The 99,474-nt window shown below is 65.6% G+C and carries 95 protein-coding genes and 1 tRNA gene; 27 read left to right on the top strand and 69 right to left on the bottom strand.

Going from position 1 to position 99,474, the window contains the following annotated elements; all coding sequences use genetic code 11:
* Positions 1–404: 404 nt before the first annotated feature.
* Positions 405–770, top strand: a complete 366-nt coding sequence (locus VM621_RS03825) for a BON domain-containing protein (protein ID WP_325467666.1) — start codon at positions 405–407, stop codon at positions 768–770.
* 122 nt (positions 771–892) lie between these two features.
* Here the strand turns inward: VM621_RS03825 and VM621_RS03820 are convergent, their stop codons facing one another.
* Both VM621_RS03820 and VM621_RS03815 read right to left on the bottom strand, forming a co-directional pair.
* Complete coding sequence (locus VM621_RS03820; RefSeq protein ID WP_325467665.1) at positions 893–2,056, bottom strand: PilT/PilU family type 4a pilus ATPase; 1,164 nt, start codon at positions 2,054–2,056, stop codon at positions 893–895.
* A 144-nt stretch (positions 2,057–2,200) separates the two neighbouring features.
* Positions 2,201–3,238 (bottom strand): type IV pilus twitching motility protein PilT, encoded by a 1,038-nt coding sequence (locus tag VM621_RS03815; protein WP_325467664.1) that lies wholly within the window; start codon positions 3,236–3,238, stop codon positions 2,201–2,203.
* 116 nt (positions 3,239–3,354) lie between these two features.
* Between VM621_RS03815 and proC the strand changes: the two genes are divergently transcribed.
* Together proC and VM621_RS03805 are read left to right on the top strand one after the other, a co-directional pair.
* Complete coding sequence (proC, locus tag VM621_RS03810) at positions 3,355–4,179, top strand: pyrroline-5-carboxylate reductase (RefSeq protein WP_325467663.1); 825 nt, start codon at positions 3,355–3,357, stop codon at positions 4,177–4,179.
* A complete protein-coding gene (locus tag VM621_RS03805; RefSeq protein ID WP_325467662.1) occupies positions 4,176–4,754 on the top strand; it encodes a YggT family protein in 579 nt (192 codons plus the stop codon). The genes proC and VM621_RS03805 overlap by 4 nt, the downstream gene beginning before the upstream one ends.
* Positions 4,755–4,863: 109 nt before the next feature.
* Here the strand turns inward: VM621_RS03805 and VM621_RS03800 are convergent, their stop codons facing one another.
* A complete protein-coding gene (locus tag VM621_RS03800; protein ID WP_325467661.1) occupies positions 4,864–6,996 on the bottom strand; it encodes a bifunctional (p)ppGpp synthetase/guanosine-3',5'-bis(diphosphate) 3'-pyrophosphohydrolase in 2,133 nt (710 codons plus the stop codon).
* On the bottom strand, positions 6,993–10,895 hold the full coding sequence (gene hrpA, locus VM621_RS03795; protein WP_325467660.1) for an ATP-dependent RNA helicase HrpA: 3,903 nt from the start codon (positions 10,893–10,895) through the stop codon (positions 6,993–6,995). Before hrpA ends, VM621_RS03800 begins: the two co-directional genes overlap by 4 nt.
* A gap of 117 nt (positions 10,896–11,012) precedes the next feature.
* Between hrpA and VM621_RS03790 the strand changes: the two genes are divergently transcribed.
* The 4 genes from VM621_RS03790 to VM621_RS03775 all read left to right on the top strand — a co-directional run bounded on the left by VM621_RS03790 (position 11,013) and on the right by VM621_RS03775 (position 19,921).
* Entirely contained in the window at positions 11,013–11,480 is a 468-nt protein-coding gene (locus VM621_RS03790) for a Dps family protein (protein ID WP_063573606.1), read from the top strand.
* Positions 11,481–11,642: 162 nt separating this feature from the next.
* Entirely contained in the window at positions 11,643–14,243 is a 2,601-nt protein-coding gene (locus VM621_RS03785; RefSeq protein WP_325467659.1) for a glycosyltransferase, read from the top strand.
* Positions 14,244–14,393: 150 nt separating this feature from the next.
* Complete coding sequence (locus VM621_RS03780; protein WP_325467658.1) at positions 14,394–16,160, top strand: autotransporter assembly complex family protein; 1,767 nt, start codon at positions 14,394–14,396, stop codon at positions 16,158–16,160.
* Positions 16,161–16,171: 11 nt separating this feature from the next.
* Entirely contained in the window at positions 16,172–19,921 is a 3,750-nt protein-coding gene (locus VM621_RS03775; protein WP_325467657.1) for a translocation/assembly module TamB domain-containing protein, read from the top strand.
* Between the two features lie 192 nt (positions 19,922–20,113).
* Here the strand turns inward: VM621_RS03775 and VM621_RS03770 are convergent, their stop codons facing one another.
* Both VM621_RS03770 and VM621_RS19560 read right to left on the bottom strand, forming a co-directional pair.
* Complete coding sequence (locus VM621_RS03770; RefSeq protein WP_325467656.1) at positions 20,114–21,292, bottom strand: M35 family metallo-endopeptidase; 1,179 nt, start codon at positions 21,290–21,292, stop codon at positions 20,114–20,116.
* Between the two features lie 126 nt (positions 21,293–21,418).
* Complete coding sequence (locus VM621_RS19560) at positions 21,419–21,517, bottom strand: DUF2802 domain-containing protein (protein WP_414674482.1); 99 nt, start codon at positions 21,515–21,517, stop codon at positions 21,419–21,421.
* On the opposite strand from VM621_RS19560, the gene VM621_RS03765 reads away from it, so the two are divergent.
* Positions 21,486–21,680, top strand: a complete 195-nt coding sequence (locus VM621_RS03765) for a hypothetical protein (RefSeq protein WP_325467655.1) — start codon at positions 21,486–21,488, stop codon at positions 21,678–21,680. The genes VM621_RS19560 and VM621_RS03765 overlap by 32 nt on opposite strands.
* 9 nt (positions 21,681–21,689) lie before the next feature.
* Complete coding sequence (locus VM621_RS03760) at positions 21,690–22,409, top strand: hypothetical protein (protein ID WP_325467654.1); 720 nt, start codon at positions 21,690–21,692, stop codon at positions 22,407–22,409.
* Here the strand turns inward: VM621_RS03760 and VM621_RS03755 are convergent.
* The 47 genes from VM621_RS03755 to VM621_RS03525 form a co-directional block, all read right to left on the bottom strand.
* Complete coding sequence (locus VM621_RS03755; protein WP_325467653.1) at positions 22,358–23,497, bottom strand: hypothetical protein; 1,140 nt, start codon at positions 23,495–23,497, stop codon at positions 22,358–22,360. The genes VM621_RS03760 and VM621_RS03755 overlap by 52 nt on opposite strands.
* Positions 23,498–23,847: 350 nt before the next feature.
* Positions 23,848–24,282, bottom strand: coding sequence for a DUF2802 domain-containing protein (locus tag VM621_RS03750; protein ID WP_325467652.1), 435 nt, complete (start codon positions 24,280–24,282; stop codon positions 23,848–23,850).
* Positions 24,283–24,427: 145 nt separating this feature from the next.
* Positions 24,428–24,877, bottom strand: a complete 450-nt coding sequence (locus VM621_RS03745) for a chemotaxis protein CheW (RefSeq protein ID WP_325467651.1) — start codon at positions 24,875–24,877, stop codon at positions 24,428–24,430.
* Positions 24,874–25,446, bottom strand: coding sequence for a hypothetical protein (locus tag VM621_RS03740; RefSeq protein WP_325467650.1), 573 nt, complete (start codon positions 25,444–25,446; stop codon positions 24,874–24,876). The genes VM621_RS03745 and VM621_RS03740 overlap by 4 nt, the downstream gene beginning before the upstream one ends.
* The gene (locus VM621_RS03735) at positions 25,443–26,231 is read right to left on the bottom strand and encodes a ParA family protein (RefSeq protein ID WP_325467649.1); all 789 of its coding nucleotides are present in this window, start codon (positions 26,229–26,231) and stop codon (positions 25,443–25,445) included. The genes VM621_RS03740 and VM621_RS03735 overlap by 4 nt, the downstream gene beginning before the upstream one ends.
* Positions 26,231–27,178 carry a flagellar motor protein MotD gene (gene motD / locus VM621_RS03730; RefSeq protein ID WP_325467648.1) on the bottom strand — a complete coding sequence of 316 codons (948 nt, stop codon included), beginning with the start codon at positions 27,176–27,178 and terminating at the stop codon, positions 26,231–26,233. Before motD ends, VM621_RS03735 begins: the two co-directional genes overlap by 1 nt.
* On the bottom strand, positions 27,175–27,915 hold the full coding sequence (locus tag VM621_RS03725) for a flagellar motor protein (RefSeq protein WP_046968443.1): 741 nt from the start codon (positions 27,913–27,915) through the stop codon (positions 27,175–27,177). The genes motD and VM621_RS03725 overlap by 4 nt, the downstream gene beginning before the upstream one ends.
* A gap of 1 nt (position 27,916) precedes the next feature.
* Positions 27,917–30,103 carry a chemotaxis protein CheA gene (locus VM621_RS03720; protein ID WP_325467647.1) on the bottom strand — a complete coding sequence of 729 codons (2,187 nt, stop codon included), beginning with the start codon at positions 30,101–30,103 and terminating at the stop codon, positions 27,917–27,919.
* 7 nt (positions 30,104–30,110) lie between these two features.
* On the bottom strand, positions 30,111–30,755 hold the full coding sequence (locus VM621_RS03715; protein WP_325467646.1) for a protein phosphatase CheZ: 645 nt from the start codon (positions 30,753–30,755) through the stop codon (positions 30,111–30,113).
* A 10-nt stretch (positions 30,756–30,765) separates the two neighbouring features.
* Complete coding sequence (gene cheY / locus VM621_RS03710; protein ID WP_325467645.1) at positions 30,766–31,167, bottom strand: chemotaxis response regulator CheY; 402 nt, start codon at positions 31,165–31,167, stop codon at positions 30,766–30,768.
* Between the two features lie 54 nt (positions 31,168–31,221).
* Entirely contained in the window at positions 31,222–31,953 is a 732-nt protein-coding gene (locus VM621_RS03705; protein ID WP_046968439.1) for an RNA polymerase sigma factor FliA, read from the bottom strand.
* Complete coding sequence (locus VM621_RS03700; RefSeq protein WP_325467644.1) at positions 31,950–32,825, bottom strand: MinD/ParA family protein; 876 nt, start codon at positions 32,823–32,825, stop codon at positions 31,950–31,952. Before VM621_RS03700 ends, VM621_RS03705 begins: the two co-directional genes overlap by 4 nt.
* 62 nt (positions 32,826–32,887) lie before the next feature.
* Positions 32,888–34,240, bottom strand: a complete 1,353-nt coding sequence (gene flhF, locus VM621_RS03695) for a flagellar biosynthesis protein FlhF (RefSeq protein ID WP_325467643.1) — start codon at positions 34,238–34,240, stop codon at positions 32,888–32,890.
* Positions 34,241–34,257: 17 nt separating this feature from the next.
* The gene (gene flhA / locus VM621_RS03690; protein WP_325467642.1) at positions 34,258–36,369 is read right to left on the bottom strand and encodes a flagellar biosynthesis protein FlhA; all 2,112 of its coding nucleotides are present in this window, start codon (positions 36,367–36,369) and stop codon (positions 34,258–34,260) included.
* A gap of 2 nt (positions 36,370–36,371) precedes the next feature.
* Positions 36,372–37,514: a flagellar biosynthesis protein FlhB gene (gene flhB, locus VM621_RS03685; protein ID WP_325467641.1), complete on the bottom strand. Its 1,143-nt coding sequence runs from the start codon at positions 37,512–37,514 to the stop codon at positions 36,372–36,374.
* Positions 37,511–38,287, bottom strand: a complete 777-nt coding sequence (gene fliR, locus VM621_RS03680) for a flagellar biosynthetic protein FliR (protein ID WP_325467640.1) — start codon at positions 38,285–38,287, stop codon at positions 37,511–37,513. The genes flhB and fliR overlap by 4 nt, the downstream gene beginning before the upstream one ends.
* Complete coding sequence (fliQ, locus tag VM621_RS03675; RefSeq protein WP_325467639.1) at positions 38,287–38,556, bottom strand: flagellar biosynthesis protein FliQ; 270 nt, start codon at positions 38,554–38,556, stop codon at positions 38,287–38,289. The genes fliR and fliQ overlap by 1 nt, the downstream gene beginning before the upstream one ends.
* Positions 38,553–39,311: a flagellar type III secretion system pore protein FliP gene (fliP, locus tag VM621_RS03670; protein ID WP_325467669.1), complete on the bottom strand. Its 759-nt coding sequence runs from the start codon at positions 39,309–39,311 to the stop codon at positions 38,553–38,555. Before fliP ends, fliQ begins: the two co-directional genes overlap by 4 nt.
* A 53-nt stretch (positions 39,312–39,364) precedes the next feature.
* A complete protein-coding gene (gene fliO, locus VM621_RS03665; protein ID WP_325467638.1) occupies positions 39,365–39,793 on the bottom strand; it encodes a flagellar biosynthetic protein FliO in 429 nt (142 codons plus the stop codon).
* Between the two features lie 5 nt (positions 39,794–39,798).
* Positions 39,799–40,110, bottom strand: coding sequence for a flagellar motor switch protein FliN (fliN, locus tag VM621_RS03660; protein WP_200851586.1), 312 nt, complete (start codon positions 40,108–40,110; stop codon positions 39,799–39,801).
* 453 nt (positions 40,111–40,563) lie between these two features.
* A complete protein-coding gene (gene fliM / locus VM621_RS03655; protein WP_325467637.1) occupies positions 40,564–41,586 on the bottom strand; it encodes a flagellar motor switch protein FliM in 1,023 nt (340 codons plus the stop codon).
* 15 nt (positions 41,587–41,601) lie between these two features.
* A complete protein-coding gene (locus VM621_RS03650; RefSeq protein ID WP_325467636.1) occupies positions 41,602–42,099 on the bottom strand; it encodes a flagellar basal body-associated FliL family protein in 498 nt (165 codons plus the stop codon).
* A 197-nt stretch (positions 42,100–42,296) separates the two neighbouring features.
* Positions 42,297–43,439: a flagellar hook-length control protein FliK gene (locus VM621_RS03645; RefSeq protein WP_325467635.1), complete on the bottom strand. Its 1,143-nt coding sequence runs from the start codon at positions 43,437–43,439 to the stop codon at positions 42,297–42,299.
* 49 nt (positions 43,440–43,488) lie between these two features.
* The gene (fliJ, locus tag VM621_RS03640) at positions 43,489–43,923 is read right to left on the bottom strand and encodes a flagellar export protein FliJ (RefSeq protein ID WP_325467634.1); all 435 of its coding nucleotides are present in this window, start codon (positions 43,921–43,923) and stop codon (positions 43,489–43,491) included.
* Entirely contained in the window at positions 43,923–45,284 is a 1,362-nt protein-coding gene (gene fliI / locus VM621_RS03635) for a flagellar protein export ATPase FliI (protein ID WP_325467633.1), read from the bottom strand. Before fliI ends, fliJ begins: the two co-directional genes overlap by 1 nt.
* Positions 45,281–45,922 carry a FliH/SctL family protein gene (locus tag VM621_RS03630; protein WP_325467632.1) on the bottom strand — a complete coding sequence of 214 codons (642 nt, stop codon included), beginning with the start codon at positions 45,920–45,922 and terminating at the stop codon, positions 45,281–45,283. Before VM621_RS03630 ends, fliI begins: the two co-directional genes overlap by 4 nt.
* Positions 45,922–46,911, bottom strand: coding sequence for a flagellar motor switch protein FliG (fliG, locus tag VM621_RS03625; RefSeq protein WP_325467668.1), 990 nt, complete (start codon positions 46,909–46,911; stop codon positions 45,922–45,924). The genes VM621_RS03630 and fliG overlap by 1 nt, the downstream gene beginning before the upstream one ends.
* Positions 46,912–46,924: 13 nt before the next feature.
* Complete coding sequence (gene fliF / locus VM621_RS03620; protein ID WP_325467631.1) at positions 46,925–48,628, bottom strand: flagellar basal-body MS-ring/collar protein FliF; 1,704 nt, start codon at positions 48,626–48,628, stop codon at positions 46,925–46,927.
* 36 nt (positions 48,629–48,664) lie between these two features.
* Positions 48,665–48,994, bottom strand: a complete 330-nt coding sequence (gene fliE / locus VM621_RS03615) for a flagellar hook-basal body complex protein FliE (RefSeq protein ID WP_325467630.1) — start codon at positions 48,992–48,994, stop codon at positions 48,665–48,667.
* Between the two features lie 82 nt (positions 48,995–49,076).
* Positions 49,077–50,498: a sigma-54 dependent transcriptional regulator gene (locus VM621_RS03610; RefSeq protein WP_325467629.1), complete on the bottom strand. Its 1,422-nt coding sequence runs from the start codon at positions 50,496–50,498 to the stop codon at positions 49,077–49,079.
* Positions 50,499–50,787: 289 nt separating this feature from the next.
* Positions 50,788–51,363 (bottom strand): PilZ domain-containing protein, encoded by a 576-nt coding sequence (locus VM621_RS03605; protein ID WP_325467628.1) that lies wholly within the window; start codon positions 51,361–51,363, stop codon positions 50,788–50,790.
* Positions 51,364–51,393: 30 nt separating this feature from the next.
* Positions 51,394–51,690: a flagellar protein FliT gene (locus tag VM621_RS03600; RefSeq protein WP_325467627.1), complete on the bottom strand. Its 297-nt coding sequence runs from the start codon at positions 51,688–51,690 to the stop codon at positions 51,394–51,396.
* Positions 51,687–52,103 (bottom strand): flagellar export chaperone FliS, encoded by a 417-nt coding sequence (fliS, locus tag VM621_RS03595; protein WP_325467626.1) that lies wholly within the window; start codon positions 52,101–52,103, stop codon positions 51,687–51,689. Before fliS ends, VM621_RS03600 begins: the two co-directional genes overlap by 4 nt.
* A 22-nt stretch (positions 52,104–52,125) precedes the next feature.
* Positions 52,126–53,484 carry a flagellar filament capping protein FliD gene (gene fliD, locus VM621_RS03590; RefSeq protein WP_325467625.1) on the bottom strand — a complete coding sequence of 453 codons (1,359 nt, stop codon included), beginning with the start codon at positions 53,482–53,484 and terminating at the stop codon, positions 52,126–52,128.
* Positions 53,485–53,592: 108 nt separating this feature from the next.
* The gene (locus tag VM621_RS03585) at positions 53,593–55,008 is read right to left on the bottom strand and encodes a flagellin (RefSeq protein WP_325467624.1); all 1,416 of its coding nucleotides are present in this window, start codon (positions 55,006–55,008) and stop codon (positions 53,593–53,595) included.
* Between the two features lie 353 nt (positions 55,009–55,361).
* The gene (gene flgL / locus VM621_RS03580; RefSeq protein WP_325467623.1) at positions 55,362–56,558 is read right to left on the bottom strand and encodes a flagellar hook-associated protein FlgL; all 1,197 of its coding nucleotides are present in this window, start codon (positions 56,556–56,558) and stop codon (positions 55,362–55,364) included.
* Positions 56,559–56,560: 2 nt separating this feature from the next.
* On the bottom strand, positions 56,561–58,432 hold the full coding sequence (gene flgK, locus VM621_RS03575; protein WP_325467622.1) for a flagellar hook-associated protein FlgK: 1,872 nt from the start codon (positions 58,430–58,432) through the stop codon (positions 56,561–56,563).
* Positions 58,433–58,468: 36 nt separating this feature from the next.
* The gene (gene flgJ, locus VM621_RS03570) at positions 58,469–59,476 is read right to left on the bottom strand and encodes a flagellar assembly peptidoglycan hydrolase FlgJ (RefSeq protein ID WP_325467621.1); all 1,008 of its coding nucleotides are present in this window, start codon (positions 59,474–59,476) and stop codon (positions 58,469–58,471) included.
* Between the two features lies 1 nt (position 59,477).
* Positions 59,478–60,605: a flagellar basal body P-ring protein FlgI gene (locus VM621_RS03565; RefSeq protein ID WP_325467620.1), complete on the bottom strand. Its 1,128-nt coding sequence runs from the start codon at positions 60,603–60,605 to the stop codon at positions 59,478–59,480.
* On the bottom strand, positions 60,605–61,285 hold the full coding sequence (gene flgH / locus VM621_RS03560) for a flagellar basal body L-ring protein FlgH (RefSeq protein ID WP_325467619.1): 681 nt from the start codon (positions 61,283–61,285) through the stop codon (positions 60,605–60,607). The genes VM621_RS03565 and flgH overlap by 1 nt, the downstream gene beginning before the upstream one ends.
* Positions 61,286–61,293: 8 nt before the next feature.
* On the bottom strand, positions 61,294–62,079 hold the full coding sequence (gene flgG, locus VM621_RS03555) for a flagellar basal-body rod protein FlgG (protein ID WP_325467618.1): 786 nt from the start codon (positions 62,077–62,079) through the stop codon (positions 61,294–61,296).
* Positions 62,080–62,141: 62 nt separating this feature from the next.
* Positions 62,142–62,882 (bottom strand): flagellar basal-body rod protein FlgF, encoded by a 741-nt coding sequence (gene flgF / locus VM621_RS03550; protein ID WP_325467617.1) that lies wholly within the window; start codon positions 62,880–62,882, stop codon positions 62,142–62,144.
* Positions 62,883–62,948: 66 nt separating this feature from the next.
* Entirely contained in the window at positions 62,949–64,175 is a 1,227-nt protein-coding gene (gene flgE / locus VM621_RS03545; protein ID WP_325467616.1) for a flagellar hook protein FlgE, read from the bottom strand.
* Between the two features lie 21 nt (positions 64,176–64,196).
* Positions 64,197–64,844, bottom strand: coding sequence for a flagellar hook assembly protein FlgD (locus VM621_RS03540; protein ID WP_325467615.1), 648 nt, complete (start codon positions 64,842–64,844; stop codon positions 64,197–64,199).
* A 9-nt stretch (positions 64,845–64,853) separates the two neighbouring features.
* Positions 64,854–65,267 carry a flagellar basal body rod protein FlgC gene (flgC, locus tag VM621_RS03535; protein WP_325467614.1) on the bottom strand — a complete coding sequence of 138 codons (414 nt, stop codon included), beginning with the start codon at positions 65,265–65,267 and terminating at the stop codon, positions 64,854–64,856.
* Positions 65,264–65,683, bottom strand: coding sequence for a flagellar basal body rod protein FlgB (flgB, locus tag VM621_RS03530; RefSeq protein ID WP_325467613.1), 420 nt, complete (start codon positions 65,681–65,683; stop codon positions 65,264–65,266). The genes flgC and flgB overlap by 4 nt, the downstream gene beginning before the upstream one ends.
* Positions 65,684–65,877: 194 nt before the next feature.
* On the bottom strand, positions 65,878–66,795 hold the full coding sequence (locus tag VM621_RS03525) for a chemotaxis protein (RefSeq protein WP_325467612.1): 918 nt from the start codon (positions 66,793–66,795) through the stop codon (positions 65,878–65,880).
* Between the two features lie 150 nt (positions 66,796–66,945).
* On the opposite strand from VM621_RS03525, the gene VM621_RS03520 reads away from it, so the two are divergent.
* The 5 genes from VM621_RS03520 to VM621_RS03500 all read left to right on the top strand — a co-directional run bounded on the left by VM621_RS03520 (position 66,946) and on the right by VM621_RS03500 (position 71,135).
* Positions 66,946–68,253, top strand: a complete 1,308-nt coding sequence (locus VM621_RS03520) for a methyl-accepting chemotaxis protein (protein ID WP_325467611.1) — start codon at positions 66,946–66,948, stop codon at positions 68,251–68,253.
* Complete coding sequence (gene flgA, locus VM621_RS03515) at positions 68,250–68,951, top strand: flagellar basal body P-ring formation chaperone FlgA (protein WP_325467610.1); 702 nt, start codon at positions 68,250–68,252, stop codon at positions 68,949–68,951. Before VM621_RS03520 ends, flgA begins: the two co-directional genes overlap by 4 nt.
* A gap of 103 nt (positions 68,952–69,054) precedes the next feature.
* Positions 69,055–69,360 (top strand): flagellar biosynthesis anti-sigma factor FlgM, encoded by a 306-nt coding sequence (gene flgM, locus VM621_RS03510; protein WP_325467609.1) that lies wholly within the window; start codon positions 69,055–69,057, stop codon positions 69,358–69,360.
* Positions 69,357–69,803, top strand: a complete 447-nt coding sequence (locus VM621_RS03505; RefSeq protein ID WP_325467608.1) for a flagellar protein FlgN — start codon at positions 69,357–69,359, stop codon at positions 69,801–69,803. The genes flgM and VM621_RS03505 overlap by 4 nt, the downstream gene beginning before the upstream one ends.
* A 78-nt stretch (positions 69,804–69,881) precedes the next feature.
* Positions 69,882–71,135 (top strand): EAL and HDOD domain-containing protein, encoded by a 1,254-nt coding sequence (locus tag VM621_RS03500; RefSeq protein WP_325467607.1) that lies wholly within the window; start codon positions 69,882–69,884, stop codon positions 71,133–71,135.
* 1 nt (position 71,136) lies between these two features.
* On the opposite strand, the gene VM621_RS03495 is transcribed toward VM621_RS03500, so the two are convergent.
* The 8 genes from VM621_RS03495 to rsmD all read right to left on the bottom strand — a co-directional run bounded on the left by VM621_RS03495 (position 71,137) and on the right by rsmD (position 77,740).
* Entirely contained in the window at positions 71,137–71,547 is a 411-nt protein-coding gene (locus VM621_RS03495; RefSeq protein ID WP_325467606.1) for an MAPEG family protein, read from the bottom strand.
* Positions 71,548–71,565: 18 nt separating this feature from the next.
* Positions 71,566–72,621 (bottom strand): TMEM43 family protein, encoded by a 1,056-nt coding sequence (locus VM621_RS03490; RefSeq protein WP_325467605.1) that lies wholly within the window; start codon positions 72,619–72,621, stop codon positions 71,566–71,568.
* A gap of 28 nt (positions 72,622–72,649) precedes the next feature.
* A complete protein-coding gene (locus tag VM621_RS03485; protein ID WP_325467604.1) occupies positions 72,650–73,501 on the bottom strand; it encodes an MBL fold metallo-hydrolase in 852 nt (283 codons plus the stop codon).
* Positions 73,502–73,511: 10 nt separating this feature from the next.
* On the bottom strand, positions 73,512–75,212 hold the full coding sequence (ggt, locus tag VM621_RS03480; RefSeq protein ID WP_325467603.1) for a gamma-glutamyltransferase: 1,701 nt from the start codon (positions 75,210–75,212) through the stop codon (positions 73,512–73,514).
* Positions 75,213–75,277: 65 nt separating this feature from the next.
* A complete protein-coding gene (locus tag VM621_RS03475; protein WP_325467602.1) occupies positions 75,278–75,535 on the bottom strand; it encodes a YfhL family 4Fe-4S dicluster ferredoxin in 258 nt (85 codons plus the stop codon).
* 584 nt (positions 75,536–76,119) lie between these two features.
* A complete protein-coding gene (locus VM621_RS03470) occupies positions 76,120–76,623 on the bottom strand; it encodes a hypothetical protein (RefSeq protein WP_325467601.1) in 504 nt (167 codons plus the stop codon).
* 17 nt (positions 76,624–76,640) lie between these two features.
* Entirely contained in the window at positions 76,641–77,144 is a 504-nt protein-coding gene (gene coaD / locus VM621_RS03465; protein ID WP_046968692.1) for a pantetheine-phosphate adenylyltransferase, read from the bottom strand.
* A gap of 26 nt (positions 77,145–77,170) precedes the next feature.
* Complete coding sequence (gene rsmD, locus VM621_RS03460; protein WP_325467600.1) at positions 77,171–77,740, bottom strand: 16S rRNA (guanine(966)-N(2))-methyltransferase RsmD; 570 nt, start codon at positions 77,738–77,740, stop codon at positions 77,171–77,173.
* A gap of 64 nt (positions 77,741–77,804) precedes the next feature.
* Between rsmD and ftsY the strand changes: the two genes are divergently transcribed.
* The 7 genes from ftsY to VM621_RS03425 all read left to right on the top strand — a co-directional run bounded on the left by ftsY (position 77,805) and on the right by VM621_RS03425 (position 82,599).
* Positions 77,805–78,935, top strand: coding sequence for a signal recognition particle-docking protein FtsY (gene ftsY / locus VM621_RS03455; protein ID WP_325467599.1), 1,131 nt, complete (start codon positions 77,805–77,807; stop codon positions 78,933–78,935).
* A 29-nt stretch (positions 78,936–78,964) separates the two neighbouring features.
* Positions 78,965–80,011 carry an AsmA family protein gene (locus VM621_RS03450; RefSeq protein ID WP_325467598.1) on the top strand — a complete coding sequence of 349 codons (1,047 nt, stop codon included), beginning with the start codon at positions 78,965–78,967 and terminating at the stop codon, positions 80,009–80,011.
* Positions 80,008–81,054, top strand: a complete 1,047-nt coding sequence (mutY, locus tag VM621_RS03445; protein ID WP_325467597.1) for an A/G-specific adenine glycosylase — start codon at positions 80,008–80,010, stop codon at positions 81,052–81,054. The genes VM621_RS03450 and mutY overlap by 4 nt, the downstream gene beginning before the upstream one ends.
* Positions 81,051–81,329, top strand: a complete 279-nt coding sequence (locus VM621_RS03440; protein WP_325467596.1) for an oxidative damage protection protein — start codon at positions 81,051–81,053, stop codon at positions 81,327–81,329. Before mutY ends, VM621_RS03440 begins: the two co-directional genes overlap by 4 nt.
* Before the next feature lie 66 nt (positions 81,330–81,395).
* Positions 81,396–81,471 (top strand) — tRNA-Phe (locus tag VM621_RS03435).
* Positions 81,472–81,613: 142 nt separating this feature from the next.
* A complete protein-coding gene (locus VM621_RS03430) occupies positions 81,614–81,895 on the top strand; it encodes a hypothetical protein (RefSeq protein ID WP_325467595.1) in 282 nt (93 codons plus the stop codon).
* A 107-nt stretch (positions 81,896–82,002) separates the two neighbouring features.
* Positions 82,003–82,599, top strand: coding sequence for a hypothetical protein (locus VM621_RS03425; RefSeq protein WP_325467594.1), 597 nt, complete (start codon positions 82,003–82,005; stop codon positions 82,597–82,599).
* Positions 82,600–82,605: 6 nt separating this feature from the next.
* On the opposite strand, the gene VM621_RS03420 is transcribed toward VM621_RS03425, so the two are convergent.
* A complete protein-coding gene (locus tag VM621_RS03420) occupies positions 82,606–83,088 on the bottom strand; it encodes a hypothetical protein (RefSeq protein ID WP_325467593.1) in 483 nt (160 codons plus the stop codon).
* Between the two features lie 182 nt (positions 83,089–83,270).
* On the opposite strand from VM621_RS03420, the gene VM621_RS03415 reads away from it, so the two are divergent.
* The 3 genes from VM621_RS03415 to parC all read left to right on the top strand — a co-directional run bounded on the left by VM621_RS03415 (position 83,271) and on the right by parC (position 87,655).
* Positions 83,271–84,104: an endonuclease/exonuclease/phosphatase family protein gene (locus tag VM621_RS03415; RefSeq protein ID WP_325467592.1), complete on the top strand. Its 834-nt coding sequence runs from the start codon at positions 83,271–83,273 to the stop codon at positions 84,102–84,104.
* 161 nt (positions 84,105–84,265) lie between these two features.
* Positions 84,266–85,306 (top strand): proline iminopeptidase-family hydrolase, encoded by a 1,041-nt coding sequence (locus VM621_RS03410; RefSeq protein ID WP_325467591.1) that lies wholly within the window; start codon positions 84,266–84,268, stop codon positions 85,304–85,306.
* Positions 85,307–85,414: 108 nt separating this feature from the next.
* Positions 85,415–87,655: a DNA topoisomerase IV subunit A gene (gene parC, locus VM621_RS03405; RefSeq protein WP_325467590.1), complete on the top strand. Its 2,241-nt coding sequence runs from the start codon at positions 85,415–85,417 to the stop codon at positions 87,653–87,655.
* 196 nt (positions 87,656–87,851) lie between these two features.
* Here parC and VM621_RS03400 read toward each other — a convergent pair whose 3' ends face one another.
* Entirely contained in the window at positions 87,852–88,340 is a 489-nt protein-coding gene (locus VM621_RS03400) for an 8-oxo-dGTP diphosphatase (protein WP_325467589.1), read from the bottom strand.
* A gap of 128 nt (positions 88,341–88,468) precedes the next feature.
* Between VM621_RS03400 and VM621_RS03395 the strand changes: the two genes are divergently transcribed.
* Positions 88,469–89,257 (top strand): phosphodiester glycosidase family protein, encoded by a 789-nt coding sequence (locus VM621_RS03395; RefSeq protein ID WP_325467588.1) that lies wholly within the window; start codon positions 88,469–88,471, stop codon positions 89,255–89,257.
* Positions 89,258–89,263: 6 nt separating this feature from the next.
* Here the strand turns inward: VM621_RS03395 and VM621_RS03390 are convergent, their stop codons facing one another.
* The 6 genes from VM621_RS03390 to map all read right to left on the bottom strand — a co-directional run bounded on the left by VM621_RS03390 (position 89,264) and on the right by map (position 96,696).
* Positions 89,264–90,793 (bottom strand): hypothetical protein, encoded by a 1,530-nt coding sequence (locus VM621_RS03390; protein WP_325467587.1) that lies wholly within the window; start codon positions 90,791–90,793, stop codon positions 89,264–89,266.
* 96 nt (positions 90,794–90,889) lie between these two features.
* Positions 90,890–92,020: a succinyl-diaminopimelate desuccinylase gene (gene dapE / locus VM621_RS03385; RefSeq protein ID WP_325467586.1), complete on the bottom strand. Its 1,131-nt coding sequence runs from the start codon at positions 92,018–92,020 to the stop codon at positions 90,890–90,892.
* A 4-nt stretch (positions 92,021–92,024) separates the two neighbouring features.
* On the bottom strand, positions 92,025–92,378 hold the full coding sequence (locus tag VM621_RS03380) for a Spx/MgsR family RNA polymerase-binding regulatory protein (RefSeq protein ID WP_325467585.1): 354 nt from the start codon (positions 92,376–92,378) through the stop codon (positions 92,025–92,027).
* A gap of 2 nt (positions 92,379–92,380) precedes the next feature.
* A complete protein-coding gene (gene dapD / locus VM621_RS03375; RefSeq protein WP_325467667.1) occupies positions 92,381–93,208 on the bottom strand; it encodes a 2,3,4,5-tetrahydropyridine-2,6-dicarboxylate N-succinyltransferase in 828 nt (275 codons plus the stop codon).
* On the bottom strand, positions 93,195–95,852 hold the full coding sequence (gene glnD, locus VM621_RS03370) for a [protein-PII] uridylyltransferase (RefSeq protein WP_325467584.1): 2,658 nt from the start codon (positions 95,850–95,852) through the stop codon (positions 93,195–93,197). Before glnD ends, dapD begins: the two co-directional genes overlap by 14 nt.
* 70 nt (positions 95,853–95,922) lie before the next feature.
* Positions 95,923–96,696, bottom strand: coding sequence for a type I methionyl aminopeptidase (gene map / locus VM621_RS03365; protein WP_325467583.1), 774 nt, complete (start codon positions 96,694–96,696; stop codon positions 95,923–95,925).
* A 353-nt stretch (positions 96,697–97,049) separates the two neighbouring features.
* On the opposite strand from map, the gene rpsB reads away from it, so the two are divergent.
* The gene (rpsB, locus tag VM621_RS03360) at positions 97,050–97,898 is read left to right on the top strand and encodes a 30S ribosomal protein S2 (RefSeq protein ID WP_325467582.1); all 849 of its coding nucleotides are present in this window, start codon (positions 97,050–97,052) and stop codon (positions 97,896–97,898) included.
* An 85-nt stretch (positions 97,899–97,983) separates the two neighbouring features.
* A complete protein-coding gene (gene tsf / locus VM621_RS03355) occupies positions 97,984–98,862 on the top strand; it encodes a translation elongation factor Ts (RefSeq protein WP_325467581.1) in 879 nt (292 codons plus the stop codon).
* The last annotated feature ends 612 nt before the right edge of the window (positions 98,863–99,474 follow it).

Here is a 99,474-nt window from a genome sequence, read left to right as displayed (position 1 = left end):
CCCGCAGGGGGCCGGCCAGGGATGGCCGGCCGTTTTCGCGCGACAGGAGTCGCGTCGAAAACCCCCAGTCGGAGCCCGACCCGGCCCGCAGGGCAATAAGTACACGGCCGCGGCACGCGGCCCTTCCGACGCGGGTCGCCGCAGACGGGGCCCCGAGGGTGGCACCCGCCGGCTCTTGCGACGCAACGCGAGCGACACAATGCGAGGCCAAAGGCGAGCCAGCCCCTCCCTCCCGAGCCAGCGCGAAGCGGCAGCCGCATGGGCCACCCGCCGAACCTGAACGGAGCAGTTTTACGGGCACGAATCGTTCACGGATGCGCTGTTTCCATAGGTCCCGGACAGGCAGCCACAGCCCGTGGCGCCGTTCCCCAGTCCCATCACAGATTCGTAAAAAGGAGCTCACCATGAACCATGCCAACCTCCGCAAGGCCCTGTTCGCTGCTGCCCTCGTCGCCGGTCTCGGTACGGTCCCGTTCGCCCAGGTGAATGCTCAGGACTCCACCCCGGCCGCCGCCAAGGCCGACAACCAGACCGTCGCCGGCAAGACCGACGATGCCTGGATCACCACCAAGGTGAAGTCGGAATTCGCCACCAAGAAGGCCGTCAAGGGTAGCGACATCTCGGTCACCACGACCGAAGGCGTCGTCGCCCTGACCGGTACGGTCGCCACGGCGAAGGAAAAGACCAGCGCCGAGAAGATCGCCAAGGCCGTCAAGGGCGTCAAGAGCGTCGACGCGAGCGGCCTGACGGTGTCTGCCGCTGCCAAGTAACAGCAACGTCCCGCAGTAACGAAGAGAGGGCGCCGCGAGGCGCCCTCTCTTCGTTGTCGGCGCCGGCAAGCCAGGCGCCTCGGAGGGAGGACGTGTCTGCCACCCTCCGAGGCGCTCGCGAATCAGCGGGAAAGCATGCCGCCGAACGTCTGCTTGTCGCTGACCTGGTCGATCTCGACGCCTTCCAGCCCCTGGGAGAGCGTATGCGCATCGCCGCCCTGCGCCAGCTTGATGCGCAGGCGCACTTCGTTGGAGCTGTCCGCGTGACGCAAGGCGTCCTCGTAGGAGATCTCGCCGGCGTGGAACAGTTCCACGAGGCTCTGGTCGAAGGTGCGCATGCCCAACTGGTTGGAATCGCGCATCAGCTCCTTCAGCTTGTGTACCTCGCCCTGGCGGATGTAATCCTGGGCCAGCGGCGTGCCCAGGAGCACTTCCACGGCGACGCGACGGGCTTTGCCGTCCGGCGTGGGAATCAGCTGCTGGGCCACGATGCCCTTGAGGTTGAGCGAAAGATCCATGAACAGCGCGCTGCGGCGATCTTCGGGGAAGAAGTGCAGGATGCGGTCCAGTGCCTGGTTGGCGTTGTTCGCATGCAGCGTGCACAGGCACAGGTGGCCGGTTTCCGAGAAATTGATCGCGTGCTCCATCGTCTCGCGCGTACGCACTTCGCCGATCATGATGACGTCCGGCGCCTGGCGCAGGGTGTTCTTCAGCGCGTTTTCCCAGCTGTCGGTGTCGATGCCGAGTTCGCGCTGGGTGACGATGCAGCCTTCGTGCTTGTGCACGTATTCGATCGGGTCCTCGATCGTGATGATGTGACCCGTGGAATTCTGGTTGCGGTAACCGATCATCGAGGCCAGCGAGGTGGACTTACCCGTACCGGTACCGCCGACGAAGATGATGATGCCGCGCTTGGTCATCGCCAGCTGCTTGATCACCGGCGGCAGGTTGAGTTCTTCCGGCGTCGGAATCTTCGACTCGATCCGGCGCAATACCATGCCGACGCAGTTGCGCTGGTAGAAGCACGATACGCGGAAGCGGCCGACGCCCGAGGCGCTGATGGCGAACTGGCACTCGTGGGTCTTCTCGAACTCCTCGCGCTGAGCGGGAGTCATCACGTTCAGCACCATGTCGCGCGATTGCTGCGCCGACAACGGGCTCTGCGTGATCGGAACGATGCGCCCCTGCACTTTCATGGACGGCGCGACGCCGGCGGTGATGAACAGGTCGGAGGCCTGCTTATGCACCATCAGCTTCAGGAAGGAGGTGAAATCGAAGTCGCTCATCGCGTGTGTCCCCATGGCCGGACCGGGCCGGCGCCCCTGGGGCGATCATATACCGCGGGGAAGAGCCCTGCAGCGACCGCCTTCACGGTCTGTGGCCGTCTGCGGCCGTCCCGCCGGATGGCAGGAACGGCCTGCTGGGCGGGCCTAGCGGAAGCTTTCCTTGTTCTTGGCGTACATCAGCCCTTCCTGACGCGTGATCAGGCCGCGTTTGACCAGATCCAGCAGGTTCTGGTCGAGCGTCTGCATGCCGTATTGCTGGCCGGTCTGGATCGCCGAATACATCTGCGCGACCTTGTCCTCGCGAATCAGGTTACGGATCGCGGGAATGCCGGTCATGATCTCGTGGGCCGCGATGCGGCCGCCACCGACCTTCTTCAGCAGCGATTGCGAGATGACCGCGCGAAGCGACTCGGAAAGCATCGAGCGAACCATCGGCTTTTCGCCGGCGGGGAACACGTCGATGATGCGATCGATGGTCTTCGCCGCCGAAGACGTATGCAGCGTGCCGAAGACCAGATGGCCGGTTTCCGCCGCGGTCAGTGCCAGGCGGATGGTTTCCAGGTCGCGGAGCTCGCCGACCAGGATGTAGTCCGGATCTTCGCGCAGGGCGGAACGCAGGGCTTCGTTGAAGCCGTGGGTATCGCGGTGGACTTCGCGCTGGTTGACCAGGCACTTCTGCGAGGTGTGGACGAACTCGATCGGGTCCTCGACGGTGAGGAGATGGCCGTATTCGTTCTTGTTGATGTGGTCGACCATGGCCGCCAGGGTGGTCGACTTGCCCGAACCGGTCGGGCCGGTGACCAGGATCAGCCCCTGTGGCTGCTCGATCAGCTCACGGAAGATCTTCGGCGCGCCGAGGTCTTCCAGGGTGAGCACTTCGGACGGAATGGTACGAAACACGCCGCCGGCGCCACGGTTATGGTTGAAGGCGTTGACACGGAAGCGGGCCAGGCCCGGGATCTCGAAGGAGAAGTCGGTCTCGAGGAACTCTTCGAAGTCGCGCCGCTGCTTGTCCGACATGATGTCGTAAATCAGCGAATGAACCTGTTTGTGCTCCAGGGCGGGGATGTTGATCCGGCGCACGTCGCCGTCGACGCGGATCATCGGCGGGAGGCCCGCGGAGAGGTGCAGGTCGGAGGCCTTGTTCTTCACGGAGAAGGCAAGGAGTTCGGCGATATCCATTGGGGTCCCCTATCTTTGTCGGCATAGGTAAACACGCCCGGGGGTCGGCGGCAAGGCGCGGCACCATATATGCTTCGACGACTGTGAAAGACGTCGCGAACGGAGCGGACACCCCCATGAATCGGATCGCCTTCATCGGCGGCGGCAACATGGCCACGGCGCTGATCGCCGGCATGATCCGCCACGGCGCCCAGCCGGGCGGCATCGCCGTGGCCGAACCTCGCGCCGAGGCCCTGCAGGAGCTCTCCCGCGAGTACGGTGTGGCGACCTACACCGACAACCTCGATGCCGCCGAAGGCGCCTCGATCCTTGTCCTGGCGGTCAAACCGCAGATGATGGCCGATGTATGCCGGGCCCTGCGGCCGGTGGTGCAGAAGTACCGCCCGGTGATCATCTCGATCGCGGCGGGCATCCGTATCGCCCAGATCGAGCGCTGGCTGGACGGCGCCCTGCCCGTGGTCCGGTGCATGCCGAATACCCCAGCCATGATCGGCGCCGGGGCTACTGCCCTGTTCGCCAACGGCCGGGTCAGTGCCCCCCAGCGCGCCGAGGCCCAGCACGTCCTCGACGCCGCCGGACTGACCGTCTGGGTGCCCGAGGAAGACCAGCTCGACACCGTCACCGCCCTTTCCGGCAGTGGCCCGGCGTATTTCTTCCTGCTAGTCGAGGCGCTCGAAAACGCGGCATTTTCTCAGGGGCTCTCCCGCGAGACGGCCCGCGCCCTCGCCGCGCAGACAGCGCTTGGCGCCGGCCGCATGCTGATCGAGAGCGGCGAGAGCGCGGCTACGCTGCGCCAGCGCGTCACCTCGCCCAACGGCACCACCCAGGCGGCGCTGGACAGCTTCCGCGCCGACGGCTTCCCTGCCATCGTGGCCCGGGCCGTCGACGCGGCACGCCGCCGCGGCTTTGAACTTTCCGAAGACATGGAATCGAACACGTGAACTACCTGACCAACGCGGGCTCCCTGATCCTGGATTTCATTTTCGGGGCCCTCGTCACCCTCTTCGTCCTGCGCCTGCTCGCCGAGGCGTTCCGCGCGGACTTCAACAACCCGATTTGCCAGTTCCTCTACCGTTTCACCAATCCGGTGCTGCGCCCCGTGCGCAAGGTCCTGCCCAGCGTTCGCCGGGTTAACACGGGCGCGCTACTGGCGGTGTTCCTGCTCGAGTGCGTGAAGTGGCTGCTCATCGTTGCCATGGCCGGCATCATGCCGAACGTGGTCGGCCTGGTCGTGGTCGGCCTCGGCGAGACGCTCGACTTCTTCCTGCTCACCTGGGTCGTCCTGGTCTTCGTCTGGTCCCTGCTGAGCATGCTCTCGACGGACCGCTACCACCCGGTGGCGCGCCTGGTCACCAGTCTGGCCGAGCCGCTGGTGCGACCGCTGCGTGGACGCATGACCCTGGGCGGACTGGATTTCTCGCCGACCGTGGTGATCCTCGGCCTGATCCTTGGGCGCATGCTGATCGCAGCGCCGATCAAGGATTGGGGTGTGGCGATGATGATGGGTGGGTTCTGACGTGTGGGAGCCGCTTCAGCGGCGATCCCGCGGCAGCGGGCCGGGCTTGGGCGAGCACCCCATCGCCGCTGAAGCGGCCGCCACAGAAAGCGGCTCCTTGAGCGGATCCTTATCGGCCGCCGAGGCGGCGGGCGTCGGTCACATTCGGCAGCGCCCCCAACCGTCCCAGCAACATCGACAGCTGCTCATAGTCCTTCACGCGCAGCGTGAAGCGCATTTCGACCTCGCCTGTCTGCACGTGCACGCGGCTCGAGGAAGCGACGATGTGCGGCCCGGTGTTGCTGATCGTGGTCGCCACATCCTTCTGCAGGCCCTTGCGGTCGTAGCCACGCAGCTCGATGTCGATCTCGTAGTTCTGCACTTCCACCCTGCCCCAGCTCACGTCGATCACCCGCTCCGGATTCTTCCGGGCAAGACGCGACAGGCTGGCGCAGTCGGCCCGATGGACCGACACACCGCGCCCGCGGGTGATGAAGCCGCGTACCGGGTCGCCGGGCAGCGGCTGGCAGCAGCGCGCCAGCGTCGTCAGCAGGTTGCCTACGCCTTCGATGGAAAGCGCGCCGCGATCGTGTTGTGCCGCACGCGAGGCCACGGGATTGCCCGACTGGGTGATCCCCTGCTCCACCGGCTCCTGCAGCGAGCGGGCGATCTGCCCCAGCGTGACTTCGCCAAGCGCGATGGTGACGAAGAGCTCCTCGACACCCTTGAGACGGAAATGCGTGGCCAGCTTGGCCAGGTCGACATCGTCGAGCGCCAGCTTGCGCAGCTCTTTTTCCAACGCCGTCCTGCCGGCGACGATGTTGGCGTCGTGCGCGGTACGTCGGAACCACGCCCTCACCTTCTCTTTCGCACGCGAGGTATTGAGATAACCGTGGTGTGACGAGAGCCAGTCGCGGCTCGGCTCGGAGGTCTTGGTGGTGAGGATCTCGATGCTGTCGCCGCTACGCGGCTGCGTGGTCAGCGGCACGATGCGTCCGTTGACCTTGGCGCCACGGCAGCGATGCCCGACCTCGGTATGGATGTGGTACGCGAAGTCGAGCACGGTGGCACCACGCGGCATGTCGATCACCTCGCCCTTGGGCGAGAGCACATACACGCGGTCTTCCATCAACTCGGTTTCGAAGCCCGCCACGAGCTCGGCTTCGTCCTCGCCGCGCGGCTCGAGCAGCTTGCGCATCCAGGCGATTTTCGCTTCGAACTCGGCGTCGGCCCCACCACCTTCCTTGTAACGCCAGTGTGCGGCCACACCGAGTTCGTTGGCCCGATGCATCTCGTGCGTGCGGATCTGCACCTCGAGCGTCTTGCCCGCCGGCCCCATGACCGCGGTGTGCAACGAGCGGTAGCCATTCCCCTTGGGTCGCGCGACATAGTCGTCGAACTCGCCGGGGAGGTGCGGCCACAGGCTGTGGACCAGACCGAGCGCGGCGTAGCAATCGGCCACAGTGTCGACGAGGATACGCACGGCGCGGATGTCGTAGAGGTCGGAGAACTCCAGCCCCTTCTTCTTCATCTTCTTCCAGATGGAGAAGATGTGTTTCGGCCGGCCGGCGAGTTCCGCCTGCACGCCTGCGCCCTCCAGGGTGCTACGCAGCGTGGCCAGGCTCGACGCGATGAAGCTTTCGCGATCCGCACGGCGCTCGTCCAGCAGCCGTGCGATGCGCCGGTACGTGTCGGGTTCGAGGTAGCGGAAGGCGAGGTCTTCCAGCTCCCATTTCAACTGCCAGATACCGAGCCGGTTGGCCAACGGTGCGTGGATGTCCGAGGTCAGCTGGGCCAGTTCGCGGCGTTCATGGTCCGGCAGGGCCATGGCCGTGCGCATGGCGGCGAGCTGGCGGGCGAGCAGCACGAAGACCACGCGGAGGTCGCGAATGATCGCCAACAGCAGCCGACGCAAGCCTTCGGCACCACCGACCGGACCACGCTGCGCATGCAGGGCCCAGACCTTCTCGGCCTCGCCCTGGCCTTCGATGAGTCGCCGCAGCGAAGGTTTCCAGGTTTTTGCCGCTTCGTCGGCGGCTCCGGGCAGGCCGTTGATCAGCGAGAACCACAACGCCGACGCGCAGGTTTCGTCGTCGCAACCGAGCAGGCGCAACAACTCGATGACGGTTTCGGCTTCCGCGCGGGCCGCGACGGGTAACGGCGCACAGGCCTCTCGCGCACGGTCGGTCAACGGCATGGCAGGGGCCCTGACGTCGGGGGCGCGTTGCTCGCTCATCGTGGCGTCGTCCTTCCGCGTAGTCATCGTTGCGCTGCCTGGGCTTCTTCCAACGCGCGCGCAAGACGTTTGGCCGACACCGGCTCGGCGGTCTTCAGCTCCTGCGCGAACAGCGACACGCGCCATTCCTCGAGCAACCAGCGCAGTTCGCTCCAGACCACCGCATCCAGGGCGGTACCCCCCGCATTGAGCAATGCGCGCCAGTAAGGCAGCACCTGCAGCATACGCGACTGGTCGCGTGCGGGGTCCTGCCGCAGGCGTTCGGCGCGCAGGCGCATGGCCTTCAGGTAGCGCGGCAGATGGGCCAGTCGCGAGGTCGGCAGTTCGCGCAGGAAACCGGGCTGCAGCAAGGCGGCAAGCTGCTCGCGCAGGTCGTCGTAGCTGGCCTTGGCGAAGCCCATCAGGGGCGGGTCCATCCACGGGCGCAGTTCCGCCTGGGCCTCGATGATCGGCTCGGCCAGCTTCTGCCGGGCCATGGCGGCGGCGAACAGCTCGCGGCCGAGCTGCACCTGCAAGACCTCGAACTCACCCTGGGTGCGGGCGTCGAGGCGGCGCTCGGCGATCAGATCGCTGAAACCGCCTTCGACGAGATCCTCGCGCAGACCCTCGACACTGCCCATCGGCGCGTATTTGAGCGACAGCGGGTTGGCGATCGGCAACTGACGCCGCGCGCGCTTGAACTCCGGCGCCAGTGCCTGGCGCAGCAAGCGTTCGACACCGCCCACATGGGCTTCGGCGGCTTCATCGGCGCGCTCGAAGACACGCAGGGCCACTGCCTCGCCCAGGTCGACCAGCGCGGGATACGCCGTCAGCCCACCTTCGGAACGGACCTCCTTCGGGATGGACTCGAAATCCCAGGCGACGATGTCCTCGCGCGTGAGTTCGACGTCCGTCTTGCGCGAGAACGCCTCACGCGCCTTGCCCTCCCAGCGCCCGCGAATCTCGGCCAGATCGCGGCCTTCCGCCAGCGTGCGGCCGTTCTCGTCGTGAATGCGATAGCGCATGAGCAGGTGCGGCGGCAGCTCGGCGCCGGCGAACGCGGCGGGGTCGACGTCGACCCCGGTCGCCCGCTTGAGGAAGCGGGCCAGCGCCTTGGCCAACGATTCGTCGCGCGGCGCCTCGGCTTCGGCAAAGGCGCGCGCAAAATCCGGCGCCGGCACGAAGTTGCGGCGCAGCGCCTTGGGCAGCGCACGAATCAGCTCGGCAACCTTGTCGACGATCAGGCCGCCGACCAGCCATTCCCCGCGTGCGATGGGCAGCGCGTTGAGGAAGGCGAGCGGCACCTGGATGGTGACGCCGTCGGCCGGGTCGCCGGGTACGAAGCGATACTCCAGTCGATAACGGTGCTGGTCGATGTCCAGCGCCGCAGGGAACGCCTTGGGATCGAGGCCGGTGCCGCTGTCCATCACATCGGTGAGCGTCCAGCGCAAGGCGGCCTGCTCAGCCGGTGCCGCCTTGCGATACCACGCGTCCAGGCCGCGCACATCGGCGATATCCTCGGGCAGCTTGCCGTCGAAGAAGGCGGACAACGCCTCGTCCGAACGCAGCAGGCCCGCGCGGCGCTGCTTGGCCTCGATATCGTGCGCCTGCTCGAGCACGCGCGCGTTGGCCCGGACGAAATCGGCGCGGCTGTCGATATCCGCACGAACCAAGGCTTCGCGCACGAAGATCTCGTGGGCCAGTCGTGGGTCCTGCTTGTGAAAGGTGACCGGACGCCGTTCGACCAGCACCAGGCCGAACAGGGTGACCTGCTCGTAGGCGATCACGGTGCCGCGTTTGCGCGACCAGTGCGCGTCACGCGCCGTGGCGCGAACCAGATGGCTGGCCTGCGACTCGATCCATGCGGGGTCGACCCGGGCGCACATCATGGCCCACACGCGCCCGCCGATATCGATGATCTGCCCGGCGAATATCCAGGCCGGCGGTGCTTTCGCCAGGGCCGATCCGGGGAAGACCTGGAAACGACGCTCGCGCGTGCCGCGAAAGATGCCCTTCTCGTCCTTGTGACCCACCTGGGTGGGCAGGCCGGCGAGCAAGCTGCGGTGGACCGCTTCGAAAAGCGCGTCGCCAGCGAGGGCGCCAGCGGCGGCGGGAACCTTGCTCGACCAATCCAGATCGCGTGTGACCAGCACGAGCTGCCGATGCAACTCGCGCCATTCGCGCATGCGCATGAAGCTCAGGAAGTGCCGCGAACACCAGTCGCGCAGCTTCGACGAGGTGAGTTCTTCGGCCGCCTCGCCATGGGCACGCCAGAGATTCAGCACGCCGATGAAATCCGATTTCGGATCGGCGAACTGGGCGTGCGCCGCGTCCGCCTGGCCGCGGGCTTCGGGAGGACGCTCGCGAGGATCCTGGATGCTCAGGAAAGCCACGATGGTCATCAGCTCGGGGAGGCTGCCAAGGCGGCGCGCTTCGACGAGCATACGTGCCAGCTGGACGTCGATGGGCAAACGGGCGACCGTACGACCGATGCCGGTCAGGCGCTGGGCCTCGTCGATCGCGCCGATTTCGGCAAGGCGCCGATAGCCGTCCGCCACGACGCGCGGATCGGGGGCCTCGAGGAACGGGAAGTCTTCGACGTCGCCCAGGTCCAGCGCAAGCATGCGCAGGATGACGTTGGCCAGCGAGGACCGCAGCAGCTCGGGATCGGTGAAGGCCGGGCGCAGGTTGAAATCCGCTTCGTCATACAGCCGGTAGCAGATGCCGGGACCCACGCGACCGCAGCGGCCCTTGCGCTGGTTCGCCGCGGCCTGCGATATCGGTTCGATGTGCAGGCGTTCCAGCTGGCTGCGCTGGCTGTAGCGTTTGACGCGCGCCGTACCGGGATCGATCACGTAGCGGATGCGCGGCACCGTGAGCGAGGTCTCGGCCACGTTGGTCGCCAACACGATCCGGCGCTTCGTACCCGGCTTGAAGACACGATCCTGCTCGGCGGCCGAAAGCCGGGCATAGAGCGCCAGCACCTCGGTTTCGCGGTATTGCTTGCGCGAAAGGAGAAGGTGGGTGTCGCGGATCTCGCGCTCGCCGGGAAGGAAGACGAGCACGTCCCCGCGAGGGTCCTCCCGCGTGATCTCGTCCATGGCGTCGGCGATCATCTGCGCGACATTGCCCTCACCGCGCTCGCCCGGCGGACGGTAACGAACATCGACCGGAAAGGTCCGGCCTTCCACTTCGACCACGGGCGCGTCGCCGAAATGCGCGGCAAAGCGGTCGGTGTCGATCGTCGCCGAGGTGACGATGATCTTGAGCTCGGGCCGGCGCTGGGCCAGCCGTTTCAGGTAACCGAGCAGGAAATCGATGTTCAGGCTGCGCTCGTGCGCCTCGTCGATGATGATCGTGTCGTAGGCGGACAACCAGGGATCCGACTGGGTTTCAGCCAGCAGGATGCCGTCGGTCATGAACTTGACCAGGGCCTGGTCCGAGACCTTCTCGGTGAAGCGGACCTGGAAGCCGACCTTGTCGCCCAGCGGCGTGCCGAGTTCTTCGGCCACGCGGGTCGCCACCGAGCGTGCGGCCAGACGTCGCGGCTGGGTGCAGCCGATCAGGCCCGCTTCGCCGCGGCCGGCCGCCAGGCACAGCTTCGGCAGCTGGGTGGTCTTGCCCGAACCCGTTTCACCCGCCAGCACCACCACCTGGTTCTCGCGAATCAGCTTGATGATGTCCTCCGCCCGCGCGGCGATCGGCAGCGAGGCATCGACGGTGATCGGCGGCTTCGAGGCGGCACGCGCGGCCCGCCGCGCCACCGAGACGGCGATGTCCCTGGCGAGCGAATCGATCTTCGCGGCCTCCGGCTTGCGCGAGAGCGCGCGCCAGCGGCCGGACAGGCGGCCGTAGTCGCGACTGGTGACCTGGCCCAGGGCGTCGCGAAGCTCGCGCAGGCGCGGATCCGGGGCGGGGTGTCTTGCGGGGCTTGTGGGGGTACTCATGGGAACGCCAATAATAGCGTGCGTCTATCGACGGCATCGGAACGTTTCATTTCACGTCGACGGTTCCGCTCGTTAAGATTTTGCTCCAAGAAAGAAAAAACCAAGGAGAGTCGCTACATGGCCATCGATATCGGTATCGCCAAGAAAGACCGCGAAGCGGTCGCGAAGCATCTGTCCAAGCTCCTCGCGGACACCTATTCGCTGTACCTGAAGACGCACAATTTCCATTGGAACGTGACGGGCCCGCAGTTCAACAGCCTCCACGCCATGTTCGAGGTGCAGTACAACGCCCTCTGGCTGGCCGCCGACGAAGTGGCCGAGCGCATCCGCATCCTCGACGTGTTCGCCCCGGGCTCCTACAGCCAGTTCGGCAAGCTCACCTCGATCAAGGAAGAAGCCGGCGTGCCGGAGTGGAAAGACATGGTGGCCCAGCTGGTCGAAGGCCACGAGATCGCCGCCGCGACGGCCCGCGACACCATCAAGGGCGCCGAGGCCGCAGGTGACGAAGGCACCGCCGACATGGTCACCGGTCGCCTCAAGGACCACGAGAAGACCGCCTGGATGCTCCGCTCCCTGCTGAAATAAGCGGTCACGGTGGCAGGTGGGGCGCGCCGCGAGCGCGCCCCACGCTGAGTTCCCCCTGACCGGCCGTGCCGCCATGCGTTGAGCCAGCCCCCCACGTTCGTTAAGCTCCCCCGGTTACCTCACTTGATGCCACTTGGGGGCCGACCGGTCCGGGGATTGTTTTTGAGCGCTGTTACCACGACCGAACGAAGCCATCCGATCCTTACCGCGCTGCTGCTGGCGGTCCTAGTCGCGGGCCTCAACGTGGGCCTGTGGTTCCTGGGCAACATCCCGCGTGGCCCGGACGACTGGAATGGACCCATCTCCGGTTTCGCCTTCACGGCCTACCAGCGTTACCAGAATCCGATGCGGGGCGATTTCTCCTCCGATCCGGAAATCACTGGCGACCTCCGGCTGGTCCACCGCTATTCGCCGCGCATCCGCACGTATTCGATGCTGGAGAACCCGCAGACGATCCGCCTGGCCGACAAGGAAGGCCTGGACGTCATGGCCGGCGCCAACATCGACACCCGGCTGGAAAACAACGAGCGCGAGATCGATGCGCTGATCGCCCAGGCCCACCGTTTCCCGAAAACCATCTCGCGCGTCATCGTCGGCAACGAGGTCCTCTACCGCGGCGATCTCAAGCCCGAACAGATGATGGCCTACCTCGACCGCGTGCGTGCCGCCGTGCACCAGCCGGTCTCCATGGCCGAGCCGTTCCACATCTGGATCCAAAATCCGGAACTGGCCGACCACGTCGACTTCATCACCGTCCATCTGTTCCCGTACTGGAACGGCATCGATCGCAAGGATGGCGTGACCGATTCGATCGCCAGCTTCAAGGCGTTGCAGCAGCGGTTCCCAGGCAAGCACATCACCATCGGCGAGATCGGCTGGCCTTCCAACGGCGACCGCCACGAGTACGCCTATCCGACCGTTTCCAACGAAGCGATCTTCCTGCGCGATTTCTTCAACACAGCCAAGCATGCGGGCATCGATGACTACTACGTCCTCGAAGCCATCGACCAGCCGTGGAAGGAAAACCTGGGCGAAGGCCGCACCGGCGCGTACTGGGGCATGTTCAATGCCGACCGCCAGCTGAAATTCCCGTTCAAGGGCCCGGTCACCGAAGACACCAGCTGGCCGTGGAAGGCGTTCGCCGCCTCGGTGCTGGCGTTCTTCCCGATGGTCTGGTTCGGTAGCCGCTTCCGCCGATTCAAGCTGATGGGCCGCCTGTTCTTCATGGCCTTGCTCCAGTTGGCCTGCGGCCTGATCGTCTGGTCGGCCACCCTGCCCTTCAATTTCTACCTGAGCCCGTTCGACTGGGCCATGCTGATCCTGTTGTTCCCGGCGCAGATCGCGATCCTGGCGATCCTGCTGATCAATGGCTTCGAGTTCACCGAGGTGCTCTGGCGCCGCAACTGGATGCGCCATGCCGGCATGCTTCCGTACGATCCGGTCGAGAAACAGCCCTTCGTCTCCATTCACCTGGCCTGCCATAACGAGCCACCGGAGATGGTCCAGATCACGCTGGATTCGCTGGCCGCGCTGAACTACGAAAACTTCGAAGTGCTGGTGCTGGACAACAACACCAAGGATCCCGCGGTGTGGGAGCCGGTGAAGGCCTACTGCGAAAAACTCGGCCCCAAGTTCCGCTTCTTCCATCTGGAGCCCTGGCCCGGCTACAAGGCGGGCGCGCTGAACTTCGGCCTGACCGCCACGGACGAGCGCGCTGACGTGGTTGCCGTGATCGACGCCGATTACGAGGTTCGCGAGGACTGGCTGGCCGCGCTCACCGGCTACTTCCACGACTCCAAAGTGGCCGTGGTGCAGTGCCCGCAGGCCCATCGCGATTTCGAGAACAACCGTTTCCGCCGCATGACCGCATGGGAATACGACGGCTTCTTCCGCATCGGCATGCACCATCGCAACGAGCGCAACGCGATCATCCAGCACGGCACCATGACCATGGTCCGCCGCTCCGCCCTCGAGGGCACCGGTGGCTGGTCCGAATGGACGATCTGCGAAGACGCCGAGCTCGGCCTGCGCCTGATGCATGCGGGCTACGAGCTGGTCTACGTGGACGAGCTGATGGGCAAGGGCCTGACCCCCGCCGACTTCAAGGCATACAAGAGCCAGCGTTACCGCTGGGCCTTCGGCGCCATGCAGATCCTCAAGGGTCGCTGGAGCTGGATGACCCGCAAGGGGCCGCTCTCCGCCGGGCAACGCTTCCACTTCCTCACCGGCTGGTTCAGCTGGTTCGCCGACGCCCTGCACTTCGTCTTCACGATGATGGGGCTGCTGTGGACCGCCGGCATGATCTACGCGCCGCAGTATTTCAACCTGCCCATGCAGCTGTTCCTGATCCCGGTGATCGGGTTCTTCTTCGCCAAGGCGATCTTCGGCATCGTGCTGTACCGCGCACGTGTCCCCTGCAGCTGGTACGACACGCTCATGGCGTCGGTGGCCAGCATGGGCCTCTCGCACGCGATCGCGCGAGGCATCCTGCATGGCCTGACGCGCGAGAAGACGGCTTTCGTGGTGACCGCGAAGAGCCGCCGCATGGGCGGCAGCAGCTTTGCCGCGTTTGCCCCGGTGCGTGAGGAAGGTCTCATGGCGATCGCCCTGCTCTGCGCGGTGGTCGGCATGGCGATGCACTACGGCACGAGCTACGTGGAGAGCACGCTGTGGATGTTCATCCTCGCGGCACAGTCGATTCCCTACGTGTCGGCGCTGGCCGGCGCCTGGATCGCGCATCGCGCCGGTGACGAGGCAGGCTGAACAAGGCGGGGGTCGTTCACGTTTGTGTATCGACCCTGCACGCCGCGCACGGTAAGTTACGCCAAGATTTCAATGTCAGGGGCCGCCGGAGGCGATCCCGCTAGCCGCCGTACCCCAACGGTGTTGGATCACGACCGGAACGGAATGCTCATGCGCCGAACCAGACGCCATGGACTGCTGCTTCTGCCGTGGTTCCTCCTGCCCTCCCTCGCCCACGCCGGCGTTGTCGTCACCGTCGACGGGGTCGACGAGAGCCTGAAGAACGCCGTCGTCGCCGGCGTCGAGCTGAGCCAGTACACCAAGCGTGACGCGACCGCGGCTCAGATTCGACGCCTCTACGACAAGGCGCCCGACGAGGTTCAGGCCGCGTTGCGGCCCTACGGCTACTACGAAGCCACAGCCACGGGCGACATCAAGCAGGTCGGCAACGACTGGCAGGTGACCCTGCACGTCGTGCCGGGCACACCGGTTACCGTGAAGGCGGTGAACCTCAGCATCGACAAGGAGCCCGCGACGCTCCCGCCGATCGCCCGTGCCATGCGTGGCGTGACCGGACTCAAGGACAAACCGCTCAACGACGGCCAGTACGATGCGGCCCGGGACGCCTTGAGCGGCGCGCTGACGGCATCGGGCTTCCTCGACGCAAGGCTCGTCACCCACCGCGTGGAAGTGAACCGGGCCGAGCACAGCGCCACCGTGCAACTTGCCTGGGAAACTGGCAAGCGCTACCGCTACGGCAAGATCCACTTCGAAAACTCGCAGTTCCGCGACGGCTTCCTCGACCGCTACGTGCCCTTCAAGAGCGGCGACTATTTCTCGCAGAACCAGCTGCTCGATCTCCAGCAGGCGCTGAACGGAGCCGACTACTTCGCGGTGGTCAACGTCATGCCGGATACCGACAGCGCGAAGGACGGCACGATCGACATCGACGTGGAACTCGCCCCGGCCAAGCGCACCATCTACACCGGCGGCCCGTTCTTCGGCACCGACACCGGCGCCGGACTGCAGGGCGGCATCGAAAAGCGCTGGGTGAACGATCGCGGCCACAAGTGGAAAAACCAGATCGTCATGGCGCAGCGCCTCAAGACGCTCTCCACGCTGTACCAGATCCCCATGCCCGGCGCCGACCAGCGCAGCTTCAACTTCGGCGCGAACTATCGCGACGCCAACACGGTGACCTCGAAGTCGCGCACGGTGCAGCTGGTCGCCAACGAAACACGGCTCTGGCACGGCTGGACGCGCACCATCGGCATCAATGCCCTGTCCGGCACGTTCACCGTCGGCAAGCGCGGCGGTGAAGGCGACAACGCACTCGGCCTCGAACACGGCCGGAGCACGCTGCTGTATCCCGAAGTCACCCTGAGCCGGAAGAAAGGCGACAACCCGACCTTCGTACGCAGCGGCTGGTCGCTGACCCTCACCGCGCGCAGCACGGCAGGCGACCTGCTTTCCGATGCCCGCTTTTCGGAAGTGATGGGCGATGCGAAGTGGATCCAGTCCTTCTGGGGACGCAATCGCCTGATCCTCCGCGGCACCGCGGGCAAGATCTGGACCGACGATTTCAGCGCCCTGCCCCCGCAGCTGCGCTTCTTCGCCGGTGGCGATCGTTCCGTGCGCGGCTACGACTTCGAAAGCATCGGCCCGAAGAATTCATTCGGTCGCGTCATCGGCGGCGAAAATCTGCTCGTGGGCAGCACCGAGGTGGAGCACTACTTCACGCGCAACTGGGGCATGGCCGCCTTCGTCGACGCGGGCAACGCCTTTGCCGGCACCGACTACAAGCCACTCGTCGGCACCGGCCTGGGCGTGCGCTGGCTGTCACCGGTCGGCATGATCCGCGCCGACCTTGCCGTACCGGTGGGCAACAAAGAGTCGCACGGTATCCACCTGCACGTCGTCATCGGGCCCGACCTGTGAGGAGCATCGGCATGAAATGGCTGTTCCGCACGGGTGTGGCGCTAGGCGTGCTGCTTCTGATCGTCGTGCTCAGCGTGTGGTGGCTGGTCGGCAGTGCGTCCGGGCTCCGTTTTGCGCTCGCTCGTGCGCAAGGGTTTACGGATAACGCGCTCACGGTTGAACATGCCGAAGGCCAGCTTTCCGGCCCGCTGAATCTCGCCGGTGTACGTTATCGCGATGGCAAGGGCATCGATATCCGTGTCGCCAGAGCGCATGTCGATTTCTCGTTCGGCTCGTTGCTGCGCAAGCGCGCGCATGTCTATGACCTGACAGCGGACGGCATCGACGTTGCGCTGCCGGCCAGCCAGCCTGAACCGGACGCCGCGTCCGAGCCGTTCTCGCTCGACCCACCGCTCGACATCGTGCTCGACAAGGTCAAGATCGGTCACGTGAAGGTGACGCAGGCCGGCCAGCCGCTCTTCGAATCCAACTCGCTCGACCTCGTCGGCTCGTGGACATCGAAAGGCATCGCCTTGCAAACCCTCGCGCTGCGAGCACCCGACGGTCAGGCCGATCTCGGCGGCACGCTCGCCGTCGGCAAGGGCTACAAGGGTGACGGCAAGGCAAGCTTCCGCTGGAAGCTTGGCGACATCCACTATGCCGGCGAGCTTGAGGCACACAGCGACGGTGCGAAAGCACACACCATCATCAAGCTCACCCTGCCCTTCGTTGCGCAGGTGGACGCCGACCTCGTGCAAAGCGGCGACTTCGCCTGGACGGCGAAGATCGACGCGCCACGCTTCGACCCCAAGCCGCTGATCGGCGACAGTAGCCTGCAGTCGCTCGGCGTTGCCCTGCAGGGATCGGGTGACCGATACCACGCGGATCTCACGGGCAATCTCGATCTCAATGACTACGTCGTGCGGCTGACGCCGGTGAAGGCCGCGTTCGATCACGACTACAAACGACTTAACCTCGATGAGCTCACCGTCAGCTCGCCGCAAGTCAAAGGCTCGCTTACCGCGCGCGGCACGGTGGAGATCGCCGCGCAGCCCGTCTCGGCGGACCTTGCACTTGGCTGGAAAGACGTGCTCGTCCCTGCAAACGTCGCCGGCCAGGACCTCGCCAGCGTCGGCCAGCTGACCTTCAAAGGCAGCGCGGAGGCATACCACGCCGCGGGCGATGTCGATATCGGGCCGCCCGGTCACGTCGGCAAGTTCACGCTCGACGTGGACGGCAAGCCGGACCTCATTACCCTGCATAACGTGCAGTTGAAGCAGCCGAACGGCAGCCTCGCCGCCAGCGGCACGCTTACCCTGCAGCCCCGGCTTGCCTGGAAGGTCGATCTCAAGGGCGAGCGCTTCGATCCCAGCCAGCTTCTCGCCGAATGGCCCGGCGCCCTCAACCTCGATCTTTCCACCGAAGGACAGATGGAGAAGGACGGCCCACTCGGGACGCTCGATCTGCGTAAGCTCGATGGCACGCTACGCCAGCGACAGCTGCGTGGTTTCGGCAAGCTCACGCTGAAGCCGAACGAAGTGGTCAATGGCACGCTCGATCTCGCCTCCGGCGGAAGCACGGTCCACCTCGACGCCAAAGGCGATGCCGCCAACGACGCGAACCTGAAGCTGGCGATCACATCGCTCGGAGACTGGCTGCCTGATGCCGGTGGGCGGATCCAGGGCGATGTCTCCGCGAAGGGCAACATGCCGAAGCTGGCGGTGAAGGCGAACGTGCGCGGCAGCGCCATCGTCTATGCGGGGCAGAAGGTCGACATGCTCACCGTCGACGCCGATGTTCCCGATATCAGTAAACCCGGTGGCAAGGTCGATGTCGTCGGCACGCATGTGGCGTCGGGTGGGTTGGTGTTCGACAGGCTCGCCGTCAACGCGAATGGTACGCAGGAGAAGCATCAGCTGAGCATCGACGCGACCGGTCGTCCGCTCGCCGCCGATCTCCAGCTTTCCGGCTCGCTGCGCGATGGCGCGTGGAGCGGTACGCTGTCCACGCTCAACATCGACTATCAGGGGCTGCCGCGCTGGCGCCTGCAGAACAGCAGCCAGCTTGCGTGGAAGGACGGCGCGGCGAGCATGAGCGATCTCTGCCTCACCGCGGGCGAGCCGCTGCTGTGCGTGGCCGCGAAGCAGGACAAGGGTGGCAACCTCGACGGCAGCTATCGCCTGCGCAAGGTTCCGCTTGCACTGATCATGACGGCGGCCGAGCAGTCGAACAGCCCGATGCGTGCCGATGGCATCATCGAAGGTGATGGCAGCGTCCGTCGCACGGCAGCCGGTGCCTTGTCGGGACAGGCCAACATCACGAGCGCGCACGGTTCGATCGCCTACACGGATCGCAGCGAGAACCCGCTGCTGGTGTACGACAACCTCGTCGCCAATGCGCAGCTCTCGCCGGACAACCAGCGCGTTACCGTGCGCGCCTCGCTAAACAAGGGCGGCACGCTGGATGGCAACGTGTCGATTAGCGGCGCGCAACAGGCGCTCGGCGGCACCGTCGCGCTGCATCTCACCGACCTTGGTGTCATCGAGCTGTTCACCAGCGAAGTCGCCGACGTGAAGGGCGGCCTCGAAGCCAACTTCAACCTCGGCGGCACCCTCGCTGCGCCGGCCATCACCGGGCAGGCTCTTGTCGCCGGGTTCGCCGCCGAAGTCCCGAGCGCAGGACTGAAGCTCAAGGACGGCCGAATCAGCGTCACCACGACGGATGCGAAGAACTACGCCGTCGACGGCACGATCGGCTCCGGCGACGGAACGCTCGGCATCAAGGGCACGGCCGCGCTCGGTGCCGGCGCGCAGATGCGCCTCGGCATCCAGGGCTCGAAGTTCACCGCCGTGGACATACCCGCCGCCAAAGCCATCGTCTCGCCGGACATCCAGATCGTCCAGGACACCAAGGGCATGAATGTCACCGGCAAGCTCAACATCGACCTCGCCGACATCAACGTCGAGCGCCTGCCCGGTGCCGGCGCGACCAAAGCCTCGCCCGATGTCGTCGTGGTCGACGACAAACAGCAGGAAGCCGCCGCTGAAGCATCGCCGATCTCGGCGGATATCCGCGTCGACCTCGGGCAGAAAGTCCACCTCGTTGGATTCGGCATCGATGGCCGCATCACTGGCCAGCTCGACGTGCGCGAACGTCCGGGCCGCGCGACGACGGGCCAGGGCCAGATCGGTGTCGACGGTACGTATAAGGCGTATGGGCAGGATCTGAAAATCCAGCAGGGCCAGCTGCTGTTCGCCACCACACCCATCGACAATCCTCGACTCAACATCCGCGCGACGCGTGTGCTCAATCCCAATGCCACCATCGCCGATGGCCAGACCGTGGGCCTCTACGTCTCCGGTACCGCGCAGCGGCCGATCCTCACCGTGTTCTCGAATCCAGTCATGGAACAGTCCGACGCCCTCTCCTATCTCGTCACCGGCAAGCCGCTGTCGCAGGTAAGCGGTGGCGAGGGGAACATGGTGGGCGCGGCAGCACAGGCACTGGGTTCGGCGGCGGGCGATCTGCTGGCGAAGAGCGTCGGCTCGAAGATCGGTGTCGATGACATTGGTGTATCGAACAACGATGCACTTGGTGGCACCTCGGCATTCACCGTCGGCAAGTACCTGTCTCCACGGTTGTACCTGAGCTACGGCGTGGGCCTGTTCGATCCCGGCCAGGTGATCACACTTCGATACCTCTTCAGCAAGAAGTGGAACTTCGAAGCACAAAACGCCACGGATTTCAGCCGAGCCAGCCTGAACTACCGCCTGGAGCGTTAACCAAGGCGGCTCCTTGTGGGAGCCGCTTCAGCGGCGAAAACCACCTCGCCTCAGTCCCCGATTTATCTGATTCAAGGAAAAGGCCCGCGAGGGCCTTTTTCCTTTCCGAAGCGTCGATCTCCGTCAATCGACCCGAGCCCTACAGACAACTCAGCATTGTTTTTTATTACGGACGCTTCATTGCCTGGGTGATCAGTGACCAGCTTGCGGCTGTTGAGTGCCGCTCGCTGCCGCTGAGCTCCGACCAAGAGGCGCGTTTGTGATGAAATACTCATAGTTGGCTGCACTACGGACGGCGGACGAGCGGGGCAATGCGTGTGCGCTTGCCCGATCGCGGACCCCGTCGATATCCACCGCGGCCTTTGCCATGCTGTCGCCCTGATGTGAAATCTCGTGCGCGATGGTTCCGGCCTGCGAGGTGATCCCACCGGTGATGGGATCGGTGAAGTTCACCGGGCACAGATGGATGAGCTTGCCCTCTGCCCAAGCGCGGGCGGCCGGATGATATCCCTTGCATTGATCGCAAGCGGTCATCGCACCTGATTGGAGGCGGACGTATGTGGCGACGATGGTCTCGTCAACGCGAGTGTTGTCGGTAGCTTCATAACCTGGCTCGGGGGCTTGGGGCGCACCTTCGTCCCAACTGCCGAACCAGTTCAAATAGCGGCGGTGAGGCTTCATGTGCACTCGTGGCGGCGAGGGATTCTCGGGATCGATCGGGTCAACGTAGTACAGCGATCCCAGGAAATTCATAGCCGCCTCCGAAATCGATTTCGCACCCGCAATGGCACGGCTCGTGGCGTCTTGCTGCTCCGCTGTGCATTGAATGGTTGAAGTAGTCGCTGCGATACGCGCGCCAGCACGCGCCACGACAAATGTAGCGGTGTTACTTTCGACTGACTCGTGAGCAATGCTCTCGGATTCCCCATTCGGCAAGATCGCCGGAATACGCTCGTATATCGCTACGCTCGTTTTTACAGTGACCGATCCCGCCGGAGGAAGGTCGTACTCCCGGGATAAGTCGACCTTGACATCGAGGTGTTCTCCCGACCGAATGCGGATGAACAGGGACGGCGGCGGCGCGCCCATGACGACATAGCGCCCCTTGTACGCGACCTCGTGGCCGAACGCATCGGTGACACTGAGCCAATTGCTGGTCGTCCGGCCATCGGGCTGGGCGAAGACGCTGTTGTATCCGTAAATAAAAATATCGTGCTCTGTGCCGTTGGAGAGAGTCAAGGCGACTGAATTCGCCGCGGAAGCATCTCGGCCATCGTGGGCCAGAGACAGAGACACCTCATTGCCGGCATAAGCCGCTGTGACGAAAAACCAGATAGCCGCCGTGAACGCGGTTCTGTAGATAACTCTCATGCTGACGTTTCCTGACGTAGGGAGCCTGTTGGCTTACTCACGCTATGTCAGGCGACTCTTACGTCATATGGAAGGATTCTGAAATATCTCCGCAGCGATCCCGAACGTGACGTACGTCACATCGGATCAACGCGGCGCGTGCAACCGCTGCAACAACTCAGCTTCCGTCAACGAAATCCCACACGTCTCGGAAATGTCCTTCGCCGAAGCACCTTGCCGCACCATCGAAGGCGACGACAGCATCCATCGCACGGCCGCAGGCGCTTTGTCGGGCCAGGCCAACATCACGAGCGCACATGGTTCGATCGCTTGCACCGATCGCAGCGAAAATCCGCTGCTGGTCTACGACAATCTCGTCGCGAACGCGCAGCTCTCGCCGTACAACTAGCGCGTCACCATGCGCGCTTCGCTCAACAAGGGCGGCACGCTGGATGGCGACGTGTCGAGGGACGGCCGCATCAACATGACCACGGCCGATGCGAAGAACTACGCCGGGGACGGCACGATCGCCTCCGGCGACGGCACGCCAGGCATCGAGGGCACAGCCGCAGTGGGCGCCTGCGCGCAACTACGCCTCGCCATCCACGGCTCGAAATTCACTGCCGTCGATATTCCCGCTGCCAATGCCATCGTCTCGCCCGACATCCAGATCGTGCAGGACGCCAAGGGCATGAATGTCACCGGCGAGCGCAACATCGACCTCGCCGACGTCAATGTCGAACGCTTGCCCGGCGCCGGTGCGACCAAGGCCTCGCCGATCTCGGCGGATATCCGTGTCGACCTCGGGCAGAAGGTTCACCTCGTCCGCGCAACGCGTGTGCTCAATCCCAATGCCGCCATCGCCGACGGCCAGACCGTGGGCCTCTACGTCTCCGGTACCGCACAACGCCCGATCCCCACGGTGTTCTCCAACCCGGTCATGGAACAGCCCGGTGACCTCTTCTACCTCGTCACGGGCAAGCCACTGTCGCAGGTAAGGCTAACCAAGTCGGCTCCTTGTGGGAGCCGCTTCAGCGGCGAAAACCAGCCAACATCAGTCCGCCAACGCCAACCCCAACGCGGCGCTCACTCCAACGCGTCCCGCCCAAGCGGAACATTCATGATGAAGTATTCATAGTTAGCTCCACTGCGCACTGCGCTTGTCCGATCGAGCGCATGCGCCGTTGCGCGATTCTTAACATTAGGAAAGTCCTGTGTCGGAATCGCGTAGCTATCCGGGCGATGAGAAACCTCATGCGCGATGGTTCCAACCTGAGAGGTAACGCCGCCGTTCACCGGGTCGAGAAAGTTGACCGGACAAAGGTGAATAAGATCGCCCTCGTTCCACGCCCGCGAGCTCGGATCATAGCCGGGGCAGGAATCGCAAGCCGCTCGTGCGCCCCCCAGCAACCGAGCGTACGTCGCAGCAACCACCTGGTCCACCATCGCATTGTTCGTGTCCACCCAGCCAGGATCGGGCGGCTGCGGGGCCCACTCGTCGTACTGGCCAAACCAATAGTGATATCGAAGATGTGGCTTCATGTGAACGCGCGGCGGTACGGGGTTCTCAGGATCGATGGGGTCGGAATAATAGAGTGAGCTCAGGAACATCAATGCTTCGTGGGAAGCGGCCTGCGCACCGGTGACCGCCTGCTGCGTGGAAGCCGTTTGTTCGGCGCTGCACTGTATGACGGAGCCCACTCCGGCCCGAGCGCGGCTCGGCGAAGGCCTCACCGAGAATTGAACGGTCGCGCTTTGAACAAGTTCGTGAGGCACGCTCTCCGGTTCGCCCATGTCATCGAGCCTGGGCACGCGGTCCATGACATCGATGGCCGAGCTGACCGAGATACTCCCAGCATCCGGCAATATGTACTCTGCTCCGAGATCGATGTCCGATGTGATCGTTTCGCCAGGCGCAATGCTCCGGTAGCTTGACGGTCCTGGCATGCGAGTCAGGACCCATCTACCCTTGTAAGCCACTTCGATGCCCGATTCGTCCCGCACCTGAAGCCATTTTCCCGTTGTTCTCCCTTCGGGCAACGCGAACGCCGTGTGGTAGGACATCACGTAAGCGTTTCCGGGACCGAAATTCGTGGCCTTGAGGCGCACGCTATTTGGAGCGCCCATGACCGGCCTGTACTCGACGACGAGCTCCACATGCGGCATCGATGCCGCGGCCGACGGCACCCACACGAGTGCGATGAGCAGACCTGCAATCTTGTGCATCCTTCCCCCTTAGTTCGTTATCGTCATGAGACTACGAACGTAGACGGGCAATCCGACCGTGCATATAGAAGAAATCTGAGAAATAGCTCGACGTCGCACATGCGCGACGCAGGTCACACAACCCGGACCCGATTTATCTGATACGAAGGTAGAAAGCCCGCGCGGAGCTCTTTCCGTGGGGCGCTAATCTCCGTCAATCAATGCGAGCCTTACAGACAACCCAGCATTGTTTTGCTACGGTCGTTTCGTTGTCTGTGCATTCGCTGTTGCACGCGCCACAGACGACCGGGCGGCCGGTCGATCTCCGAGATCGCGGCCAAACGCCGCAAGGTGTGAGAACGCGCAATGGATCAACGCGGCGCGTGCAACCTCTGCAACAACTCAGCTTCCGTCAACGAAATACCACAGGTCTCAGAAATATCCTTCGCCGAGGCACCTTGACGCGCAAGACGCTGCGCAAGCGCAAGCGCCCGATCGGTAGCCGCACCCGGCTCACCCGCAACGGTCATGGCAGGATTGCGACGCACCTGGTCTTCGATATCGCCGAGACGGTTCTCGAGGCGACGGAGCATGGCGGCGAGTGCATCCGGAGGCACAGCTGGCGTAGGCTCGTCGCGGATGTCACGAATGTCTTCGTAAGCCGCCGCAGCGCCTTTTGCCGAAGCGACGGGCGTCTCGACCGGCACCGCCGACGGTGTCAGGCCGACGCGGCGAAAGAGCAACAGCAAGCCGACCAGGTTAAGGACGGCCAGTGCGATCAGGACGTATCCGATGACGGGGCTCATGCGTGGGTTCCCTTGGGTGCGGGGACACGGTAGCGCAAAGGGCGATTTGGCAGAAGCGCGATGTTTTGCGGGGTGTGGCGAGAGCCATCGCCGGCATAGCCGGCTCCCACAGGGAGCTGGGCTCTTGCAGGAGACCAGCCTTGCATCACGCCCTGCAGAGGCGGGGGATGTCGACTAAGGCGATGAAGCCATCGTCGCGGGTGATGACGCCGCTGACAGGGTCATCGCGGCGCGTGGCACGGCCGGGCGGTGGCGGAGCGACATCGGCGGGGTTGAACTCGAGCATGTCGCCGATGACGTCGATGCGCATGCCGACGATGCTCCCGGCATCGTCGAAGACGATGACGCGCTGGGCATCTTCATCGGCCGCGTCGAGGCGCCCATCGAGGCCGAAGCGGCGACGGCCGTCGAGCACGGGCACGATCTGGCCACGCAGGTTGACGATGCCGAGCACGTCCTCGGGCGCGCCCGGCACGGGCGTGATGTCGCCGCAGCGAATCACCTCGCGCACGCTGGCGAGCGACACCGCGTAGCGCTGTCCCTTGAGGGAGAATCCGAGCCAGGCGCCACGCCCGTCGCGAAAGGTATCGGTCACGGGCCCAGCTCCTTTTCCAGCCATTCGATCAGCGCCGTGGTACCGACCACGCCGCACTTGGGTTCTTGGGACATGCCGGCGAGCCAGGGGCGCGTGGTTGCGCCCGGGCGCCACTGGATGGCCGTCATCTCGATCTCCACCGGCTCGTCGTCCACGACGCAGGCCAGTGCCCAGGCGCGGTCGCCGAGCAGGACCAGCGTGGACGATTGCGCGCCGGCCATGTCCGGCGAGAGGATCGCGGCGAGGTCGGCGACACGCGCTTCGCCGCTGGGATGACGCCAGCGACCGAGGCAGATCGGATTTGTCGTGTTCGGCGGCGTCAGCGGCGGCATCGGCAGCATATGGGTGATATCGGCCATCGGTACCGCGAGGCGCACCCCCGCGGCGAGGCACAGCAGGTAGCGGACGTCGACAGGTGCCGGCGACTCCGGCGTCGGCACCGTGCGCCAGGGGTCGATCGAGACGACCTTGACCGCGGCGTCCGGTGCCGCCGCCGGCAAGGCGGGCATCAACAGCTCCGCCAGGTAGTCGGCAACGATCTGCTCGGCGTCCTGGAGGGCGCGCATCACGCCGCCGCATCCGTCACGGGCGCCGCCGACGCGGCCAGCAGCTCATCGAGCAACTGTCGGTAGGCCAGGCCGCCACGGCGGGCGGCCGGCCACGAGGCGAGCGGTACGCCCGCCGCACTGGCCTCGCGAATCTGGGTATCGGTGGGAATCACCGCCTGGCTCACGTCCTCGCCATACGTCTCGCGCAGCTGTTCCAGGCAAGCGCGCGACGCGTGCGTGCGCGAGTCGAACATGGTCGGCACGATGGTGCGTGGCAAGGGTCGGCCCCGCGAACGCTCAATCATGGACAGGCTGCGCAGCATGCGCTCCAGCCCGGCCAGCGCGAGCGCTTCGGTCTGCGTCGGCACGAGGAGACGATCGCTCGCCGCCAGCGCGTTCACCATGAGCACGCCGAGCGTCGGCGGGCAATCGAGCAGCACGTGGTCGAAATCGCAGGCGAGCTCGGCGAGCGCGTGGGAAAGAATCAGTCCCATGCCGGGCCGCGTGCCCAACTGGCGGTCCAGCGTGATCATCGCCGCCGATGCAGGCAGCACGCTCAGGTGATCCCACTGCGTCGCGTGCACGAGGGTGCCTGGCGGCAGCGGATTGCCGCCGATGCCGAACAGGTCGTAGACGCTGCCGTGCGCACCGCCTTCCACGCCGATATAGCCGGACAACGACGCATGCGGGTCCATGTCGATCAGCAGCGTGCGCTTGCCGGACGCGGCGAGCAGGCTGCCAAGCGCGACCGTCGTCGTGGTCTTGCCGACGCCGCCTTTCTGGTTCGAGATCGCCCAGACACGCATCAGCGATTCCCCACGACAGGGGCCGTGGCCGTGGCCGCACCGGCACCGGCACCGGCACCGGGGAGGCGATCGGCGTCGCTGTAGAAGCGCGCCGGCTCGGCCTTGTCGCTCATCACCACGATGAGTACGCGGCGGTTGCGGTTACGGCCTTCGTCGGAGCCGTTGTCGGCCGTCGGACGAAATTCGCCCCAACCGACGATGCCGACGCGATGCGGATCGACGCCACCGACCGTCAGCAACCGGGCGACGGTGGCGGCGCGCGCGGCGGACAGTTCCCAGTTCGACGGAAAGGTGGCGGTCGCGATCGGCGTGTTGTCGGTGTAGCCCTCGATGCGCATGGCGTTCGGGAACGGGCCGAGAATGCCGGCGAGCTTGCGCAGCACGTCTTCGGCGGTGCCCTGCAGCTTGGCGACGCCGACGGGAAAGAGGATATCGGTGCGGACTTCGATTTCCAGCCAGTCCTTGGTCTGACGCACGCTGACCAGGTTCTTGTCGATCAGCGGCTTCATCGCGCGCTGCACTTCGTCGGAAATCTGGCTGAGGCTCGCGTCCTCGGTCTTGCCGACCGTGGTGTTCGCCGCGGTGGCGGTGTTGACGCTCGCCGATTCCTGGCGCGTGGGCGCGGCGCCCTCGTGGCCCGGCAGTGGGAGGTTGCGCGGCGGGATCGGCACGTCGATCTTGGCGATCGGTGCGGCAACCGGCGCGCGCGACTGGTTCGGCAGCGGCACCTGCGCAGCGGGCGTGGCCTCGCGAATCGGTTCGATGACCTTGCCGGTGCCGTTGAAGGCCTCGTTGATCGACTGCGCCATGACGCGGAACTTGGTTTCGTTCACCGCCGACACGGCATACATCACCACGAACAACGCCAGCAGCAACGTGATCAGATCCCCATAGGGGATCGCCCAACGCTCGTGGTTGATGTGTTCTTCGTGGTGGCGGCGCTTCACGACAGGAACCCTTGCAGCTTGCTTTCGATGTGTCGCGGGTTGTCGCCCTGGGCGATCGAGACCAGGCCTTCGACAAGGATTTCGCGCATCTGCGAGCGCAGGCGAGCGAGGCCCTTCAGGCGTGACGCCATGGGCAATGCGAGCAGGTTGGCGAGCCCGATGCCGTAGATCGTCGCGACGAAGGCCGCGGCGATACCGTGGCCGAGCTTGCTTGGATCGGCCAGGTTCTGCATGACCGACATCAGGCCCATGACGGCACCGATGATGCCCATCGTCGGCGAATAGGCGCCGGCGTTCTCAAAGACCTTGGCAGCTTCGATGTCGGTGTGCTCGCGGGCGTACACCTCCACTTCGAGCACCGAGCGCATGGCGTCCGGCTCGGTGCCGTCCACGAGTAGCTGCAGCCCCTTGCGGATGAAGGGATCGGATTCGCGCTCGATCGCCGGCTCGAGACCGAGCAGGCCGGTACGGCGGGAAATCTCGCTCCAGCCGACGATGCGGCTGACGAGGTTTTCCGACTCGATATCCGGCGGGCGGTACACCCACGGCAGCATGGTCCAGGCGCGCTTGAGCACCGGGCCGGGGGTCTGCACGAGAAGCGCCGCGAGCGTGCCGAGGAAGACGATGACGAACGCGGCCGGGTTCCACAGGGCATCGAGACTCGAGCCCTTGAGGATGGTACCCACGATGATGACCACGAAGGCCAGGATCGTTCCGACGACGCTCACGATATCCATGTCAGACAGCCATCCTTAGTGAAGGCAGCACCTGGCCGGCATCGTCGGCAAGGCCGGCCAGGTCGAGCACCAGCGAAATGCGGCCGTCGCCGGTGATCGTCGCACCGGCGACGCCGGGAACATCCTTGAGGAACGGACCCAGCGGCTTGGCCATGACGTCTTCGCGGCCGAGCACCTCGTCGACCAGGCAGCCGAGCGTCTGGTGACCGATCTGCACGACCACGACGTGACCACCCTTCCCCGCCGCCCCGGCCCAGTTGCCCAGATCGGCAAGCGGCAGCGCACGCTGGCGATGCGAAGCGACGATGCGGCCGTCCAGCTCCTGGATCTGGCCCGGGACGAGTTCGAAGACTTCGGTGACATTGGACAGCGGCAGCGACAGCAGGCGACTGCCGACGCGCACCATCAACACGCGCATGATCGCCAGCGTCAGCGGCACCGAGAGTCGCACCGTGCTGCCGTGGCCGACGCGCGAGTCGATCGACAGCGTGCCGCCGAGTTCGACGATCTTGGTCTTGACCACGTCCATGCCGACGCCACGGCCGGAGATGTCCGACACTTCGGCGGCGGTGGAGAAGCCGGGACGGAAGACGATTTCGTAGCATTCGCGCTCGTCCAGACGTGCCGCCTGCTCTTCGTCCATCAGGCCCTTTTCGACGGCCTTGCGGCGCAGGACCTCGGGATCCATGCCTTTGCCGTCGTCGGTGACGGTGATGACGATGCGGTCGCCGAACTGGCCGGCGGCCAGGCGCACCGTGCCGGAGCGCGGCTTGCCGGCGCGCTCGCGCACGTCCGGCATTTCGATACCGTGGTCCACCGCGTTACGCAACAGGTGCACCAGCGGATCGGCGAGCGCCTCGACGACGGTACGGTCGATATCGGTGTCTTCGCCTTCGGTGACCAGCTCGATGTCTTTACCGAGTTGACGCGCGAGGTCGCGGATGATGCGCGGGAAGCGTGAGAACAGCTTGCCGACAGGCTGCATGCGCATGCGCAGAACGGCGTTCTGCAGGTCTTCGGCCACGCGCTCGAGCTCGCCGATGGCGCGTTCCATCGGGTCGTTGGTCCCGCGCGGGGCGAGATTGGTCAGGCGGTTGCGAACGAGCACGAGCTCGCCCGCGGCGTCGACGAGACTGTCGAGACGGAAGGTGTCGACGCGGACCGTGGTGTCGGCGGTCGAAGCGGTACGCTTTTCTGCCGAAGCGGCGGGTTTCGCCGGGGCGGAAGGCTTCGATGGCGACGTCGCGGCGGCCGGTATCGCCGCTGAAGCGGCTCCCACAGGGCTGCGGGATGCCGATGCGGCGGGTTTCGCCGGTGAATCGGCTCCTGCGACAGCCGGCACGTTGGCCAGCGCGCCGGGGGCGGCGGTGCCGTGGAGGCTATCGAGCAGGGCTTCGAATTCGTCGTCGCTGATGGCGTTCGGGTCACCAGGCGTCGCGGCAGCAGGTATCGCCGCTGAAGCGGCTCCCACAGGAGGTGCGGCCGGTTTCGCCGCTGAAGCGGCTCCCACGGGAGGTGCGGACGGTGTCGCCGCTGAAGCGGCTCCCACGGGGGTGGCCGGGGTCGCGCCGGGTTCGGCGCCGGGGGCGCCGGTGCCATAGAGCGAGTCCAGCAGGGCCTCGAATTCGTCGTCGTTGATCGTGCCCGACGGCGCCGACGCCGGCGCGCGATCGTTGCGCGCGGCATCCAGCATGGCTTCGAATTCGTCTTCGATAGGATCGTAGGCACGCGGCGAAGACGGCGCCGGCACCGCGGGTGCGGAGCTTGGCACCGGCGACAGCGCCACCGGTGGCGCGGAACCCGCGCGACCCGGAATTAGCAGGCGATCGAGCACGGAACGCGGCGCGGGCTCGGCGGGGACGCCCGCGTCGGCCGCACGCATCATGTCGTTGAGAAGATCCAGCGACTCGAGCAACGCGTCCATGAAGCCGGCGTTCAACACCACCGCGCCGTTACGGGCCTCGTTGAGGAGGTCCTCGGCGCGATGGCACAGCTCCACCATGGCATTGAGGCCAAGGAAGCCCGCACCGCCCTTCACGGTATGGAATGCGCGGAAGACCGCGTTCAGCAGCTCGGCGTCTCCCGGCGAGGCCTCGAGATCCACGAGCTGTTCGCCCAGGCTCTCGAGCAGTTCGCGTGCTTCGATCAGGAAGACATTGAGCAGCTCGTTGTCCAGCTCCACGCTCATACGGCGCTCAGAACCCGAATTCGCTGAGCAGTCGATCCACTTCGTCCTGGCTCACCTTGTCCGCGGCGGGTGCGTGGCTGCCACCGGCGAGCGAACCGGTGAGACGCACCAGTTCGACCAGGGACGATTCCACTTTCGCCATGAACCCTTCGACCTGCGCGACGCGCTGGCCGGAGAGATCCTGCCAGGACTGCGCTTCGACCATCTCGCCCAGGCCGATATCGCAGCTCTGCGCGAAATCGCCCACGCGCACGGCCAGGGCCGTCGCGTTAGGGGCAAAGGACGGATCGGCGTGATCCATGACCAGCACCTCGTCCGCCTGCTTGGCGAGCGCCTGCGCCTGCGGGCGCAGCTTGTCGCTGAAATCCAGCGTGCGGTGGGCGGCCTGCGAACTCATTTCGAGCACGTCGCGCAGGTGCTTGCGCGCATCGCTCATGTTGCCCGGCACGCCGTCGCTGGAAATGTCGGACGCGAGCCGGCGAACCGACTCGTGCAGATCGCGCGCCAGGTGGCCCAGGGCCAGGAACAGGTGCTGTTCACGGCTGCGCAGCAGGCGGTCGAGTGCCTGTTCGAAGGCGACGCTGTCATCGGCGTCGAGCAGCTCGCGCAGTTCGGGGGCGACCTCGTGGCCGGCGGAAAGCATGGTGTTCATCGTCATTCCCTTAGCCCGCAGCCGCGGCGAGTCGTTCGAAGATCTTGTCGAGCTTTTCCTTCAGCGTGACCGCCGTGAATGGCTTGACCACGTAACCGTTCACACCGCTCTGTGCGGCGGCGATGATCTGGTCGCGGTTGTTCTCCGCGGTGACCATCAACACCGGCATCGACTTCAGGCCGGCGTCCGCGCGGATGGCGCGAAGCAGGTCGATGCCCGTCATGTTGGGCATGTTCCAGTCGGTCACCACCAGGTCGAAGGGCTGGGCACGCAGCATCACGAGCGCCGCGTTGCCGTCTTCGGCCTCCTGGATGAGGGTGTTCGTAAATCCCAGCTCGACCAGGAGGTTCCTGACGATGCGTCGCATGGTGGAGAAATCGTCCACCACGAGGATCTTCATGTTCTTGTCCAAAACTCGTCTCCGCCTGACTGCGCGTTTCTTACCGGCGACGGCACCGTAATGCCGTCAATGCTTGTCTTTCCAACCCGTCATGCGTGCGCGGAGGCGGATCAGGGCCTGGCCATGGATCTGGCACACCCGCGATTCGCTCACACCCAGCACCGCACCGATTTCCTTCAGGTTGAGCTCTTCATCGTAGTACAGCGACATCACCAGCTTCTCGCGTTCGGGCAGGCCGTCGATCGACTGCGCCAGCGCATCGCGCAAGCCGTCCTGCTCGAAGATCCCTTCCGGACCCGCTGCATCGGGGTCCGCGACGTCGATCGCCGCGCCTTCGTCGCCTTCCGGCGCCGTGAGGCTGAGCAACCGCGCGCTCGCCGCGTCGGCCAGAATCTGGTTGTATTCCATGGCGTCGATACCGAGCCGCTTCATCACCTCGGCGTCTTCGGCATCGCCACCCGTTTCGTTCTCGATCTGCCTGGTCACCTCAGCCACCTCGCGCAACTTCCGATGGACGGAGCGCGGGGTCCAGTCCGTCTTGCGCAGTTCGTCCAGCATCGCGCCCCGTATGCGGATACCCGCATAGGTCTCGAAACTGGCCGCGCGAGTCGGCGAGTAATTTCTTGCCGCCTCGAGCAAACCGATCATTCCGGCCTGCATGAGGTCGTTCGCATCCACGCTCGGCGGCAGCCGGCCCATCAGGTGATAGGCGATCCGGCGTACCAGCGGCGCGTGGGTGCGCACCAGTTGATCTGCCGGGATCCGCGTGACTTCAAGGTATTCCGTCGCAACGCTCACAGTGGCAACCCTCCTCCCAGGTGGGACCGCTCGGCAAAAAAGCCGATGCGACCCTGAGCACGGGGTTCGGGTTCACCCCATGTATCGACCGACCTGGCCAGATTCTTGAATCCGACCGCGGATCGGCTGCTCGGCCAGACATCGACCACCGCCGACTGGCGGCGAATCGCCTGGCGCAGGTACTCGTCGTGCGGGACCATCCCCATGAAATCCAAGGAAACATCCAGGAAACGGTTGGTGACCCGTGACAGCTTCTCGAACAGCTGACGGCCTTCCTGGGCGTGGCGGACCATGTTCGCCACGATGCGGAAGCGGTTCACGCCGAACTCGCGGCTCATGACCTTGATCAGCGCGTAGGCGTCGGTCAGGGAAGCCGGCTCGTCGCAGACCACCACCACCACCTCGTCGGAGGCGGCGGCGAACATGGAGACGCTGTCCGAGATGCCGGCGGCGGTGTCGACGATCAGGTATTCGGGGGCGGTCGGGTATTCGTCGAACGCGCGGATCACGGCGGCGTGCTCGATGTTCGGCAGCTGGGCCATGCGGCGGGCGCCGGACGTCGCCGGGATCACCTTCAGGCCATGCGGCGCCTGGAGGATGAGGTCCTCGATACGGCACTCGCCCTCGAGCATGTGCCCGAGGTGGCGGGTCGGCTGGAGGCCGAGCAGGACGTCGATGTTGGCCATGGCAAGGTCGGCATCGAGCAGGACGACATCGCGCCCGCCCATGGCCAGGGCCATGCCGAGATTGACCGCCACGGTGGTCTTGCCGACACCGCCCTTGCCGCCCGCGATCGCAATGCTGCGGGTGGGGCGACGGTCGTCAAGCCAGTTGAGGCCGGCGGCCTGGGTGCTATCGACGTGTGTGGTCATGAAGGAATTCACTGCCGTGAAAGAGTGTGCGGTGGCGGTAGTCACGTTCTGCGGGTTTCCGATCAGGCGAGCGCGGGCGCCGCCGTACCGAAACGATCGGCAAGCACGGCGTCGTCGGGCTCCTCGTTACGCTGCTTGAGCAGCTGCGCCGCGAGGCAGACCAGCTTGCGCGCATCGGCGGAGGCGATGTCTTCGGGCACTCGCTGCCCGTCGGTGGTGTAGTCCAGGGGCATGGCGTGACGAATCAGCGCCGACAGGGCACCGCCGATCAGTGGCGCCTCGTCGAGCTTGGTAAGAATGGCGGTCTGCGGCGACAGCGGCGCGTACGAGCGGATCGCGTTGTCGATCGCCTGGGCCTGCGCGTTGGCGGCGAGCACCAGGCAGACCCGAAGATTCGAGGTGGCGCGCAGCGTGTCGAACTGCTGCTGCAGCTTGGGATCGTTGCCGGCCATGCCGGCGGTGTCGACCAGTACCGTGTGCTTGCTGCGCAGCTGCAGGAGCACGTTGCGCAGGCTGTCGGCATCGTGGGCGTTATACACACGAACACCGAGCAGGCGGCCGTAATGCTCCAGCTGCGCACCCGCACCGATCCTGTACTGGTCGGCGCTGATCAGGGCGACATTGGAAGCGCCATGGCGCAGCACGGCTCGCGCGGCGAGCTTGGCGATCGTCGTCGTCTTGCCGACGCCGGTGGTGCCGACCAGGGCGGTGATGCCGCCGCCGACCGTATCGAAGTTGCGTCCGCTGGTGCGGATGTTGCGCGAAAGGATGCCCAGCGGCAGGTAACGCGCCTGCTCGGAGGTCATCCCGGGCGGGAGTTCGGCACACAGCGCACGGGCCACGTCGCCGTCGATGCCCAGCCGGGTCATCTCGCGAAGCACGCGGGCGCGCAGCGGCTGCTCGCGATCCATCTGGTTCCAGGCCAGCGTGGAGAGCTGCACTTCGAGCATCTCGCGCAGGTTGTTGATCTCGGCGCGCACGCCATTCACGGCGGCATCGCTGTTCGGGTTTACCGTGGCGGCGCGGACGACGTCGGCCACGCTGGATGCAAGCGCGGCGCTGGACTGGCGCTGCGGTGCATTGGGATTCGTCGTGCCGGATCTGGTGGCGCGCTCGACGGCGGCGGCCGTGGCGGCGCGTGCCTGGTCGATGCGTGCGGCACGGTCGCCGTCGCGCGAGGCGCGGATCGGTGCCGGCGTCGCGGCGTGCCTGGCCGCGGTCTCTTCCGCGGTCGGCGGCTCGAAGGCGAAGCCCGCTTCGCGAACCAGCGCTTCGTCATAGTCGAGCGCGGCGATGATCTCGATGCCGTCGTCCATCCGACGCGTGGACAGGATCACGGCGTCCGGCCCCTGCTCATCGCGGACCTGGCGCATGGCCTGGCGCATGTCGGCGGCAACGAATCGTTTGATTTTCATGCGTTAGATCCTCTGTCCTATCGTCCGAGGGCCGTCACCAGCTTGACGCGACGGTTGTCCGGAACCTCGTTGTAGGCGAGTACATGCAGGTTTTGGGCCACATGGCGCGTGAAGCGGGAAAGCCACGGACGAAGCGCCGGCGAGACGAGAAGAACCGCCGGTTCGCCGGCCGCTTCCTGACGTCGTGCCGCCTCGGCCACGTTCTGCTGGAGGCGATCGGCAAGGCCCGGCTCGATCGCCGCGCCAGCCGGACCGCCGCCTTGCAGGGACTGCAGAAGAATCTGCTCCAGTTCCGGCGCCAAAGTTATGACGGGAACCTCAGTTCCGAGACCGGCGATTTCCTGCACGATCTGCCGACCGAGGGTCACGCGCACGCTGGCCGCGAGCACGCCGGGATCCTGGCTCTGCCCCGCATGCTCCGCCAGCGATTCGACGATGCCGCGGAAGTTGCGGATGGGTACGCGCTCGGCAAGCAGGTTCTGCAGCACCTTGACCACCGCACCGAGCGACAGGCGCTTGGGCACGAGGTCTTCGACGAGCTTGGGCGTCTGCTGGGCCAGGCGGTCGAGCAGCTGCTGCACGTCCTGGTGGCCAATGAGTTCGTGCGCGTGGTTCTGCAGGATGTGCGACAGGTGCGTGGCGATGACCGTGGCCGGATCGACCACCGTATAGCCCAGCGTCTGCGCGTGTTCACGCAGGCCCGGCTCGATCCACACGGCGTCGAGACCAAAGGCGGGGTCGCGCGTGGCGATGCCGTTGATCGTGCCGTGCACGCGGCCCGGATCGATCGCCAGCATGCGCTCGGTGTGGATTTCGGCTTCACCCATAGGCACGCCCATCAGCGAGATCCGATAGCCGTGGGGGGAGAGATCCAGGTTGTCGCGAATGTGTACCGAGGGGACGAGGAACCCCAGCTCCTGCGAGAGCTTGCGGCGCACCGACTTGATCCGCGCCATCAGCTCGCCGCCCTGGGCCTTGTCCACCAGCGGGATCAGGCGATAGCCGACTTCCAGGCCGATCGTGTCGACCTGGGCCACGTCTTCCCAGGAAAGCTCGAGCCGCTCGCCCGCTGGCGTCGATTCCAGCGCCAGTTCGGTGCCCGGCGCGGTGGCCGTGCCCGGCGCGCCGCCATCGGCGAGACGATCCTTGTTCTGCTGGAGCTTCCACGCGCCGAAGCCGGCAGCCGCGGCCAGCAGCAGGAATGGCAGGTTCGGCATGCCCGGGACCAGACCCATCGCGCCAAGCACGGCGGCGGCGACGCCCAGCGCTTTCGGCTGGCCGAACAGCTGCCCCATCACGTGCTTGCCCATCTCCTGCGATTTGGACACGCGAGTGACGATGACCGCGGTGGCGATCGAGAGCATCAGGCCCGGCACCTGGGCGACCAGGCCGTCACCGATGGTCAGCAGCGTGTAGGTGCGCGCGGCCTCGGAAGCGGACAGGCCATGCTGAAGCATGCCGATGAAGAAGCCGCCGATGATGTTGATCGCGAGAATGAGCATGCCGGCCGTGGCATCGCCGCGGACGAACTTGGAGGCACCGTCCATCGAGCCGTAGAAGTCGGCTTCCTCGCGCACTTCCTGGCGGCGTTCGCGCGCCTGTTCCTGGGTGAGCAGGCCGGCGTTGAGGTCGGCGTCGATCGCCATCTGCTTGCCGGGCATGGCGTCGAGGGTAAAACGGGCGGTGACTTCGGAAACGCGCGTGGCGCCCTTGGTCACGACCACGAAGTTGATGATGGTGAGGATCGCGAAGACCACGAAACCGACAGCGAAGTTGCCGCCGATGACGAATTCGCCGAAGGCCTCGATCACCTTGCCCGCCGCGCCCGGACCGTTGTGCCCGTGCAGCAGGACGACGCGCGTCGAGGCGATATTCAGCGCCAGGCGCAGCAAGGTCGCGAAGAGCACCACGGTCGGGAACGAGGCCAGCTCCAGTGGACGCATCACGTACATGGTGGCCAGCAGGATCACCAGCGACAGCGCGATGTTGAAGGTGAACAGCAGGTCCAGCATGAAGGGCGGCAGCGGCAGCATCAGCATGCCGAGCATGACCAGCATGACGACCGGCGCGGCAATGCCTCGCCGGCCGATCTGCCGGAACGTGCCCATGAGCGTGGTCGTAGCTGCCATCGTCACTTATCCATACGGTAGGGGCCGAGCAGTTCAGGATCGATGTCCTGCTCGGGCAGATCGGGCGGGAGATCGCCAACGGCGATCGCCTGCTTCAGGCGGAACACATAGGCCAGGATCTGGGCCACGGCGACATACAGCGCCGAGGGGATCTCGCGACCGACTTCCGTCGTCGCATACAAGGCGCGTGCCAACGGCGCCGCTTCGACGACGGGAACCTTCGCCGCGCCGGCCACGTCGCGAATCTGCTGGGCCATGACGTCCACACCCTTTGCCACGACCCGCGGTGCGCCCATCTTCACCTCGTCGTACTTGAGGGCGACGGCGAAGTGGGTCGGGTTGACGACGATCACGTCCGCCGTAGGAACGTCTTCCATCATTCGCCGACGCGACATCTGCAGCTGCATCTGACGGATCTTTGACTTCAGTTCGGGGCTGCCGTCGCTTTCCTTGTGCTCGTCCTTTACCTCCTGCTTGGTCATCCTCATCTTCTTGGTGAAGCTGAAGGCCTGCCAGGGCGCATCGACAAGGGCGATCAGGCCCAGCGCACAGGCGAAGATCAGCGACGCTTGACCAAGTACGCCGAAGGTATGAGCGATGCCGTCCTTCACCGGACCGCTGCCCACCGCGTACATCTCGCGCGTGGTGCGGTTGAGGAACCAGACCAGCGCGCCACCGATCAGGATCAGCTTCAGCAGCGACTTGCCCAGTTCGACCAGGCCGTTCATCGACACCAGGCGGCTGAAGCCCTTGATCGGATCGAGGCGGTCGAACTTCGGCACCAGCGCCTCGGCGGAGAAATTCAGCCCCCCCATGAGGGCGGGCGCGGCGACGGCGGCCACCGCGGTCACCGTGAACACGGGGCCGAGCAGCTTCAGGCCCTCGGCCGCCGCGGTCATCAGCGCACGGCCGATCCCGTTGGCGGCGAACAGGTCGTCCCGGCCGTAACGCAAGCCGACATGCATGATGTTGGCGGCATGTACGGCCATCTGGTCGCGCGAGGCGATCATCGTGGTTACGCCGGCAAGCACCACCACGGCCGTGGACAGATCGCGCGAACGGGGCAGATCGCCCTTCTCGCGGGCTTCGCGAAGGCGTTTGTCACTAGGTGATTCGGTTTTGTCTTCCTGGTCGGACTCACTCACGGCGAGGACCTCCCGACCATCTGGCGCATGGCTTCCCAGGCGTCCGTCTGCAGCGAATCCCAGGCGCTCGGCAGGCCACGCAGCGCGAGCCAGACGGCGATGATGCCCAGGCAGATGGTGATCGGGAAGCCGACCGCGAAGAGGTTCATCGAGGGCGCCGAGCGGCTGATCGCGCCGAACCCGAGGTTGACCACGAGCACGGCGGTGAGCGCCGGCAAGGCGACGCGTACCGCACCCCCGAACAGATGGCTGGCGAACTGGAGCACGCCCCAGATACCGTCCGCGCCGATGCCGTGGTCGCCGACGGGCATGGTACGGAAGCTGTCGGCGAGCAGGCCGATCAGTTGGAGATGACCGTTCATCACCAGGAACAGCAGGGTCACGATCATCGTGTAGAACTGGCTGAGCACCGGCGTGGTGCCGCCGACGCCCGGATTCACCACTTCGGCGAAGCCCAGGCTCATGGCCTGGGAAACGAACTGGCCGCCGAACGCGACGGCCTCGAAGACCAGCTTGAGGATGAAGCCCAGCGCGGCGCCGATCAGTACCTGCTGGGCGAGCGTGGCGACACCCTGGGCGGACAACGGACGGATGTCCAGCGGCGCCAGCGGCGCGAGGGTCATCGTCAACAGGATGGCCAGGCCCATCTTGATGCGCACGGGAATCGTGCTCGCCCCCAGCACCGGCGCGACGAGCAGCAGGCCGGAGATGCGGGCCATCGCCCAGCACGCTCCACCCACCCACCCTTCGAGCTGGTTGAGGTCGATCGGCATCAGCGCACCGCTTGCGGGAGGCTTTCGATGAGGGTGCGGGTGAAGGTCACCAGCGTGCGCAGCATCCACGGACCGGTGATGATCATCACCAGCGCCATGGAAATCAGCTTCGGGATGAAGCTGAGGGTCTGTTCGTTGATCTGCGTGGCCGCCTGCACCATACCGATGACCAGACCCACCGTGAGGGCGGTGAGCAGCAGCGGCGCACCGACCAGCATGGCGATGTGCAGGGCTTGCTGGCCGAAGGCGATGACCGATTCGGGCGTCATTGGTAGAAGCTCCCGGCCAGTGTGCCGAGCAGCAGTGTCCAGCCATCGACCAGGACGAAGAGCATGATCTTGAACGGCAGCGAGATGATCATCGGCGAGACCATCATCATGCCCATGGACATCAACACACTGGCCACGACCAGGTCGATGATCAGAAACGGGATGAAGAGCAGGAAGCCCATCTGGAACGCGGTCTTCAGCTCGCTGGTGACGAAGGCCGGCAGCGCCACGCGGTACGGCACCGCGTCCTTGTCCGCGTACGGCTGCTCACCGGCGAGCTTGGTGAACAGCTGGAGGTCCGGTTCGCGCGTCTGGTCGAGCATGAAGTGACGGAACGGTGCGGCGGCCAGCGGCACGGCATCCTGCACGGTCATCTGGCCGTCCATGTAAGGCTTGATGCCCGTGTCGTAGGCCTTGTTGATTACCGGCGACATCACAAACAACGTGAGGAACAGCGACAGCCCGATGATCACCTGGTTCGGCGGCGTGCTGTTGGTGCCCAGCGCCTGGCGCAGGAAGCCGAGCACGATGACGATGCGGGTGAACGAGGTCATCATCAGCAGGATCGCCGGCAGGACGGTCAGCGCCGTCATCAGTGCCAGCATCTGGATCGACAGCGACCAGTTCTGGCTACCGTTGGCGCCCGGCTGCACGTTCAGCAGCTGGATGCCCGGCGGCGATATCGGATCGGCGGCGAACGAGGCCAGCGGCAGCAGAAGCAGCACGATGAATACAAGCAGCGACCAGCAGCGCACCTTGCGCGACTGCACTTTGTGGGAGCGGGCTTTGCCCGCGATGGCCGCCGCGATCACGGACGCTTCCACTGGTTGAGCACATCGCGGAATCCGCGAATCGCCGGCACGGTGGCCGTCGGAGCAGCCTCGTCCTCTACCGGCGTAGCCAGGACGTGCAGCGTACGCAGGCCACCGGTGGGCGAGGCGCCGACCAGGAGCTGCGTGCCACCGACTTCGAGCAGCATGACCCTTTCCTTGATGCCGACCGGCATCGATTCGATGACGCGGATCTTTCGGCCGCCGGGACGCACACGCACCTGGGCGCGGCGGCTCAGCCAGCCGACGAAGAAAATGAGCGCGACGACGCCAAGCAGGCTGATCAGCACGCGGATCACTTCCGCGCCCGAATCCACCGCCGGAGCGGCGACCGGGGCAGCCACCGGGGCCGTCATCAGGGCGCAGGAAAGGAAGCCACCCATGAGGGCAGCGGCGGTACGGCGCATGATGATCACCGCAGCTTGCGGACGCGCTCGGCCGGACTGATCACGTCGGTCAGCCGGATACCGAACTTTTCGTTGATCACGACGACTTCGCCGTGGGCGACCAGGGTGCCGTTGACGAAGACGTCCAGCGGTTCACCGGCGGCGCGGTCGAGTTCGACCACCGAGCCCTGGTTAAGCTGGAGCAGGTTGCGAATGCTGATCTTGGTGCGACCGACTTCCATCGCCATCGTGACCGGCACGTCCAGGATGACGTCGAGGTTCACCTCGGCGCCCAGACCCATGGACTTGTGCAGGTTGGCTTCGTTGGCGCCTTCCATCTCTTCGAGCGTGGTGGGTTCGTTCATGTCGGTTCCGCTGTTCACGTTGCTGGGTATGTACCCATAGAAGCAAGCCGCGTGCCATGGTTTCGGCAGGGCGGAGACAGTGAATTTTTTGTGTTCTTTCAGTCGTTTGGCGACGCGACCCGGAGGCCACCGGCTGACCGGAAACTGACACTAGACGGAAACCTGACGCATGACGGCAGTTGCGTGCGGTGACGGTCAGTTGACGTCAGTTTGCGGGACGGGTGTGGCTGGCGCAGCGACGCGGCAAGTACCTATCGCCGATGAATCGGCTCCCACACGCGGCAAGTACCTATCGCCGATGAATCGGCTCCCACACGCGGCAAGTACCCATCGCCGATGAATCGGCTCCCACACGAAGCACAGAGCCACCGGGCTCGATGTGGGGCGGCTCCCTGTGGGAGCCGATTCATCGGCGATGCTCCGAACTCAGACCAACTCGGGCATCGGCTCGGTGGTCGTCACCGGCATGGCCTTGCCCTCGCCGCGCTTGCGCATCAGCGAGTCGAACTGGATGGCCTTGTTGCCGTTGGAATTGGCCATGCGCCCCCGGAAAATCGGCACGTCCTCGGCGAAGATCGTCGCGCATTCCGGCAGGCTGATCGGAATCACATCGCCCTTGCGCAGGTGGAGGAAGTCGCCGATGGTCAGGCGTGCTTCGGCCAGCATCGAGGTCACTTCAACCTCGGCGTCGAGGATCTCCTCGTGCAGGTTCTGGATCCAGCGCTCGTCGCGCTCCGCACGGTCGCTCTGCACGCCGGCGTCGAGCAGCTCGCGGATCGGCTCGACCATCGAGTACGGCAGGGTGAGGTGCACTTCGCCGCCACCGCCGTCCAGCTCGATATGGAAGCGGGACACCACCACGGTCTCGGTGGGACTCACGATGTTGGCGAACTGCGGGTTGATCTCGGAATTGAGGAACTCGAACTGCATCTTCAGCACGGGCGCCCATGCCTCGGCCATGGCGGTGAAGGCTTCCTGCAGCACGATCTGGATCACGCGGTTCTCGGTCGGGGTGAAATCCCGGCCCTCGATACGCGCGTGGTAGCGACCATCGCCACCGAAGAAGTTGTCGATGACGGTGAAGACCAGACGCGGCTCGAACACCATCAGCGCGGTGCCGCGCAGCGGCTTGATACGGATCAGGTTGAGATTGCTCGGCACGGCCAGCGAGTGCACGTACTCGTTGAACTTGGTCATTTTCACGCCGAGTACCGAGACTTCGCAGGACTTGCGCAGCACGTTGAACAGGTTGGCGCGGAAGTACCGGGCGAAGCGATCGTTGACCATTTCCAGGGTCGGCAGGCGGCCACGAACGATACGGTCCTGCTGGGTGAAGTCGTAATCCTGGATACCACCGGGTGGCGGAAGCTCGACCTCGGTCTCGACCGCGCCGCCTTCCACGCCGGCCAGGAGGGCGTCGATTTCTTCCTGGGTAAGGATGTCACTCATGGCCGAAGCGTCCCGTCACTGCATGATGAAGCTGGTGAAGTACACCGCGTCCACACCGGGACGGCCGATCTTCTCCTTGAGCACACGCTGGATCTCCGCCAGCGCCGCGGCCTGCAGCTTCTGCTTGCCTTTCACGTCGGACAGCGACTTCACGTCCTGCGCGGAGAACAGCATCAGCAAGGCATTGCGGATCTCGGGATCGGCTTCCTTGGCGGCGGCGATCGCTTCGGGATCGTGCGACATGACGTTGACGCCGATCTGCAGGAAACGCAGGGCGGTCTCGTCCTGGAAGTTAACCACGAACGCCGGGTCCAGCTGCAGATAAACGGCCGGCTTGGACTTGGCGACTTCCGTCGCGCCTTCGCCGCCCGCCTTGCCGTGGCCACCCTTCATCAGGACATAGCCACCCGCGCCGCCGGCGACGAGCACCACCAGCGCGGCGATGAGCAGGAGCTTGCCCTTGCCCTTCTTCTTGGGGGCGCCTTCGGCGGATTCTTGGGGTGCTGCGGCCATGCGTGAAACCTCTGCAATGCGAATTCAAAAGCGTCGTGCCCGTCGGGCTTGCGGTTATTGTTGCAAGCGACGTGCCATCTGCATCACCCGTCTCCGGGATGGAAAGATGGCGCTGTGACGCGGTTCTCGTAGCGACCTGTCATCGGTGCAAGGAGCCGATAATTTGACGCTTGACGAGATCACGTCACGAAACGATGTCACGCCACCTCGTCGACCAGGCTGCGGGAGACGCGCGAGGTCGCGACGACGTCGGTGCTGGCCGCGTCGTCGGCCACCGCACCGCCCTGCCCGCCCGTCGAACCGCCCTGGGGCGCCTGCTGGCCGGCATCACGCTGACCGACATTCGTCTCGCCGAGCGACAGGCCGTGGTGCGCCAGCATGGTGTCCAGCTGCGACAACGTCTGCTGCACGGCATGCACCGCCGCCGGGTGCTGGGCGAGGATCGCCACGTTGACCTTGCCGCCATCCATCGTCACGTGCACATCCATGCTGCCGAGTTCTTCCGGGTGCAGCTTGATCCGTGCCGACTTGACCTCACCCGAGCCCATCCATGCGATCTGCTCGCCCAGTTCCTGGCTGAACTGCGGTGAGGTCGCGGCCTGCGTGGCCTGCACCTGGACGGCCGGCGCGGCGACGCCGGCCATCGCCGGGGCATGCAGGAGCGGCATCGGGCTGGCACTCGTGGGGTCGGTCGCCGCATCGTCCTTGTTCGCGACGAGGTCGCCGCCCTGCGCGGCCAGGAGGCTGGCGAAAGGCGATGCGGCCGCCACGGCAACCGGCGCCGGCGCAAGCGCCTCCATGGCTGGAAGGCCGCTGCCGGCACCCTCCTTCACAGCGACTGTGGCGTCCGGCGTGACAGCGAGGCCGGGCGTGCCGCCAGCACCACCGACGGCACCGAGCGCCGCACCGAGCTTGCCTGCCGCGGTCGTTGCCGAGGCCAGCGCCTTCGCCGCGACGTAGGTGCCCTTGGGCGGAACGCCGATGAGGGCGAGTACGCTCGTCGCCAGCGATGTATCGCCATCGGTCGCGTCGTCTTTCTTCGTCGCGTCGTCGTCCGGCTTCTTGTCCCCGGCCTGAGCCACCGTCGTCTTGTCGGCACCCGGATCCTTGCTGGCCGAGGTCGGCACGGACGTCGTCGTCGCACCCTTGTCCGCAGGCTGGTCCTTGGTCTTGCGGGCATCCGCATGGGCCGCGTCCATCGCCGCGTCGAAGCGCTTGTTCGAGGCCGTGTCGTCCTGGGTCTTGCCAGCGGCCGACGAAGCGACTGCGGCGCCCGGCGCCGGCGAAGGCGCTGGGGTGACAGGGCGGGCAACGTTGAGGACAAGCGTGGCGTTATTCATGCGGAGTACTCGATGAGGTCGTTCGGGAGGCGGCGGACGCAGGCCGGCGTCATGCCTCGCTCCGGGGATTTCGGCGATATTGAGAACGTTCGTCTGCCTGCGCCTGCTCGCGACGGTCGTCCGACTTGCGCTCCTGCTCGCGGTACTTCGTCGCGACCGAGTCCAGCGCTTTGGCGCGACCGCGTGCGTCGGTCCACAGCCGGCGCGCGTGATCCAGCGCCTGTTCGCGACGCTGTACCTCGCCGAGCTGCTGCACGATGGCCATGTCGATCTTCTGCAGGAACTGCTGACGGTTGAGCAAGGCCGTAATGCCGATGCCGTCGGGCATCTGGGCGTATTCGTTGCGGTATCTGCGCAGCTCGACGAGCTGGTGCTCGGCGTCGGCAAGGGCGCGCTGCTGCGTCGCCAGCACCCGCACAGCATCCTCCGCCTTCTCTTCGGCAAGGTCGACAACCGGTTGCAAGCGGTCGGCGCGCGAGACCATCAGCCGGCCTGCGTCGTGTCGGCGAGGCCGGATTCGGCGTCGGCGAGGTTCACCGGCTCATCGGTTTCCTGCTGGAGGAAGGCCGACAGCCGCGGATACAGCGCGATCGCCTCGTCCGTGCGCGGATCGCTGCCCTTCTGGTACGCGCCGACGGCAATCAGGTCGCGCTGCTGCCGATAGGCCGAGTACACCTGACGGAAACGCTGGGCCGAGCGCATGTGATCCTTGCTGACCACGGCCGGCATAACGCGGCTGATCGATGCCTCGATGTCGATCGCCGGGTAGTGACCCGCTTCGGCGAGGTCGCGCGACAGGACGATGTGACCATCGAGAATGGCCCGTGCCGCATCGGCGATCGGGTCGTGGCGGTAGTCGTCGCCTTCGGTGAGCACCGTGTAGAAAGCGGTGATGGAACCGCGACCCTCGGCGTCGTTACCGGCGCGCTCGACCAGGGCCGGCAGCATCGCGAACACGGAAGGCGGGTAGCCCTTGGTCGCCGGCGGCTCGCCGATCGCCAGCGCGATTTCGCGCTGGGCCTGGGCATAACGAGTCAGCGAATCCATCAGCAGGAGCACGCGCAGGCCCTGGTCGCGGAAGTGCTCCGCCACCGCCGTGGCGACCTGCGCGCCACGCAGGCGGCTGAGCGGCGGCGCATCCGCCGGCGCGGCGACGACAACCGCGCGACGGCGGCCTTCCTCGCCCAGTGTGTGATCGACGAATTCCTTCACTTCGCGGCCGCGCTCGCCGATCAGGCCGACCACCACGACATCGGCATCGGTGAAGCGGGTCATCATGCCCATCAGCGTGGATTTACCCACACCCGAGCCCGCGAACAGGCCGATCCGCTGACCGCGGCCGACGGTGAGGAGCGAATTGATGGCGCGCACCCCAACGTCGAGCGGTGTATCGATGGGCCGGCGCATCATGGGGTTGATCGGATCGCGACGAAGCGGCGCGCGCTCGCGGGCCAGCAGCGGACCCAGGCCATCCAGTGGCGCACCATCGGGCCCGATGACGCGGCCGAGCAGGGAATCGCCCACGGGCACGCCGGAAACGGCGGCGACGGGCGTCACGCGGGCATTGGGCAGCACGCCATGCATTTCGCCCGTGGGCATCAGCAGCAGTCGGCCGTCGGAGAAGCCGACGACTTCGGTTTCCAGTTGCCTGCCATCCGCACCGGCGACCATGCAACGGGCGCCGACGGGTGCCTCGCAGCCGACAGCCTCCAGCGTGAGTCCGACCACCCTGCGCAACTTGCCCTCCGCTTGCAGCGGCCGTACACGTTCGGCGCTCGCGCGCTGGGCAGCGAGCGATTCGCGCCAGTGCGCGATGCGGGCGGCGGTATGGGTCTCGGCGGTCACGAGGGGTCGACCTGGCCTTCGAGTACGCTGTCGATCACGGCGGCGAGTCGGGTCCGCACGCGGGCATCGAGCCGCGACTGCTCGCTTTCCAGTCGCACGTCGCCGCGTTGCAGGCTGGCGTCGTCGACGACCGTGCCTTCATGGTCGACGCCGACGCGATGCTCGCGAACGAGTGCCGCGTCGGCCGGATGCAGATGGATCTTCAGTTGGCGGGTGGCGGCAGGCAACGCATCGACCGCCTGGCGAACCACATCGAGGATCTTTTCCGGCTGCGTGGCGATCTCATAACCGAGAACACGTTCGGCAATCACCGTCGCCAACACGGCAAGGTCGGCGGCAACGTCGTGATCGAGCTCGGCGAACGGCCGCTCGACCGCCGCAAACAGCGCATCCAGTCGGGCCACCTGTTCGGCGAGTTCACGTCCGGCCATGGCCCGACCTTCGTTGAGTCCGGCATGGAAGCCTTCTTCCCGTGCCTGGCGCTCGATCGCCTCGATCTCGGCGACGGTCGGCCGATGCGGACCTTCGTCCTCGACCTCCGCGCGCGCGACATGAGGGTCCGGACCGCCCACGACCGGCAGCTCCCAGCGTTCGAACTGGTCGACGCGTTCGCGGGCGAGGATCGAGGTGAGGCTCATCAGACGAATTCTTCCCCGCCACCGGCGAGATTGATCTGGCCTGCGTCGGCGAGACGCCGCGCCGTGGCCAGCACTTCTTTCTGTGCCGCATCCACCTCGGAAAGGCGGACCGGACCCTTGACCTCGAGATCGTCGCGCAGCATATCGGCGGCGCGCTTGGACATGTTGGCGAAGATCTTTTCGCGAATAGCGGTTTCCGCACCCTTGAGCGCGGTGATGAGGCGCGCCGACGGCACTTCGCGGAGCAGCGTCTGCATGCTGCGATCGTCGAGGTCGGCGAGATCGTCGAAGACGAACATGAGCTCCTCGATGCGCTCGCCGAGGCCTGTGTCGATGCCGCGAATGGACGCCATCAGCTCGGCTTCGCGCGAGGTTTCCATCGCGTTGAGAATGTCTGCCGCGGCCTTGAGGCCTCCGACGCTGGCCGACTTCAGCTTATTGGAATTGCCGGAGAACTGACGCTCCATGATTTCGTCGAGTTCGTTCAGCGCATGCGGCTGGACGCCGTCCAGCGTGGCGATGCGCATGACGACGTCGCTGCGCGTGCGTGCCGGCAGGTAGCCGATCACTTCGGCGGCCTGGTCGGCCTCGAGGTGGGCCATCACCAGCGCGATGATCTGCGGGTGTTCCTGGCCGATCATCTCGGCGATGGCGCGGCTCTCCATCCACTTCAGCGACTCCAGGCCCTTGCTGCTGCGGCCCAGGAGGATCCGGTCGATCAGGCCGCCCGCCTTGTTCTCGCCCAGTGCGTTGACCAGGATGCGACGAATGTATTCCTCGGTGCCGACGCCGATCGAGGTGTGCTGCCCGACATCTTCCTGCAGCCGGGTCAGGACGGTTTCGACCTGCTCCTTGGAAACGTTCTTCAACGCGGCCATGGCGGTGCCGACCGCCTGCACGTCGCGTGCGCCGAGGTGCTTGAGGATCGAAGCGGCGTCTTCCTCACCCAGGGTGAGGAGAAGGATCGCGGCTCGCTGTGCGCCCGTCAGGGTTTCTTTCTGTTCAAGCGCCATCGTCGGATACCCAGCTCTTTACGACCTGCGCGACCTGTTTAGGATTCTCGGCGGCCATGCGCTTGGCCAGACCGACCTTCTGTTCGTAGGCCAGCAGCGCGGGCGAGCCCAGCTGAGGCGACGTGCTCACGCGATCCGGCGTCATGTCGTCGTCGTCGACCATCACCGAGACGGTCGGCATCGGGCCGGCCAGCGCGGCGTTGTTCATGACCAGCGGCGCCGGCTTGAGCAGCCCCTTGAGGATGGGACGCAGGACGAAGAAGCCGACCAGCAGGGCGATCATCACGCCGAGCCCCTGCTTGATCAGGTCGAGCATGCCCGGTCGCTCCCAGAACGGGGTGGACTGGGGCTCGTCGTCGGCGATCGCGCCATGGAAGGCTTCGTTGATCACGCTGACGCTGTCGCCGCGAGCGGCGCTGAAGCCGACGGCATTCTTGGTCAGTTCGGTCAGGCGGGCGATTTCCTCTGCCGAGAACGGCACGCTCTTGTTCTTGCCGTCCTTGTCCGGGACCTGCTTGTTGTCGACGACCACGGCGACCGACAGGCGCGCCACCTTGCCGGCGGGATCGGTGACGTGACTGACCGTACGATCCAGCTCGTAATTGCGCGTCGCGCTCTGGGTCTGCTGGCTCGGGGTCTGCGCCGTTTGCGTGGCAGCGTTCTGGCCCTTGGCACCGCCACCCGCGGCGGGATTGGCGGCCGTGGCATTGGCGCCGGTGTTCGGCGGCTGGTTGCTCAGCGCACCCGGTACGCCGCCGTTGTTGGCTGCATCCGTGCGCGTTTCGCTATTCGTCTGTTCGCTGCGCAACGCCGGGTTGTCGTGGTTGAACGTCTCGCTGGCCTTCTCGGTCTGCGAGAAGTCCAGATCGGCGAAGACCTGGGCGCGCACCTTACCGGCGCCGACGAGCGGGGTCAGCAGGTCTTCGACGCGCTGCGTATACGTGGCTTCGATACGGTTGGACAGGCGCAACCGGCTGTCGCCGATGGCCGAGGCACTGTCGGGATCGCTCACGGTCAGCAGGTTGCCGCCCTGATCGATCACCGAGACCTGGCGTGTGTCGAGATCCGGCACGCTGGCGGCGACGAGGTGCACGATGGCGGCCACCTGGCCCTGGTCGAGCTGGCGACCCGGATAGAGCGAGACGACGACCGACGCGCTGGCCGGCTTGTTGTCGCGAACGAAGGCGGACGGCTTGGGCAACGCAAGATGCACGCGCGCCGCACGCACGGACTGCAGGCCGGCGATGGTGCTGGAAAGATCGCTCTCGAGCATGGACTGGTAGCGCGAGCGCTCGGCCATGTCGCTCATGCCGAACGGCGAATCCGCCTGTGGCGCGGCGCTGGCGGCGCTGCCCTGGGGCAGGCCCTGTCCAGCAAGCTTGAGGCGCACGCCGGCCACGTCGGCGGCAGGCACGAAAATGGAGCTGCCGTCGGTGCTCAGCGTATAGGGCGTGTTGCCTGCCTGCAGCGCCTGGGTCACGGCGGCGGCATCTTTCTGTTCCAGCCCGCCGTAGAGCAAGCCGTAGTTTGGCGCACGCGACCACATGACCGCGGCGATACCGATCGCGACCGCGCCGGCGATACCCGCGAGCATGAAGAGCTGACGCGCCGCCGGTGTCTGCGCCAGCGACTTCAACGAGTCCATGCGCTTGCCGTCGTTCTTGTCCGTATTGGCTACGCCGTTATCTGCCATGGTTCGACTTCAGTCCTTGCGGGAGGCGCATGCCGCTTAGAGCGACATGTTCATGATTTCTTTGTAGGCATCAACCATCTTGTTGCGCACTTCATTCATCGCGCGGAACGAGAGGTCGGCTTTTTGACCCTGGATCATCACCTGCGCCAGATCGATGCCCGGATCGCCGCGTTCGAAAGCCGCGGCCATCTGGCCGGCCTTCTCCTGGCTCTTCGCTACACCGTCGATCGATTGCTTGAGCAGGTCGCCGAAGGAACTCTTCTCGGCGCCAGCCGCCTCGCCCACGCCGCGTATGGCGGGCATCTCGGTCTGCGCGCTGATGCGGCGCATCTGGAGCAGGAGGCTGTTGACATCGATCGTGGTCATGACGGTTTTCCAACGCGTTATCGGCTTACTGGCACTCGATGCACGAGCTATGCCAACCGGACGCGTCGAGCGCGGCGGGCGATCAGCCCACCTGCGCCGTCTCGGACAAGCCGTACTTGCGCAGCTTCTCGACCAGCGTGGTGCGCTGCACGCGAAGCAGCTTGGCCGCATGAGCGACCACACCGTTGGCCGAGTTCAGCGCCTGGCGGATCAGGCCGATCTCGATCCCGGCGAGGTGATCCTTCAGGTCGAGACCACCCAGCGGAAGCACCGCGGGATCGCCTTCGCCGTAGCCGAACGATTCGGTCACCGGCTCGGGTTCGGCCTCCATCATCGCGATCAGCGCGGCGCCGGACACCTCTTCCACCGGCAGCGCGCCGCGATACTTCTCCGGCAGATCCCCGGCGCGCACTTCACCGTGCGGCATGAGGATGGCCATGCGTTCGACCAGGTTCGACAGTTCACGCACATTGCCCGGCCAGGCATGCTGGCACAGCGCGGTCATCGCGCTCGGCGAGAAACGCACCGACGACAGGCCACGCTGGACCAGGCGCTGGTTGAATTCGGAAATGAGCGCCGGCAGGTCTTCGAGGCGCTGGGTCAGCGAGGGCATCTCGAGCGGGAATACGCTCAGGCGATAAAAGAGATCTTCGCGGAAGCCGCCGCGTTCGATCGCCGTTTCCAGGTCACGGTGCGTGGCCGCAATGATGCGGACGTCGCAGCGCTGCGCCCGATTGCCGCCGACACGCTCGAACACCCTCTCCTGCAACACGCGAAGAAGCTTCACCTGCATCGGCAGGCTCATATCGCCGATCTCGTCGAGAAACAGCGTGCCGCCCTCGGCCATCTCGAAACGACCCTTGCGGGTGCTGATCGCACCGGTGAAAGCGCCCTTCTCATGGCCGAACAGCTCGCTCTCGAGCAGCTCGGCGGGAATGGCGCCGCAGTTGATCGCGACGAACGGCTTGTCGCGGCGCGGCGAGCAGTCATGGATGGTACGGGCGACCAGCTCCTTGCCGCTGCCGGATTCGCCAAGCACCAGCACACTGGAATCGAACGGGGCGACCTGGCGGATCAGCGCATTGACGCGCTGCATCGGTCCGGACTGGCCGACGAGCCGGCGGCTGGCCGGCGTCGGCTCGACGCGCGAATGCAGGGCACGCAGGGCTTCGGAGAGGCGCTCGTAACGCAGGGGCACGTCGATCAGCTCGACGTTCTGGCTGCGGGCATCGTCGCCGGCGATCAACGGCGTGGCCATCGGCGAGTCTGCGGCCACCAGCAAAGGCAGGTTGCGCGCATGGCGACCGAGCGAGGCCAGGTAGCCCTCGAGCTCGTTCTCGTCTTCCACCGTGCCGATGAAGGCACCACGCCAACTTTCGCTTGCATCGAGCGTCGACAGGTGGCTCGCCAGCACCGGACGGTAGCCGAGGAAGGCGAGCGCCGACATGACGTTGTCTGCGCGGGCGGCGTCGGACTCGATGACGAGAAAGTTGGAAGACTTCACCTGAAATACCTCACGTTGCGTGTGATCGAGGGCCTGAGCAGGGTTCGCGGTGGAATCCCGTCGGCTTCGTTGCAAGGTATCAATCAAGGAGCGTGCCAACGTCGGAATTCCGGCGCGTCACGGCATGAACTCACGCTGCGCCGCGGCCTCGCCCGCCGTGAAGAAAACCTTTCCGGCAAGTCACGGAAAGGTGAAGATGCCCGCACGCGTCAAGGCTGACGACACGCGTCACGAATGTGACGCAGGGTGCCACGCGACGTTCAGACGTCACGTGACGTAAAACGTCACCTCACCCTTCGGAGGGTTCTTGAGGACGCGACTGTGCCCTGGATTCGGCCACCTGGCGGCGGTGCTGGCGGAAAACCAGCCGTTCGATGCCGTCGCGGACCGGTTCGGAGAGCCCCTCGAAAGCGAGGAAACCCTTGCCGTCCGAGGGGCCCGCAAGGCGGACACCCGGCAATTCCAGCGGCAGAGCCCGGCAGGCGTCGAAGTGGAGCTTCAGCAGCGCCGGCTGGCCAATCGGTGGCAGGCCATCCCAGGGCAGTACCGCCCCGGAAGCGTTGAAGCGGAGCGCGATGCGCGCCGGCAAGCCAGACTGCGGAAGGAGCAACCGGTTGACGATCTCCATGAGGACATTGAGCTTGGCATCGAGCCGGGCGACTTCCTGGGTGAGCGGGCTGTCGTCTTCACCGATGTCGCTGCGGCGGTCCATCAGCGCCGAGACGGCGACCAGGACACTGGCGTTGCGGTCGTTGATCAGGGCCAGCGCCGCGGCGTCGGGCCGAGGACCCGGCTCGCACGTGGCATGAAACCGTGCGTCCCAGGCGACGTGTTCGGAGAATGCCAGCCAGCCTTCGTCACTCATGCGTTCCGCCCCTGCCAGAGGATACGTCGGTCAGAACGAACTATACGCGGCGACGGCCCGGCGCACGCGCCGGGAGGCGTCCCATGCCGCGGCGGCCTCGTCGCGGGCGGCGGACACCAGGTCCTTGATCAGGCCATCGGTCAGCATGATCACCTTCAGCGACTCGACGGATTCGGGCGTATCCGGCATGGTGCCGCGGCGAATCACCGGCTCGCGCTCGGCTTCCAGGGCTGCCAGTTCGTCCCAGAGTCCCTCGCTCGCCGCCGCGTGCATCGACTCGGTGAGGGTGAGCACGAGGTCGAGGTCGCACCAGACGGTGTCGTTCACGCGCCGGTCCCGGCAACCTGGCGGGCCTCGGTCGGAATGGCGACCCAGCTTTCGCGAATCTGGCCAAGCAGCCCGCCGACCTCGTCCAGGGCGGAAATCTCGTTATGCACGTTGGCGTGGAGCAAGCGACGGCTCATGTAGTCGTACAGGCTGTCCAACTGGCCGACCAGCGGCGTTTCGACCTCGTGGTTCAGGCCGCCCTGCAGTGCGCCGACGATTTCTATGGCCTTTGAGATGGCCTCGCCCTTGCCGGCGACATTGCCATTGACCATGCAGCCTCGCGCGAAGCGGATGCGTTCGAGCGCGCCGTCCATGAGCATCGTGACCAGACCGTGCGGATCGGCGGTTTCGACGCCGCCGTGGGTACGGACCTGCTGGTAGGCGCCAGCGCCTTGGGAATATCCGAGTGCCATGAGTGTGTCCTGGGGTTTCCGGTCAGTTCTTCGACGTGCTGAGCGCGTCGAACTGCTGCTGGAGGTAGCTGCTCGTACTGCTCAGCTTGGTCATCATCGTGTCGAGCGCGGTGTACTGCGTCGTCAACCGCTTGGTGTAATCCTGCATGGTGACGTCGTAATCGCTCTGCTGCTGCGCGATATCCTTGGCTTTCTGGTTCAGATTGGCCGTGCGCTGGGTCAGGATGCCGCTGGACGAGGTCCAGCTGGTAATCATGGCGTCCAGCTTGGGCGCGATGCCGTTGGTGCCGCTGAGCAGGTTCTGCGTTTCCTTCGGGTTGCTCGCCAGGGCGGCGGTGAGCTTGGTCGAGTCGAAGGCCAGTGTGCCGTCCACCTGGAACGAAACGCCGAGGTTGCTGAGCGATGTAGGACCGGACGTGTTGCCCGTGAACTGGGACCCGAGCAGGCTGGAAACTTGGCTCTTCAGCGAGGTGACCGTGGCGTCGCCGATAAGGGCGCCGACCTGGTTGGTCGTCGCGTCGTACTTGGTCAGCGTCTGGTAGGTCGAGACGAAGGCGTTGTACGAGGTGACCAGGCTCTGCAAGGCCGAGGAGACAGCCGTCGGATCGTTGGCGATGGTGAGCGTGCTGGAGCCGATCTTGGCCAGGCTGAGGGTGACGCCGTCGATCGCACCCGCGACCGAGTTGGTCGTGCTGGTGGCCGGCGTACCGTCGATCGTGAACGTGGCGTCCTGTGCCTTGGTCGTCGGCGTGTCGGTGGTCGGATCGAAGTTCAGCTTCGACAGGTTGCCGTCGCCGCCACTGGTCGTCACCGTGAACGCGTTGGCCGCGCCCGTGGACGTGGAGGTCAGCACTAGGTGCGCGCCGTCGGTACCGGTAACGATGCTGGCCGTGACGCCCGGGTTATCCGACGACTTGTTGATCGAATCGCGGATGTTCTGCAGCGAATTGGCGCCCGAGGCGACGCTCAGGCTCATCGACTTGCCGCCGATCGAGATGGTCAGCGTGCCGGTGCCGGCAGCGGACGTGGCGTCGGTAAAGCCGGCCGACGTGGTCTTCTGCACGGACGCCAGCTGACCGACGACGATGTTGTACGTATTGGGCTGGGCATCGGCATCGGCGGTCGCGCCGATGACGGTGGAATCGCCGACCGAGGTCTTCTGCGTGGTGAACGCGGAGCCATTGGTGAGCGACTTGATCGCGTTCTGCAAACTCGTCAGGGACGACGTGAAGTTGCCGATCGCGGAAACCTGGGTGGTATTGGCCGTGGCCTGATCGGCCAGCGCCTTGTCCGTCGCGGCGCGCTTGTTGGCAACGAGATTGCTGACAATGGACGCGACATCGATGGAGCTGGAACCGAGTGTGATGGGATTCGTGGCCATGAAGCTCTCCTGGGGGACGCCTCACTACCCTGGGCGCCAATATGTCGACGGCTGGCCCCCGTGAGGGAACCAGCCGTGGACACGTAAGCAAGTACCCTGCCAAGCCTGTTACTGGAGCAGCTTGGTGACGATCTGCTGGCTCTGGTTGGCCTGGGCGAGGACCGAGACGCCGGCCTGCTGCAGGATCTGAGCCGAGGACATGTTCGCCGTTTCCTGGGCGAAGTCGGCGTCGGTGATGGCCGACTTCGACGAGGTCAGGTTCTGCGAGATGTTCTGCAGGTTGGAGATGGTCGACTCGAAGCGGTTCTGCACGGCGCCGAGGGTGGAGCGCAGGTTGGAAACCGACTGCAGGGCGGCATCGATGTGGTTGATCGTGTCGTTCGCGCCATCGACCGTCTTGACGCTGGAATCGGCCAGGGTCTGCGTCGTGCTGACCGCGTCGGTCTGGGTGGTGAGGCCCAGGGTGGCGGCGCCGCTACCGGCCTTGACCGTCACGGAGATGTCGGAAGCCGAGGAGAACTTCAGCGAGCCGTCCGTCGAAACGTAGGCGTTGATGCCCTTGCCCGACTTCGAGTTGACCGCGTCGGCGACGTCCTGCATGGACTTGAACGAGCCGGTCAGGTCGAAGGACTGCCCGCCGACGGTGAAGGAGGCATCGCCAGCGACCAGGTCGATGCTGGTCTTGGTGGCGGCGACCGCCGCGGTCGATGCGCCGGTGGTGCTGACCGCCACGGATGCCGGCAGGCCAAGCGAGGTCTGTGCCGCGCCACCGAGGGTAATGGCGTTGGTCGCGTCGGCCGTGATGGCCAGCTCGCCCGTCGTGCCGTTCACGGCGGCGACGTTGGAACCGGCGGCCTTGTTGATGGCCGTGGCAAGGTCGGAAACGCTGCCGTAGTTGCCGGCGGCGACGTTCACCGCGGCGCCCGCACCGACCTTGACCGTCAGGTCACCGGCGGCGAGGGTCAGGCCCTTCGGGAAGGTCGCGGCGGCGATCGAACCGGTGGCCAGCTGACCGACCTGGTTGGCCTTCATGCCCTGGTTGAGGCCGACGTTGATGACTTCACCGACGTTGGCGCCGACCTGGAAGCTGAGGTTCTGGGCGGAGCCGTCCAGGACCTTCATGCCGTTGAAGTTGGTCTGCGTGGCGATACGGGTGACTTCCGACAGACGCTGCTGGACTTCGGCGTCGAGAGCGGCGCGATCGCTGTCCGAGTTGGATGCGTTGGTCGACTGAACAGCCAGCTCGCGGATGCGCTGCAGGTTGTTGGTGACTTCGTCGAGGGCCGATTCCGTCGTCTGCGACAGCGAGATACCGTCGTTGGCGTTCTGCACGGCGCGGTTCAGGCCGTTGATCTGGGTGGTCATGCGGGTCGAAATGGCGAGGCCGGCGGCGTCGTCCTTCGCGCTGTTGATGCGGTTGCCCGACGACAGGCGCTCGATAGCCGAGGCGAGCTTCGTCTGCGAAGTGCCCAGGTTACGCTGAGCGTTCAGCGACATGATGTTGGTGTTGATGGTCAGTGCCATGGGAATAATCCTTTGTAAGCGGAACCGAAATGCCGGAGGTTATGCGGCGTAGTCCGGCGGGGTTCCGTGATGGAAGCCTTCCGCCTCAGAGAGGTTTACGGCACGCCGGGAAGAAACTTGAGAACTTTTTCTGCCTGTCAACAACTTTCTTGATCAGGGTCCGGAAAGACTGCGTTCCCAGGCTCTGTCGGGTTCCTTATCGGCACGTCGGGCCATGGGTTTAGGGTCGATTTCATCCCGGCCCGGGCCAGGCCAGGCCTGACCGTCTCTTGCTCGAGCGCATTGCCGCTGCTTCCACATATCGCACTGCCTCGCACTGCGATGATGTCGCGTACCTACTTCAGGCCGCGGGCCTATTTCAGATAGTTGAACAGCGAGAGGTTCTGCATCTTTACGTAGGACTGCTGCGCCGCATCCAGTGCCGCCTGCTGCTGCGAGAACTTGCTCGCCGCGCTGGCGACATCGAGTTCGGTCAGGTCGGACAAGGTGCTGGCGTACTGCAGCGACGTATCGGCACTGATCTGCGTCTGCTGATCGAGGATATTCATGCGCGCGCCGATCTTCGTGCGCGTGTCGGTGAAGCTCGTCTGCGCCTGGTCGAGGTTCTGCAATTGCGCGTTGAGCTGGTTGTTCATGCCCGCGCCGCCGCCAGGCGTTTCGAATGCATTGATGATGCCGGCCACCGTCGAGAAGACATCCTGCGACGAGGAGGGTCCGACGGCGAACGTATCGCCCGCGGCCGGTGTGCCGGTCACGTTGAGCTGCGCACCCTTGAAATTGATCGTACCGGCGTCCGACGAGTACGTTCCGGTCGACAGGGGCGGCCCGGCGGGATTCGTCGCGTCATGTATCTCGTACGTCGTGGGCGAGGTGAAGTTCACCGTATAGCTGCCGCCGTCCCACTGCGACGCATCCGTCACCGACGTGGCGCCGATCACCGCCGTTCCGGTATTGGTTGCGCCTGCCGACGCGACGAAGGTGCCGTTGCCGCCGCGAATCGACATGAAGACATCGGAACCGCTGTCGCCCGTCGCCACTTGCAGGCCCGCCGCGGCGGCCACCATGCGCTGGTTCTGGTCGCCGCCGTAACTCACACTGAGGTCGGACATGGTGAACGGCTGGGTGGACGTGCGGCTGCCGGCGAAGATGTACTCGCCCTGCCCATCCTTCGTGTTACCCAAGGCAACCAGCTGGCCGAGCGTCTGGCGAAGCTCGGTGGCGATGGACTGGCGCGACTGGTCGGTCTGCGTGCCGTTCATGCCTTGCAGGGTAAGCGTGCGGATACGGTCGAGGATATCGCCCGCCGAGGACAACGTGCTCTCCTCGGCGGATAGCTTGGTGTTCGCCGACTGGATGTTGCGCGTGTACTGGTCGTTCTGCGCGCTGGCGGAGCTGACGTCGACCGCGCGCGCCGCCGCGGCCGGGTTGTCGGCAGGGGTCTGGATCGCCTTGCCGTTGCCGAGCGCGAGCTGCGTCTGCGACAGGTCGTACTGGCGATCCAGCATCGTATTGACGGCCTGCTGTGCGCCCCATGATGTCGAAATACGCATGATCAGCCCCGCACTGCGGTAAGAAGGGAATTGAAGATCGTGTTGGCGGCGTTGATCACCTGCGCCGACGCCGCGTAGGACTGCTGGAACCGCAGGAGATTCGCCGCTTCTTCGTCCATGTTCACACCCGACAGACCCTGCTGTGACGCGTTCGCCTGGTCGAGGATGCTCTGTTGCGCCGTCAACGCGGTGTTCGCCTGCGCGCCGGCCGTACCCACCTGGGCGATCAGCTGGCTATAGGACTTGCCCACCGTGGTGACGCCGTTGTCGAGCACGCCCTTGTTGGCGACATTCGCCATGGCGAGCGCATTGCCGTTATCGCCGCTGGCCGAACCTGCCGGTTTGACGGCGAACGTGTCGTTAGCGGCAGGCGAGCCGGTTAGCTTTAGCGTCCAGCCGGGGCCGGTGATCGTATCGCCGTCCGCGTAGGTCTGCGGAGCGCCGCCATTGACCGTGTACGTGGTCGGCGAGGTGAAGACGATCGTGGCGGGCGTATTGAACGCCGGATTGGTGACATCGGTGACCGTCAGGTTGCCGAGCACGCCCTTGCCGGTATTGCCCGCCCCCTTCGTTGCGGCGAGTGGACCGGAAGCGGCGATCTTGTTGGTGTCGCTGACCGCCACGGACATCGTCGACGCCGCATTGCGCGTCGGCTGGATCTGGAAGCTGTCTCCCGCGGCGGCGCCCGCACCCACGGTCACCTTCAGGCCGCCGACCACGAACGGATCGGTCGCCGTGCCGGTACCGGTCATCGGCACCGTCACGCCCGCCGTCGTCGTCGCGGACCAGTTGGTCCCGTCGAACCGCATGATGTAATCGGACGCGTCGAGCTTCGACACATCCGCCACCGTGGCCGTGACGGTCCCGGTGCCCTTGTTTGTCGTGCTGTTGAACACGGCCGGGTCGGAAATGTTGAAGAAATTGCTGCCGGCGTCGCCGTTGAGGTCGATACCCTGCGCGCTCTGTTTGTTGAAGGCATCGGTCATCGCGATGGCGGCACGCCCGAGCTGGTTGCGCGCCGGATCGAGCACGTTGCTGCGGAAGTCGAACGTGGCACCGAGCGAGCCGGAGCCCAATTGGTTGCTGATCACCGAACCGCTGGGGCCAACGACTTCCAGGCGCGACGAGTCGTACTGGTTGTTCGCCGTGCTCAGCTTGGTGGCATCGGTGCCGTTGACCAGCGGCTGGCCGTTGCCCACCGAGACCGTGTACATGTGATCGCTGGTCTGGGTGACGTTGACCCCGACGATCTGCGACAACTGGGACACCGCCTGGTCGCGAGCGTCCAACAGGTCGTTGGGCACCGCGCCGCCGGCATAACCCTTCTGGATCTGCCCATTGAGGTCGGCGATACTCTTGGCCAGCGAATTGATGCTGTCCACGGCGGCGCTGATCTGCTGGTTGGTCTGCTGGTCCAACTGCTGGAACTGCGAGGACAGCGACTTGAACGTCGCCACCAGCGTGTTCGCCTTGCCGATCATGGCCTGGCGACTGGCCGTATCGATCGGCGCGTTGGCGACGTCGCTGACCGAACCGAAGAAGCCGTCGAGCGCCGTCTGCAGGTTGGCCGAACCGCTCACGGCGTTGTTCACCGAAGCGGTGAGCGTGGCGTACTGCGCCGCGCGGCTCTGCCCGGAACTGGCCGACCAGACCGACTGGGTCAGGAACTGGCTGTAGGCGCGCTGCACGCTGATCGCATCGGCACCCTGGCCGACGTAGTAGCCGCCCTTGAATTCCGGCGCACGCGCGTTGAATGTCGTCGTCTGCCGCGTATAGCCCGCGGTGTTGACGTTGCTGATGTTGTGACCAACGGTGGCCAGGCCGACTTGCGAGGCAAGCAGCCCGGATACACCGGTGGAGAGCAGATCGGCCATCGTCTATTCCTTCGTTAACTCTTCATGGGCCCGTGCTTACAGTTCGCCGGCGACTTGCTTGAGCGCTGCGAGCGCCTGCTTCATCACTGGCCCGTTGGCGATATCGGTGAGCTTCTGCGCATAGCTGGGATCGGTGGCGTAACCACCGCTGGTCAGCGCACGCGCGAAGCCGGCGATATCGTCGCCACGGCCGACAGCGTTCGCGTAACGCGGGCTACTGGCGACCATGTTCGCGTAATCCTTGAAGGAGTCCGACGGGGAGTCGTAAGCGCGGAAGCTATCCTTCTTGCGCACGGCGACGCCGTTCTCGTACTCGAGCGTGGGAACGTTGACCCGCTTGCCGTCCCAGCTACTGCCGGCCTTGATGCCGAACATGTTGTTGCTCGCCGTGGTGCCCTGCGCCGGCATGTGCTTGCCCCAGCCCGTTTCGAGGGCCGCCTGCGCGAGCAGTGCGCGCACGGAGACGCCAAGTTTCTTGGCCGCCTCGATCGCGTGCGGAGCGAGCTTCTGGACGAAGTCCTCGGGGCCGGAAATAGTCATCTTGCCGACGGCGCTGGCGACGGCGTTGGCGCCATCGCCCACGGCCTGGCCGGCCTTGCCGAGCAGGCGCTCGAGCGAGTCCATGAGCCCGCTGTCCTGATCCGATTTGGAAGACACGGCATCGGCCGTGCTGGCGTCGCCGGTGACGCCGGCGAACAGGCCGTTATCGGCGGAATCGGCCTTGGTCGAATCCGCGCCGCCGAGCTGACGCATCAGCATGTCGGCGATGCCGATGCCCTTGCCCTGCGACAGCGTCACCGACAACTGGTGATCGAACATGTCGCGGTACGAGCTGACGGCCTGCGAACCCATGATGTCGTCGCCCATCGCGGAGCTGGCGTCGCGCATGGACTTGAGCATCATCTGCGTGAAAATCGATTCGAACTGCTTGGCGACTACCGGCAGGGCGGACTTCGAGTTCTGCTGCGCGGCCGCGCGCAGGCCGGCAAACCCGGACATGTCCGCGTAGGTGCCGAGCTTCTGCGCGTCGACCGGGCTGGCCATGTCAGATCACCACCAGCTCGGCATGAAGCGCGCCGGATTCCTTCAGCGCCTGCAGGATCGAGATCAGATCGCTGGGCGAGGCCCCTACCTGGTTCACCGCACGCACGATGGCGTCGAGGCTGGTGCCGGGGCCGAACTTGAACATGTGGCCACCGTCTTCGCTCACCGCTACCTGGCTGCTCGGCACCACGGCCGTCTGGCCTCGCGAGAACGCGTTCGGCTGGCTGACCTGCGGTTGTTCGCTGATCGTCACCTGGATCGAACCGTGGGCCACCGCAGCGGCGCCGACCTTCACGTCGGAACCGATCACGACGGTGCCGGTCCGCGAATTCACGATGATCCGCGCCGGCGCATCGCCCGGGGTGACTTCGAGCGACTGGATGGCCGACAGCCAGGAAACGCGCTGCGACGGGTCCAACGGCGCGCGCACGGCGACCGAACCGGAGTCCAGGGCGTTTGCCGTACCCGAGCCGAAGTTGCGATTGACCGCCTCGGCGATGCGCGCGGCCGTGGTGAAGTCGGCGGTGTTGAGGTTGAGCATCAGATCGCCGCCCTTGTCGAAGGACGAAGCCACACTGCGCTCGATGCTCGCGCCGCCGGGAATGCGGCCGCTCGCGGAAATATTGACCTGGACGCTGGAGCCGCTCTTGCCCTGCGCACTGACGCCGCCCACCACGACGCTGCCCTGGGCGATCGCGTAGACGTTGCCGTCGGCACCCTTGAGCGGCGACATGAGCAGCTCGCCGCCGCGGATGCTCTTCGCGTTGCCGATCGAGGCGACGGTGACGTCGATGCGCTGGCCCGGCTTGGCGAAGGGCGGCAACTCCGCGGTGATCGTCACGGCGGCGGCGTTCTTCAGCTGCGGACGCACATTGGCCGGCACGGTGACGCCGAATTGCTGGAGCATGTTCTCCAGGCTCTGCGTGGTGAAGGGCGCCTGGCTGGTCTGGTCGCCACTGCCATCGAGGCCGACGACCAGGCCGTAGCCGATCAACTGGTTGCTGCGCACGCCACCGACCTGGACCAGGTCGCGGATACGATCGGCCTGTGCCGGAACGATCACGCCCAGAGCCAGTACGGCCGCTGCCGTGCGGACGATCCCACGAAAGCGGAGGACGAAGGTCTTCATCAGAACGGCATCCACTTCGAGTCGAAGAAGCGCGACAGCCAGCCACGCGTGTTCGAATCGGCCAGCGTGCCCTTGCCGACGTATTCGATGCGCGCATCGGCGACACGACTGGACGGCACGACGTTGTCGTTACCGATGTCCTGGGCGCGGACAATGCCCGAGATACGTACCAGTTCCTCGCCCTGGTTGATGGTGAGCCACTTCTCGCCACGCACGATCAGCGCGCCGTTGGAAAGGCGCTGCGCGACGGTCACGGTGATCTGGCCGGTCAGCGCGTTGCTCTGGCTCGACGAGCCGTCGCCGGCGAAGGAGTTGTCGCTCGCCAGTGTGCTGTCCGCCGCCTTGCCGCCGAACTTCAGGCTCTGCCCGAGCACGGTCGGCGAGCTGATGTTGTTGCCATTCTTCTTGCTGGTGGCTGTCGTGGCCTTCTTGCTGGCCTGCGTGCTTTCCACCAGCGAGATGGTCAGGATGTCGCCGACGCGATGCGCGCGCGGATCGGCGAACAGTTCCAGCGAGGTCTGGTCGGCGTAGATCGAACCGGTCGCCTGCGGTGCGGCCAACTGTTCCGGCGGCAACGTGGCGGTATACATCGGCTTCGGCGTCGGCGGAACGATCGCGCAACCGGTGAGCACGGCGAGCGGCAGCGCGGCGAGCAGGATGCGAACGAGGGGACGATTCATGACGTGTCTCAGGTTTTGTTGGAGATGAACTGGAGCATCTGATCGGCCGTCGAGATCGCCTTGGAATTCATCTCATAGGCGCGCTGGGTCTCGATCATGTTCACCATTTCCTCGACGACGTTCACGTTGGACGCTTCGAGGGCATTCTGGTCGAGGGTGCCGAGGCCATTGAGGCCGGCGGTACCGGTCTGCGGAGCGCCGCTGGACGCGGTCTCCAGGTAGAGGTTGTCGCCGCGCGGCTGCAGGCCGGCAGGATTGACGAAGTCGGCGAGCTGGATCGTGCCGACCTGTTGGGACGCCGAATTGGCGGCCGTGGTGACGCTGACCGTGCCGTCCTTGCCAATGGTGACCGTGCTGGCATTGGCCGGGATGGTGATCGAAGGTTCGAGCGGGTAGCCGTCGTTGGTGGTGATCTGGCCATCCTGGTCGCGCTTGAGCGAACCGTCGCGCGTATAGCCCACGGTGCCGTCCGGCAGGGTGACCTGAAGGAAGCCGCGACCGTCGATGCGCACGTCGAGCGGGTTGTCCGTCTGCTGCGAACCGCCCTGGTCGAACATCTTCTGCGTGCCGACCACGCGGACACCCGTGCCCATCATGAAGCCGGTGGGCGACTGCGTCTGCTCGGTCGTCTGTGCACCGGCCTGGCCGCGGTTCTGATACGTCAGATCCTCGAACTCGGCGCGGGCGCGCTTGAAGCCCGTGGTGTTCGTATTGGCCAGGTTGTTCGAGACGACGTCCATGCGCGTCTGCTGCGCATCGAGGCCGGTCTTGGCGATCCAGAGGGACGAGAACATCGTTGACTCCTGCGCTTGGGCGCTTTACATGCCGGCGACGGAATTGCGTCGCGTGGCGGTGGTTACCCCACCTGTAGCAATTTCGATGCCGACTGGGCGTTGTCGTCGGCGGTCTTGATCGAACGGACCTGCATTTCGAATTCCCGGGACAGCGAAATCATCTTCACCAGCACGTCGGAAGGGTTGACGTTGCTCGATTCGATCGTGCCGGAGGCCACCCGTACATTGGCGTCCGCCTGGGGCTGGCTGCCGTCTTTCATGTGCATGAGCCCGTCGCTGCCGTAGCTCAGCTGGTCGTTGCCGGGGTTCACGAGCTTGATGCGATCGGTCGTGGCGATCGTGGATGGCGACTCGCCGAGCGGGACGACGGAAATCGTGCCGTCGGAGCCGATCTTCACGCTGGACGCCTGCGGGATGGTGATCGGACCGCCACCGCCCATGACGCTATTGCCACGCGCGTCCGTCAACAAACCGTCGGCGTCGATCCGCAGATTGCCGGCGCGGGTGTAACCCTCGTTGCCGTCGGCGCCCTGTACCGCGATCCAGCCATCGCCCTGCACCGAGATGTCCAGGTCGTTGCCGGTCTGCTGCTGCGCGCCCGCCGTCGTATCCCAACCGGTGCCCTGGGCCACGCCGTTGATGCGCGTCTGCATACCGTCGCCCTGCACGGGCAGGCTCTGGAACGCCGACAGCTCCGCCTTGAAGCCGGTGGTGTTGGCATTGGCGAGGTTGTGTGCCACTTCGTCCTGCGCCCGCATGATCTGCGTGGCGCCGGTCATAGCGACATATACGGAGCGGTCCATGGCGGAATCCCTGTTCGACGGCGCAAACGTGCCGGCGCAGCCCGGAGGCCGCGCCGGCCATCACGCTTAGTTGCGGATGTTGATGATGGTCTGGGTGAGCGTGTTGTCGGTCGAGATGACCTGGGCGTTGGCCTGGTAGTTGCGCTGCGCCTTGATCATGTTGACCAGCTGCGCGGTCAGGTCGGCGGTGTTCGACGCCTCGAGCGAACCCGACTGCACCTGGCCCAGGCCGCCGGCGTTGGCCGTACCGCGGATCGGCTGACCCGATTCCGAGGACGGTGCCCAGTTGGTGTCGTTGAGCTGGCGCAGGCCCTGGTTGTTGGCGAAGGTGGCGATGGCGAGCTGGCCGAGCGGCGTGCTGACGCCGTTGGAGTACTTTGCCGAAACCGTACCGTCCTTGGCCACGTCGATGTTGGAGAACGTGCCTGCGGCGTAGCCGTCGTTGGTGACCGCCGTCGTCGACGAGTTGTCGCCGAACTGGGTGACCTTGGTCATGTCGATGCTGAGATTCAGCGGCGTGGCGCCCGGATTGGGCGAAACGGCGCCGAAGTTGAGCTTGCCGCCGGCAGGGGTCAGGATCGCGCCGCCCGCGCTGAAGGTCATCGTTTGCGCGGTACCGACCTGGGTACCGTCGACCGTCATGTTGGCGCTCCACGTGTTCGGGTTGGTCGCATCCTTCGTGTAATACACGTTGACCGTATGCGACGCGCCGAGCGAGTCGTAGGCCTGGAAGGTGGAGAGCGTGTTGTAGGTCTTGTCGTTGGTCGGGTCGAACGCACCGCCGGTCGGCGCCGTGGCGCTGGCGGCAAGGTTGGCGGTCAGACCGATATTGGTCGAAGCCTTCGCCGGGCTGGAACCGTTGGTCAGCTTCAGGTCGGCCAAGCTGCTGATGTCGAAGCCACCGTTCGCGGTCGGCGGATACACCTGCACGTTCTGGCCGGTCGCGTTGACGACGAAGCCGTTGTCGTCCGGATGGAAGTTGCCGGCGCGCGTATACGAGTAGCCGGAACCGTCGCGAACGGTGAAGAAGCCCGAACCGCTGATGGCGAAGTCGTACGAATTGCCGGTCTGGGTCATGTCGCCATCGCCGAACTGCTGGGCGATGTTGGTCAGGCGAACACCGCTTCCGGCGACCTGGGCGGAAAGATTGTTGCCGGCCGCCGAATAGACCTGCGAGAACTCGGCGCGCGAGCCCTTGAAGCCCACGGTGTTGACGTTGGCGATGTTGTTCGCGGTGACTTCCAGGTCGGAAGACGCCGCATTGATGCCGCTTAGGGCGATGTCGAATGGCATGGTGGAGTTTCCTTGCTGGAGTTACAGGATTTGCGCGATCTGGCTGAGCAGGGCGCCGCCGTAGCCAGCTACCTGCACGTACGTTCCGCTGGTGCCCGAGGCACCAACGCCTTCCACCTTTCCGCGAACGAAGGTATCGATCGCCGTGCCGCCGGAAGTTGCGGACATCTGGTAAACGCCGTCGGGCAGCTGCGCGCCGTTGTCGGACTTGCCGTCCCAGCTGAACTGGGCGAGGCCCGCATCCGGCTGGCCGAGATCGATCGTGCGCACGACGTTGCCCGCCGTGTCCTTGATCTGCACGTTGACGTAGGTGCCGGAGGTGCCGACGTTCACCGCGCCGGTCATCGAGGAATTCTCGAGCTTGCCGGCGGTCGACGGCACGAGCACCTGCTGGCCGACCAGCGAGGCGGCGCGAACGAACTGGTCGCCGGTGAGGTTGGTGGCCAGGGAGTCGAAGGAGCTCTGCAGCTCCTGCGTCGCGGCGACCTGCGAAAACTGCGCCATCTGGGCCACCATCTGGGTGGAATCCATCGGCTTGGTCGGATCCTGGTTGGTCATCTGGGTGACCATGAGCTTGAGGAAATCCGACTGGTTCAGCGTCTGCTGTTGCAGCTGACCGGTCGACGAAGAGGAAGAGGAAGAGTTGTTACCGCTGACGGCGTCTACCATGGGAGTTCCTTACTTGCCGAGGTCGAGCGTCTTCTGCATGAGCTGCTTGGCGCTGTTCATGACTTCGACGTTGTTCTGATAGGAGCGCGACGCGGAGATCATGTTGACCAGCTCGTCGACCGTGTTGACGTTGCTTTGATAGACGTTGCCGTTCGCGTCGGCGAGCGGGTTGGAGGGTTCGTAGCGCGCCTGGATCGGCGCCTGGCTCTCGGTGACGCCGAGCGTGCGCACGCCGCCGCTTTCCATCTGTCCGTTGACCTGCTGCTGCACCGCCGAGAACAGCGGCTGCTTCGCGTGATACGCGCCGGCCTCGCTGCTGGCGATGCTGTCGGCGTTGGCCATGTTGCTGGCGGTGGTATTGAGTCGGGCAGACTGCGCCGCCATGCCGGAGCCGGCGACATCAAAGATCTTGAGCAGGCTCATGAGCTGGATCCTGAAATGGCCATGCGCATGGCATGGATCTGCGCGGTGATGAAGCTGAGCGACGCCTGGTAGTGAATGGCGTTGGCGGCGAACTGGGCCTGTTCGACCTGGGTATCGACCGTATTGCCGTCCATCGTGGGCTGGGTCTGGACGCGATAGGCGAGCTTGTCCGCGTCCACGGCGGCGAAGGCCGGGTTGCCGCCGATATGGCCGGACTCGGTCGCCGTCATCTGCAACCCGGGGCCGTCGGACGTACCGCTGGCGGCGGTCATCGCCTTGCGAAAATCGAGGTCGCGCGCGAGGAAGCCCGGCGTGTCGGCATTGGCCAGGTTCGACGAAATGACTTCCGCACGGCGCTGCCACAGACCCAGGGCCTGCGCGTGTACGCCTAATAGCGGATCCGGTTTGTCGATCATGGCTTGGCCCCCTCGTTATCGTGGCCCGAGGGGTTGAGCAAGAGCCGTGCCACGCCAGGACCACACATGCGAAACGGCGCCGTGGCGCCGTTTGGGGTGGTTCGGGAGGAGACGTTCGTCGGCGGTGGCGGAATTCCGTCGCCCCGGCATGCCGGGTCGGCGACGGACGAACGTCGCCGGCGCCCTGGCCCCGGTCAGGCCGGCAGAAGGTCCAGCACGGCGGTAGCGAGGATGTCCGGCTGGAACTTGGCGATGAACTTGTCCGCGCCGACGCGGGCCACCATGGCCTCGTTGAAGACGCCGCTCAGCGAGCTGTGCAGGAGCACCTTCATGTGGCGCAACTGGGCATCCTCGCGGATGGCGGTGGTCAGCGCATAGCCATCCATCAGCGGCATTTCGATATCGGAGACGACCAGGTCCACCCGATCGTCCGCCGGGCCGACAGCCAGCGCGCGCAGCTTCTCGAGGCCTTCCCTGCCGTCCTTGGCGATCACGCACTCGAGGTCCATCTTGCGGAACAGGTCGACCAGCTGGGTACGGGCGACAGCCGAATCGTCGACTACCAGGACACGGCGGTTGCCGGCCTGCTGTACATGTGCCGCCTGCTGCACACGGTCGGAAAGCTGGGCCGCCACGGGCGACACCGATGCCAGTACCTGCTCGACATCCACGACCGCGAGCAGATCGCCATCCAGTCGGGTGACGGCATTGACGCGCGCCCCATAGCCGAGCGCAGCGGGAGGGGCCGTCAGGTTGGCGCCGTCCACATGGACGATCCGATCGACGTCGGAGACCAGGAAACCCTGCACGGAGAGGTTGAATTCGGTGACGATCAGGTGGGCGCTGTCGATGCTGGCCAGCGGCGGATAGCCCATGGCTGCAGCCAGGTCGATGACCGGAATCGTGCTGCCGCGGTAATCGAAACTGCCCGAGACCAGGGCGTGCATGCTCGGCATCCGCTCCAGCCGCGGCCGGCGCAGCACCTCGCGCACCTTGAACACGTTGATGCCGAACGCCTGGCGATCGCCCAGGCGGAACAGCAACATGGCCACGCGGTTGTGGCCGGCGAGACGGGTAAAGGTTTCCACGGTGTCGAGCAGCGGTCGGGCCATGACGTGCGAGGCATCTACAGAAGGTGTCGGGAACCGTATCGGCGGCGACCGCCGTTTCTGTAGCCGCCACGATGGCATGCCGATTGCATGACTCAAGTCCTGAAGCTCCCGACCGATTAAGTGGAGCGACCATCCGATGAAAGCGAAATCATGACCCTCCTCTGGAGCCAGCACGTCCGCCTCCTCGCCCACGCCGCCGCCCAGGGCGATGCGGCTCGCGTTCGCGCCCTCTCGGCGCAGTATCCGGCCGCGGCCAGCGCGCTTGGCGCCCTGCTCAAGCCGGCGGAGCCGCGAACCGCGCCGGCGACGACCATCCAGGCTATCGAGCAGCAAGGCATGGTACTGACCAATGCCCAGGCGCTCGGCGGCACCCTGCTCGAACTGGGCAAGGTGGTCGAAGGGGCCCGCGATACCGCCGGACGTTTGACGGAGGCCAGCGCCAGGATTTCGACGGCGCTCGACCAGGCCTATGCCGGCGCGACCGGCATGGGCGACTCCGGCAGCCAGGGCCTGGCCACGGCCGGCGACCTCGACGGTCAGCTGCGCCTGCTGCGCAGCGCCCTTTCGGGCATGAGCCGCAACCACGCGCAATTCTCCGAATACTTCACCGCGATCCGCAAGCTGACCGCGACGGTGCAGGACATCGCCCACCAGACCAACCTCGTCGCATTGAACGCAGCGATCGAAGCCGCTCGCGCCGGTGAGGCGGGCCGCGGCTTCGCCGTGGTCGCCGACGAGGTCAAGCAGCTCGCGGAGAAGACCACCCAGGCCACCGCCGAAATCGACCAGACCACCGAAGCGGTCGGGCAGTTCGCCGGCCAGCTCGACGAAGCCGTGCAGAACAGCCTGCGCCGCCTCGACCAGACCCAGTCCGGCATCGCCGGCATGCAGGCCTCGATGGGCCGCGTGGATGAAGCCGCCCGCGGTGCGCGCGGCAACATCGACGCGGCACGCGAAGGCATGGGCGCGTTGCAGGGTCGCATCGCGGCCATCCAGGCGACCCAGGGCACGCTCGGGCGTGTCACCAACGAAGCCCGTCGCCAGGCCGACGCCGCGGCGCGTGCCGCGGTGCTGGCCCATCGACTCGGCCTGAGCCGGCTCGAGACCGAGGGCGACCTCGACGCCGCCAGCCTCAGCCAGATGATCCGTGAGGCCAGCCAGGGCCTGCGCTATGCCGTGGAGCTCGCCTCGCGCGATCCGGCCAGCCTCGATCGTCGCTGGCTGGACACCACGCCGCTGATGCGTTGCATCGACCAGTTCCGCGCACGCCGTCCGGACAGTTCGGCCGACAGCATCCGCGCCGCCGGTGAACGCTTCTCCAGCCTCGCCTCGCAGTACGCGATCACGCTGGGCGAAGGCCGTCACGCCGACGCCGGCCACATGGTGGCCGACCTCAACCGCGAACTGGATGCGATCACCCAGGGCCTCTCCGCATCGCTGGCGGAACGCGCCGCGTGAAGCCATCCACCCTCGCCTGTGTCGTCGCCGCGACCGCCCTGCTCGCCCTGCCGCTCGACGCGGCGGCAACGCAGGGCGTGGACTCGGTGCGCACGGCGGCGGTGACGTGGCTGCAACAGAACCGCACCCTGCCCGGCGCACGCATGACCGCCGATGCCGATCCCCTCGACAGCCGGCTGCGCCTGGCCGACTGCCCGAAGCCGCTCGAATCGTCCCTACCCGGAAATCGGCCGCTCGGCGCGCGCACGAGCGTGGTCGTGCACTGCCCGGTGCCGGGCGGCTGGACGGTCCGCGTGCCGGTGAGGATCAAGATGTTCACCAACGTCCTGGTCACCACCCGACCGCTCGCCCGTGGCGACGGCGTCGGCGCCGGCGACGTTCGCGCCGAAGAACGCGACGTGACCAGCCTCGGCTACGGCTATATCGCCGAGCTGGGCCAGATCGACGGCCGCTCCCTGGCCCGTCCACTGAGCGCCGGGACGGTACTGACTCCCGGCATGCTCGCCGGCCGGCAGGCCGTTCGCATCGGCGATGCGGTCAGCATGGAGGCGGCTGTCGACGGCGTGGTCATCCGCGCCAGCGGCGTGGCGATGGGTGCCGGCGACACCGGTACGCGCCTGAAGGTCCGCAATGCTTCTTCCGGGAAGGTCCTCGACGCCGTGGTCACCGGGGCGGGCACCGTCGCGGTATTGCCATGAACGAAATCCCAACCCGGTCACACTTCACGGCCGTGAGCCCGTTAAAGTTCGCCGACAGACCGCCGATAAAGGGTTTGAAGGACACCAGCTCCGAGGAAACATCATGACGACGACAATCAAACCGGGTATCCAGGCCCCGCAGCCCCAGGTGCAGCTTCGCACCCAGAACCAGGCAGCCGGCTCCGCCGCCTCGACGCAGAGCGCCAGCTCGGTGCGTCCGAGCGACGACAGCGTCAAGATCACCGACTCGGCCAAGGCGCTCGACGCCGCCAGCCGCGGCGATGGCATCGACAGCAAGCGTGTGGACGCCATCCGCAGCAAGCTGGCCGACGGCACCTACAAGCCCGACTCCCAGGCCATCGCGAGCAAGTTTCTTGCGATGGAAGGCCAGATCGGCGGCAAGGTATGACCGATCCGCTCGGCTCCGACTTCGACGCGGCCGTCCGCGCCGTCATGGGCGATCTCGCCCATGAGGTCGACGCGCTGCACGCCACCCTGATCGACGAGCGCATGGCGCTCGACCAGGGCGACTCGCACGCGCTCGACACCGTCAGCCGGGTGAAGGGCGGCCAGCTCGACCGCATCGAAAAGCTCGACGCGGAGCGACGCCACCTGGGCGACGCCGCCGGTGTCGACACGCTCAACGATGCACGCTGGACGCACACGATCGAACGCCTCGTCGAGTGCCGCCGGCTGAACGAAATAAACGGCCGCATCGTCGGCCAGCGAATCGGCCACGTTCGTCAGGCGCTTGCGCTGCTTGCGGGCGATTCGCCGGGTGGATCCACCTACGGTCCCAACGGCGACACCGCGCGGGTGAAATTGCGTTCCGCCACCATCGCGCAGGTTTGACCCACCCAAGACCCTCCTCCAGGCTCACCCAGACGGCGCACCAACAAAGCAATGGCAGTGACCCCCCAGCCGACAGCGGTGAATGACGACGGAATCCTCCCGATCGTCCGCGTACCCATTCTGGACAGGAAGCAGGCGCTGTTCGCCTACGAGCTTCTGTTCCCACGCCCGATCGGCAGCGATATCGACGCCGCGGCGCTTGCCCATACACAGGCCACACTGAGCGCGATCGCCGACGGCAGCCTCAAGCGCCTCGTTCGCGACAATCGCGCCTTCCTGCACATGTCGCCCCAGCTGCTCCTCGAGCACGCGGACATCCTTCGCCACAATGCACGTCTTGGCGCGAGCATCAGCGCGGATGTCGGCACCGACGACCAGCTGCTCGAAAAGCTCCGCGAGCTGAAGGGCCATGGTTGCCTGTTCATGCTCGAGGATTTCAACCTGCCTGCCGATCCCGAACATCGGGCCGGCGTGGATGCCCTGCTGCGCATCGTGCAGTTCGCCAAGGTCGCGGTGGATCACCGCCACCCCGTCGCGGCGCGCGCGCACATGGACTATGTCCACGCCTTCGGCGTCAAGGTCATCGTCACCGGCATCGATTCCCACGAAACCTTCGTCGACTACGCCGACCAGGACGTCGACGGTTTCCAGGGCAAGTACCTGCTCCGCCCCGAGCGCGTCGACATGCCGCGACTCGCTCCGAGCAAGCTCGGCGTGCTACGTCTCATGGGCGCGCTGCAAGATCCGGAAAACGGCCCCGTCGAACTGGGCAAGATCATTCGCGACGACGCCGTCCTCAGCTACAAGCTGCTCGGCTGCGTGAACTCCGCGTATTTCGCCCTGCCCCGCCAGCTGAAATCGGTGGAACAGGCCGCGGTGTTCTTCGGCGTGAACCGCATGCGCAACTGGATTTTCACCATGGCCGTCTCGGGCATGGACGAGCGTCCACCGGAGCTGCTTCGCCTGGCGCTCATCCGCGCGCACATGTGCGAAAAGCTGGCCCGCACCATCAAGCCGGAGTTGCAGGAAATGGCCTTCACGGCCGGCCTGTTCTCGCTGCTCGATACCCTGATGAACGTGTCGATGGCCTATGTGCTCGAGCACCTTCCGCTGGCGATCGAGATCCGCGAAGCGTTGCTTGAAGGCGCCGGCCCGTTCGCCCCTCTGCTCGACCAGATCCGTCACTGGGAACAAGGCGAACTGGAGACCGATTCGGCGCTGCGCACGCAGCACCTGCAGACCATGGCGGCGATGTATGTCGAGGCGGCCAGTTGGGCCGACCACGTCTACGCATTTGCCGACGGTACCGCGGTGGTGGAAGCCGAAGCCTGATTCAACTCAGGCTGGGCGCGATAACGTGGATCACCACGTATTGCCAGATCAGCATCAAGGCCATCAGCGCGATAACCAGCAGGGTCATGCCGGCACCCACGGCGCGCCCTGCCGAGTTGCCGGCCGCGCGCGACAGGCCAACGGCGTGCACGATGCGCGCGATCACCAGCACGATGCCGAACCCATGAAGCAGCATCGGCAGCGTCTGGTTGAGTTCGAGGATCAGTAGCAGGATCAACGCCAGCGGCACGTATTCGGTGGCGTTGCCGTGCGCACGGATGGCGCAGGCGACCGAACGATCGCCGCCGTCACCGAGCCCGATGCTCTTGCGCCGACGGATGAACATCACGCGCACCGCCAGGCCCAGGATGAGCAAGGCCAGCACGGCGGCGTAGAGTCCGGTGATGCGCATGGTGTCGCTCCTTCAGAGTCAGTCGGGCTGCGTCGACGATCGCTGCTGAACGCGCCAGATCGCCAGGCCCGCGCCGAGCACGGCGACGAGCAACCATACGCTTGCGGTCATCGCGTCGCCAGCCAGCCACATCGCACCCGCCACAGCGGGTACCACGACGGCACCCATGCCCACGGCGAACAGCACATCGTTGCGCAGACGGCTGGCGCAGGCCAACAGGAGGGTGCCCAGGGCGGCCAGCACGAAGGCACCCAGGCGCACCAGCAGCACGGCCTGTGGCGGTTCGGGCATGGCGGGAAGCACATCGAGCAGGCTGCGATCGCCTACCTGGACGTCGAAGCCCGGATCGCCATCGCTTGCCGGACGGGCTGCCAGGGTGTCGCCGTCGATCCGCGCCAGCACCGTCATCGACTGCACCGGAACGGCTTCCCAGCTGATCCGCAGATCGCCCAGTCGTGGGTTGGCCGGCTTGCCACTCGTCACGAGTTTGTCGCCGACGCGCTGGAAGGTCGCGGCCAGGTTCGGCGGGAGCTTGTGTTCGTCGGGCGCGATGTCGATGCGTCCCGGGAAGGCACGGACGATCGGCGCCGACAGCTTGAAGTTGCCCAGTTTCACCTCGCCCGCCTCGAATTGACGCCCCTGGATCGGGAAGGCGCCGGGATTCACATGCCCTGCCGGCTTGGCGAAATTGCTCGCGTCGATGGGCCGGTCGACCCAGTCGAGTTCGTAATGCGTGCTACCGCCCACCGTGATCTCACGCCACTGGAACATCTCCACGTGACGGACGAGGATCGGCGATTCCGCACGGACATTGAACTCGGGATCGCGCGGGGCATCGAGGATCTGCGGCATGCCGCTGACCCGGGTCATCGAACCGTATTGCCCCGACGAGGGCCGGCCTTCGGCGCCCAGGTCCAGCACAGGCGCGCCGTGACGCGCCATGGCTGCACCGTAGTCCATGACCCGGTGTTCGTTCCAGGCAATCAGGCCCAGTCCGCCAAGCAGCAATACGGCACCGGCGATGCGCGCACCCCAGGCCATGCCGCTGTCCTTGATCTTGTGTTTCGACCTCATCCCGCCCCCGTGCCCATCACCAGCGTCCTTACGCCTCGATGCCGCTTAGTCGTTCATGCATATCGGCGGCCGCGTAACGGCCTTTACCGTCCTTTTCCACGGACGCCATGGCGCAGCCGTGGTCGTGGGTAAAGAACAGCTTTACCCCACGTGCGATCTTGTCGTCGAGAAACGCCCGTTTTTCGTCGATCAGCTTTTCCGGCCAGCGGTCATAGCCCATCGTCACCGGCAGATGCACCCAGGGACGTCCGGGGATCAGGTCGGCGCAGAACACGACCCCACCCACCTCGGCCAGCATGAGGCCCGGTGTATGCCCTTCGGAAAACGCGAAGCGCACGGCCTCGCCCAGCGACGATGCCTGCCCCGTCTCAACCAGTTCCAGCCGACCGCTCGCCTCGAGCAGACCGACCAGTTCGGCAATGAACGACGCACGGTCGCGTGGATGTGGATCGCGCGCACGTGCCCAGTGGTCGGCGCCGACGACGAAGCGTGCATTCGGGAACAGCAGCGTGGGCGCCTGGCCTTCAACCCACGGAGCAAGCAAGCCGCCCGCATGATCGAAGTGCAGGTGCGACAGCACGACGGCGTCGATGTCCTCGTGGCGCAGACCGACCTCGGCCAGCGAATCGAGCAAGACGTGGCGATCCTCGACGACCCCGAAGCGTTCACGCATGGCCGGATCGAAGAAGGCCCCGATCCCGGTCTCGAACAGCACGTTCCGGCCGTCCAGGTCGGTGACGAGAAGGCAACGGCAGGCCAGCGGGATACGGTTCTCCGCATCCGGCGTTATCCAGCGCGACCACATCGCGCGCGGCGCGTTGCCGAACATGGCCCCGCCGTCGAGGCGCTGAGAATTGCCGATGAGTGACCAGAGTTTCATACCGGCAACCTTACTGCACCTTGCCCAGGCCCGACGGGCGCCGCGGATCGCTGGCGGCGTCGAGCGTGTTCGTACGGTGGTCCCAGGTCACCACGTTCATGAAGCCCCATGGCGAACGATTCTTCAGCACATGGCCCATGTCGGTGAGCGCCTTGGCCGTCGCATCGTCGAAGACGCCGGCTTCGATATCCACCCGATCGGGCAGGTACTGATGGTGATAGCGCTTCTGCGCAGTGATCTCAGAGGCGCTCTTGCCGTCGATGAAGGCGAGGATGCCCTCGAGCACCTGGGTGATGATGGTCGAGCCGCCTGGCGAGCCGATCACCGCCGTGCGGTCGGCACCGAACACGAAGCTGGGCGACATCGACGAGAGCATGCGCTTGCCCGGCTCCGGTGCATTGGCCAGGGCGCCGCGCAGGCCGAAGGCATTCGGCTGGCCCGGCACGAGAGCGAAGTCGTCCATCTCGTCGTTGAGCACGACGCCGGTACCCTTGGCGACAAAGCCCGAGCCGAACTCGAGGTTTACCGTGAGCGTCGAAGCGACCATGTTGCCCTCGGCGTCGATGACCGAGAAATGCGTGGTGTGCATGCCCGGCTCGGGGGCCATCGAGGTCGGCAGGAGATCGGACGGCGTCGCCTTGTCCGGCGAGATCGTCGCGCGCAGGCCGTCCGCGTAGTACTTCGACAACAGCATGTCGAGCGGCATCTTCACGAAGTCAGGATCGCCGAGGTATTCGTTGTGGTCGCGGAACGCGCGGCGCATCGACTCGATCGTCAGGTGCGTGGCATGGGCGACGTCCACCTTCGTCAGGTCGAAGCCGGAAAGGATGTTGAGGATTTCCGCGATGGCTATGCCGCCGGAAGAAGGCGGCGGTGCGGTGACGATACGATAGCCCTTGTAATCGACGGAAAGCGGCTCGCGCTCCTTCGCCTGGTAAGCCTCCAGATCGGCTGCCGTCCAGTTGCCGCCGGCGCTGCGCGATGCGTCGACGAGCAGCCTCGCGGTCTCGCCCTTGTAGAAGCCGTCGCGGCCTTTCGCCGCCAGCCGCTGCAGTGTCTTCGCCAGATCCGGCTGCTTCAGCGTCCAGCCGGCAGCGGGCACCTTGCCTCCCGGCAGGTACACGGCGGCCGAGGCCGGATAACGGGCGAGAACGTCCTTGCGATCCTCGATGGTGCCGAGGAAACGCGCATCCGGCTGGAAGCCCTCCGTGGCGATGCGAATCGCCGGCGCGAGGGAAACCGACAGCGGAAGCTTGCCGTAATGCGCCGCCATCCAGACCAGGCCGGCCGGTTCACCAGGGATACCGGCAGACAGCGGACCGTTCGTGGATACGTCTCTGTTCGGCTGGCCGTCCTTGCCGACGTAGGCCTTCATATCGACGGCCTTCGGCGCGGTTTCCCGCGCATCGATGAAGACGTCGCGGTTGTCGGACGCGCGATGCAGCAGGGCCATGAAGCCGCCGCCGATGCCCGAACTCTGCTGTTCGACGACGGCGAGCGTCGACGAGACGGCGACAGCGGCGTCGAAAGCGTTGCCACCCTTGCCCAGCACTTCGAAGCCGGCGTTCGTGGCCAGGTAGTTCGCGCTGGCGATAGCGGCGTGGCCGGGGCCTTTCGAAGCTTGCGGCACGGTCGTTGCGGCGGCGCTGCCTGCGCCAACGACAAGAAAGAAGCTCGCGGCGAGCACGCGCCACGACGGGGCATGGACCATGGGGGTTTCGCTCCGGAAAGTGATATCGCTATCGGTGAGATTAACCGATGCGGCCGGGCAAGGGCTTACGAGGCGGCTTTCGCCATCAGGTGCTCGTACTTGAGCATCAACTGCTCGCGCGATTCCACGTGGTCGGGATCGTTCGGGATGCACTCGACCGGGCAGACCTCGACGCACTGAGGCACGTCGAAATGACCCACGCACTCGGTGCACAGGTCGGGATTGATCTCGTAATACACCTCGCCAAGCGAGATGGCCTTGTTCGGGCACACGGGTTCGCAGACGTCGCAGTTGACGCAGGTGTCGAGGATGATCAGGGACATGGCGGCCATTTTACCCCCAAAGAGGGGGCGGTCGCGGATTGGAGGCTGTTTCGCGCATTGCCTGGGGGCTGGCTCGCCTTCGTTTGGCTCGAGGTTTCGTGGGGTCGAGCGCAACGCTCGCTGCTGGTGGGTCTTCGTTCGACGCGATAGGGGCTGACCCTCGACATTACGAGGACGATGTTGTGGGAGCCGCTTCAGCGGCGATGTTGTGGGAGCCGCTTCAGCGGCGATCTTGTGGGAGCCGATTCATCGGCGATCCCGCGGCAGCGGGCCAGGGTGCGGCAAGCACCCATCGCCGCTGAAGCGGCTCCCACAGTAAAGGCACCCCCGGTCGGAGCCCGACCCGGCCCGCAGGGCAATAAGTACACGGCCGCGGCACGCGGCCCTTCCGACGCGGGGCCCGGGGCGGGTCGCCGAAGCGGGGCCCCGAGGGTGGCGCCCGCTGGCTCTTGCGACGCAACGCGAGCCGAACGAAGGCGAGGCCAAAGGCGGGCCAGCCCCCCCCCCCCTAACACGGATGCAAAGAGCAAAAAAAAGGCGCCGCAGGTGCGGCGCCCTTCGTTCGACACCGTTCGCCGGGTCGATCAGTACGCGACGAAACGGTACGTGGCACCGGTCGGGGCCAGAGCGTCGGCGACGCGCTGCTGGTCGGCCTGGTCGCCGATGAACAGCACGATGACGTTCTTGAACGAACCCGCATTCGCGCCCTTGAAGGCTTCGACGATGAGGTCGGCCGTCTTCGCCGATTCCGGGCCACCGAAGACCAGCATGTTGCCCGGGGTGACGCCGCGGGCGACCGTGCCCTGGACGTTCTCGAGCTGGCGGGCGCGACCGTCCTGGCCGGCCTGGTCGTCGCCGGCGGGTACGAAGTACGGGAACGGGCGGTCGGCCGTCATGCCCTGCATGTTCTTGCGCACGATCTGGCCGAAGTACTGGCTCCAGGCCTTGGTATCGGTCGGATTGGTCGGCTTGGCGAGGGCGGCTTCCTGCTGCGTGGCAGCCTGATCGGCGTCTTCCGACTTGTTGCAGGCCGAGAGGGCCAGAGCGGCGGTCAGGGCCACGGACGCGGCGAGAACGAACTTACGCATGATGATCACCTTTGTTTTCAAGAGTTGCGCCAGCGTTGGCGCATGGCCTGCTGCACCGCCGGATGCACGAAGCCGGAGATATCGCCACCCAGGCGACCGATTTCACGCACTAGCGAGGAGGAAATGAAGCTGTACTGCTCGGCTGGCGTCAGGAACAGCGTCTCGGCCTGGGGAATCAGGTGACGGTTCATGCTGGCCAGCTGGAACTCGTACTCGAAATCCGACACGGCTCTCAGACCACGCAGGATCACGCCTGCGCCGATCTCGGCGACGAAGTGGGCGAGCAGGCAATCGAAACCGCGGACTTCCACGTTGGGCAGGTCGGCCAGCGCCAGGCGCGCCAGCGCGATGCGCTCGCCAAGGCTGAAGCCGGGGCCCTTGTTGCGACTCTCCGCCACGGCCACGACGATGCGGTCGAACAGCGGCGCGGCACGGGACACCAGATCGGCGTGACCGTTCGTGATCGGATCGAACGTGCCGGGATAAACGGCAAGTCGCGGATTGGCCGGCAGAGAAGTCATGAAGGCGGGTCGAAGGAAAGCGCGGGCTAGCTTAACGGATCAGCCGGGGTGCGGCGATAGAGGGCGTAGGCCACTTCTCCGGCGTGACCCTGGCGATGCGGGAACCAGTTGCCAGGAAGGCGGAAGGTCGCACCGCGAGGAGCCTCCACGTAAATCCAGCCATGGGCGGCAATCCACCCACCCTCTTCCAGTTGTCCTGCGGTGTCCGCCCAGATATCCAGGGCAAAGGGCGGGTCGAGCAGGACGACGTCGAACGGGCGGGCGGGACCGCGCAGCCACCGCGATGCATCCTCGCCGACGACCTCGCCGCCGACCTTGAGTCGGGCCAGGTTCGCCTTGAGCGCGGCAGCCAGCCTGGTGTCGCGCTCGACGAAGGTAACCGCGCCGGCGCCGCGGGAGAGCGCCTCGATCCCGAGCGCCCCGGTTCCGGCGTAGAGATCGAGGCAGCGCGCCCCGCCAACCACGGGCTGCAGCCAATTGAACAGGGTTTCGCGGACGCGATCGGCCGTGGGCCGGAGTCCGGGCAGGTCGGGGACGTCGAGGCGGGAGTTGCGCAGGGTTCCGCCGATGATGCGGACGCGACCGGAGGCGCTCATCGCTCAGCGGCCAGTGAGGACGGGAGTGCTAGCATTCGCCTATTGTCTTTGAATCGCTGGCGCAATGCTCAAGTTCTGGAAGAAGAAGCCCGTCGAACCTACCGCGACACCCGATGTCGCGCCGCCCGAAGAGCGCGTGGACAAGGCTGCCGACGCCGCCTCGATCGACGCCGGCCCGGCGGTCTCCGAAGCCCTTGCCGAAGCCGTCCTGCCCGAGACGGAAGCTCCCGAGGTGGAGCCCGACATCGAGGAAGCCTCGATCGTCGAAGCGGCCCAGCCGGTCAAGCGAAGCTGGCGCGAGCGCCTGTCCGGCAGTGGCTTCGCCAAGAGCCTCAGCACGCTGTTCGTTCGTCATCCCAAGCTGGACGACGATCTCCTCGACGAGCTGGAAACGACCCTGATTACCGCCGACGTGGGCGTGGAGGCCAGCGGCAAGCTGGCCGAAGACCTGCGCAAGCGCATGCACAAACGCGAATTCGCCGATGCTGGAGACCTCCTGAAGGCCCTGCGCCGTGAACTGGTCGCGTTGCTCAAGCCGGTGGAAAAGCCGCTGGACGTCACCACGTCCACGCCCTTCGTCATTCTCACCGTCGGCATCAACGGCGTGGGCAAGACCACCACGATCGGCAAACTGGCCCGCCGCTATTCGGACGAAGGCCGCAGCGTGATGCTCGCCGCGGGCGATACGTTCCGCGCCGCCGCGGTCGAGCAGCTGAAGACCTGGGGCGAACGCAACAAGGTCCCTGTCGTTTCGCAGGGTCAGGATGCGGACTCGGCAAGCGTCATTTTCGACGCGCTCCAGGCCGCCCGTTCCCGTGGCACGCAGGTCCTGATCGCCGACACCGCGGGCCGCCTGCACACCCAGGGCGGACTCATGGACGAGCTTGGCAAGATCGGCCGGGTGATGAAAAAGCTCGATGCCGCCGCCCCACACGAAGTGCTCATGGTCATCGACGGCACGACGGGCCAGAATGCGATCAGCCAGCTTCGCCAGTTCCGCGACACCGCAGGCGTGACTGGCCTTGTGGTCACGAAGCTCGACGGGACCGCCAAGGGCGGCGTGATGTTTGCGCTGGCCCGCGAGTTCGGGCTGCCGATTCGCTACGTGGGGCTGGGCGAGACCGCCACCGACCTGCGCGTCTTCGACGCAGAAGCCTTCGTCGACGGCCTGTTGCCGGCGAGCCTCGGTGGCTGAGTGAGCGTCGCATCGAAAGCGTCGCGGCCATGAACCGTCGACTGCGGATCGGCTTGCTCGCCGTCGCCGGACTTGTCGCAGCGATCGTCGTCGCGGCGCTTATCGCCATGTACGTCGTGCTTCAGCCGGAGCGTTTCACCGCGCTGCTGCAGTCACGCGCCCGGGCCGCCGGGCTCGAGCTTACACTGGCCAGTCCGGCCAGCCCCACTCTCTGGCCTAAGCCCTCGCTGGAACTGGATGGCATCACGCTGCGCGGCAATGCGGGCGGCACGCCACTGATCGTCGCGTCACGCGGGAAGCTCGTGCTGCCGTGGCGCACCCTGATGGGTGGCGAGGCGACAATCTCGCGACTCGAGGTCGAAGGCGCGCGTATCGACCTCGACGCCGTCTCCGCCTATATCGACTCGCTTCCGCCGCGACCCTCTACCGCAGGCGCGATCCTGCCCGCCATCGATGCCGGTTTCCGCGTCTCGCGAAGCACCCTGCTTCGCGGCAACCGCCTGCTGCTTTCCAACGTCGACATCGATGCCGGGCGTCTGGCCAACGATCATCGTTTCACGCTGACGATCAATGCGAGCACGGCTGACGATGCCCCTTACGCGCTCGACCTCGCGACGACGCCTTCGCTCGCGCGCGGCATACTGACGCTCGACGACCTCGACCTGGACATAGCCGGCAAGGGCCGTTTCAGCGCGACGTTGCGCGGCGATGCCACCTGGCGAGGAGGCGCGGATGTCGGGGCCTCGATGGCCGGGCGAGTCACGCGCACCGCTGCGGCGCCCTACGACGTCGTGCTGGGTATCACGCCGGCGAACCAGCAGGACCCGCTATCGATCGCCATGAAGATCGACGGCGAGCAGGACCACGCGGACCTGCACCTGCCGCCGCTCGCGTTGGCCGATTGGTGGACGGGCATGCAGGCCGGGCATTCGCCGACCCTGCCTCCCGTGCAAGGCAGCGTCGACGCCACGCAGGTCGATATCGGCAGCGTGCATATCAAGGGCCTGCGTGTCCGCGCCACGCCGGTGTCGCCGGCCGCAAGTTCCACCGTGATCGCTCCGGCTGCTTCGCCATGAATCCCTTCGCTACCGAACTGCTGCGCTGGTACGACCATCACGGCCGCAAAGACCTCCCCTGGCAGCACCCGCGCGATGCGTACCGCGTATGGCTGTCGGAGATCATGCTGCAGCAAACCCAGGTCGTAACGGTGATCGGCTACTTCGAACGCTTCGTGCAGCGGCTGCCGACGCTCGCCTCGCTGGCGGCGGCGGACGAAGACACCGTGCTGGCACTGTGGTCCGGTCTTGGCTATTACCGTCGGGCGCGCTTCCTGCACCGGGCCGCACAACTGTGCGTCGAACGCCACGGCGGTGAATTGCCGCGCGACATCGATGCCTTGCTGGCGTTGCCGGGCATCGGCCGTTCCACCGCCGGCGCCATCCTTGCCCAGGCGTATGGACTGCGTTTTCCGATCCTGGACGGCAACGTAAAGCGCGTGCTCGCCCGCTATCACGGCATCGCCGGACATCCGGGCGAGAGCGCCGTGGAAAAGCGCCTGTGGGTGTTTGCGGACGAACACACTCCCGCGGCGCGCACGGCGGATTTCACCCAGGCGATCATGGACCTCGGTGCCACCGTCTGCGTACGCAGCAAGCCGCTGTGCCCGCTGTGCCCGCAAGCCGCCAGATGCATCGCCTTGCGAGACGGCCTGACCGCGACACTGCCCACGGCCAAGCCCGGCAAGAAAATCCCGACCCGCGCGCTGTCGATGCTGCTGCTGCGCGACGCTCACGGTCGCGTCCTGTTGGAAAAGCGCGGGGCTCAAGGCGTGTGGTCGGGACTGTGGAGCCTGCCCGAGGCGGAGGATGTCGCAGCGGCCGGCAGCGTCGCCTCCCGTCTCGCCCGCGTCGGCGAAGCCGATCCACTACCCGCCTTCACCCACGTCTTCAGTCACTACCGACTGGACGTTTCACCCATCCTGTTCGACCATGCGGCCCCGCTTGCCGCCGTGGCCGACCGCCCCGACCGGCGCTGGTGCGACCGCGACGAGATAGCCTCGCTCGGCCTGCCCGCCCCGGTACGCACGCTGCTGGACAACCTTCCGGAGATATCCCCATGACGCGCATGGTTCACTGCGTGAAACTCGACCGCGATGCCGAAGGCCTCGACTTCGCCCCGTGGCCAGGCGACCTCGGCAAGCGCATCTACGAGAATGTCTCCAAGGAAGCTTGGGCGCAGTGGCTGAGCCACCAGACCATGCTGATCAACGAGATGCGCCTGTCCCCGCTCGACCCGAAGACGCGCGGTTTCCTCAGTGGGGAAATGGAGAAGTACTTCTTCGGCGGCGATGTGGTGCAGCCCGCCGGCTACGTTCCGCCCGAACGAGAGGCTTGACGTCGGCCCTCGCAACGGATTTAATACGCGGCTCCACTCGCCGCAACGCTCGTTGCAGGCTCCTGTGGCTCGGTAGCTCAGTTGGTAGAGCAGGGGATTGAAAATCCCCGTGTCGGCGGTTCGATTCCGTCCCGAGCCACCATTTCCCCGCACTTGCAGACCATCGCGATAGCAGCGGCGTCACACACTCTCCCTCTTGCTCCATACCCTGCGCATGTCGTCGCGCCGGGGCATCGTCTGCGCGTATGCTCATACGCACGGCGATGGACAACGACGGGTGACTTATGCGGATCGCGCTGTTGGTTTGTATGGTCGGCCTTTCCGCCGGATGTACCGAGGCCAGGCGGATAACGCTTCCTGATGGTGACCAGGCCTTTCTGGTCACCTGCAACACAGGCTCTCAGGACATCGGCGACTGCTACAACAAGGCTTCGGGTCTGTGCCATGGGCCCTACGAAGTGATCGACCGCACCGAGGGCGCGCAAGTCCAGTACAGCGCCAAGCCGTACACGGCAGCCGGCGGCGCCATGGCGAGGCGGGACATCACGGTTCAGTGCCGTGGCTGAGTAGCCGCATCCACGGAAAAATACGACCGTATCGCGGGGGCGATGGCTACAGACCGATCCGTTGCCGCTGGGCGAGCATGGGCTCGGCCCTGGCGGAGACACCTCTCATGACGAACCCGAACGTAACGATCGACGGGCAAAAACCGGTCTCGATTCTCAATTCAGACATCTACGAGGCGCGATACGCTCGTGTTTCCCAGCCAGGACTCACGGAGGGTCATCCAGTGGTGCTCGAAGCCTTGCTCAAAAGTATCGACGGCCGCCTGCAAACCATGGACGCGCGCCTGCAGAAGGTTAGCGAAGATGTCGGTGAATTGAAGGTACAGGTAGCCGCGGTTGCGATCCGACTGGATGTCGTGGAGAGCCGCCTCGATGGCATCGACAGGCGCCTGGATCGCATGGATGATCGCTTTGACCGTATGGATCAGCGCCTTGACCGCATGGACGAACGTTTCGACCGTATGGACGAACGTTTCGACCGCATGGATCAACGTTTCGATCGCATGGATCAGCGCTTCGATGCGGCGGAACGCCGTCAGGGAACTTTGGAAACCCGGCTCGACCGCATCGAAACCAACCTCGCCGGCCTTCCGACCTGGAAGGGCGTCGGCGCCGCGAGCGCCACCGTGGCCCTCGGTTGCGGCGGCATGGTCGCCTGGATGGCTAACGGCGGCGCAAAAACGCTGGGCAGGCTCTTCGAATAACGTCCGTCAGGTGTTCACATCGCGGCCCGCGTCGCCTTCGCACTGTCGAAGCGCCACGTTGAGGCTGGCCTGCTCATCGATTCGGTCCAGACCGGCGGGCTGTCCCGCAAGCATGCCGCCGATACGACGAATCCTCGCGTCCATCGCCACGCGAAGTTGTTCCCGGCCTTGCTGACCGCAGGGTGTGCGCGGCTTCCACGCCGACAGTGCGGCGGCCCGCGACGCGAGCACCCTCTGACGCTCCGGTGCCTGGTCATGCCCCGCACGCTGTGCCTCGGTCACCTGTGCCTGCCATTCGGCAAGCGCCGCACGCAGGTCCGCGATGTCTGCCGCCTGCGCCGTGGCGTCCGCAGTCCGTGCGCGATGAGAGGCCGTGAACGCCAGCATGGCGGTGGTCGCCGAAGCCACGAACGCGATCAGAATCACCACGAGTGCGACGCGGCGGCCATTGGCGCCGGATGCCGGCATCTCAGGCTCGGGATTGTTCATGTCCGCTCCGCTGCTGCGTAAGATCGCCTCATTCTGACCGATCCTCGGGACCGGTGGATCCCGCCGAGAGCGATCCGGGGCGCGACATGGTGTCGCTCGCAGGTGCGACCCAGGTAGCGGACATGAACTCGTTACGTCGATATATTCGGAAGACTCCCCCTGTCAGAAGGCAGCCTCCCCACATGGTCCGGACGTCCCGACTCGCCCTTTTCGCCGCACTGGTCGCATCCATCGCCCAGCCCGCCATCGCCGAGGAACTCCGGGTGATGTCGTTCAACGTGCGCACCATTACCGGAAAGGATGGCCCGAACCGCTGGGAGGCTCGGCGGGACCTGTTCGCCGATACCATCCGGCAGCTTCATCCGGACGTGATCGGCACGCAGGAACTGGCTCAGGAACAGGGCGACGACACCGTCTCGCGCCTTCCGGAATACACCTGGTTCGGCCGCGATCGCTTCGGCGGCCATGCTGACGAGCACATGGGCATCTTCTACCGAAAGGACCGCCTCAAGCTGATCGATAGCGGTGACTTCTGGCTCTCCGATACCCCGGACAAGGTGGCCAGCATCACCTGGGGCAACCTATTCCCGCGCATGGTGAACTGGGCGCTGTTCGAACGACGCTCGGACCACAAGCGCTTCTACCTGCTCGATACGCACTATCCGTACCGTGATCAGGATGAAGACGCACGGTCCCGTAGTGCGCATGAAATGGCGGCGTGGATAGGCAAGTTGCCTGCCGGCGTGCCCGTCATCATCACCGGCGACTTCAACACCGGCCCGGAAAGCGAAGCGCACGCCACGCTTACGTCCGCGCTCAAGGATGCCTGGCCCACGGCAGCCAAGCGCGAGGGCCCGGAAGAGACCTTCCACGACTTCACCGGCAAGCCGACGAAGCGGATCGACTGGATTCTCTATCGCGGCGTGGAAGCCACGTCGGTGCAGACCGTGACGACCTCGAAAGACGGCCGTTATCCGTCCGACCATTTCCCCGTCGAAGCGAACTTCACGCTTTGAGGCCGTACATGCGGCCACCGGCAACGCACTGACCGGTCGGCTTCCGGGTGGATGTGGGGGACGCTCGCTGCGGAACCTTCGGAAAGGTGAACGGGCCTTGGCGACTTGCCAGCGCGGCGGCGCCCGGCGATAGTCGGCGGCATCACCTGGGGGACAACGATATGCGCCGTCTGCTTGCCGCCGTTACGCTGCTGCTCGTCACCGCTTGCGCATTTGCCGCGCCCGCCGACAGCTCACCGCCCTCCCCTTCGTATTTCGATCATGCCGGCCACGACGACGTCCTGTCGGGTGGCGTGAAGATGATCACCATCGATACGCCCAAAGGCAAATTCAGGGTCTGGACCAAGCGGGTCGGCAACAATCCGACCATCAAGGTACTGCTCCTGCATGGCGGCCCTGGCGCCACGCACGAGTACTTCGAAGCCTTCGACAGCTATTTCCCCGGTGCCGGTATCGAGTATTACTACTACGACCAGCTGGGCTCGGCCTTCAGCGACAAGCCTACCGACGAATCGCTGTGGGAAATCCCGCGTTTTGTCGACGAGGTGGAGCAGGTTCGCCAGGCCCTGCACCTGGACAAGGACAACTTCTATCTCCTCGGCCACTCGTGGGGTGGCGTGCTCGCCATCGAATACGCGCTGAAGTATCCACAGCACCTCAAGGGCCTGATCGTTTCCAACATGGTCGACAGCATTCCCGCCTACAACGAGTACGCGACGAAGGTGCTGATGCCGGCGATGGACCCGAAGAAGCTCGCCGAGGTCAAGCGCATGGAAGCCCAGAAGAAGACCGACGACCCAGCCTATATGGCCATTCTGATGCCGATGCACTACGAGCAGCACGTATTGCGCATGCCGTCCGGGCAGTGGCCGGAGCCGGTACTGCGCTCGTTCGGTCACATCAACGAGCAGATCTACGTGTCCATGCAGGGACCCAGCGAACTTGGCGCCAGCGGCAAGCTGCTGCATTGGGACCGCAGCAAGGACCTGAAGACGATCAAGGTCCCCACGCTGGTGATCGGCGCCCGATACGACACGATGGACCCGAAGTACATGGAGGCCATGGCGAAGAAGATGCCCGATGCCCGGTTCCTGCTTTGCCCAAAGGGAGCCCATCTGGCGATGTACGACGACCAGCAGACGTATTTCACCGGGTTGATCGGGTTCTTGAAGGATGTGGATGCGGGGAAGGCGTTGCGCTAGAGGGTGAGGAGGCCGGTCCGCGATCCGGTCTACACCTGTGAGACGGCTTTCTGGCAACATCACCCGGTTAACGACGCGCCGTAGCGCGCCAGCCGGACAGCCAAGCCCATGAATCTGCAAGCCAATTACGAACAGATCCCGCTCAAGGACTACGCCGAGCGGGCGTATCTCGACTATTCCATGTACGTGGTACTGGACCGCGCGCTGCCCTTCGTGGGTGACGGGCTCAAGCCGGTGCAGCGCCGCATCATCTACGCCATGAGCGAGTTGGCCCTGTCGGCCACGGCGAAACCGAAGAAGTCCGCGCGCACCATCGGCGACGTGATCGGCAAGTTCCATCCGCACGGCGACTCGGCGTGCTACGAAGCGATGGTGCTGATGGCCCAGCCGTTTTCGTACCGCTACCCGCTCGTGGATGGTCACGGCAACTTCGGCTCGCCGGACGATCCGAAGAGTTTCGCCGCGATGCGCTACACGGAATCGCGCCTTACGCCGATCGCCGAGGTACTGCTTTCCGAACTGGGCCATGGCACGGTCGACTGGGTTCCGAACTTCGACGGCACGATGGACGAACCCTCGTGGCTGCCCGCCCGCGTGCCGCATGTGCTGCTGAACGGCTCGATGGGCATCGCCGTCGGCATGGCCACCGATATCCCGCCGCACAACCTGCGTGAAGTCGCCAGCGCCTGCATCCGCCTGCTGGACGATCCGGACGCGACGATCGCCGATCTGTGCGAGCACGTGCACGGCCCCGACTACCCGACGCTTGCGGAGATCATCACGCCGCGCCGCGAGATCATGGCGATGTACCAGAGCGGCGGCGGCTCCGTCCGTGCCCGCGCCGTATACGAGCGCGACGAAGGCAACATCGTCATCACCGCGCTGCCGCACCAGGTGTCGCCGTCGAAGATCCTCGAGCAGATCGCCGCGCAGATGCGGGCTAAGAAGCTGCCGATGATCGAAGACCTGCGTGACGAATCGGACCATGAAAACCCGATCCGCCTGGTGCTGGTGCCGCGCTCCAACCGCGTCGATGCCGACGAAATGATGCAGCACCTCTTCGCCACGACCGATCTGGAAAAGAGCTTCCGCATCAACATGAACATGATCGGCCTGGATGGCCGCCCGCAGGTTAAGGACCTCAAGATGGTCCTGACGGAGTGGCTGCGTTTTCGCACCGACACCGTCACGCGGCGGCTCAACCATCGCCTGGGCCGGGTGGAACGCCGCCTGCACCTGCTCGATGCCCTGCGCATCGCCTACCTCAACCTGGACGAAGTCATTCGGATCGTCCGCACCGAGGAAGAGCCCAAGCCGGTCCTCATCTCGCGTTTCCGTCTCGACGAGGAACAGGCCGACTACATCCTCGAGACCAAGCTGCGCCAGCTGGCCCGCCTCGAGGAGATGAAGATCAACGAGGAAACCAGCAAGCTCGAGGAAGAGCGCGCACGCATCAGCGTGTTGCTGAAGTCGCCCGCCAAGCTGAAGAGCCTGATCAAGGAAGAACTGCGTAGCGACGCCGAGAAGTATGGCGACGAGCGTCGCTCCCCGCTCATCGAGCGCAGTGTCGCGCAGGCGCTGGACGAGAGCGCCCTGGTCGCTTCCGAGCCGGTCACCGTGGTGCTCTCGCAGAAAGGCTGGGTCCGTGCCGGCAAGGGCCACGACATCGACGGCGAGGCGCTGTCCTACCGAGATGGCGACAGCTTGCTGGCCATATCCCGTGCGCGTACGACGCAGCAGGTCGCCTTCATCGATTCCACCGGCCGCGCCTATGCCACGCCGGCGCACACGCTGCCTTCCGCGCGCGGCAACGGCGAACCGCTCACGGGCCGCTTCAGCCCGCCGGCCGGAGCCAGGTTCGATGCCCTCGTAACGGCGGATAACGACACCCGCGTCGTGCTGGCAACCGACTTCGGCTACGGCTTCGTGACACGCTTCGAAGCGCTGACCGGCCGCCAGAAGGCCGGCAAGCAGATTATCTCGCTCAGTGACGGTGCCCGTGTCCTCGCGCCTGCCATCTCCGCCGATCCGTCGCGCGACCGCATTGTCGTGGTCACCGGCGAAGGCCACCTGTTGATGTTCTCGGTGGCGGAACTGCCGGAACTGGACAAGGGCAAGGGCAACAAGCTCATCGAGATTCCGAAGGCCAAGCTGTCGTCGGGCGAAGAGCGCGTGGTCGGTGTTGCCGTCGTTACCGAGGGCAAGGGCGAAATCACTCTGTACGCCGGTCAGCGCAAGCTGACCCTGAAGTGGGCCGACCTCGTGGAATACGGCGGCAGCCGGGCGACGCGAGGCGGCGTGCTGCCGCGTGGGCTGCGCCGCGTGGAGCGCATCGAGACGACCGGCTGAGGTCTGGCTGGCGGCCCCTGCCGGGGCCGTCGCCGCTGAAGCGGCTCCCACACAGAGCGGCTGTTGTGGGAGCCGCTTCAGCGGCGATTCTTGCCCCCTGTGGGAGCCGCTTCAGCGGCGATTCTTTGCCCCCCCTGTGGGAGCCGCTTCAGCGGCGATTCTTGCCCCCTGTGGGAGCCGCTTCAGCGGCGATTCGTCAGAGCCGCGTCACGCTCCATGAAACCATCCGCCCGTCCTTGTACGGCATGACGCCATGGAACGGCCGTGGATCGGCGTCGAAAACCAGCGGCAGGAAGTGACGATCGCCCTCCCACATAGGCAGGCGATCCAGCTCGGCCACCGGCACCCACTCCAGCTTGCCCTCGGGATTGGACTCGAGCGGCGTGCCGGCGTAGCGGTCGACGATGAAGATGAAGCCCAGCCAGTCCTCGCCGTTCTTGCCGAAGCCAGGCCAGTTCAGCGTGCCACGCAGGCGCATCTGGAGGCATTCGATGCCGGCCTCCTCCATGATCTCGCGCCGCATGCACGCGGCGATGTCCTCGCCCGGCTCCATTTTCCCACCCAGGCCGTTGTACTTGCCCAGGTGCTGGTCGTCCTGGCGGGCGTTGCGGTGGATCATGAGGACGCGCTGGCCGTCCGGCGATATCACGTAGCCTAGTGTGGCAACGATGGGCGTATAAGGCATGGCGGTGGCAACAAGGGGGAAAAACCCCGGAGTTTACCCCCTCGCCATGCGAAGGCGGCGTTTCGCCCCTTGCGCGGCCGGAGCGACCCGGCGAACATCGACGGATGCCCCACCCGCCGCTTTCCCGCATGACCCGCCCCTTCCTCGTTCGCATCGCCATCGTGGCCGGCCTGGCGGCTACCGCCATGGGCTGCGTCGCGCCGGCGGACGCCGTCGACAGCCGCGACCTGGTGTTCGACAGCCAGTCCTATTTCGCCGTCACCGTCGACACCCGCCGCGAAGACATCGAGCTGTACTGGCGCAATCCGGAAACGGACCAACCGTTCAGCACGATCGATGCGCTCAGGACCTGGACTTCGGCCAGGGGCCGGCCGCTGTCGTTCGCGACTAACGCGGGCATCTACGATCGCGACTTCAAGCCGCTTGGCCTGTATGTCGAGAACGGCAAGGCGCTCGTCCCCTTGAACCTGATTCACGGCAACCCGCGCTCGGGCAACTTCTCACTGTTACCCAACGGGGTTTTCGCCGTCTACGACGATGGCAGCGCCGATGTTCATACCAGCGAAGGATTTCGCGACGCCGCCCGTAAGCCGAAGTGGGCCACGCAGTCGGGCCCCATGCTGGTGATCGACGGCCAGATCAATCCGCAGTTCGACAACGGCTCGGACAGCATGAAGTGGCGCAGTGGCGTGTGTGCCAAGTCGCCGCATGAAGTGGTCTTCGTGGTCAGCCGGGCACCGGTCAACTTCCACAGTTTCGCGCGGCTGTTCCGCGACGAGATCGGCTGCCGCGACGCTCTGTTCCTCGACGGCACGATCTCGCAAGCCTTCACGCCCGACGACGGCTACGCGGGCGCGCCGGCCTTCATGACCAAGCCCTACGCGGGCATGATCGCGGTGTTCCCCAAGCAACGGTAGTCCGCCTCAGTCGTAGGGCATCATCAGCTTGATGCTATCGCTCCAACCGACGCGCGCCTTCGCTTGCAGTGTCCGGTCGGGCGGCTGCGCCGGGGTCGCGCAATTGGGACCATTGAAGCATGTATTCCAGCCCGCCTCGTAAATCATGCTGTATGACAGCTTGCGCCCTTCGTTACCGCGCAACGGCAGCTCCCAGATGATTTCGTACTGGGGATTGAGGGTCGCGGCCAGCGGCGTCGCCTGGGCAAGGCTACCTGCGTGTTCGCGTGCATTGACCCACCGGTAGAGGGCGGGAATATCCGGGGTCCATCGGGTAGCCCGATAGAAGACGGAGTCGGCGCTGGTCCGTGTCTGTACCAGCTGCATTTCCGATTGCGCGACGTCCGTCGTCGCCTTGACGATGTTCAGGCTGAAGCTCATGTTTGGCGTCACCTTCCCTGTCGTGTCGACGGAGACGCCGGCCTGCGCATTGCCGCCGACGATGAATCGCTCGGCCCGGGAAACCGTAACGACGCCGTCGATCGAATCGGCGGGATACAGAGATCGCAACCGCGGCTCCCGCGGACACCCGGGAAGATCAGGTGCGTCCGGCACTTCGCAGAGGAACAGATTTGTCTTGGACGAGCGGGGGAAGGACGAGTCTACGGGCCACGCCGAGCCAACATCGTCGTTCCTGGTCGGACCCCACCCGCTATGAATGGACGCGTCGAGCAGGCGCCGCATTCCACCGCCAACGGCATCGAAGTACCCTTCGGTGCCGTCGCGCCGGCCAAAACCGCTGCCCCCACCCTCGCCCACGGTCTTGGTCCAGAGCAGGAACGTCGTCCCCTTCGGATCGAGGGGATCGTCGTTGCGAAACAATCCCCATTCGGCGACCACGCTCAGTCGAGGCTCGTCCGTGGAGCGAAAGGGGGCAATCGTGAACTGAGGGGGCTCCGCGAGGCGCACCGACAAATTCCCGTACTGGCACCAGCGCCGCATCTCGCTGGCAAAGACCCGCTTTTCCTCGACGTCCGGAAGCCGATGGCTGAACAAGGTCGTGGCCAGCTTCCTGCGAAATGCGCGGCAAAGCGACGATGGCGACGACGCGGTAAGGTCGAAGGTCAAGTCAAACGATCGATTCGGGCTGTCGGCCGAACGAACGTCACGGACCACGGACTCGCCGACCGCCTCGCGCTCGGCCCAGACCCATCCACTCAATATCTTCAGGCGGTGGGCCGCATCGGTGGCGTCGAAGCCGAAGATACCCAAGCCGTCGGCTGAATCCAGCACGATAGTGTTGGTTGTCGGCCATGCGTAAACGCGATCGGGCTTGAGCAGACCGAGCATCGACGACGAACCCGTCAGGGCAACTCGCCTGCCCTCGTCGAGCCACGCCTCGATCTGCAACTCGACCTCGACGAAATCGTCGTTGTCGTCCACCGTCAGGATCGTCAGGCCCACGACACTGGTGTCGTCCTGGACCATCGCCACCGACGAATGGCAAAACCCGACGGAGGTCAGCACCGCCAGGGCGATCCGCGCATTCACTCTCATGTTCGTATCCGTACGTCCGCCCGTTATCGAGCGGAGAGAGCTTCGTGCTTGCACCGCGAGCGGGCTATCGGCGAACGCCGCCGCAAACGCCGGCGATCAGCGCAACATGCGCTCGCAGATTTCCGCATACAAGTCGGGCAAACGCTCAAGGTCGGCAATCGATACGCACTCGTCCACTTTGTGAATCGTCGCGTTCACTGGGCCCAGCTCGATGACTTCGGCACCCATGGGGGCGATGAAGCGGCCATCCGATGTACCGCCGCCCGTGCTCTGCTCGGGATCGATCCCACACAGGTCGCGGCAGACCCCGACCACAACCTCGCGCAGATGACCGCCCGGCGTAGCCAGGAACGGATGTCCGGACAGGTGCCAGTCGATCGAGAATTCCACGCCATGCGCGCGAAGGACCGCCTCGGTACGCTCGCGCAGGGCATCGGCGGTGCTGGCGGTGGAGAAACGAAAGTTGATCAAGGCGACCAGTTCGCCGGGAATGACGTTGTTCGCACCCGTACCGGCGTTGATGTTGGACACCTGGAACGATGTCGGCGGAAAGTCCGCATTGCCTTCGTCCCAGCGCTCCGCCGCCAGGACGGCCAGCGCGGGAGCGAAGCTGTGGATCGGGTTCTTCGCCTTCTCCGGATACGCCACATGACCCTGGACACCGTGCACGGTCAACGTGCCCGAGAGCGAGCCACGACGCCCCACGCGAATGAGATCGCCCAGCTTCGCCTTTGCCGATGGCTCGCCGACGATGCACGCGTCGATGCGCTGACCCGTCGTCGTAAAGTGCTCGACGACCTCTCGCACACCGTGCAGCGCCACGCCTTCCTCGTCACTGGTCAGCAGCAGACCGACCGTCCCCGGATGCGCCGGATGCGCCTGCACGAAGCGTTCGAGCGCGATGACCATCGCCGCCACCGAACCCTTCATGTCTGCCGCGCCGCGACCGTAGAGCATGCCGTCGCTTTCCGTGGGTACGAACGGTGGCGAACGCCACGCGTCCTCCGGACCCGAGGGCACGACATCCGTATGCCCAAGGAAGGCCAGCACGGGACCGTCATGGCCGTGAGTCGCCCACAGGTTGTCGACATCGTCGAAGCGCAGGTGCTCGATGTGGAAGCCAACGGCGGCGAGGCGCCCGGCGATGAGTTCGAGACAGCCTGCGTCCTGCGGCGTGACCGAGCGGCGGCTGATGAGGTCGCGGGTGAGGTCGAGGACGGCAGACATGGCCTTACTTGCCGAAGCGTTTCTTGAATGCATTATCCGTGAAGCCGACAGCGACGTCGTCGCCGTCGACCACCACCGGCCGCTTGATCAGCGCCGGGTATTCCTTGAGCAGCAATGTCCACTCCGGATCGCTACGCGGATCCTTGCGCTGCGGCAGCAGGGTGCGCCAGGTGGTCGACGCCTTGTTGACCAGCTTGTCCCATCCGCCAATCTTCTCCGCCCAGGCTTTCAGCGTTGCCGCCGGTACCGGGTTCGCCCGGTAGTCGACGAACTCGTGGGCCACGTCGAAGCGCGCAAGCCAGTTGCGCGCCTTCTTGCAGGTATCGCAGTTGGGCAAGCCGTAGAGGGTGACGGTCATGCTCACTCGCCGCTACGCAGGAGTTCGTTGATACCGGTCTTCGAACGCGTCTTTTCGTCGACCTGCTTGACGATGATCGCGGCGTAGAGACTATGGCTTCCGTCCTTCGCCGGCAGGTTCCCGGCGACGACGACGCTGCCTGCCGGTACGCGGCCGTAGCTGACCTCGCCCGTGGCACGATTGTAGATACGGGTGGACTGGCCGAGGAACACGCCCATGCCGATCACCGACCCCTTCTCCACCACCACACCCTCGACCACTTCGGAGCGCGCGCCGATGAAGCAGTTGTCTTCGATGATGGTCGGCTTGGCCTGCAGCGGCTCGAGCACGCCACCGATGCCGACGCCGCCGCTCAGATGCACGCCCGCACCGATCTGCGCGCAGGAACCCACCGTTGCCCAGGTATCGACCATGCTGCCGGCACCGACATAGGCACCGATGTTGGTGTAGCTGGGCATCAGCACGGCATCCTTCGCGATATGCGCGCCACGTCGCACCAGCGCGCCCGGCACGATGCGCGCGCCGAGGCTGGCGTACTCGGTGGCATCGCCGTCGGCGAAGCGCAGCGGGACCTTGTCGAAGGCGCTCGACGGTCCGCCGTCCATCACGCGATTGCCGTTCATGCGGAAATACAGCAGTACCGCTTTCTTCAGCCATGCGTTGACCGTCCAGCCGCCCTTGCCGTCCGGTTCGGCGACACGGCGCTCGCCGGACTCGAGCAGGTTGAGCACCTGATCGACCGCTTCGCGCAGGCTGCCTTCGATTTCGTTCTGGTTGAGGTTGGCGCGACGTTCGAAGGCGTCGTCGATGAGGGACTCAAGCGTTTGCATCTGCATTCAAGCTGTTCCTGGGGTTTTCGAAACCGATGTGACGAAGCAGGCAGTCGCGCACGACCTCGCGGCGTTGCGGAGATAGCGGTGCGTTGCTGCGATCGGTGAGTTGAAAGAAATCTTCGACACGCTCGCCGAACGTCGCGATACGCGCATCATGCACGCGCACCTCGGCTTCGGCCAGCGCCTGGGCGACGGCGGCGAGCAGGCCGGGCCGGTCGGTACACACCAGCGCAAGTTGGGTGCGCTCGCCGGCCTCGACGAACTCGATGCGCGGAATCATCTGGAAATGCCGCAGGTGGCGCGAAAGGCTGCGTTTGGGCGGCCCCTGCCCCGCCGGCTGATCGAGCGCGCGTAGCATGCGCGAGCGCAGCTCTTCGGCGCGCTGAAGCGACGCAGGCGCCTGCGAGTCGGACTCGAGCAACAGGAAGGTATCCAGTGCCTTGCCGGTGCTCGACACGAGGATGCGGGCCTCGACCACCGAGAAGCGCAGGCGGTCGAGCATGGCCGTCACCGTGGCGAACAGGCCGTCGCGATCGGGTGTGTAGATGAAGAGCTCGGTACTGCCGCGCACCGAAAACGGGTGCACTTCCACCAGCGGCATGACGCCGCGGGCACGAAGGATCGCCGCCGTCTGCCACGCGATCTGCTCGGGTCGGTGGCGGAGGAAGCTCAAGTCCGGGAATTCTGCCCATATCCTGGCGATGTCATCGGCCGCCACGTGCTCGGCGACCAGCATGGCCAGTGCCCGTTCGCGCGTTTCCCGCAGGCGTACGCCGGCATGGGCCGGCGAGGCGAGGTCGCTGCGCAGGGCGAAACGCGTGGAGGTGTAAAGGTCGGCGAGGAGCCGGTCTTTCCAGGCGTTCCAGAGTTTGGGACTGGTGCCGATGATGTCGGCGATCGTCAGCAGGTAGAGATGATCGAGGTGTTCCCAGTCACCTGCCGCGGCACCGAAACGGTGCACCACGTCGGGATCGGTAATGTCCTGGCGCTGCGCGGTCGTGCTCATGAGCAGGTGATGGCGCACCAGCCACGCGACGAGGTCGATCTCTTCCTCGGGCAAGCCCAGTCGCGCACAGAACGCCCTGGCGTCCTCTTCGCCCAGCTTCGAATGGTCTCCGCCACGCCCCTTGGCGATGTCGTGGAACAAAGCGGCCAACAACAGCAGTTCGGGCTTTTCGACGTGGGGCCAGATTTCGCACGCGATGGGGAAGTCGCGCCGCGCGGCGGGGTCGGCGAAGCGGGCCACGTTACGCAGGACGCGCAGCGTGTGTTCGTCCACCGTATACACATGGAACAGGTCGTATTGCATGCGACCGACCACCTTGCCGAATGCCGGCAGGATCGCGGCGAGCAAGCCATGGCGGTTCATCCGCCACAAGGCTTCCACGGCCGGGGCGCCACGCCTCAGCAGCGCAAGGAACGCGCCGAGCACCTGGGGGTCGTCGGCCAGCGATTCGCCGTGCAGCGAAACCGCGTGCTGGATGCGACGCATGGTCTCGGCGGTGAAGCCGGTGATTCCGGGCTCGTCCAGGCGCGCGATGAAGATTTCCACCAGTGAGGCTGGACGGCGTGCGAACAGCTGCGGATTGCGCAGCGAGATGCGCGATCCGTGTCGCACATAGTCCGTGCCCACCGGCAACGCCTCGGTGGGGGGGTCGAGCATCTCCTCGAAGCGCTCGACCAACTGGGTGCCGGAGCGCTCGATCTGGGTCGCCGCGCGGTAGTAGCCCTGCATGAACTGTTCGACGCCGAGATTCTTGGCGTGTTCGTCCTCGAAGCCCAGCCGCATGGCCAGGCCGCGCTGGTAGTCGAACAGGAGGCGTTCTTCCGCCCTCCCCGCTTCAAGGTGCAGGGCATAGCGGTAGCGACGAAGCGTCTCCTCGGCGCGTACCAGTCTGGCCGCTTCGACCGGCTCGAGCAGGCCTTCCGCCACCATGTCGTCGAAATCGGGCGCATCGGCCAGGCGCCGACCCAGCCAGCGCAGCGCGTCCAACGTGCGCAGGCCACCGGGGCCGTCCTTGAGGTTGGGCTCGAGGTTCTGCGCCGTATCGTCATAGCGCGCGTGACGGCTGTCGCGCTCGGCGAGGCGCGCGGCGAGGTACTCGCGAGGGGGCCACAGGGCCGGATCGTCGAGGATGCCGCGAAGGCTTTCGGCAAGGATGGGCCAGCCGGCCAGGCGTCGTGCGTCGAGCAGGCTGGTGAACACGCTGGCGTCGCTGGCGGCCAGTTCACGGCACTGCTCGACGGTACGCACGGCGTGGCCGGGCTTCAAGCCGATGTCCCACAGGCAGCCGAAGAAGCTCTCCAGCGCCCGATGCAGGGCCGGCGACGTCTCCGCCACCAGGGCCAGCAAGTCGACGTCGGACGCGGGAAACAACATGCCCCGACCGAAGCCGCCCACGGCGAACAGGGCCCCGGCGGCCATGTCGCCCAGACAGGCACCCCAGACGTGGACGACGATACGGTCGACGATCTCCGAGCGGCGACGAGCGAGCGCCGAGGCGTCTTCACCTTCCCGGAAGGCAACGGTGAGCGACCGGTCGACGTCGCCCAGCAGCTGGCGGAGCGAGCGTCGTGCTTCAGGCGATACGCCCGAACGCGGCACGACGGCGGGCAGGCGTGGAAGCGGCGGAAGCGTCACGTCGGAGCCCTCTGCGGTGATCGGCACATGGAGCGAACGGTGGCCCTGGCGAACCACCGTCGGTGGAGCGTCAGGCGGCGTGGGCGTCCGGCCAGGGGGTCAGGATCTCGAAACCATCGTCGGTCACGGCGATGGTGTGCTCCCACTGGGCCGACAGGGAGTGGTCCTTGGTGACCACCGTCCAGCCGTCCGGCAGCGACTTGGTCTGCGGCTTGCCGGCGTTGATCATCGGCTCGATGGTGAAGGTCATGCCCGGCTTGAGCTCCAGACCGGTGCCGTTACGGCCGTAGTGAAGGACCTGGGGCTCATCGTGATACACCTTGCCGATGCCGTGTCCGCAGTACTCGCGAACCACCGAGAAACCCGCCGCTTCGGCGTGCTTCTGGATGGCGGCGCCGACGTCGCCCAGCGTGGCGCCCGGCTTCACGGCGCGGATGCCCTGCATCATCGCCTCGAACGTGGTGTCGACCAGGCGCTTGGCCAGCACGCTGGGCGTGCCCACGAAATACATGCGGCTGGTGTCGCCGTGCCAGCCGTCCTTGATCACGGTGACGTCGATATTGACGATGTCGCCGTCTTTCAGGACCTTGGTCTCGGTCGGAATCCCGTGGCAGATCACATGGTTGACCGAGGTACATACGGTTTTGGGAAAGCCCCGGTAGCCCACGTTGGCGGGGATCGCCTTCTGCACGTTCACGATGTGATCGTGAGCCAGACGGTCCAGCTCCTCGGTGGTGACACCGGGCTTGACGTGGGGCACGAGCATGGCCAGCACCTCGGCGGCCAGCCGGCCGGCCTCGCGCATGTGCTGGATCTCTTCGGGGGTCTTCGGTACGACGGCCATGATGGTTCTCTCTTTTCCTTTCGCCCTCAAGGGAATGGGCCTGCCACATCAGGTGGCGGCGCCCCTGCCGGAAATCCACCCTCGGCTTGCGGCCGGGCGGCTCCGGAGGCTACAATTAGCGAGTTTTGCTGTCCGGCGAAGCCACTTTCACGTGGCCACGGCGGCGATACGAAGCGCGATTGTAACCGTATGAAGCCAGCATTGGCCCCACGCAAGCATCGCTTTTAACGCCACACACGCATCGGCACCGCCTTCGGGGTGCCTGGCCCGACAGGGCCGGGTCGAAGTCGGGGATGCGTGGAGGTCCCAACCCCCATAGAACCGCTCGATGCGGTTCGCCCAGGAGTCATTCCATGGCACAAGTCACCATGCGCGAAATGCTGGAAGCCGGCGTCCATTTCGGCCACCAGACCCGTTACTGGAACCCCAAGATGGCACCGTACATCTTCGGCGCCCGCGGCAAGATTCACATCATCAACCTCGAGAAGACCCTCCCGCTCTTCACCGATGCGATGAACTTCCTCTCGGGCCTCGCCCAGAAGGGCGGCACCGTCCTCTTCGTCGGCACCAAGCGCTCCGCCCGTGAGTCGCTGGCCGAAGAAGCCGCGCGCGCCGGCCAGCCGTTCGTCACCGCCCGTTGGCTCGGTGGCATGCTGACCAACTTCCGCACGGTCAAGCAGTCGGTTGCCCGCCTGAAGGAACTCGAAGCCGCCGAAACCGACGGTTCGTTCGAGAAGCTGGTCAAGCACGAAGTCCTGGCCCGTCGCCGTGAGCGCGACAAGCTGCAGAACTCGCTGGGCGGCATCAAGGACATGAACCGCCTGCCGGACGCCCTGTTCATCGTCGACATCGGTCACGAAGACATCGCCGTCCAGGAAGCCCGCAAGCTCGGCATCCCGGTCGTCGCCGTCGTCGATACCAACTACGACCCGGCCCTCGTCGACTACGCCATCCCGGGTAACGACGACGCCATCCGCGCCATCCAGCTGTACGCCCGCGCCGCCGCCGACTCCATCCTGGAAGGCAAGGCCGCCTCGCCGAACGCCGCCCGTGGCGACGCCAACGAGTTCGTCGAGCTGGACGAAGAAGGCAATCCGGTCGCGAAGGACAACGCCCCGCGCGGCGACCGTCGTGGCGCCCCGGAAAAGAAGGGTGGTCCGCGTCGCGAAGGCGGCCGTGACGGTGGTCGTGGCCGCGCGTAAGCGCCCCGCCCCGTCGAGCTCTTCCGTTTCATCCGGCGCCGCGGCATGTCCGCCGCGGCGCCCATCAAAACTTTGAGGAACTACCATGGCTGAGATTTCCGCCAAGCTCGTCAATGAACTGCGTCAGCGTTCAGGCGTCGGCATGATGGAGTGCAAGAAGGCGCTCGTCGAAAACAATGGCGACATCGAAGTGGCGATGGAATGGCTGCGCAAGAACGGCATGGCCAAGGCTGACAAGAAGGCCGACCGCGTCGCTGCCGAAGGCCTCATCGCCGTCGCGCAGAAGGCTGGCGTTGCCGCCCTGGTCGAAGTCAACAGCGAAACCGACTTCTCCTCGCGCAACGAGCAGTTCATCCAGTTCACCAAGGACGTTGCCAACGTCGCCCTCGAGTCCGGTATCAACGACATCGAGGCACTGAAGGCTGCCAAGCTGGGCGAGAACACCGTCGAAGAAGGCGCCAAGGCGCTGACCGTCACCATCGGCGAGAAGTTCGAAGTCCGCCGCATGGCCAAGGTCGAGAGTGAAGGCACCATCGGCGCGTACTCGCACAGCGGCCGTATCGGCGTGCTCGTGGCACTCAAGGGCGGCTCGGACGAGCTGGCCAAGGGCATCGCCATGCACGTCGCCGCGATGAACCCCAAGTTCATCAAGGTCGAAGACGTCCCGGCCGACTTCCTCGCGAAGGAAAAGGAAATCGAGCTTTCCAAGATGACCGACAAGGACAAGGCCAAGCCGGCCGACATCCTCGACAAGATCATCTCCGGCAAGGTCAACAAGATCCTCGCCGAAGTCACGCTCGTCGGCCAGCCGTACGTGCTCGATGGTGACATCACCGTCGCCGACGCCCTGAAGAAGGCCGGCGCCGAGATCGTCACGGTGCAGCGCCTGGCCGTCGGCGAAGGCATCGAGAAGGTCGTCGACGACTTCGCCGCCGAAGTCATGAAGCAGGCTGGTCTGGCGTAAGCCTTTCCTCCTGGCAGTCCCCGAAAGAGCCGCGAGCAATCGCGGCTCTTTTTTTGCTCTCGCGGCGGGCTAGCCAGCAGGCGGCGCTTCGTTCGCTGGCGACGCCGACCGCGCCTCAACATGTGGAGAAATCTCCCACAAATGGCGATCTACCTACATGTGGGAGCCGATTCATCGGTGATCCCGCGACAGCGGGCCAGGATACGGCTGCGGCAAGCACCCATCGCCGCTGAAGCGGCTCCCACAAATGATGATCTCCCACAAATGACGATCTACCTGCATGTGGGAGCCGATTTATCGGCGATCCCGCGACAGCGGGCCAGGATGCGGCCGCGGCAAGCACCCATCGCCGCTGAAGCGGCTCCCACAAGAAGCGGCTTCCACAACAACCACCCCGGTCTCGCCGGCGGTACTCTCCCCCAATCCACCTCGACGTGCGGAAGAGCCGGCGGGTGCCACCCTCGGGGCCGTTTAGCGTAGGCGAGGGCTCCGACTGGATCAGGCCCGCAGGGGGCCGGCCAGGGATGGCCGGCCGTTTTCGCGCGACAGGAGTCGCGTCGAAAACCCCCAGTCGGAGCCCGACCCGGCCCGCAGGGCAATAAGTACACGGCC

The sequence above is a fragment of the Luteibacter sp. genome (assembly GCF_035539195.1).
Classification (GTDB): Bacteria; Pseudomonadota; Gammaproteobacteria; order Xanthomonadales; family Rhodanobacteraceae; genus Luteibacter.
The sequence above is the reverse complement of the archived record's forward strand: the minus strand, read 5'-3'. Positions and strand labels throughout refer to the sequence as shown.

What these genes read in the sequence shown, in the direction of transcription:
- VM621_RS03825 (WP_325467666.1), top strand. Translation starts at nt 405, where the DNA reads ATGAACCATGCCAACCTCCGCAAGGCCCTGTTCGCTGCTGCCCTCGTC.
- VM621_RS03820 (WP_325467665.1), bottom strand. Translation starts at nt 2,056, where the DNA reads ATGAGCGACTTCGATTTCACCTCCTTCCTGAAGCTGATGGTGCATAAG.
- VM621_RS03815 (WP_325467664.1), bottom strand. Translation starts at nt 3,238, where the DNA reads ATGGATATCGCCGAACTCCTTGCCTTCTCCGTGAAGAACAAGGCCTCC.
- proC (WP_325467663.1), top strand. Translation starts at nt 3,355, where the DNA reads ATGAATCGGATCGCCTTCATCGGCGGCGGCAACATGGCCACGGCGCTG.
- VM621_RS03800 (WP_325467661.1), bottom strand. Translation starts at nt 6,996, where the DNA reads ATGACTACGCGGAAGGACGACGCCACGATGAGCGAGCAACGCGCCCCC.
- hrpA (WP_325467660.1), bottom strand. Translation starts at nt 10,895, where the DNA reads ATGAGTACCCCCACAAGCCCCGCAAGACACCCCGCCCCGGATCCGCGC.
- VM621_RS03790 (WP_063573606.1), top strand. Translation starts at nt 11,013, where the DNA reads ATGGCCATCGATATCGGTATCGCCAAGAAAGACCGCGAAGCGGTCGCG.
- VM621_RS03780 (WP_325467658.1), top strand. Translation starts at nt 14,394, where the DNA reads ATGCGCCGAACCAGACGCCATGGACTGCTGCTTCTGCCGTGGTTCCTC.
- VM621_RS03775 (WP_325467657.1), top strand. Translation starts at nt 16,172, where the DNA reads ATGAAATGGCTGTTCCGCACGGGTGTGGCGCTAGGCGTGCTGCTTCTG.
- VM621_RS03770 (WP_325467656.1), bottom strand. Translation starts at nt 21,292, where the DNA reads ATGAGAGTTATCTACAGAACCGCGTTCACGGCGGCTATCTGGTTTTTC.
- VM621_RS03765 (WP_325467655.1), top strand. Translation starts at nt 21,486, where the DNA reads ATGTCCTTCGCCGAAGCACCTTGCCGCACCATCGAAGGCGACGACAGC.
- VM621_RS19560 (WP_414674482.1), bottom strand. Translation starts at nt 21,517, where the DNA reads ATGGTGCGGCAAGGTGCTTCGGCGAAGGACATTTCCGAGACGTGTGGG.
- VM621_RS03760 (WP_325467654.1), top strand. Translation starts at nt 21,690, where the DNA reads ATGCGCGCTTCGCTCAACAAGGGCGGCACGCTGGATGGCGACGTGTCG.
- VM621_RS03755 (WP_325467653.1), bottom strand. Translation starts at nt 23,497, where the DNA reads ATGCACAAGATTGCAGGTCTGCTCATCGCACTCGTGTGGGTGCCGTCG.
- VM621_RS03750 (WP_325467652.1), bottom strand. Translation starts at nt 24,282, where the DNA reads ATGAGCCCCGTCATCGGATACGTCCTGATCGCACTGGCCGTCCTTAAC.
- VM621_RS03735 (WP_325467649.1), bottom strand. Translation starts at nt 26,231, where the DNA reads ATGCGTGTCTGGGCGATCTCGAACCAGAAAGGCGGCGTCGGCAAGACC.
- VM621_RS03725 (WP_046968443.1), bottom strand. Translation starts at nt 27,915, where the DNA reads ATGGATATCGTGAGCGTCGTCGGAACGATCCTGGCCTTCGTGGTCATC.
- VM621_RS03720 (WP_325467647.1), bottom strand. Translation starts at nt 30,103, where the DNA reads ATGAGCGTGGAGCTGGACAACGAGCTGCTCAATGTCTTCCTGATCGAA.
- VM621_RS03715 (WP_325467646.1), bottom strand. Translation starts at nt 30,755, where the DNA reads ATGAACACCATGCTTTCCGCCGGCCACGAGGTCGCCCCCGAACTGCGC.
- VM621_RS03700 (WP_325467644.1), bottom strand. Translation starts at nt 32,825, where the DNA reads ATGACCACACACGTCGATAGCACCCAGGCCGCCGGCCTCAACTGGCTT.
- flhF (WP_325467643.1), bottom strand. Translation starts at nt 34,240, where the DNA reads ATGAAAATCAAACGATTCGTTGCCGCCGACATGCGCCAGGCCATGCGC.
- flhA (WP_325467642.1), bottom strand. Translation starts at nt 36,369, where the DNA reads ATGGCAGCTACGACCACGCTCATGGGCACGTTCCGGCAGATCGGCCGG.
- fliR (WP_325467640.1), bottom strand. Translation starts at nt 38,287, where the DNA reads ATGCCGATCGACCTCAACCAGCTCGAAGGGTGGGTGGGTGGAGCGTGC.
- fliQ (WP_325467639.1), bottom strand. Translation starts at nt 38,556, where the DNA reads ATGACGCCCGAATCGGTCATCGCCTTCGGCCAGCAAGCCCTGCACATC.
- fliO (WP_325467638.1), bottom strand. Translation starts at nt 39,793, where the DNA reads ATGCGCCGTACCGCCGCTGCCCTCATGGGTGGCTTCCTTTCCTGCGCC.
- fliN (WP_200851586.1), bottom strand. Translation starts at nt 40,110, where the DNA reads ATGGAAGGCGCCAACGAAGCCAACCTGCACAAGTCCATGGGTCTGGGC.
- fliM (WP_325467637.1), bottom strand. Translation starts at nt 41,586, where the DNA reads ATGAGTGACATCCTTACCCAGGAAGAAATCGACGCCCTCCTGGCCGGC.
- VM621_RS03650 (WP_325467636.1), bottom strand. Translation starts at nt 42,099, where the DNA reads ATGGCCGCAGCACCCCAAGAATCCGCCGAAGGCGCCCCCAAGAAGAAG.
- VM621_RS03645 (WP_325467635.1), bottom strand. Translation starts at nt 43,439, where the DNA reads ATGAATAACGCCACGCTTGTCCTCAACGTTGCCCGCCCTGTCACCCCA.
- fliJ (WP_325467634.1), bottom strand. Translation starts at nt 43,923, where the DNA reads ATGGTCTCGCGCGCCGACCGCTTGCAACCGGTTGTCGACCTTGCCGAA.
- VM621_RS03630 (WP_325467632.1), bottom strand. Translation starts at nt 45,922, where the DNA reads ATGAGCCTCACCTCGATCCTCGCCCGCGAACGCGTCGACCAGTTCGAA.
- fliF (WP_325467631.1), bottom strand. Translation starts at nt 48,628, where the DNA reads ATGGCAGATAACGGCGTAGCCAATACGGACAAGAACGACGGCAAGCGC.
- fliE (WP_325467630.1), bottom strand. Translation starts at nt 48,994, where the DNA reads ATGACCACGATCGATGTCAACAGCCTCCTGCTCCAGATGCGCCGCATC.
- VM621_RS03605 (WP_325467628.1), bottom strand. Translation starts at nt 51,363, where the DNA reads ATGAGTGACGAAGGCTGGCTGGCATTCTCCGAACACGTCGCCTGGGAC.
- fliS (WP_325467626.1), bottom strand. Translation starts at nt 52,103, where the DNA reads ATGGCACTCGGATATTCCCAAGGCGCTGGCGCCTACCAGCAGGTCCGT.
- fliD (WP_325467625.1), bottom strand. Translation starts at nt 53,484, where the DNA reads ATGGCCACGAATCCCATCACACTCGGTTCCAGCTCCATCGATGTCGCG.
- VM621_RS03585 (WP_325467624.1), bottom strand. Translation starts at nt 55,008, where the DNA reads ATGGCACTGACCATCAACACCAACATCATGTCGCTGAACGCTCAGCGT.
- flgL (WP_325467623.1), bottom strand. Translation starts at nt 56,558, where the DNA reads ATGCGTATTTCGACATCATGGGGCGCACAGCAGGCCGTCAATACGATG.
- flgK (WP_325467622.1), bottom strand. Translation starts at nt 58,432, where the DNA reads ATGGCCGATCTGCTCTCCACCGGTGTATCCGGGCTGCTTGCCTCGCAA.
- flgJ (WP_325467621.1), bottom strand. Translation starts at nt 59,476, where the DNA reads ATGGCCAGCCCGGTCGACGCGCAGAAGCTCGGCACCTACGCGGACATG.
- VM621_RS03565 (WP_325467620.1), bottom strand. Translation starts at nt 60,605, where the DNA reads ATGAAGACCTTCGTCCTCCGCTTTCGTGGGATCGTCCGCACGGCAGCG.
- flgH (WP_325467619.1), bottom strand. Translation starts at nt 61,285, where the DNA reads ATGAATCGTCCCCTCGTTCGCATCCTGCTCGCCGCGCTGCCGCTCGCC.
- flgG (WP_325467618.1), bottom strand. Translation starts at nt 62,079, where the DNA reads ATGTTCTCGTCCCTCTGGATCGCCAAGACCGGCCTCGATGCGCAGCAG.
- flgF (WP_325467617.1), bottom strand. Translation starts at nt 62,882, where the DNA reads ATGGACCGCTCCGTATATGTCGCTATGACCGGCGCCACGCAGATCATG.
- flgE (WP_325467616.1), bottom strand. Translation starts at nt 64,175, where the DNA reads ATGCCATTCGACATCGCCCTAAGCGGCATCAATGCGGCGTCTTCCGAC.
- VM621_RS03540 (WP_325467615.1), bottom strand. Translation starts at nt 64,844, where the DNA reads ATGGTAGACGCCGTCAGCGGTAACAACTCTTCCTCTTCCTCTTCGTCG.
- flgC (WP_325467614.1), bottom strand. Translation starts at nt 65,267, where the DNA reads ATGAGCCTGCTCAAGATCTTTGATGTCGCCGGCTCCGGCATGGCGGCG.
- flgB (WP_325467613.1), bottom strand. Translation starts at nt 65,683, where the DNA reads ATGATCGACAAACCGGATCCGCTATTAGGCGTACACGCGCAGGCCCTG.
- VM621_RS03525 (WP_325467612.1), bottom strand. Translation starts at nt 66,795, where the DNA reads ATGGCCCGACCGCTGCTCGACACCGTGGAAACCTTTACCCGTCTCGCC.
- VM621_RS03520 (WP_325467611.1), top strand. Translation starts at nt 66,946, where the DNA reads ATGACCCTCCTCTGGAGCCAGCACGTCCGCCTCCTCGCCCACGCCGCC.
- flgM (WP_325467609.1), top strand. Translation starts at nt 69,055, where the DNA reads ATGACGACGACAATCAAACCGGGTATCCAGGCCCCGCAGCCCCAGGTG.
- VM621_RS03505 (WP_325467608.1), top strand. Translation starts at nt 69,357, where the DNA reads ATGACCGATCCGCTCGGCTCCGACTTCGACGCGGCCGTCCGCGCCGTC.
- VM621_RS03495 (WP_325467606.1), bottom strand. Translation starts at nt 71,547, where the DNA reads ATGCGCATCACCGGACTCTACGCCGCCGTGCTGGCCTTGCTCATCCTG.
- VM621_RS03490 (WP_325467605.1), bottom strand. Translation starts at nt 72,621, where the DNA reads ATGAGGTCGAAACACAAGATCAAGGACAGCGGCATGGCCTGGGGTGCG.
- VM621_RS03485 (WP_325467604.1), bottom strand. Translation starts at nt 73,501, where the DNA reads ATGAAACTCTGGTCACTCATCGGCAATTCTCAGCGCCTCGACGGCGGG.
- ggt (WP_325467603.1), bottom strand. Translation starts at nt 75,212, where the DNA reads ATGGTCCATGCCCCGTCGTGGCGCGTGCTCGCCGCGAGCTTCTTTCTT.
- VM621_RS03475 (WP_325467602.1), bottom strand. Translation starts at nt 75,535, where the DNA reads ATGTCCCTGATCATCCTCGACACCTGCGTCAACTGCGACGTCTGCGAA.
- VM621_RS03470 (WP_325467601.1), bottom strand. Translation starts at nt 76,623, where the DNA reads ATGCGTAAGTTCGTTCTCGCCGCGTCCGTGGCCCTGACCGCCGCTCTG.
- coaD (WP_046968692.1), bottom strand. Translation starts at nt 77,144, where the DNA reads ATGACTTCTCTGCCGGCCAATCCGCGACTTGCCGTTTATCCCGGCACG.
- rsmD (WP_325467600.1), bottom strand. Translation starts at nt 77,740, where the DNA reads ATGAGCGCCTCCGGTCGCGTCCGCATCATCGGCGGAACCCTGCGCAAC.
- ftsY (WP_325467599.1), top strand. Translation starts at nt 77,805, where the DNA reads ATGCTCAAGTTCTGGAAGAAGAAGCCCGTCGAACCTACCGCGACACCC.
- VM621_RS03450 (WP_325467598.1), top strand. Translation starts at nt 78,965, where the DNA reads ATGAACCGTCGACTGCGGATCGGCTTGCTCGCCGTCGCCGGACTTGTC.
- mutY (WP_325467597.1), top strand. Translation starts at nt 80,008, where the DNA reads ATGAATCCCTTCGCTACCGAACTGCTGCGCTGGTACGACCATCACGGC.
- VM621_RS03440 (WP_325467596.1), top strand. Translation starts at nt 81,051, where the DNA reads ATGACGCGCATGGTTCACTGCGTGAAACTCGACCGCGATGCCGAAGGC.
- VM621_RS03430 (WP_325467595.1), top strand. Translation starts at nt 81,614, where the DNA reads ATGCGGATCGCGCTGTTGGTTTGTATGGTCGGCCTTTCCGCCGGATGT.
- VM621_RS03425 (WP_325467594.1), top strand. Translation starts at nt 82,003, where the DNA reads ATGACGAACCCGAACGTAACGATCGACGGGCAAAAACCGGTCTCGATT.
- VM621_RS03420 (WP_325467593.1), bottom strand. Translation starts at nt 83,088, where the DNA reads ATGAACAATCCCGAGCCTGAGATGCCGGCATCCGGCGCCAATGGCCGC.
- VM621_RS03415 (WP_325467592.1), top strand. Translation starts at nt 83,271, where the DNA reads ATGGTCCGGACGTCCCGACTCGCCCTTTTCGCCGCACTGGTCGCATCC.
- VM621_RS03410 (WP_325467591.1), top strand. Translation starts at nt 84,266, where the DNA reads ATGCGCCGTCTGCTTGCCGCCGTTACGCTGCTGCTCGTCACCGCTTGC.
- parC (WP_325467590.1), top strand. Translation starts at nt 85,415, where the DNA reads ATGAATCTGCAAGCCAATTACGAACAGATCCCGCTCAAGGACTACGCC.
- VM621_RS03400 (WP_325467589.1), bottom strand. Translation starts at nt 88,340, where the DNA reads ATGCCTTATACGCCCATCGTTGCCACACTAGGCTACGTGATATCGCCG.
- VM621_RS03395 (WP_325467588.1), top strand. Translation starts at nt 88,469, where the DNA reads ATGACCCGCCCCTTCCTCGTTCGCATCGCCATCGTGGCCGGCCTGGCG.
- VM621_RS03390 (WP_325467587.1), bottom strand. Translation starts at nt 90,793, where the DNA reads ATGAGAGTGAATGCGCGGATCGCCCTGGCGGTGCTGACCTCCGTCGGG.
- dapE (WP_325467586.1), bottom strand. Translation starts at nt 92,020, where the DNA reads ATGTCTGCCGTCCTCGACCTCACCCGCGACCTCATCAGCCGCCGCTCG.
- VM621_RS03380 (WP_325467585.1), bottom strand. Translation starts at nt 92,378, where the DNA reads ATGACCGTCACCCTCTACGGCTTGCCCAACTGCGATACCTGCAAGAAG.
- dapD (WP_325467667.1), bottom strand. Translation starts at nt 93,208, where the DNA reads ATGCAAACGCTTGAGTCCCTCATCGACGACGCCTTCGAACGTCGCGCC.
- map (WP_325467583.1), bottom strand. Translation starts at nt 96,696, where the DNA reads ATGGCCGTCGTACCGAAGACCCCCGAAGAGATCCAGCACATGCGCGAG.
- rpsB (WP_325467582.1), top strand. Translation starts at nt 97,050, where the DNA reads ATGGCACAAGTCACCATGCGCGAAATGCTGGAAGCCGGCGTCCATTTC.
- tsf (WP_325467581.1), top strand. Translation starts at nt 97,984, where the DNA reads ATGGCTGAGATTTCCGCCAAGCTCGTCAATGAACTGCGTCAGCGTTCA.